100 protein-coding genes and 1 riboswitch (1 of these 101 only partly in view) are annotated in these 115343 nt (G+C 57.3%); of the genes, 49 read left to right on the top strand and 51 right to left on the bottom strand.

The window, feature by feature from the left end:
* The 3 genes from ACQG1Y_RS07585 to deoR all read left to right on the top strand — a co-directional run.
* On the top strand, positions 1–451 hold the 3' portion of the coding sequence (locus ACQG1Y_RS07585; RefSeq protein WP_032653080.1) for a phosphatase PAP2 family protein. It extends 278 nt beyond the left edge of the window; only the last 451 of its 729 coding nucleotides appear in the window; its start codon lies beyond the left edge, outside the window; the stop codon is at positions 449–451.
* A gap of 7 nt (positions 452–458) precedes the next feature.
* The gene (gene ybjG / locus ACQG1Y_RS07580) at positions 459–1067 is read left to right on the top strand and encodes an undecaprenyl-diphosphate phosphatase (RefSeq protein ID WP_015571025.1); all 609 of its coding nucleotides are present in this window, start codon (positions 459–461) and stop codon (positions 1065–1067) included.
* A 67-nt stretch (positions 1068–1134) separates the two neighbouring features.
* Complete coding sequence (gene deoR / locus ACQG1Y_RS07575; protein ID WP_017384886.1) at positions 1135–1893, top strand: DNA-binding transcriptional repressor DeoR; 759 nt, start codon at positions 1135–1137, stop codon at positions 1891–1893.
* A gap of 86 nt (positions 1894–1979) precedes the next feature.
* Here the strand turns inward: deoR and dacC are convergent, their stop codons facing one another.
* Positions 1980–3185 (bottom strand): serine-type D-Ala-D-Ala carboxypeptidase, encoded by a 1206-nt coding sequence (dacC, locus tag ACQG1Y_RS07570; RefSeq protein ID WP_023296184.1) that lies wholly within the window; start codon positions 3183–3185, stop codon positions 1980–1982.
* Between the two features lie 243 nt (positions 3186–3428).
* Here dacC and ACQG1Y_RS07565 point away from each other — a divergent pair, with 243 nt between their 5' ends.
* Entirely contained in the window at positions 3429–4055 is a 627-nt protein-coding gene (locus ACQG1Y_RS07565) for a glutathione S-transferase family protein (RefSeq protein ID WP_017384888.1), read from the top strand.
* Here ACQG1Y_RS07565 and ACQG1Y_RS07560 read toward each other — a convergent pair whose 3' ends face one another.
* On the bottom strand, positions 4056–5174 hold the full coding sequence (locus ACQG1Y_RS07560) for a PQQ-dependent sugar dehydrogenase (RefSeq protein WP_368740479.1): 1119 nt from the start codon (positions 5172–5174) through the stop codon (positions 4056–4058).
* A gap of 106 nt (positions 5175–5280) precedes the next feature.
* On the bottom strand, positions 5281–5664 hold the full coding sequence (gene bssR / locus ACQG1Y_RS07555; RefSeq protein ID WP_003858412.1) for a biofilm formation regulator BssR: 384 nt from the start codon (positions 5662–5664) through the stop codon (positions 5281–5283).
* A 217-nt stretch (positions 5665–5881) separates the two neighbouring features.
* On the opposite strand from bssR, the gene rimO reads away from it, so the two are divergent.
* Entirely contained in the window at positions 5882–7207 is a 1326-nt protein-coding gene (gene rimO, locus ACQG1Y_RS07550) for a 30S ribosomal protein S12 methylthiotransferase RimO (RefSeq protein WP_368740478.1), read from the top strand.
* Between the two features lie 63 nt (positions 7208–7270).
* Here rimO and gsiD read toward each other — a convergent pair whose 3' ends face one another.
* Genes gsiD through iaaA form a run of 5 tightly spaced genes read right to left on the bottom strand, consistent with a single transcriptional unit; the run spans position 7271 to position 13493 of the window.
* Positions 7271–8182 carry a glutathione ABC transporter permease GsiD gene (gsiD, locus tag ACQG1Y_RS07545; RefSeq protein ID WP_015571027.1) on the bottom strand — a complete coding sequence of 304 codons (912 nt, stop codon included), beginning with the start codon at positions 8180–8182 and terminating at the stop codon, positions 7271–7273.
* A gap of 1 nt (position 8183) precedes the next feature.
* Positions 8184–9104, bottom strand: a complete 921-nt coding sequence (gsiC, locus tag ACQG1Y_RS07540; protein WP_006809475.1) for a glutathione ABC transporter permease GsiC — start codon at positions 9102–9104, stop codon at positions 8184–8186.
* Between the two features lie 5 nt (positions 9105–9109).
* The gene (gsiB, locus tag ACQG1Y_RS07535) at positions 9110–10648 is read right to left on the bottom strand and encodes a glutathione ABC transporter substrate-binding protein GsiB (RefSeq protein ID WP_015571028.1); all 1539 of its coding nucleotides are present in this window, start codon (positions 10646–10648) and stop codon (positions 9110–9112) included.
* A gap of 23 nt (positions 10649–10671) precedes the next feature.
* Complete coding sequence (gene gsiA / locus ACQG1Y_RS07530) at positions 10672–12543, bottom strand: glutathione ABC transporter ATP-binding protein GsiA (RefSeq protein WP_023296179.1); 1872 nt, start codon at positions 12541–12543, stop codon at positions 10672–10674.
* Between the two features lie 11 nt (positions 12544–12554).
* Entirely contained in the window at positions 12555–13493 is a 939-nt protein-coding gene (gene iaaA / locus ACQG1Y_RS07525) for a beta-aspartyl-peptidase (RefSeq protein WP_015571030.1), read from the bottom strand.
* 189 nt (positions 13494–13682) lie between these two features.
* Between iaaA and moeA the strand changes: the two genes are divergently transcribed.
* A complete protein-coding gene (gene moeA / locus ACQG1Y_RS07520; protein WP_150325698.1) occupies positions 13683–14915 on the top strand; it encodes a molybdopterin molybdotransferase MoeA in 1233 nt (410 codons plus the stop codon).
* A gap of 1 nt (position 14916) precedes the next feature.
* Positions 14917–15669, top strand: coding sequence for a molybdopterin-synthase adenylyltransferase MoeB (gene moeB, locus ACQG1Y_RS07515; RefSeq protein WP_368740476.1), 753 nt, complete (start codon positions 14917–14919; stop codon positions 15667–15669).
* Positions 15670–15783: 114 nt separating this feature from the next.
* Here the strand turns inward: moeB and fsa are convergent, their stop codons facing one another.
* Positions 15784–16446 carry a fructose-6-phosphate aldolase gene (fsa, locus tag ACQG1Y_RS07510; protein WP_426736725.1) on the bottom strand — a complete coding sequence of 221 codons (663 nt, stop codon included), beginning with the start codon at positions 16444–16446 and terminating at the stop codon, positions 15784–15786.
* A gap of 127 nt (positions 16447–16573) precedes the next feature.
* On the opposite strand from fsa, the gene ACQG1Y_RS07505 reads away from it, so the two are divergent.
* The 4 genes from ACQG1Y_RS07505 (at position 16574) to ACQG1Y_RS07490 (ending at position 22299) form a co-directional block, all read left to right on the top strand.
* Positions 16574–17473, top strand: a complete 900-nt coding sequence (locus ACQG1Y_RS07505) for a glycyl-radical enzyme activating protein (RefSeq protein WP_426736724.1) — start codon at positions 16574–16576, stop codon at positions 17471–17473.
* A 4-nt stretch (positions 17474–17477) separates the two neighbouring features.
* Positions 17478–19910 (top strand): formate C-acetyltransferase/glycerol dehydratase family glycyl radical enzyme, encoded by a 2433-nt coding sequence (locus tag ACQG1Y_RS07500; RefSeq protein WP_368740475.1) that lies wholly within the window; start codon positions 17478–17480, stop codon positions 19908–19910.
* Positions 19911–20076: 166 nt separating this feature from the next.
* The gene (locus tag ACQG1Y_RS07495) at positions 20077–20892 is read left to right on the top strand and encodes a Cof-type HAD-IIB family hydrolase (RefSeq protein WP_032671264.1); all 816 of its coding nucleotides are present in this window, start codon (positions 20077–20079) and stop codon (positions 20890–20892) included.
* 150 nt (positions 20893–21042) lie between these two features.
* A complete protein-coding gene (locus ACQG1Y_RS07490; protein WP_033486348.1) occupies positions 21043–22299 on the top strand; it encodes a DUF1479 domain-containing protein in 1257 nt (418 codons plus the stop codon).
* Here ACQG1Y_RS07490 and ACQG1Y_RS07485 read toward each other — a convergent pair.
* Positions 22296–23369 (bottom strand): LacI family DNA-binding transcriptional regulator, encoded by a 1074-nt coding sequence (locus tag ACQG1Y_RS07485; protein WP_426736723.1) that lies wholly within the window; start codon positions 23367–23369, stop codon positions 22296–22298. The genes ACQG1Y_RS07490 and ACQG1Y_RS07485 overlap by 4 nt on opposite strands.
* A 286-nt stretch (positions 23370–23655) precedes the next feature.
* On the opposite strand from ACQG1Y_RS07485, the gene ACQG1Y_RS07480 reads away from it, so the two are divergent.
* Positions 23656–24957 (top strand): MFS transporter, encoded by a 1302-nt coding sequence (locus ACQG1Y_RS07480; RefSeq protein WP_017384901.1) that lies wholly within the window; start codon positions 23656–23658, stop codon positions 24955–24957.
* Positions 24958–24974: 17 nt separating this feature from the next.
* Positions 24975–27338 carry a glycoside hydrolase family 31 protein gene (locus tag ACQG1Y_RS07475; RefSeq protein ID WP_368740474.1) on the top strand — a complete coding sequence of 788 codons (2364 nt, stop codon included), beginning with the start codon at positions 24975–24977 and terminating at the stop codon, positions 27336–27338.
* Positions 27339–27430: 92 nt separating this feature from the next.
* Here the strand turns inward: ACQG1Y_RS07475 and ACQG1Y_RS07470 are convergent, their stop codons facing one another.
* The gene (locus ACQG1Y_RS07470) at positions 27431–29026 is read right to left on the bottom strand and encodes an ABC-F family ATPase (RefSeq protein ID WP_003858434.1); all 1596 of its coding nucleotides are present in this window, start codon (positions 29024–29026) and stop codon (positions 27431–27433) included.
* A gap of 222 nt (positions 29027–29248) precedes the next feature.
* On the opposite strand from ACQG1Y_RS07470, the gene ldtB reads away from it, so the two are divergent.
* Positions 29249–30169, top strand: coding sequence for a L,D-transpeptidase (gene ldtB / locus ACQG1Y_RS07465; RefSeq protein ID WP_426736722.1), 921 nt, complete (start codon positions 29249–29251; stop codon positions 30167–30169).
* Between the two features lie 41 nt (positions 30170–30210).
* Here ldtB and ACQG1Y_RS07460 read toward each other — a convergent pair whose 3' ends face one another.
* From ACQG1Y_RS07460 to ACQG1Y_RS07435, 6 genes are all read right to left on the bottom strand, one after another.
* Positions 30211–30927, bottom strand: a complete 717-nt coding sequence (locus tag ACQG1Y_RS07460; RefSeq protein ID WP_015571043.1) for a GntR family transcriptional regulator — start codon at positions 30925–30927, stop codon at positions 30211–30213.
* A 14-nt stretch (positions 30928–30941) separates the two neighbouring features.
* Entirely contained in the window at positions 30942–32264 is a 1323-nt protein-coding gene (locus tag ACQG1Y_RS07455; RefSeq protein ID WP_023296170.1) for a PTS sugar transporter subunit IIC, read from the bottom strand.
* A 51-nt stretch (positions 32265–32315) separates the two neighbouring features.
* Positions 32316–33692 carry a glycoside hydrolase family 1 protein gene (locus tag ACQG1Y_RS07450; RefSeq protein WP_368740472.1) on the bottom strand — a complete coding sequence of 459 codons (1377 nt, stop codon included), beginning with the start codon at positions 33690–33692 and terminating at the stop codon, positions 32316–32318.
* A gap of 184 nt (positions 33693–33876) precedes the next feature.
* Positions 33877–35247, bottom strand: coding sequence for an efflux transporter outer membrane subunit (locus ACQG1Y_RS07445; RefSeq protein ID WP_063946116.1), 1371 nt, complete (start codon positions 35245–35247; stop codon positions 33877–33879).
* Positions 35248–35250: 3 nt separating this feature from the next.
* Positions 35251–37191 carry a MacB family efflux pump subunit gene (locus ACQG1Y_RS07440; protein ID WP_023296167.1) on the bottom strand — a complete coding sequence of 647 codons (1941 nt, stop codon included), beginning with the start codon at positions 37189–37191 and terminating at the stop codon, positions 35251–35253.
* On the bottom strand, positions 37188–38375 hold the full coding sequence (locus ACQG1Y_RS07435; RefSeq protein WP_023303343.1) for an efflux RND transporter periplasmic adaptor subunit: 1188 nt from the start codon (positions 38373–38375) through the stop codon (positions 37188–37190). Before ACQG1Y_RS07435 ends, ACQG1Y_RS07440 begins: the two co-directional genes overlap by 4 nt.
* A gap of 670 nt (positions 38376–39045) precedes the next feature.
* Between ACQG1Y_RS07435 and iroB the strand changes: the two genes are divergently transcribed.
* The 4 genes from iroB to ACQG1Y_RS07415 all read left to right on the top strand — a co-directional run bounded on the left by iroB (position 39046) and on the right by ACQG1Y_RS07415 (position 46333).
* Positions 39046–40161 carry a salmochelin biosynthesis C-glycosyltransferase IroB gene (gene iroB / locus ACQG1Y_RS07430; RefSeq protein ID WP_017384908.1) on the top strand — a complete coding sequence of 372 codons (1116 nt, stop codon included), beginning with the start codon at positions 39046–39048 and terminating at the stop codon, positions 40159–40161.
* 141 nt (positions 40162–40302) lie between these two features.
* Positions 40303–43962: a salmochelin/enterobactin export ABC transporter IroC gene (gene iroC, locus ACQG1Y_RS07425; RefSeq protein ID WP_050594729.1), complete on the top strand. Its 3660-nt coding sequence runs from the start codon at positions 40303–40305 to the stop codon at positions 43960–43962.
* Positions 43963–44063: 101 nt separating this feature from the next.
* Complete coding sequence (locus tag ACQG1Y_RS07420; protein ID WP_032102662.1) at positions 44064–45293, top strand: esterase family protein; 1230 nt, start codon at positions 44064–44066, stop codon at positions 45291–45293.
* 83 nt (positions 45294–45376) lie between these two features.
* Positions 45377–46333, top strand: coding sequence for an alpha/beta hydrolase (locus tag ACQG1Y_RS07415; RefSeq protein ID WP_368740471.1), 957 nt, complete (start codon positions 45377–45379; stop codon positions 46331–46333).
* Positions 46334–46377: 44 nt separating this feature from the next.
* Here ACQG1Y_RS07415 and iroN read toward each other — a convergent pair whose 3' ends face one another.
* From iroN to mntR, 7 genes are all read right to left on the bottom strand, one after another.
* Positions 46378–48552: a siderophore salmochelin receptor IroN gene (gene iroN / locus ACQG1Y_RS07410; protein ID WP_023296162.1), complete on the bottom strand. Its 2175-nt coding sequence runs from the start codon at positions 48550–48552 to the stop codon at positions 46378–46380.
* 346 nt (positions 48553–48898) lie between these two features.
* Complete coding sequence (locus tag ACQG1Y_RS07405) at positions 48899–49939, bottom strand: aldo/keto reductase (protein ID WP_015571054.1); 1041 nt, start codon at positions 49937–49939, stop codon at positions 48899–48901.
* 102 nt (positions 49940–50041) lie between these two features.
* Positions 50042–51565, bottom strand: coding sequence for an efflux transporter outer membrane subunit (locus ACQG1Y_RS07400; protein WP_063847782.1), 1524 nt, complete (start codon positions 51563–51565; stop codon positions 50042–50044).
* Positions 51565–53136: a DHA2 family efflux MFS transporter permease subunit gene (locus tag ACQG1Y_RS07395; RefSeq protein WP_015571056.1), complete on the bottom strand. Its 1572-nt coding sequence runs from the start codon at positions 53134–53136 to the stop codon at positions 51565–51567. Before ACQG1Y_RS07395 ends, ACQG1Y_RS07400 begins: the two co-directional genes overlap by 1 nt.
* Positions 53133–54227 (bottom strand): HlyD family secretion protein, encoded by a 1095-nt coding sequence (locus ACQG1Y_RS07390; protein ID WP_015571057.1) that lies wholly within the window; start codon positions 54225–54227, stop codon positions 53133–53135. The genes ACQG1Y_RS07395 and ACQG1Y_RS07390 overlap by 4 nt, the downstream gene beginning before the upstream one ends.
* A 101-nt stretch (positions 54228–54328) precedes the next feature.
* The gene (locus tag ACQG1Y_RS07385) at positions 54329–55438 is read right to left on the bottom strand and encodes an anion transporter (RefSeq protein ID WP_017384914.1); all 1110 of its coding nucleotides are present in this window, start codon (positions 55436–55438) and stop codon (positions 54329–54331) included.
* Positions 55435–55908, bottom strand: coding sequence for a manganese-binding transcriptional regulator MntR (gene mntR, locus ACQG1Y_RS07380; protein ID WP_015571059.1), 474 nt, complete (start codon positions 55906–55908; stop codon positions 55435–55437). The genes ACQG1Y_RS07385 and mntR overlap by 4 nt, the downstream gene beginning before the upstream one ends.
* 183 nt (positions 55909–56091) lie before the next feature.
* Here mntR and mntS point away from each other — a divergent pair, with 183 nt between their 5' ends.
* Together mntS and ACQG1Y_RS07370 are read left to right on the top strand one after the other, a co-directional pair.
* Positions 56092–56220 (top strand): manganase accumulation protein MntS, encoded by a 129-nt coding sequence (gene mntS, locus ACQG1Y_RS07375; protein ID WP_368740469.1) that lies wholly within the window; start codon positions 56092–56094, stop codon positions 56218–56220.
* A 269-nt stretch (positions 56221–56489) separates the two neighbouring features.
* On the top strand, positions 56490–58073 hold the full coding sequence (locus ACQG1Y_RS07370) for a phosphoethanolamine transferase (RefSeq protein ID WP_032653046.1): 1584 nt from the start codon (positions 56490–56492) through the stop codon (positions 58071–58073).
* 114 nt (positions 58074–58187) lie between these two features.
* Here the strand turns inward: ACQG1Y_RS07370 and ompX are convergent, their stop codons facing one another.
* Positions 58188–58706: an outer membrane protein OmpX gene (gene ompX / locus ACQG1Y_RS07365; protein ID WP_003858450.1), complete on the bottom strand. Its 519-nt coding sequence runs from the start codon at positions 58704–58706 to the stop codon at positions 58188–58190.
* Positions 58707–59060: 354 nt separating this feature from the next.
* On the opposite strand from ompX, the gene rhtA reads away from it, so the two are divergent.
* The 6 genes from rhtA (at position 59061) to ybiO (ending at position 65658) form a co-directional block, all read left to right on the top strand.
* Positions 59061–59948, top strand: coding sequence for a threonine/homoserine exporter RhtA (gene rhtA, locus ACQG1Y_RS07360; protein WP_017384917.1), 888 nt, complete (start codon positions 59061–59063; stop codon positions 59946–59948).
* Between the two features lie 298 nt (positions 59949–60246).
* A complete protein-coding gene (gene dps / locus ACQG1Y_RS07355) occupies positions 60247–60750 on the top strand; it encodes a DNA starvation/stationary phase protection protein Dps (RefSeq protein WP_000100801.1) in 504 nt (167 codons plus the stop codon).
* A gap of 361 nt (positions 60751–61111) precedes the next feature.
* Positions 61112–61855, top strand: a complete 744-nt coding sequence (glnH, locus tag ACQG1Y_RS07350) for a glutamine ABC transporter substrate-binding protein GlnH (RefSeq protein ID WP_368740468.1) — start codon at positions 61112–61114, stop codon at positions 61853–61855.
* A gap of 93 nt (positions 61856–61948) precedes the next feature.
* Positions 61949–62608 carry a glutamine ABC transporter permease GlnP gene (gene glnP / locus ACQG1Y_RS07345; RefSeq protein ID WP_003858462.1) on the top strand — a complete coding sequence of 220 codons (660 nt, stop codon included), beginning with the start codon at positions 61949–61951 and terminating at the stop codon, positions 62606–62608.
* Positions 62605–63327: a glutamine ABC transporter ATP-binding protein GlnQ gene (gene glnQ / locus ACQG1Y_RS07340; RefSeq protein WP_006809503.1), complete on the top strand. Its 723-nt coding sequence runs from the start codon at positions 62605–62607 to the stop codon at positions 63325–63327. Before glnP ends, glnQ begins: the two co-directional genes overlap by 4 nt.
* 120 nt (positions 63328–63447) lie before the next feature.
* Positions 63448–65658 (top strand): mechanosensitive channel protein, encoded by a 2211-nt coding sequence (ybiO, locus tag ACQG1Y_RS07335; protein ID WP_023303335.1) that lies wholly within the window; start codon positions 63448–63450, stop codon positions 65656–65658.
* A gap of 45 nt (positions 65659–65703) precedes the next feature.
* Here the strand turns inward: ybiO and rlmF are convergent, their stop codons facing one another.
* Entirely contained in the window at positions 65704–66615 is a 912-nt protein-coding gene (rlmF, locus tag ACQG1Y_RS07330; RefSeq protein WP_017384919.1) for a 23S rRNA (adenine(1618)-N(6))-methyltransferase RlmF, read from the bottom strand.
* A gap of 242 nt (positions 66616–66857) precedes the next feature.
* On the opposite strand from rlmF, the gene mcbA reads away from it, so the two are divergent.
* The 3 genes from mcbA (at position 66858) to ybiJ (ending at position 68057) form a co-directional block, all read left to right on the top strand.
* Positions 66858–67121 (top strand): DUF1471 family periplasmic protein McbA, encoded by a 264-nt coding sequence (mcbA, locus tag ACQG1Y_RS07325; RefSeq protein WP_003858470.1) that lies wholly within the window; start codon positions 66858–66860, stop codon positions 67119–67121.
* A gap of 123 nt (positions 67122–67244) precedes the next feature.
* Positions 67245–67511, top strand: coding sequence for a DksA/TraR family C4-type zinc finger protein (locus ACQG1Y_RS07320; protein ID WP_017693765.1), 267 nt, complete (start codon positions 67245–67247; stop codon positions 67509–67511).
* A gap of 285 nt (positions 67512–67796) precedes the next feature.
* Positions 67797–68057, top strand: coding sequence for a DUF1471 family protein YbiJ (gene ybiJ, locus ACQG1Y_RS07315; protein ID WP_032670284.1), 261 nt, complete (start codon positions 67797–67799; stop codon positions 68055–68057).
* A gap of 116 nt (positions 68058–68173) precedes the next feature.
* Here the strand turns inward: ybiJ and ybiB are convergent, their stop codons facing one another.
* Complete coding sequence (ybiB, locus tag ACQG1Y_RS07310) at positions 68174–69136, bottom strand: DNA-binding protein YbiB (RefSeq protein ID WP_017693766.1); 963 nt, start codon at positions 69134–69136, stop codon at positions 68174–68176.
* Between the two features lie 255 nt (positions 69137–69391).
* Between ybiB and ACQG1Y_RS07305 the strand changes: the two genes are divergently transcribed.
* From ACQG1Y_RS07305 to ACQG1Y_RS07285, 5 genes are all read left to right on the top strand, one after another.
* The gene (locus ACQG1Y_RS07305) at positions 69392–69928 is read left to right on the top strand and encodes a fimbrial protein (protein ID WP_015571068.1); all 537 of its coding nucleotides are present in this window, start codon (positions 69392–69394) and stop codon (positions 69926–69928) included.
* A gap of 69 nt (positions 69929–69997) precedes the next feature.
* Complete coding sequence (locus ACQG1Y_RS07300; RefSeq protein WP_017693767.1) at positions 69998–70672, top strand: fimbrial biogenesis chaperone; 675 nt, start codon at positions 69998–70000, stop codon at positions 70670–70672.
* 26 nt (positions 70673–70698) lie between these two features.
* Complete coding sequence (locus tag ACQG1Y_RS07295; protein WP_414234598.1) at positions 70699–73242, top strand: fimbria/pilus outer membrane usher protein; 2544 nt, start codon at positions 70699–70701, stop codon at positions 73240–73242.
* Between the two features lie 21 nt (positions 73243–73263).
* Positions 73264–74250, top strand: a complete 987-nt coding sequence (locus ACQG1Y_RS07290) for a fimbrial protein (protein ID WP_086524349.1) — start codon at positions 73264–73266, stop codon at positions 74248–74250.
* A 7-nt stretch (positions 74251–74257) separates the two neighbouring features.
* Positions 74258–74761 (top strand): fimbrial protein, encoded by a 504-nt coding sequence (locus ACQG1Y_RS07285; RefSeq protein WP_033486369.1) that lies wholly within the window; start codon positions 74258–74260, stop codon positions 74759–74761.
* On the opposite strand, the gene dinG is transcribed toward ACQG1Y_RS07285, so the two are convergent.
* Both dinG and rhlE read right to left on the bottom strand, forming a co-directional pair.
* Positions 74748–76925, bottom strand: coding sequence for an ATP-dependent DNA helicase DinG (dinG, locus tag ACQG1Y_RS07280; RefSeq protein ID WP_015571073.1), 2178 nt, complete (start codon positions 76923–76925; stop codon positions 74748–74750). The two genes, ACQG1Y_RS07285 and dinG, sit on opposite strands and share 14 nt — an antisense overlap.
* A gap of 97 nt (positions 76926–77022) precedes the next feature.
* Positions 77023–78405, bottom strand: a complete 1383-nt coding sequence (gene rhlE, locus ACQG1Y_RS07275; protein WP_017693771.1) for an ATP-dependent RNA helicase RhlE — start codon at positions 78403–78405, stop codon at positions 77023–77025.
* Positions 78406–78609: 204 nt separating this feature from the next.
* Here rhlE and cecR point away from each other — a divergent pair, with 204 nt between their 5' ends.
* The 5 genes from cecR to ACQG1Y_RS07250 are packed head-to-tail and all read left to right on the top strand — an operon-like array spanning position 78610 to position 84298.
* Positions 78610–79287, top strand: a complete 678-nt coding sequence (cecR, locus tag ACQG1Y_RS07270; RefSeq protein ID WP_017384928.1) for a transcriptional regulator CecR — start codon at positions 78610–78612, stop codon at positions 79285–79287.
* The gene (gene hlyD / locus ACQG1Y_RS07265) at positions 79284–80279 is read left to right on the top strand and encodes a secretion protein HlyD (RefSeq protein ID WP_368740467.1); all 996 of its coding nucleotides are present in this window, start codon (positions 79284–79286) and stop codon (positions 80277–80279) included. The genes cecR and hlyD overlap by 4 nt, the downstream gene beginning before the upstream one ends.
* Entirely contained in the window at positions 80272–82011 is a 1740-nt protein-coding gene (locus ACQG1Y_RS07260) for an ATP-binding cassette domain-containing protein (RefSeq protein ID WP_045337871.1), read from the top strand. The genes hlyD and ACQG1Y_RS07260 overlap by 8 nt, the downstream gene beginning before the upstream one ends.
* Positions 82001–83134, top strand: a complete 1134-nt coding sequence (locus ACQG1Y_RS07255) for an ABC transporter permease (protein WP_045343735.1) — start codon at positions 82001–82003, stop codon at positions 83132–83134. The genes ACQG1Y_RS07260 and ACQG1Y_RS07255 overlap by 11 nt, the downstream gene beginning before the upstream one ends.
* 57 nt (positions 83135–83191) lie before the next feature.
* Positions 83192–84298, top strand: coding sequence for an ABC transporter permease (locus tag ACQG1Y_RS07250; RefSeq protein WP_017384932.1), 1107 nt, complete (start codon positions 83192–83194; stop codon positions 84296–84298).
* Here the strand turns inward: ACQG1Y_RS07250 and ACQG1Y_RS07245 are convergent.
* Positions 84260–84670: a YbhQ family protein gene (locus ACQG1Y_RS07245; RefSeq protein ID WP_003858499.1), complete on the bottom strand. Its 411-nt coding sequence runs from the start codon at positions 84668–84670 to the stop codon at positions 84260–84262. The genes ACQG1Y_RS07250 and ACQG1Y_RS07245 overlap by 39 nt on opposite strands.
* A gap of 133 nt (positions 84671–84803) precedes the next feature.
* On the opposite strand from ACQG1Y_RS07245, the gene ACQG1Y_RS07240 reads away from it, so the two are divergent.
* The 3 genes from ACQG1Y_RS07240 to ACQG1Y_RS07230 are packed head-to-tail and all read left to right on the top strand — an operon-like array spanning position 84804 to position 87762.
* On the top strand, positions 84804–85565 hold the full coding sequence (locus ACQG1Y_RS07240; RefSeq protein WP_017384933.1) for an endonuclease/exonuclease/phosphatase family protein: 762 nt from the start codon (positions 84804–84806) through the stop codon (positions 85563–85565).
* Positions 85562–86800 (top strand): cardiolipin synthase ClsB, encoded by a 1239-nt coding sequence (gene clsB, locus ACQG1Y_RS07235; RefSeq protein WP_015571079.1) that lies wholly within the window; start codon positions 85562–85564, stop codon positions 86798–86800. Before ACQG1Y_RS07240 ends, clsB begins: the two co-directional genes overlap by 4 nt.
* Positions 86800–87762, top strand: coding sequence for a lysylphosphatidylglycerol synthase domain-containing protein (locus tag ACQG1Y_RS07230; RefSeq protein WP_015571080.1), 963 nt, complete (start codon positions 86800–86802; stop codon positions 87760–87762). The genes clsB and ACQG1Y_RS07230 overlap by 1 nt, the downstream gene beginning before the upstream one ends.
* A gap of 126 nt (positions 87763–87888) precedes the next feature.
* Here ACQG1Y_RS07230 and ACQG1Y_RS07225 read toward each other — a convergent pair whose 3' ends face one another.
* The 6 genes from ACQG1Y_RS07225 to moaA form a co-directional block, all read right to left on the bottom strand.
* Positions 87889–88596 carry a Bax inhibitor-1/YccA family protein gene (locus ACQG1Y_RS07225; protein ID WP_015571081.1) on the bottom strand — a complete coding sequence of 236 codons (708 nt, stop codon included), beginning with the start codon at positions 88594–88596 and terminating at the stop codon, positions 87889–87891.
* A gap of 58 nt (positions 88597–88654) precedes the next feature.
* The gene (moaE, locus tag ACQG1Y_RS07220; RefSeq protein ID WP_015571082.1) at positions 88655–89107 is read right to left on the bottom strand and encodes a molybdopterin synthase catalytic subunit MoaE; all 453 of its coding nucleotides are present in this window, start codon (positions 89105–89107) and stop codon (positions 88655–88657) included.
* A gap of 1 nt (position 89108) precedes the next feature.
* Positions 89109–89354, bottom strand: a complete 246-nt coding sequence (moaD, locus tag ACQG1Y_RS07215) for a molybdopterin synthase sulfur carrier subunit (RefSeq protein WP_003858510.1) — start codon at positions 89352–89354, stop codon at positions 89109–89111.
* Entirely contained in the window at positions 89347–89832 is a 486-nt protein-coding gene (gene moaC / locus ACQG1Y_RS07210; RefSeq protein ID WP_017384934.1) for a cyclic pyranopterin monophosphate synthase MoaC, read from the bottom strand. The genes moaD and moaC overlap by 8 nt, the downstream gene beginning before the upstream one ends.
* A gap of 3 nt (positions 89833–89835) precedes the next feature.
* A complete protein-coding gene (gene moaB / locus ACQG1Y_RS07205; RefSeq protein ID WP_015571084.1) occupies positions 89836–90348 on the bottom strand; it encodes a molybdenum cofactor biosynthesis protein B in 513 nt (170 codons plus the stop codon).
* Between the two features lie 24 nt (positions 90349–90372).
* Positions 90373–91362 (bottom strand): GTP 3',8-cyclase MoaA, encoded by a 990-nt coding sequence (gene moaA, locus ACQG1Y_RS07200; protein WP_126495297.1) that lies wholly within the window; start codon positions 91360–91362, stop codon positions 90373–90375.
* A riboswitch (molybdenum cofactor riboswitch) is annotated at positions 91350–91483 on the bottom strand. (Overlaps the previous gene by 13 nt.)
* Positions 91484–91709: 226 nt before the next feature.
* On the opposite strand from moaA, the gene yvcK reads away from it, so the two are divergent.
* Positions 91710–92618: a uridine diphosphate-N-acetylglucosamine-binding protein YvcK gene (gene yvcK, locus ACQG1Y_RS07195; protein WP_017384936.1), complete on the top strand. Its 909-nt coding sequence runs from the start codon at positions 91710–91712 to the stop codon at positions 92616–92618.
* A 78-nt stretch (positions 92619–92696) separates the two neighbouring features.
* Here the strand turns inward: yvcK and uvrB are convergent, their stop codons facing one another.
* Positions 92697–94712 (bottom strand): excinuclease ABC subunit UvrB, encoded by a 2016-nt coding sequence (gene uvrB / locus ACQG1Y_RS07190; protein ID WP_015571085.1) that lies wholly within the window; start codon positions 94710–94712, stop codon positions 92697–92699.
* 748 nt (positions 94713–95460) lie between these two features.
* On the opposite strand from uvrB, the gene ACQG1Y_RS07185 reads away from it, so the two are divergent.
* A complete protein-coding gene (locus ACQG1Y_RS07185) occupies positions 95461–96183 on the top strand; it encodes an ABC transporter ATP-binding protein (protein WP_045343737.1) in 723 nt (240 codons plus the stop codon).
* On the opposite strand, the gene bioD is transcribed toward ACQG1Y_RS07185, so the two are convergent.
* From bioD to bioB, 4 genes are read right to left on the bottom strand one after another with little or no spacing between them, the layout of a single operon-like run.
* Positions 96146–96847 (bottom strand): dethiobiotin synthase, encoded by a 702-nt coding sequence (bioD, locus tag ACQG1Y_RS07180; protein WP_023303329.1) that lies wholly within the window; start codon positions 96845–96847, stop codon positions 96146–96148. The two genes, ACQG1Y_RS07185 and bioD, sit on opposite strands and share 38 nt — an antisense overlap.
* On the bottom strand, positions 96840–97595 hold the full coding sequence (bioC, locus tag ACQG1Y_RS07175; RefSeq protein WP_063413335.1) for a malonyl-ACP O-methyltransferase BioC: 756 nt from the start codon (positions 97593–97595) through the stop codon (positions 96840–96842). The genes bioD and bioC overlap by 8 nt, the downstream gene beginning before the upstream one ends.
* On the bottom strand, positions 97579–98736 hold the full coding sequence (gene bioF / locus ACQG1Y_RS07170) for an 8-amino-7-oxononanoate synthase (RefSeq protein WP_032102637.1): 1158 nt from the start codon (positions 98734–98736) through the stop codon (positions 97579–97581). Before bioF ends, bioC begins: the two co-directional genes overlap by 17 nt.
* Positions 98733–99773: a biotin synthase BioB gene (bioB, locus tag ACQG1Y_RS07165; protein ID WP_023303328.1), complete on the bottom strand. Its 1041-nt coding sequence runs from the start codon at positions 99771–99773 to the stop codon at positions 98733–98735. Before bioB ends, bioF begins: the two co-directional genes overlap by 4 nt.
* A gap of 86 nt (positions 99774–99859) precedes the next feature.
* Here bioB and bioA point away from each other — a divergent pair, with 86 nt between their 5' ends.
* Both bioA and ACQG1Y_RS07155 read left to right on the top strand, forming a co-directional pair.
* Positions 99860–101149 carry an adenosylmethionine--8-amino-7-oxononanoate transaminase gene (gene bioA, locus ACQG1Y_RS07160; protein WP_017694117.1) on the top strand — a complete coding sequence of 430 codons (1290 nt, stop codon included), beginning with the start codon at positions 99860–99862 and terminating at the stop codon, positions 101147–101149.
* A gap of 47 nt (positions 101150–101196) precedes the next feature.
* Positions 101197–101673, top strand: coding sequence for a kinase inhibitor (locus tag ACQG1Y_RS07155; protein ID WP_003858531.1), 477 nt, complete (start codon positions 101197–101199; stop codon positions 101671–101673).
* Between the two features lie 84 nt (positions 101674–101757).
* Here the strand turns inward: ACQG1Y_RS07155 and hutH are convergent, their stop codons facing one another.
* The 5 genes from hutH to hutI form a co-directional block, all read right to left on the bottom strand.
* Positions 101758–103278: a histidine ammonia-lyase gene (gene hutH, locus ACQG1Y_RS07150; RefSeq protein WP_015571090.1), complete on the bottom strand. Its 1521-nt coding sequence runs from the start codon at positions 103276–103278 to the stop codon at positions 101758–101760.
* Complete coding sequence (gene hutU, locus ACQG1Y_RS07145; RefSeq protein ID WP_086524347.1) at positions 103275–104963, bottom strand: urocanate hydratase; 1689 nt, start codon at positions 104961–104963, stop codon at positions 103275–103277. Before hutU ends, hutH begins: the two co-directional genes overlap by 4 nt.
* Before the next feature lie 127 nt (positions 104964–105090).
* Positions 105091–105825, bottom strand: coding sequence for a histidine utilization repressor (locus ACQG1Y_RS07140; protein WP_017384945.1), 735 nt, complete (start codon positions 105823–105825; stop codon positions 105091–105093).
* 19 nt (positions 105826–105844) lie between these two features.
* Positions 105845–106783: a formimidoylglutamase gene (gene hutG, locus ACQG1Y_RS07135; RefSeq protein WP_086524346.1), complete on the bottom strand. Its 939-nt coding sequence runs from the start codon at positions 106781–106783 to the stop codon at positions 105845–105847.
* On the bottom strand, positions 106780–108003 hold the full coding sequence (hutI, locus tag ACQG1Y_RS07130) for an imidazolonepropionase (RefSeq protein ID WP_045349295.1): 1224 nt from the start codon (positions 108001–108003) through the stop codon (positions 106780–106782). The genes hutG and hutI overlap by 4 nt, the downstream gene beginning before the upstream one ends.
* 223 nt (positions 108004–108226) lie before the next feature.
* On the opposite strand from hutI, the gene ACQG1Y_RS07125 reads away from it, so the two are divergent.
* The gene (locus tag ACQG1Y_RS07125) at positions 108227–109510 is read left to right on the top strand and encodes a putative acyl-CoA thioester hydrolase (protein ID WP_003858537.1); all 1284 of its coding nucleotides are present in this window, start codon (positions 108227–108229) and stop codon (positions 109508–109510) included.
* A 102-nt stretch (positions 109511–109612) separates the two neighbouring features.
* Here the strand turns inward: ACQG1Y_RS07125 and pgl are convergent, their stop codons facing one another.
* Positions 109613–110608, bottom strand: coding sequence for a 6-phosphogluconolactonase (gene pgl / locus ACQG1Y_RS07120; RefSeq protein WP_033486383.1), 996 nt, complete (start codon positions 110606–110608; stop codon positions 109613–109615).
* Between the two features lie 119 nt (positions 110609–110727).
* Here pgl and ACQG1Y_RS07115 point away from each other — a divergent pair, with 119 nt between their 5' ends.
* Positions 110728–111546 carry a pyridoxal phosphatase gene (locus ACQG1Y_RS07115; protein WP_017384949.1) on the top strand — a complete coding sequence of 273 codons (819 nt, stop codon included), beginning with the start codon at positions 110728–110730 and terminating at the stop codon, positions 111544–111546.
* Here ACQG1Y_RS07115 and modC read toward each other — a convergent pair whose 3' ends face one another.
* The 4 genes from modC to ACQG1Y_RS07095 form a co-directional block, all read right to left on the bottom strand.
* Complete coding sequence (gene modC / locus ACQG1Y_RS07110) at positions 111547–112605, bottom strand: molybdenum ABC transporter ATP-binding protein ModC (RefSeq protein ID WP_017384950.1); 1059 nt, start codon at positions 112603–112605, stop codon at positions 111547–111549.
* The gene (gene modB, locus ACQG1Y_RS07105; RefSeq protein ID WP_003858545.1) at positions 112605–113297 is read right to left on the bottom strand and encodes a molybdate ABC transporter permease subunit; all 693 of its coding nucleotides are present in this window, start codon (positions 113295–113297) and stop codon (positions 112605–112607) included. Before modB ends, modC begins: the two co-directional genes overlap by 1 nt.
* Positions 113294–114070, bottom strand: coding sequence for a molybdate ABC transporter substrate-binding protein (modA, locus tag ACQG1Y_RS07100; RefSeq protein ID WP_039271312.1), 777 nt, complete (start codon positions 114068–114070; stop codon positions 113294–113296). The genes modB and modA overlap by 4 nt, the downstream gene beginning before the upstream one ends.
* Before the next feature lie 178 nt (positions 114071–114248).
* A complete protein-coding gene (locus ACQG1Y_RS07095; RefSeq protein ID WP_003858549.1) occupies positions 114249–114401 on the bottom strand; it encodes an AcrZ family multidrug efflux pump-associated protein in 153 nt (50 codons plus the stop codon).
* A gap of 127 nt (positions 114402–114528) precedes the next feature.
* Between ACQG1Y_RS07095 and modE the strand changes: the two genes are divergently transcribed.
* Positions 114529–115317, top strand: a complete 789-nt coding sequence (gene modE, locus ACQG1Y_RS07090; RefSeq protein ID WP_015571099.1) for a molybdenum-dependent transcriptional regulator — start codon at positions 114529–114531, stop codon at positions 115315–115317.
* Positions 115318–115343: the final 26 nt, after the last annotated feature.

The following is a 115343-nucleotide window of genomic DNA, read 5'->3' as shown; positions in this document are numbered from 1 at the left end:
CGCATCGCTGATTTACGGCGCTTACAAACGCAATGCCCGGCTGGTGACGGCCGCGCTTCTGATGGGGCTGGGGGCGCTGGTAGTTGGGGTGCTGAAAAGCATAAGCCACCACAGCTGTCCGTGGGATCTGGTGGAGTATGGCGGCAAAGCCGTCTCGTATCCCCTGTTCAGCGCCGTTCCGGCAGACAGCGGACCGGGACGCTGCTTTCCCGGCGGCCACGCCTCAAGCGGGTTTATGGTGATGGGGTTGTTTTTTGCCTTCTGGCGTGAACGTCCGCGCCTGGCATGGTCCTTTGTCGCGTTAGGCGTTGTTATGGGGCTGCTGATGGGATTCGGCCAGGTCATGCGCGGCGCGCATTTTTTCTCTCACAACCTGTGGGCCGGGTGGTGGGTCTGGTTTTCCCAGGTGCTGGTTTACGGGCTGGTTTCCACCTGGTTTGCTAAAGAGTAACGAGATTATGTTAGAAAATCTGAACTACGAACTGTTTTACCTGCTCAACGCCACGCCAGCATCACCGGAATGGATGATCGATCTCGCCACCTTCATTGCGAAAGATGTGATCAGCATTGTACCGGCGCTGGCGGTGATCCTCTGGTTATGGGGACCTCGTACACAGGTCACCGCCCAGCGCCATCTGGTGATCAAAATGGCGATGGCGATCGGCGTGAGCGTGCTGGCAAGCTACGTGCTGGGCCACGCCTTTCCGCACGATCGTCCGTTTGTCGATCGCGTCGGCTACAACTTCCTGCACCATGCGCCGGATGACTCGTTCCCGAGCGATCACGGCACGGTGATCTTCACCTTTGCGCTGGCCTTCCTGTTCTGGCATCGCCTGTGGTCTGGCATGGTGCTGATGGGGGTGGCGGTCGCCATCGCCTGGTCCCGCGTCTACCTGGGCGTGCACTGGCCGCTGGATATGGTCGGCGGTTTCCTGGTGGGGCTGATGGGCTGCGTCAGCGCAGCCATCCTGTGGAGCCTCTTTGGTCCGGCGCTTTATCGTGGATTATCACAGGCCTATCGCGTTCTGTTTGCCCTTCCGATCCGCAAAGGCTGGATACGTGACTAACCCCGGTCCGTCAGGTTACACTTGAGCCCCCGCCCTGCGGGGGCTCACTTTTTTAGCCCGAGGATCTATGGAAACACGTCGCGATGACCGCATTGCTCAGCTACTTCAGGCGCTGAAGCGCAGCGATAAGCTGCATCTTAAGGAAGCCGCTACCCTGCTTGGCGTGTCTGAAATGACCATTCGTCGCGATCTGAACAGCGACAGCGCCCCCGTTGTGCTGCTTGGCGGGTATATTGTTCTGGAGCCGCGTAGCGCCAGCCATTATCTGTTAAGCGATCAAAAAACACGCCTGGTGGAAGAGAAGCGCAAAGCCGCGCGGCTCGCCGCCTCGCTGGTGCAGCCGCATCAAACGCTGTTTTTTGACTGCGGTACGACAACCCCGTGGATCATCGAGGCCATCGACAGCACCGTTCCCTTTACCGCCGTCTGTTATTCGCTAAACACCTTCCTGGCCTTGCAGGAGAAACCGGCGTGCCGGGTGATTTTGTGCGGCGGCGAGTTTCATGCCAGCAACGCCATCTTCAAACCGCTGAATATTCAGGACACGCTGAGCAATGTATGTCCGGATATCGCCTTTTACTCTGCGGCGGGTGTGAATGTGAAACAGGGGGCAACCTGTTTTAATCTTGAAGAGTTACCGGTGAAACAGTGGGCGCTCAACGCCGCACAGCAGCATGTGCTGGTGGTTGATCACAGTAAATTTGGCAAGGTTCGTCCGGCAAGGATGGGGGAACTGTCGCGCTTTGACGCCATCGTCAGTGATTGCCGCCCGGATGACGAGCTGGTGTCGTATGCAAAGGCGCAGCAGGTGAAGTTGATGTATTGAGGTTGTGCCGGGTGGCGGCTTCGCCTTACCCGGCCTACAACGGCTCAAACGAAGGCCGGGTAAGCGCAGCGCCACCCGGCAAAAACCTAGCTGAACCAGCTGCCAAACCAGCCGTGGAACTTCATTAACACAAAGTCCCACATCCGGCTGAAGAAGCCGCCCTCTTCCACCGCTTCCATCACCACCAGCGGACGCTGCTCAATGGATTTGCCGTTAAGCTGGAAATCTATCGTCCCGACCACCTGGCCTTTTTTCAACGGCGCGGTCAGCTGTGGCTCGGTCAGGGTATAGCTGGCTTTCAGGTTTTTCAGCTGACCGCGTGGAATGGTGACAGAACCCGCTTCACCTGCCCCCAGGTTCACTTCGCTTTTATCCCCAAACCAGACGCGCTGGCTGACGAAGGTGGCGTCCGGCTTAATCGGCGTGACGGTTTCAAAGAAGCGGAAACCCCAGGTCAGCAGTTTTTCGGATTCATTAAAACGAATGCGGTCGGTTTTCGTCCCCAGCACCACCGAGATCAGGCGCATGTCGCCCTGCGTCGCAGAAGCCACCAGGTTATATCCGGCCCCGGCGGTCGTCCCCGTTTTCATGCCGTCCACGTTAACGTTACTGCTCCAGAGCAGACGATTACGGTTAGGCTGGCGGATATTGTTGAAGGTAAACTCTTTCTCTTTATGGATGGCGTACTCATCCGGCACGTCATGGATCAGCGCTTTGCCCAGCAGCGCCATATCGCGCGCGGTACTGAACTGACCGGGCGCATCCAGGCCGTGAACGGTTTTAAAGGTGGTGTTGGTCAGACCCAGTTTTTGCGCGTAGCCATTCATCAACCCAATGAATGAGTCCTGACTGCCTGCGACGTAATCGGCCAGCGCAATACAGGCATCATTTCCCGACTGAATAATGACCCCTTTATTCAGATCGGAAACGGAGACCTGATCGCCGGGCTTCAGGAACATGACGGACGAGCCGCGCAGCGCCGGGTTACCCGTCGCCCAGGCATCTTTGCCGACGGTGACCATGTCATCCAGCTTGATCTTGCCCGCTTTCAACGCCTGGCCGACAACATAGCTGGTCATAATTTTCGTCAGGCTCGCCGGGTCGAGTTTTTCGTCGGCGTTACCTTCCGCCAGCACTTTCCCGCTGGCGTAATCCATCAGGATCCAGGCGCGCGCATCGACAGGCGGCGCTTCGGGCGCCGTCTGTTCCGCCGCATGGAGCGTTGGGGCAAAAAGGAAAAGCAGCGCCGAGCCTGCCGCCAGGCTGCGCAGAGAAGAAGTTTTTTGCGTCATAAATGCCACCCGAGTGTCCATTCTAAAAATCACGTCACAATCACCGTGTCGCAAGAAGCGATGAGTAATAGCGCACTACAGCGTTCAAAGAAACCTGTTCCAGGTAAAGTTTTTAAAGTTTATGCAATAACATTCAGATACGCTTTGATTGCGGCGTTTTTTTTAGCATCTGTTGCGTAATTGTTAGGTTTATCTCACCATGGCGAAAAGCTGACTCGGATTCACATCTCATCGGGAGTAAATATGATTACGCTGTGGGGCAGGAACAATTCGACTAACGTGAAGAAAGTGCTCTGGACGCTGGAGGAGCTGGATTTACCGTTCAACCAAATCATGGCTGGCATGGCGTTCGGGGTGAATAAAGACGCCGACTATCTGGCGATGAACCCAAACGGACTGGTGCCGTTGCTGCGCGATGACGAGACAGACGCCACGCTGTGGGAGTCCAACACCATCGTGCGTTATCTCGCCGCGCAGTACGGCCAGGGTCGGCTGTGGGTTGAAAATCCAGCCCGCCGCGCGCAGGGCGAAAAATGGATGGACTGGGCAAACCAGACGCTTTCCCCCACGCACCGGGTGATCCTGATGGGGCTTGTCCGCACGCCGGAAGCCGAACGTGATTATCCCGCCATTCATGCCGCCCAGGACGCCTGCGAATCCCTGTTCGCGATGATGGACGACGAACTGGCGAAGCACGCCTGGTTCTCCGGCGACACCTTCGGCGTGGGCGATATCGCCGTCGCCCCCTTCGTCTGGAACCTCACTAACATGGGTCTTAGCTGGAGCCCGCGCCCTCACCTGGAGCGCTGGATCCAGCAGCTTAGCGAGCGCCCGGCGTATCGCAACGTGGTGATGATCCCGGTGACCTGATTACGACCTGGACGGGCTGACTTTCAGCAGTTGCCCGTCCGTCTCGTCAGTCAGCACGTACAGATAGCCATCCGGCCCGACGCGCACATCGCGAATACGCTGATCTTTATCGCCCAGAATGCGTCCGTCCTCCGTCACGCTATTGCCCTTCACGCTCAGCACGATGACGTCTTTCTCCTTCAGCGCGCCGATAAACAGCTTGTTTTTCCACTGCGGGAAGACGTCGCTGTTGTAGAACGCCATGCCGCTGACGGCAGGCGATACTTTCCAGACAAACAGCGGCTTTTCGGTGCCCTCAACGTGCTCGCCTTTCGCTTCCGGGATTTTCAGGCCGCTGTAATTGATCCCGTGCGTCGCCAGGGGCCAGCCGTAGTTTTTGCCCTTCTCAGGAATGTTAATCTCATCCCCACCGCGTGGTCCGTGTTCGTTGAGCCACAGCGTGTCGCTCCACGGATTCATCGCCATCCCCTGCGGGTTGCGAATGCCATAGGACCAGATTTCAGGGCGCGCACCGGCGGTGTTCACAAACGGATTATCCGGCGGCACTTTTCCGTCCTCCGTCAGGCGCACCACCTTGCCCTGAAGCTTGTCCAGCTCCTGCGCCGTCGGGCGCTGGTTGTTTTCACCCAGGCCAATAAAGAGATAGCCTTTGCCGTCGAACACCAGCCGTCCGCCAAAGTGGTTGCCGGTAGAGAGCTTCGGCATCTGTCGGAACACCACCTGGAAGCCCTCAATGCGCGAAAGGTCATCGCTCAACCGCCCGTAGCCCACGGCGGTACCCGCTTTGCCATCATTACCTGCCTCGGCGAAGCTGAGCCAGACCCGCTGTGACTGTGCAAAATCCGGGGCCAGCGCGACGTCCAGCAGTCCGCCCTGGCCGCTCGCCCACACTTTCGGCACACCGACAATCGGATCGGAGAGCCCTTTTCCTGCCTGCCAGTGCTTAAGCTGCCCGTCTTTGAGCGTGATGAGCAGCCCCTTGTTATCTGGCAGAAACGCCAGCGACCAGGGGTGATCCAGTTTTGTCTGTAGCACGTCGACCTTAACCGTCTCAGGCGCTGCAAGCAGTGAAAGCGGGAATAACAAGACTGGAAGGAAAATCAACGAGGATCGAGGCATAACGCACTCCTTTATCGACATATGGCTTAAAGATTAGCCACTGTTCCCGGGTGCGTTACCACTTTTACAAAAGCTTAATCAGAAGGGGGAGTTGCCTCCCCCGGGTTCAGTGCCGGGCAAGCGTTTCCGGCTTGTTCAGACACATGATGCAAAGCGCGAGCGTGGTCAGGCAGTTTTCAAGCTTCTCCGCGTTAACGGCAATAAAATTCGGGCAGTCGTGACGTCCGTTCATCAAACAGACTCCGGCGATGGAGAGCACCTCGGCGGCGCGGCGCAGCGCCACTAATTCGCTTTCAGCGTAGTGCGCTTTCAGGATGGGTGCTTTTTCACGCATGAAATTGCAAAGTTCAAAGAAGTTATCACGCAGATTTTCGCTTTCGCTGACTGACATATACCCTTTAGCCTTGCGGAGTTGCAGATATGCGGCCAGGTCGATTCGGGCGTTGATCAGCTTGTTAAGCAGATCGCGTTTCAGTCTGTCAACGGACATGCTATTTCCTCCCCTGTCAGCCATGTTACCTTATTAAGGATAAGGTCATTTTTTGTACAATGTAATGCCTGAGATCAATAAACGATAACTGATTAACATTCTTTACAATGTTACAACGATTGCCCGCCTCAACTGCGCCATCAAGAGTGTATAAATCCCCCGCGATACGCTGTAAAATCCCGCCCTGATAACTCCATAATTGATGAATTTTTAACCTATGAGCAATGTTACGCACCCGCCGAAAATCGGCTTTGTCTCCCTCGGCTGCCCGAAGAACCTGGTGGACTCCGAACGCATCCTGACTGAACTTCGCACTGAAGGCTATGACGTGGTGCCAAGCTACGACAACGCCGACATGGTGATCGTCAACACCTGCGGGTTCATCGACAGCGCGGTCCAGGAGTCACTGGAAGCCATTGGTGAAGCCCTGACGGAAAACGGCAAAGTGATTGTCACCGGCTGCCTGGGCGCGAAGGTGGATCAGATCCGCGAAGTGCACCCAAAAGTGCTGGAGATCACCGGCCCGCACAGCTACGAGCAGGTGCTGGAACATGTTCATCACTACGTACCTAAACCAAAGCACAACCCGTTCCTGAGCCTGGTGCCGGAACAGGGCGTGAAGCTGACGCCGCGCCACTACGCCTACCTGAAAATTTCCGAAGGCTGCAACCACCGCTGTACCTTCTGCATCATCCCGTCGATGCGTGGCGATCTGGTGAGCCGTCCGATTGGCGAGGTGCTGGCAGAAGCCAAACGCCTGGCCGACGCGGGCGTGAAGGAGCTGCTGGTCATCTCCCAGGACACCTCCGCCTACGGTGTGGACGTCAAACACCGCTCCGGTTTCCACAACGGCGAGCCGGTGAAAACCAGCATGGTCGGCCTGTGCGAGCAGCTGGCTAAGCTCGGGATCTGGACGCGCCTGCACTACGTCTACCCTTATCCGCACGTTGACGATGTGATCCCGCTGATGGCGGAAGGCAAAATCCTGCCGTATCTGGATATCCCGCTACAGCACGCCAGCCCGCGCATTCTGAAGCTGATGAAACGTCCTGGCTCCGTGGATCGCCAACTGGCGCGCATCAAGCAGTGGCGTGAGATTTGCCCGGATCTGACCCTGCGCTCCACCTTTATTGTCGGCTTCCCGGGTGAAACCGAAGAAGATTTCCAGATGCTGCTCGACTTCCTGAAAGAGGCGCGTCTGGATCGCGTCGGCTGCTTCAAGTACAGCCCGGTTGAAGGCGCAACGGCCAACGAGCTGGCGGACCAGGTACCGGAAGAGGTAAAAGAGGAGCGCTGGAACAGCTTTATGCAGCTACAACAGCAGATCTCTGCTGAACGCTTGCAGGAGAAAGTGGGCCGCGAAATTCTGGTGATTATCGACGAAGTGGACGAAGAAGGCGCGATTGGCCGCAGCATGGCGGATGCACCGGAAATCGATGGCGCGGTGTACCTGAACGGCGAAACACAGGTTAAGCCGGGTGATATTATTCGCGTGAAGGTTGAAAACGCGGATGAGTATGACCTGTGGGGTAGCCGGGTTTAAACACCCTGTTTCCCTTTTGTAGGCCGGGTAAGGCGTAGCCGCCACCCGGCACATTTCACTGCACTACCCCTTAATCCTCGGGTCCAGCGCGTCGCGCAGCCCATCCCCCAGCAGGTTAAACGCCAGCACGGTCAGGAAAATCGCCAGGCTCGGGAAGATCGCCACGTGTGGCGCAATCACCATATCCGCCCGCGCCTCGTTCAGCATCGCGCCCCACTCCGGCGTCGGCGGCTGTGCCCCTAACCCCAGAAACGACAGGCTGGCCGCCGAGATAATCGACACGCCTATGCGCATGGTGAAATAGACCACGATAGACGAGACCGTTCCCGGCAGAATATGGCTGAACAGGATGGTGGCATCGCTGGCTCCCATGCTGCGCGCCGACTCGATAAAGGTCTGCTGCTTCAGCACCAGCGTGTTGCCACGTACCAGACGCGCGAAAGCGGGAATCGAGAATACCGCCACGGCGATAATGACGTTCGCCATGCCGCTGCCCATCACCGCCACCACGGCAATCGCCAGCAGAATACCGGGAAAGGCAAACAGCACGTCGCAGATACGCATGATGATGCGGTCCCACCAGCCTTCGTAGTACCCGGCCACCAGCCCCAGCACGGTGCCAATTGCTGCGCCCATCAGCACCGCGAAGACCCCGGCCGCCAGTGAGATCTGCGCCCCTACCAGCACGCGGCTAAAAATATCGCGCCCGAGCGAGTCCACGCCAAACCAGTGCATCATCGACGGACCATCGTTCAGCCGGTCGTAGTCGAAGTAGTTTTCCGCATCAAACGGGGCTATCCAGGGGGCGATAATCGCCACCAGGATCAGCAGTAACACAAACAACCCGGCGACCATAGCGACGGGCTGACGACGGAATCGACGCCAGAACTCAACCCACGGGGTGCGAATATGGTCCGGCCTGATCCCCGGCATAGCGTTTAAAATGGCCTGGCGACGCCAGTTCAGTAATCGCATCTTACTTATACCTGATGGCCGGGTTAATGGCGGCGTAAAGCACATCCACCACTAAGTTGATAAGAATAAACTCCAGCGAGAAAAGCAGGACTTCAGCCTGAATAACCGGATAGTCACGCATATCGACCGAGTCGACCAGCAGGCGCCCCAGCCCCGGCCAGTTAAAGACCTTCTCAACCACGATAGAGCCCCCCAGCAGGAAGCCGAACTGTAGCCCCATCATCGTGACCACCGGGATCATCGCATTACGAAAACCATGCTTCAGAATGACCCATTTCTCACTCACCCCTTTTGCCCGCGCGGTGCGAATGTAATCTTCGCTCAGCACGTCGACAAACGAGGCGCGGGTAAACCGGGCCATAACCGCCGCAACGGCCGCGCCTAGCGTCATAGAGGGCAGAATGTAGTGCTTCCAGGTGTCGGCCCCGACGGTCGGCAACCAGCCCAGCTCGACGGAGAAAATCTGCATCAGCAGCATGCCCAGCGCAAACGCCGGGAAAGAGATGCCGGTGACCGCCAGCGCCATACCGAGCTTATCCGGCCAGCGGTTGCGCCAGACGGCGGCGACAATCCCCGCGCCCAGGCCAAAGACAACCGCCCAGCTCATACTGGCAATCGTTAACCAGAAGGTAGGCATAAAGCGGCTGGCAATCTCCTCCGACACCGGACGACGCGACACCATTGAGATGCCGAAATCGCCCTGAAGGACATTGCCAATGTAACGCAGAAATTGCCTGTACAGCGGCTGGTCAAGACCGAGCTGTTTACGCACCAGTTCAATAACCGTCGCATCCGCTTCCGGTCCGGCAATCAAACGCGCCGGATCGCCGGGCAGCATATGGACAAACAAAAACACCAGCACGGCCACAATCAGCAGCGTCGGGATAAGCCCCAGCAGGCGTTTACACACATAATTCAGCATGAGTTTTATTTCAAATCCGCGTCATCAAAGCTAAAGCCCGTATCCGGCATGATGTAAAAACCGGTCAGCGCTTTGTTGTGGGCTGAGACCAGTTTTTCCACCACCAGCGGCACCCACGGCGACTCTTTCCAGATAATGTCCTGCGCCTCTTTGTACAGGCGTGCTTTCTCTTCCGGTTTGGTGGTTTTCAGGGCATCGGCCAGATCTTTATCCACCTGCGGATTACTGTAGAACGCGGTATTGAACAGCGTTGGCGGCCAGTTCTGGGAAGCAAAAAGCGGCGACAGGGACCAGTCCGCTTCTCCGGTTGAAGCCGTCCAGCCGGTGTAGAACATCCGCACGCCGCTCTCTTTCTGTCCTTTGCCTTCCACTTCCGCCGCTCGCTGTCCGGCATCCATCGCCGTGACCCTGGCTTTAATACCCACCTGCGCCAGCTGCTGCTGGGTAAATTGCAGCACCTTCTGCGCGGTACTGTGGTTATGCGACGACCACAGCGTAGTGCTAAAGCCGTTCGGATAGCCCGCCTCTTTCAGCAGTTCCCGCGCTTTCGCCGGATCGTAAGGCCACGGCTGATAGCTTTGCGCGTACTCAATGGTTGGCGGCATCACGCCCGTCGCCGGGGTGGCGTAGCCGGCAAAGGCCACCTTCACCAGCGCCTGGCGGTTAATGGCGTAGTTGATGGCTTCACGCACCTTCGGGTTATCAAACGGTTTCTGCGTGACGTTCATGCTGATGTAGCGCTGCATAATCGACGGGCTGGCCACCAGTTCCAGCTTGCTGTTTTTCGCCAGCAGCGCAGCCTGTTCGTACGGGATCGGGAAGGCAAACTGCGCTTCGCCGGTTTGCAGCATTGCGGCGCGGGTGTTGTTGTCCACTACCGGCCGCCAGGTGATGGTATCCAGCTTCGGCAGCCCCTGCTGCCAGTATCCGGCGAATTTTTTCACCTTCACAAAATCGGTCTGGTTCCAGGTGAGCAGTTCGTACGGTCCGGTCCCCACCGGGTGGAATCCAATCTCTTTGCCGTATTTTTTCAGGGCGGCGGGCGAAATCATCGCCGTCGCGGGATGCGCCAGGATATTGATAAACGCCGAGAACGGCTCTTTGAGGGTGATCTTCACCGTTGCCGGATCAACCACCTCGGTTTGGGCGATATTTTTATACAGGTTGTAGCGTTTAAGACCGTTTTCCGGATTGCTGGCACGATCCAGGTTGACCTTAACCGCCTCGGCGTTGAAGTCGGTGCCATCCTGGAACTTCACGCCGGTACGGAGCTTAACGGTATAGACCAGCCCGTCGTCCGACACGGTATAGCCTTCCGCCAGCACGTTTTTCAGCTTCATTTCGCGGTCCAGGCCGAACAGCCCCTGGTAGAAGGATTTTGCCACCGCCTGAGAAAGAGTGTCGTTGGCATCATACGGATCCAGGGTCGTGAAGTTAGACCCCACAGCCACCACCACATCTTTCGCCGCGAACGCGGGGGCGGCGGCCAGCGCAGCCGTCACGCTCGCGGCCAGCAGCCATTTACGAGCAACAAAAGGAACCATTGTGTTCTCCTGCCTGTTGTAAGTTATAACCGCGAGAATGCATTGCCCTGACGCGGTGGTGCGACAAAATGACCGGGTCCCACCTCACGCAGCGCCACGCGCTCCAGGGTTTCGCCCCGTTTACGAATATTGCTCGGCATTTCGTCCTGCAACAGCACGCGCTGGGCGTGACGATGCTCAGGATCGGCAACCGGTACGGCAGCCATCAGCTTGCGGGTGTAAGGGTGCTGCGGGTTTTCAAACACCGCCCGACGGGGGCCGATTTCAACAATTTGCCCCATGTACATCACCGCCACGCGATGGCTGATCCGCTCCACCACCGCCATATCGTGGGAGATAAACAGAAACGCAATGCCCAAATCCCGCTGTAAATCGAGCAGGAGATTGATGATTTGCGCGCGGATAGAGACATCCAGCGCTGACACGGACTCATCCGCAATCACCACTTTCGGATTGAGGGCCAATGCCCTCGCAATGCAGATACGCTGGCGCTGACCGCCAGAAAATTCGTGCGGATAACGCCAGGCATGCTCCGGCTTCAGGCCCACGCGCTCCAGCAGCCATGCGACGCGGCGCTGCGCGGCTTCACCGTCGAGCAGGTTATGCACCCGCAGCGGCTCCATAATCGAGTACCCCACCGTATGGCGCGGATCGAGCGACGCATAAGGATCCTGGAATATAAACTGAATATCCCGGCGCACCGCCTGCAATTTACTGTTAGGGAGCGTGTCGATGCGCTCACCGTTGAAGGTGATGCTCCCCTCCTGCGACGCCACCAGCCTGAGCAGCGCCCGCCCGGTGGTGGATTTACCGCAGCCGGACTCCCCCACCAGCGCCAGCGTTTCGCCCGGCCAGAGATCAAAACTGACGTTTTCAACCGCATGCACTTCGCGCTTCACGCGATTGAGGATCCCGCTACGCAGCGGGAAACGGGTCACCAGGTCACGCACTTCGAGGATTGGCCTGCCGGGAACCACCGTATCCTGCTCGGTTTCGTCTTCCTGCTGGCCCTGTTCGGTCTGTGAGAACAGCGGAAAACGGCGCGGAAAATCACTGCCATTCATGGCCCCCAGACGCGGGACCGCCGCCAGTAGCGCTTTGGTATAAGGATGCACCGGCGCATGAAAGACCTGCTCCACCGTGCCGGTTTCCACGGCATTGCCCTGATGCATAACCAGCACCCGATCGGCAATATCCGCCACCACCCCCATATCATGGGTGATGAAAATCACCCCCATCTCCATCTCCTGCTGCAACACCTTAATCAGTTGCAGGATCTGGGCCTGAATGGTGACATCCAGCGCCGTGGTGGGTTCGTCCGCAATGAGCACCGCCGGACGGCACGACAGCGCCATCGCAATCATCACCCGCTGGCGCATGCCGCCGGAAAGCTGATGCGGATAGCGGGACAAAATCGCGTGCGCCTCAGGGATACGCACCAGCTCCAGCATCCGTTTTGCTTCGTTGAGCGCCTCATCACCGCTCAGTCCCTGATGCAGGCGGATAGATTCGGCAATCTGCTCGCCCACCGGAAAAACCGGGTTCAGGGAGGTCATCGGCTCCTGAAAAATCATCGCAATATCTGCCCCGCGCACCCCCTGCATCTGGGACGCACTGAGCTCGTTGAGATCGATAACCTGACGGTTGCGACGGCGCAACAGCATCCGCTCGCTGGTGACCTGCCCGCCCGTCTGCTCAAGCAGACGCATCAGCGCCAGCGCGGTAACGGATTTACCGGAACCTGATTCGCCAACAATCGCCAGCGTCTCGCCGCGCCTGAGCGAAAACGATAAATTCTGTACTGCGGGGATGAACTGCCGCTCTTCCTGAAACGCAATATTCAGTTGGTGGACAGCCAGCACTTCGCAGTTGTCCAGCTCTTCACGGTGCGGCACGCAATGCCCCCTTATTCACGATAAATGCCTGTGCTGGGCGCATCGCCGGCATACCCCCACGCCCGGTACATCCCTTCACTGTTGAACGGCAGAGCCACGTTGCCCTCCCGATCCACCGCAATTAAGCCGCCAATCCCGCCCAGCGCCGGCAGTTTCTCCATCACTACCCGCTCGCAGGCCTCACTCAGGCTTAATCCGCCGTAATCCATTAGCGCGGTAATGTCGTAGGCCGCCAGCGCGCGGATAAACACTTCACCGGTGCCGGTGCATGACACCGCCGCGGTGGCGTTATTGGCGTAACACCCGGCCCCCGGCAGCGGGCTGTCGCCGACGCGACCGGGAAGTTTGTTGGTCATACCGCCTGTCGACGTCGCGGCGGCGAGATTACCGGCTTTATCCAGCGCCACCGCGCCTACCGTGCCCATTTTGCTGCGTTCATCGAGCGGCGCGGCATGGTCCAGCTGCGTCATCCCCGCTGTACGGGCCTCCAGCAGTTGCCGGTAACGCTCCTCGGTGGAGAAAAGATCGGGCGAGACCGTGTCCATCCCGTGCTCGACGGCAAATTTTTCCGCCCCCGCCCCGGCCAGCAGCACATGCGGGCTTTGTTCCATCACCAGACGCGCGGCCAGCACCGGATTACGCAGACGGCTGACGCCCGCTACCGCGCCCGCCTTCAGGGTGACGCCGTCCATCACGCAGGCATCCAGCTCGTGCGTTTCATCGCGCGTAAAGACCGAGCCAATACCGGCATTAAACAGCGGGCACTCCTCCAGCAGACGTACTGCTTCGGTCACCACGTCCAGCGCGCTGTCGCCCGCTTCCAGCATCCGCTGGCCTGTTTCCACAATGGCGTTCAGCGCATCAATATAACGCTTCTCCTGCTCGGGACTGAGCTGTGCACGGGTGATTGCCCCGGCACCGCCATGAATTGCGATAACCGCTTTACTCATTTCGCATCACCCATCAGCCTGGCTGGCTGCTTTTTCTATAAATATCATTATCGTCGACGAATCTTCAGATGATTTTTGAATATAGAAAGACGCAACTGTGATGTAAAGCGTACACCCATCGGGTCATACAGTTAGCCGCACTTTTCTGCCATAATGAGCGCTTTCGTTGTTACTCCGCAGGAGCCCACCATGGATTTTACCGCCGGACTGATGCCGCTTGAGACGGCACTCTCGCAGATGCTTGACCGCATTACTCCCCTGCACGACGTTGAGACGCTGCCGCTTGTGCGCTGTTTTGGCCGTATTGCCGCGCGCGATATCGTCTCGCCGCTGAACGTGCCGGGGTTCGATAACGCGGCGATGGACGGCTATGCCGTACGTCTGGCGGATCTGCAAACGGGTCAGCCGCTGCCGGTGGCAGGTAAAGCGTTTGCCGGGCAGCCGTTCAACGGTGAGTGGCCAGCGGGCACCTGCGTGCGCATTATGACCGGGGCACCGGTGCCAAAGGGCTGTGAAGCCGTGGTGATGCAGGAAGAGACCGAACAAACTGACGACGGCGTGCGTTTTACCGCCAGCGTCAAAGCGGGACAGAATATCCGCCACATCGGGGAAGACATTACCCTGGGCGCAACGGTCTTTGCCGCCGGGCAAAAGCTGACGGTCGCCGAACTGCCGGTGCTGGCATCGCTTGGCATCGCGGAGATTGACGTGGTCCGCAAAGTGCGCGTGGCGGTGTTCTCCACGGGAGACGAGCTACAGCTTCCGGGTCAGCCGCTGAACGAGGGGCAGATTTACGACACCAACCGTCTGGCGGTGCACCTGATGCTTGAGCAGCTGGGCTGTGAGGTGATTAACCTCGGTATCATTCCTGACGATCCGCAAAAACTGCGCGCGGCGTTTATCGACGCTGACGCCTCTGCCGACGTGGTGATCAGCTCCGGCGGCGTATCGGTTGGCGAAGCGGATTACACCAAAACCCTGCTTGAAGAGCTGGGTGAAATCGCCTTCTGGAAGCTGGCGATTAAACCGGGCAAACCGTTCGCGTTTGGCAAACTTCCGCACAGCTGGTTCTGTGGCCTGCCGGGTAACCCGGTCTCTGCCGCGCTGACCTTCTACCAGCTGGTGATCCCGCTGCTGGCGAAGCTTTCAGGCAACAATGCCAGCCCGCTGCCGGAGCGTGTGCGCATGCGGGCGGCAACGCGCCTCAAAAAATCACCGGGCCGTCTCGATTTCCAGCGCGGCATTCTGGCGCGCAACGCCGACGGCGAGCTGGAGGTGAGCACCACCGGGCATCAGGGTTCGCACATCTTTAGCTCCTTCAGTCAGGGTAACTGCTTTATCGTGCTGGAGCGCGATCGCGGCCACGTTGCGGCGGGCGAATGGGTTGAAGTTGAACGCTTTAACCACCTGTTCGGAGGCTGACATGACGGTGGAACTGAGCGACCCGGAGATGATGCGCTATAACCGCCAGATCGTGCTGCGCGGGTTTGATTTCGAGGGCCAGGAAGCGCTCAAGGCGGCCAGAGTGCTGGTTGTGGGTCTTGGCGGGCTGGGCTGCGCGGCAGCGCAATATCTGGCTGCGGCGGGTGTCGGCCGCATGACGCTGCTGGATTTCGACACCGTGTCGGTGTCCAACCTGCAACGCCAGACGCTGCACAGCGACGCGACGGTCGGTCAGCCTAAAGTGGAATCAGCACGCACGGCGCTGGCGCGCATTAACCCCAACGTTCAGTTCACCCTGATTGACGCGATGCTGGATGACGACGCGCTGTTTGCCCAGATTGCACGGCATGACCTGGTGCTGGACTGCACCGATAACGTCGCCATTCGCAACCAGCTCAATGCGGGTTGCTTTGCCCATAAAACGCCGCTGATTTCCGGCGCGGCCATCCGCATGGAGGGACAAATCACCGTCTTCACCTACGCTGAAGGAGAGCCCTGCTACCGCTGCCTGAGCCGTCTGTTTGGCGAGAATGCGCTGACCTGCGTCGAGGCGGGCGTGATGGCGCCGCTGGTTGGCGTTATCGGTTCCTTGCAGGCGATGGAGGCGATCAAAGTGCTGGCGCACTACGGCACGCCCGCAGCGGGTAAAATCGTGATGTATGACGCGATGACCTGCCAGTTTCGCGAGATGAAGCTGATGCGTAACCCCGGGTGTGAGGTGTGCAGCAAATAAAAAAGTCGGGTGGCGGCTTCGCCTTACCCGACCTACAACGGCTCAAACGGCGCCACCCGGCAACAGCGATGCAAACGTAGGCCGGGTAAGCGTTAGCGCCACCCGGCAACCGCATCAGACAGACGTCCGCACAAACGCCCCCTGCCAGTCCTGCTCAAACTTCACAATTGCCGCATCCACGGCCGGAGAGGTAATAAACTGCTGCGCCAGGTCCAGCGGCAGCGTGATGGACTCGCACCCAGCCAGCAGGCAGTCCAGCGCCTGGCGCGGGGTTTTAAAGCTCGCCGCCAGCACTTTTGACTGCGGGGCATGCAGGGTCAGCAGCTGTTGCAGCTCAACCACCGTCTGGATCCCGTCCCCGCCCTGCGCGTCCACGCGGTTCACATAAGGAGCCACATACTCAGCCCCCGCCAGTGCGGAGAGCATCCCCTGTGCTGCGCCGTACACCGCCGTACCCAGCGTCGGGATCCCTTCTGCTTTCAGCATTTTGATCGCCGCCAGCCCTTCTGCGGTCACGGGCACTTTCACCACCAGGTCATTGATTATCGTGCGCAGCTTACGTGCGTCTTCCACCATTCCCTCGGCGGTCTTCGCCATCACCTGAGCGAACAGCCGGCCCTTGCCGCCCAGCGCGTCGTGCAGCGCGGGCAGCAGCTCTTCCAGAGGCGTTTTACCCGCCGCCACAATGCTTGGGTTAGTGGTCACGCCCGCCAGCGGGAAGATACGCGCCAGCTTTTTGACTGCCGCAACGTCAGATGTGTCGAGATAAAGTTCCATGATGTCACCCTCAAAATTAGCCTGCACTTACCCTATCACAGCAAAACCTGCTCAGGAATTGACCCATATCAAGATAACTTTCATTCGAAAGTAATTTAATCTTCATATGTAATTAGAGGGCAAGACAATGATCTTCAATATACAGCGTTACTCCACCCACGACGGCCCCGGTATTCGAACCGTGGTATTCCTGAAAGGCTGCTCGCTGGGCTGTCGCTGGTGTCAGAACCCGGAAAGCCGCTCCCGCACGCGGGACGTCCTGTTTGATGCCCGTCTGTGCCTGGACGGCTGTGACCTGTGTCAGCAGGCCGCGCCGGGGTGTGTTGAACGCGCGCTGAACGGGCTGGTCATTCATCGTGAGAAGCTTAACGACGAGACGCTCACTGCCCTTACCGACTGCTGCCCGACCCAGGCGCTTACCGTCTGCGGTGAAGAGAAGCAGGTGGAGGAGATTATGGCCACCGTGCTGCGCGACAAGCCCTTCTACGACCGCAGCGGCGGCGGGATCACCCTCTCCGGCGGCGAGCCGTTCATGAACCCGGCGCTGGCACATGCCCTGTTTAAAGCCAGCCATGAACAAGGCATTCATACCGCCGTTGAAACCTGCCTTCACGTCCCCTGGCATTATATCGAGCCGTCACTGCCGTATGTCGATCTGTTCCTGGCGGACCTGAAGCATGTGGACAGTGACGTATTCAAACAGTGGACCGATGGCTCAGCCAGACGGATCCTGGACAACCTGAAGCGCCTGGCTGCCGCCGGGAAAAAAATCACCATTCGCGTGCCGCTGGTCCAGGGCTTTAACGCCGATGAAACGTCGGTTACCGCCATTACCAATTTCGCCGCCGACGAACTCGGCGTTCACGATATTCATTTTCTGCCGTATCACACGCTGGGCATGAACAAATACACCCTGCTCGGCCAACCCTACTCTGCCCCTGACAAACCGCTGGATAACCCTGCCCTGCTGGACTTTGCGCAGCAGTACGCCTGCCAGAAAGGGTTAACCGCGACCTTACGAGGATAAACCTATGACAACCCTGAATCTCAACACCCTCAGCGAGCGCATTAAGGCGCACAAAACGGCGCTGGTGCATATCGTTAAGCCGCCGGTCTGTACCGAGCGCGCACAGCATTATACCGAAATGTATCAGCAGCATCTGGACAAGCCGATCCCGGTACGTCGCGCACTGGCGCTGGCCCACCACCTGGCAAAACGTACCATCTGGATCAAACACGACGAGCTGATTATCGGTAACCAGGCAAGCGAAGTGCGCGCCGCGCCGATTTTCCCGGAATACACCGTCTCCTGGATTGAGAAAGAGATCGACGATCTGGCGGACCGCCCGGGCGCAGGCTTTGCGGTGAGCGAAGAGAACAAGCGCGTGCTGCATGAGATCTGCCCGTGGTGGCGCGGCCAGACGGTGCAGGACCGCTGCTACGGCATGTTCACCGACGAGCAGAAAGGCCTGCTGGAAACCGGCATCATCAAAGCGGAAGGCAACATGACCTCCGGTGACGCACACCTGGCGGTGAATTTCCCGCTGGTGCTGGAGAAAGGGCTTGACGGCCTGCGTGCGAAAGTGGCCGAGCGCCGGTCGCGCATCAACCTGACGGTGCTGGACGATCTGCACGGCGACCAGTTCCTGAAAGCCATTGATATCGTGCTGGAAGCCGTAAGCCTGCACATCAAACGCTTTGCCGACCTGGCGCGTGAAATGGCCGCAACAGAAACCCGCGACAGCCGCCGCGACGAGCTGCTGGCCATGGCGGAAAACTGCGACATCATCGCCCACCAACCGCCAAAAACCTTCTGGCAGGCGCTACAGCTGTGCTACTTCATTCAGCTGATCCTGCAAATTGAGTCCAACGGTCACTCCGTCTCCTTTGCCCGTATGGACCAGTACCTTTACCCATACTATCGCCGCGACGTGGAGCTGGACCAGAGTCTGGATCGCGAGCACGCCATTGAGCTGCTGCACAGCTGCTGGCTGAAGCTGCTGGAAGTGAACAAAATCCGCTCCGGCTCGCACTCCAAAGCCTCTGCGGGCAGCCCGCTGTATCAGAACGTCACCATCGGCGGCCAGAAGCTGGTCAACGGTGAACCGATGGACGCGGTCAACCCGCTCTCTTACGCCATTCTCGAATCCTGCGGCCGTCTGCGCTCCACCCAGCCGAACCTGAGCGTGCGCTACCACGCGGGCATGAGCAACGACTTCCTCGACGCCTGCGTGCAGGTGATCCGCTGCGGCTTCGGGATGCCGGCGTTTAACAACGATGAAATCGTCATCCCGGAATTTATCAAGCTCGGCGTGGAACGAGAGGACGCGTATGACTATGCGGCGATTGGCTGCATCGAAACCGCCGTCGGCGGCAAGTGGGGCTATCGCTGCACCGGCATGAGCTTTATCAACTTCGCCCGCGTGATGCTGGCGGCGCTGGAAGGCGGTCGCGACGCCACCAGCGGCCAGGTGTTCCTGCCGCAGGAAAAAGCGCTTTCTGCCGGTAACTTCGGGAATTTTGATGAGGTCATGGCGGCGTGGGATAACCAGATCCGCTACTACACCCGCAAATCCATTGAGATCGAGTACGTGGTGGACACCATGCTGGAAGAGAACGTCCACGATATTCTCTGCTCGGCGCTGGTGGACGACTGTATCGAACGCGCGAAAAGCATTAAGCAGGGCGGCGCGAAGTATGACTGGGTTTCCGGCCTACAGGTGGGGATCGCCAACCTCGGCAACAGCCTGGCAGCGGTGAAGAAGCTGGTGTTTGACCAGGGCGTTATCGGTCAGCAACAGCTGGCGGCGGCGCTGGCGGATGACTTCGAGGGGCTGACCCACGAGCAGCTGCGCCAGCGCCTGATCAACGGCGCGCCGAAGTACGGCAACGACGACGACAGCGTGGACCTGCTGCTGGCCCGTGCCTACGAAACCTACATTGAAGAGCTGAAGCAGTACCATAACCCACGCTACGGCCGCGGCCCGATTGGGGGTAACTACTATGCGGGCACGTCGTCTATCTCCGCAAACGTGCCGTTTGGCGCAGCAACCATGGCAACGCCGGACGGCCGTAAAGCCCACACCCCGCTGGCGGAAGGGGCAAGCCCGGCCTCCGGTACCGACCACCTCGGCCCGACGGCGGTGATTGGCTCCGTGGGTAAACTGCCGACGGAAGCGATTCTCGGCGGAGTGCTGCTAAACCAGAAGCTGAACCCGTCGACGCTGGAAAACGACAGCGATCGCCAGAAGCTGATGGTGCTGCTGCGCACCTTCTTCGAGGTGCATAAAGGCTGGCACATTCAGTACAACATCGTCTCCCGCGAAACGCTGCTGGAAGCGAAGAAACACCCGGATCAGTATCGTGACCTGGTGGTGCGCGTCGCGGGTTACTCGGCGTTCTTCACCGCCCTGTCGCCGGATGCGCAGGACGATATTATCGCTCGTACTGAGCATACGCTGTAAAAAAAACGCCCGGTGGCGCTTCGCTTACCGGGCCTACATTGTCCCCCCGTAGGCCGGGTAAGGCGAAGCCGCCACCCGGCTTTCTGACTTTCATTCGAAATTAAATTTGTGCTCCCCGTCACCTTGTTATTAGAATGTTTCAAACGCAGTGACCCAGGAGCACAGTATGACCGTAAAAGTTATCGTCACCGATATGGACGGAACTTTCCTTGATGATGCCAAGCAGTACGATCGTGACCGCTTCCAGGCACAGTTTGAGCAGCTTAAAGCCCGCGACATTGAATTTGTTGTCGCCAGCGGCAACCAGTATTACCAGCTCATCTCCTTCTTCCCGGAGCTGAAAGATCAGATCTCCTTCGTCGCGGAAAACGGCGCGCTGGTCTTCGATCACGGCGAACAGATTTTCCACGGCGAACTGACGCGTCATGAGTCGCAGATCGTCATTGGCGAGTTGCTGAAAGACAAAGGGCTGAACTTTGTGGCCTGCGGGCTGGAGAGCGCGTACGTCAGCGATAAAGCACCAGAAGCGTTCGTGAAGCTGATGTCGAAACACTACCATCGCTTAAAACCCATCAGCGATTACCGAGAAATTGACGACGTGCTGTTTAAATTCTCCCTGAACCTGCCGGACAGCGATATCCCGAATCTGGTTGATAAACTGCATGTCTCCCTGGACGGCATCATGAAGCCGGTCACCAGCGGCTTCGGTTTTGTCGATTTGATTATCCCCGGCCTGCACAAGGCCAACGGCATCAGCCGCCTGCTTAAACGCTGGAAAGTCTCACCTCAGGCGTGCGTCGGCATTGGCGACAGCGGCAACGATGCGGAAATGCTGAAGCTGGTGAAATACTCCTTTGCGATGGGCAACGCGGCGGACACCATTAAAGAGGTCAGCCGTTACACTACCGACGATAACAACCATCAGGGCGCGCTGAATGTGATTCAGGCCGTGCTCGACGCGCACTCCCCGTTCGACGCCTGATCCCCCTACCTGCCGGAGCCTCGCTCCGGCCTCTCACTCTTTTCCCATCCTGTGGCACCCGTCAAGGTTTTAAACTTGCATTAACTTTTTTTTAACTTAAAGTATCACTTGTAGACACTTTTACTTTCGAATGAAAGATGCGAGGCAGTTATGACCTTTACCAGCGAAACGTTGCCAGCGGACCATAAAGCGGCAATCCGTCAGATGAAACGTGAATTACGCGCGCAGATCGGCGACGTGCAGGCGGTGTTCGACCGGCTCAGCGATAAAATCGCCACCCGCGTGGCGGAAATCAACGCTCTCAAAAACAAAGGCGAAACCGTCTGGCCAGTGATCCCTTTTGCCGACGTGAAAAACGGCACGATCACCGCCGAACAGCGCGAAGCCGTTAAACTTCGCGGCTGCGCGGTGATCAAAGGCCACTTCCCGCGCGAGCAGGCGCTGGCGTGGGATCAGTCGATGCTCGACTACCTCGATCTGAACAAATTTGACGAGGTGTACAAAGGACCCGGCGATAACTTCTTCGGCACCTTAACGGCCTCTCGTCCGGAGATTTATCCGATCTACTGGTCTCAGGCGCAAATGCAGGCGCGCCAGAGTGAAGAGATGGCGCAGGTACAGTCATTCCTGAACCGTTTATGGACATTTGAGAGCAACGGTAAACAGTGGTTCGACCCGGACGTGAGCGTGATTTACCCTGACCGCATCCGCCGCCGCCCGCCGGGAACCACCTCGAAAGGACTTGGCGCACACACCGATTCTGGCGCGCTGGAGCGCTGGCTGCTGCCCGCTTATCAGCAGGTCTTTGCCCGCGTGTTTGACGGCAACGTTGAGAAATACGATCCGTGGAATGCCGCGCATCGTACCGAAGTGGAAGAGTACACCGTCGATAACACCACCAAATGCTCGGTGTTCCGCACCTTCCAGGGCTGGACGGCGCTGTCGGACATGATCCCCGGACAGGGCTTGCTGCACGTGGTGCCGATCCCGGAGGCAATGGCCTATATTCTGCTGCGTCCGCTGCTGGACGACGTGCCGGAAGACGAGCTGTGCGGCGTGGCGCCGGGGCGCGTGCTGCCGATTTCTGAGAAGTGGCATCCGCTGCTGATCGAAGCGTTAACCAGCATTCCGGCGCTGGAAGCCGGTGATTCCGTGTGGTGGCACTGCGATGTGATCCACTCCGTCGCGCCGGTGGAAAATCAGCAGGGCTGGGGCAACGTGATGTATATTCCTGCCGCGCCAATGTGCGAGAAGAATCTCGCCTATGCGAAAAAGGTCAAGGAAGCGCTGGAAACCGGCGCGTCACCGGGCGATTTCCCGCGCGAGGATTATGAGAAAAGCTGGCAGGGCCGCTTTACCGTGGCCGATCTCAACATCCACGGCAGGCGCGCGCTGGGCATGGCTTAACCGTCGTACAGCCCTTCCCGCTCTACGGCGGTACGTCGTTTCCCCTGACGTATCCGCCGGACCGACTCCCGCACGGTCAGCGTGCCGTTTAGCAGCAATGTTCCCACCGGCGCGTCCGGGCGCATCAGCCGCTGCTGGAGCATATGCACCGCTTCCGTTCCCAGCTCATCACGCGGAACATGTACCGCGGTTAAGGGCACATCCTGAATCGCCGCGAGATTAAAGCCGTCGATGCTCATCACCGAGACATCCTGCGGCACGCGCAGACCGTGTTTTTGCAGCGCGCTGATGGTCCCCGCCGCCATAAAATCACCACCAACCAGGAACGCCGTTGGCAGGTCCTTCCCTTTCTGCTGGTGAAGCCACTCGCTTACCAGCTGCTCCGTCTCTCTGGCGCTGAAGCTGGACACCATTAGCAGGTCGCGCCTGTCGCTGAACCTGAGGTTATGACCGTGCCACGCGTCGCGGATCCCGGACAGGCGCAGCTCCATGGTGTAGCGACGCAGGCACAGCACGTTCATCACCTCCCGGTGCCCCATCTCGAACAGGTACTCTGCCGCCCGCTCGCCAATCGCGCGATGATCCGGCGCGACGGCGGGCAGGCGCATGTGGCGGTCCCGGCAGTTAATCAGCATACAGGGTTTGCCCACGTCTACCGCCAGATCGTGGATATGCGGATCGTCGATACCAAGGAGGATCGCCGCCTGGGTGTCCGCTTCGTTCATGCGGGCCAGAAACAGCTGGGCATCGCTGTCGTTCTCCTCCAGCGCACAGTAACGCAGGCGAACCTCGTGCGAGGCCAGCCCTTTGCTCACGCTCTGGATGACGCGGTAGTAAAAGATGTCGGACCGCTCGTCAAACGCCCGCTGCGGGGCAAACACCACCAGGCTGTTAAGCAGCAGACGCCCCGCCGCCATGCCGTCCATTACCCCCAGCTCCCGCGCGCACGCCAGCACCTTTGACCGTGCTTTTTCGCTGGTGTTTGCCTTCCCCGCCAGCACGCGAGAAACGGTGCTGATGGAGAGCTGCGTCCGGGTGGCGATTTCGGTGATTTTAAGCCTTTTGTCCATTTTGTGATCTGGCTCCGGATGTGAAATGAAAAAATTCTCACAACTTGTTTATCAGGTAATAACTTGCGAGAAGGCCATAATGCCGAAAATTAAACCTCGGTTATGAGAAAGTTTGCACAAAATCCACTATTCCCTGCCCAATTTCTTTCTTAAGGTGAACCTGTCACACAACTTCCATACTAGTTGTATAGCAGCTTAGCGCTCTAAAACAGATAACTTTCAAACGCCTGACGCTGTGTGACACCTGAACCTTTGTCCCCTTACCGTCCGTCTTGTGGAGAAGAAAATGAGTCAGGACATCAATAACACCGTAGCGACAAGCAAAACACGTCGCGTCATCAGGAACCTGCGCTGGTACGTACTGGTGCTGTTTCTTCTCGGCGTGACCGTTAACTACATCACCCGTAATTCGTTAGGTATTCTCGCCCCTGAACTGAAAGAGAGCCTCGGGATCACCACCGAGCAGTACTCCTGGATCGTCGGCGCGTTCCAGATCGCCTACACCATTTTCCAGCCCCTGTGCGGCTGGCTGATTGACGTTATCGGCCTGAAAATCGGCTTTATGGTCTGCGCCGGGATCTGGGCGCTGATGTGTATCTTCCACGCGGGTGCCGGAAGCTGGCTGCACCTGGCGATTCTGCGCTTCTTTATGGGTGCCTCTGAGGCCGCCGCCACGCCAGCGAACGCCAAAACCATCGGTGAATGGTTCCCGAAATCAGAGCGCCCTGTTGCCGCAGGCTGGGCGGGGGTAGGCTTCTCCATTGGGGCCATGCTGGCCCCGCCTATCATCTACTTTGCCCACGCGTCGTTCGGCTGGCAGGGTGCGTTTATGTTTACCGGCGTGCTGGCGCTGCTGTGGGTGATTCTGTGGTGGGCGTTTTATCACAACCCGGAACAGCACCCAAACCTGAGCCGCGATGAGCTGGCGTTTATCAAGCAGGATAACGAACCTGCGCCGGTCAAACTGCCCTTCCTGACCGCGCTGAAAACCGTCTCGAAGAACAAACGGTTCTACGGCATCGCCATCCCGGCCTTTATGGCGGAACCGGCCTGGGCCGTGCTGAGCTTCTGGGTGCCGCTGTACCTCGCCAAAGAGCACGGCATGGACCTGAAGCAGATCGCGATGTTCGCCTGGCTGCCGTTCCTGGCCGCCGACCTCGGCAGCGTGGCGAGCGGCTACCTGACCCGGCTCTACACCCGCTGGTTTGGCTGCACCCGCGTCAACTCGGTGGTAGCCAGCTCCGTCACCGGCGCGTTTCTGATGATTTCTCTGGCCGTCGTGGCCGTGACCCGCGACCCGTATATCACCATCGTGCTGATCTCCATCGGCGGCTTCGGGCACCAGATCATCTCCTGCATGCTTAGCGCGCTGGTCGTGGAGTCGTTCGACAAAGGCCAGATGGCGACGGTCAACGGCATGCGCGGCTCGGCGGCGTGGATCGCCAGCTTCCTGTTCTCCCTTTTGATTGGGGTGACCGCCGACAAAATCGGCTTTAACCCGCTCTTTATCGCCATGGGCTTCTTTGACCTGCTTGGCGCTGTTTTCCTGGTGGCATTTATTGCTGAACGTCGCGCCAAGCGCGCCTGATAGTGGATGTATTGCATATGAAAACCCTGAAAAACTGGACCGTCGATACGCAGTCGGCGAATCATCTGGAACTGCTAATCGATAACCAGCACCGCCTGTGCCTGTATGTGCTGGAAGAGAATCTGTTCCGTGTGCTGATCAAACGTAAAGGCGAGCTGGCGCTGAACCGCACCTGGAGCATCGCGCCGGAACAAGATGTGCCGTGGGAAGGCCGCCGTCGTGACGATGTCAGCGGCTTCACCTGCCCTGCCTGGACGCTGACGCAGCAGGACGACACGTTAACCGTAGCGACTGAACAGCTGCGCGTCACCGTCCACCAGCCGCTGTGGCTGGAGTGGCACTACCGCAATGAGGCGGGCGAGTGGCAGCCGCTGGTCAATGACCGCCCGACCAGCGCCTACCTGCTGAACGCCCACGGTGACGGCGTGGCGCACTATCTTAGCCGTCGTAAGGATGAACGTTTTTACGGTCTGGGTGAGAAAGCGGGTGATTTACAGCGCAACGGCAAACGCTATGAGATGCGTAACCTGGACGCGATGGGCTATAACGCGGCCAGCACCGATCCGCTTTACAAGCACATCCCGTTCACCCTCACCCGTCGCGATGACGTGAGCTACGGTCTGTTCTACGATAACCTGAGCAGCTGCTGGCTGGATCTGGGTAACGAGATCGACAACTATCACACCGCCTACCGCCGCTGGCAGGCGGAAGCGGGCGATATTGACTACTACATCTTTACCGGCAAGCGTGCGCTGGACGTGACGAAAGCCTTCGTGCGCCTGACGGGGAAAACGTTCTTTGGACCGAAGTGGAGCCTGGGCTACAGCGGCTCGACCATGCACTACACCGACGCGCCGGATGCGCAAAACCAGCTGATGAACTTCATCCGCCTGTGCGATGAGCATGCCATTCCGTGCGACTCGTTCCAGCTCTCCTCCGGCTATACCTCGATTAACGGCAAGCGCTACGTCTTTAACTGGAACTACGACAAAGTGCCGCAGCCGAAGGTGATGAGCCAGGCGTTCCACGACGCGGGGCTGCGGCTTGCGGCCAACATCAAGCCGTGTCTGTTGCAGGATCATCCCCGCTACAGCGAAGTGGCGGAACGCGGCCTGTTCATTCGTGATTCAGAAACCGATGCGCCTGAACGTTCCAGCTTCTGGGATGACGAAGGATCGCATCTCGACTTCACCAACCCGCAGACGGTGCAGTGGTGGCAGAACGGCGTGACCACGCAGCTGCTGGAGATGGGCATCGACTCCACCTGGAACGACAACAACGAGTATGAAGTGTGGGACGGGGAAGCGCGCTGCTATGGCTTCGGTCAGGAGATCGCCATCAAGCACATTCGCCCGGTGATGCCGCTGCTGATGATGCGCGCCTCGCTGGAAGCGCAGCAGCGCTTTGCGCCGGAGAAACGTCCGTATCTGATCTCCCGCTCCGGCTGCGCCGGGATGCAGCGCTACGTTCAGACCTGGAGCGGCGACAACCGCACCAACTGGGACACCCTGCGTTATAACATCCGCATGGGGCTGGGCATGAGCCTGTCCGGACTGTTCAACGTCGGTCACGACGTCGGCGGTTTCTCCGGCGACAAGCCGGATGCCGAGCTGTTCGTGCGCTGGGTACAGAACGGCGTGATGCACCCGCGCTTTACCATTCATTCGTGGAACGATGATCACACGGTGAACGAGCCGTGGATGTACCCGGGCGTCACGCCTGCGATTCGCAGCGCCATTGAACTGCGCTACCGCCTGCTGCCGTATCTCTACACCCTGCTCTGGCAGGCGCACGCCGACGACGAGCCGATGCTGCGCCCGACCTTCCTCGATCATGAGCACGATGCGCAGACGTTTGAAGAGTGCGACGACTTCCTGCTGGGCCGTGACCTGCTGGTGGCCAGCGTCGTCGAAGCCGGGCAGCGCGAGCGCCGCGTCTGGCTGCCGGATAACGAAACCGGCTGGTACGATTTTTACACTCACGCGTGGTATGCGGGCGGGCAATCGATCGTCCTTGATGCGCCGCTGGAAAAGCTGCCGCTGCTGGTACGCGCCGGGGCCGGTTTGCCGCTCAGCGAGCGCATCCGTCACGTGAGCGCAGATAAAGACGATACCCGTGAGCTGAAACTGTTCCCGGTGAAAGGCGTCGGCACCACCGCCGGGCTGCTGTTTGAGGATGACGGCGAAAGCTGGGGCTACCAGAACGGCAATGCGCTGTGGGTGGAATGGGAGATGGTGTGCGACGGCGCAAGTATCAACCTGAAGGTGAATGCGCGCGGCGACTATCGTCCGGCATGGAAGGCGCTGAAGGTGTCATTACCGGCGGGGGAAAAACGTACGTTGCGGGTGAACGGAGTTGAAGGGGGCGAGTGGGTGGTATAGTGCGGCCTGTTGCCCTCACCCTAACCCTCTCCCACAGGGAGAGGGGATAGACCGTAGGCCGGGTAAGGCGAAGCCGCCACCCGGCTATTTTTTTAACTCTCGATACCTTTACTGCGCAGGTAATCTTCGTAGTTACCGGTGAAGTCCACCACGCGCTCTGGCGTAATTTCGATCACGCGGGTCGCCAGTGAGCTGACGAACTCCCGGTCGTGAGAGACGAAGATCAGGGTGCCCTGATACATCTCCAGCGCCATGTTCAGCGACTCAATAGATTCCATATCCAGGTGGTTAGTCGGTTCGTCCATCACCAGAATATTCGGTTTTTCCATCATCAGCTTGCCGAACAGCATACGGCCCTTTTCACCACCGGAGAGCACTTTGGCGGGCTTTTTGATGTCGTCCTGGCTGAACAGCAGACGCCCCAGAATGCTGCGTACCGCTTGTTCGTCGTCGCCTTCCTGCTTCCACTGGCTCATCCAGTCGAAGACGGTCAGATCGTTTTCAAACTCATATTCATGGTCCTGCGCGTAGTAACCAATCTGCGCGTTTTCAGACCATTTCACGGTACCGTTATCCGGTTGCAGTTCACCGACCAGGGTTTTCAGCATAGTGGATTTACCCACGCCGTTGGCGCCGAGGATGGCAATCTTCTCGCCCACTTCCAGCAGCAGGTTGAAGTTTTTGAACAGCGGGCCTTCATCGAAGCCTTTGGTGAGGGCTTCCACTTCCAGCGCGTTACGGAACAGCTTCTTGTCCTGCTCGAAGCGGATGAACGGGTTCTGACGGCTGGAGGCTTTAACCTCTTCCAGCTTGATTTTGTCGATCTGACGGGCACGCGACGTTGCCTGGCGCGATTTAGAGGCGTTGGCGCTGAAGCGGCTGACGAAGGATTGCAGGTCAGCAATCTGCGCTTTCTTCTTGGCGTTGTCGGCCAGCAGACGCTCGCGCGCCTGGGTTGCCGCCGTCATGTACTCATCGTAGTTGCCCGGATAAACGCGCAGCTCGCCGTAGTCCAGATCCGCCATGTGAGTACACACCATGTTCAGGAAGTGACGGTCGTGCGAGATGATGATCATGGTGCTGTCGCGATCGTTCAGGGTCTGCTCCAGCCAGCGGATGGTGTCGATGTCCAGGTTGTTCGTCGGTTCGTCGAGCAGCAGGATGTCCGGGTTAGAGAACAGCGCCTGTGCCAGCAGCACACGCAGCTTCCAGCCTGGCGCGACTTCGCTCATCGGGCCGTAATGCTGTTCAACCGGAATACCGACGCCCAGCAGCAGTTCGCCCGCACGCGCTTCCGCAGAGTAGCCGTCCATTTCGCCGTATTGCGTTTCCAGGTCGGCCACTTTGTAACCATCTTCTTCGCTCATCTCAGCAAGACCGTAGATACGATCGCGCTCCTGCTTCACTTCCCACAGCTCCGCGTGCCCCATGATCACGGTGTCGAGCACGGTGAACTCTTCGAAGGCGAACTGATCCTGACGCAGCTTACCGATGCGCTCGTTAGGGTCGAGCGACACGTTACCGAGCGTTGGCTCCAGGTCACCGCCGAGGATCTTCATAAAGGTGGATTTTCCGCTACCGTTGGCACCAATCAGGCCGTAACGGTTGCCGCCGCCAAATTTGACGGAAATGTTTTCGAACAGCGGCTTACTGCCAAACTGCATAGTGACGTTGCTGGTAACTAACACGGAGAGATTCCTGCGAAAAGTGTGATAAACGCGGCATTATGCCACAATTCCGAATTGAGATCCCGTGTTGCGGTAATCCACTAAACTTTAACAAAATCGAAAAAAATGTGATTTCGTACACATCTGAATTCCCAGTTAACGGGAATGCACATATAATGCGCTCCCATTACCGATTCAGACTTATCAACTCATCGCCAGAATGGCTTAGATACCTCGCATAACATGAACATGAAATTAACAACGCTTTTTGCGGCGGCGTTAGCCGTAGTAGGTTTTTGTAAGACCGCGTCTGCGGTGACGTATCCCCTGCCGACAGACGGAAGCCGTCTGGTGGGTGAAAACCAGGTGGTGACGGTGCCGGAAGGGAACTCTCAGCCGCTGGAATACTTCGCGGCGCAGTATCAGCTCGGTCTGTCGAACATGCTGGAGGCGAACCCGGGCGTTGACCCGTATCTGCCGAAAGCGGGTACCGTACTCAACATTCCACAGCAGCTGATCCTGCCGGATACCGTGCACGAAGGTATCGTGATTAACAGCGCCGAAATGCGTCTGTATTACTACCCGAAAGGCACCAACACCGTGATCGTGCTGCCTATCGGTATCGGTCAGCTGGGTAAAGACACTCCGCTGAACTGGACCACCAAAGTGGAGCGTAAGAAAGCGGGCCCAACCTGGACGCCGACCGCCAAAATGCACGCTGAGTACATTGCTGCCGGCGAACCGCTGCCAGCCGTTGTGCCTGCCGGCCCGGATAACCCGATGGGTCTGTACGCGCTGTACATTGGACGTCTGTATGCCATCCACGGTACTAACGCCAACTTCGGTATCGGCCTGCGCGTAAGCCACGGCTGCGTGCGTCTGCGTAATGAAGACATCAAATTCCTGTTCGATAACGTGCCGGTCGGTACGCGCGTGCAGTTCATTAACGAACCGGTGAAAGCGACGTCAGAGCCGGACGGCAACCGTTACATTGAAGTGCATAACCCGCTGTCCACCAGCGAAGATCAGATCAACAACAACGAAATCGTACCGATTAAGCTGACCAGCGCGGTGCAGTCCGTCACCTCTCAGGCGGATGTTGACACGACCATTGTTGACCAGGCGATTCAGAACCGTTCCGGTATGCCGGTGCGTCTGAACTAATCGTGAGAATTAAAAAAGCGGGCCGCGGGGCCCGCTTTTTTTTATCCGTTATTCACGATAACGATGCCGCCATGGTCATAGCGATAGTGACAATGGGCGTACTCCAGCGGCGTACCATCTTCAAGATAGATCACCTGCTCTACCTCCAGCACCGGGTCGGTTGGCTCGCAGACAAGGTGTTGCATATCCAGCGCACTGGGCTTCAGCGCCCGCACCACCCGATACGATCCCATGATCTTCAGCCCCAGCGTCTCCTGTACATACCGGAATACCGAACTTTCAAGATGGGTTTTGTTCAGACCGGGCACCAGATTGAGCGGCATTACCGTAGCGTCCAGAGACATCGGCTCACCGTTCAGCAAACGCAGACGGATAAAGTCATAGATCGGCGTATCCGGATTTATCATCAGCGATGCCTGCTCTTTCTCGTTCGGGAAGCGCAGTTCGAAGTGCACCACCTGGCTCGTCACCGTGCCCAAATGTTCCCAGGTTTTGGTCGCCCCGAAGTAGTCGCTGCCGGAGAGATCCCACTGGGAAAGCTGGAGGAAATTTTTGCGGATGAACGTGCCCTGCCCCTGTCGGGTATAGACCAGCCCTTCTACGATCAGCTGACGCATCGCCTGCTGAATGGTCATCCGGCTGGTGCTGAACTCCGCCGCCAGCGCGAACTGGTCCGGCAGAGGTTCATTGGCGGCGTACTGCTGGGTGATAATGCGTTTCTTAATTTCCCGCGCTATGGTGATGTACTTCGCCGCCATCGTCCTTCCTTAAATTAGTGTTCTGTCCCGCTGTTTTTCAACGCCACTCGCTCGGCAACTTTGAGGAAAGGCAGGTAGAAGAATACACCAAATACGATGATTGCCAACTGCACCACCACCGCCCGCCAGTCCCCCGCCGTCGCCAGCCAGGCGCTGAGGATCGGCGGGGTCGTCCACGGGATCATCACCACGCAGCGCGACATGAGCCCCAGCGTGGTACAAAGCCACGCAAAGTAAATCCCGATAGCGGGCAGCAGCACAAACGGGATCATCAGCGGCAGGTTAAAGACTATCGGCAGGCCGAAAATCACCGGCTCGTTGATGTTAAACAGACCCGGCGCCAGCGACAGACGCGCCACCTGCTTCGCTGATTTCTGTCTTGAGAAGATGAAGATAGCAATCAGCAATGAGATTGTGCTGCCCGTCCCGCCCACCATGCCAAAGGTCGGCACAAAGATGTTGTTGATGATGTGCGGGATCGGCTGGCCGTTGGCAAAGGCCAGCATATTCTCATTGGTATTGATCAGCAGGAATGGCTCCAGCACCACGCTGTTGACCACCGACTGATGAATACCGAGCGTGAACAGGAAGTTACCGAAGCTGTAAATGAAGATCGTCCCGGGCAGGCTGGTGTTGATCAGCCGCAGCGGCTGCTGAATAAATGTCGTAATGAGATGGATCAGATCCGTGTGCAGCACGTTCGCCAGTATAGCCGCCAGCACCGCAAACAGGGAGAGCGTGAGGATCGTCGGGATCAGTGCGGTAAAGGATTTGCTCACCGCTGGCGGTACGTTCTCCCCCAGCGAAATGTGCAGCGCCTTCAGCCGTGAAATGGCGATAAACAGCTCGGTTGAGAGCAGCCCAATCAGCACCCCGGCGAAAATTCCGGTGGAGCCGATATTGGCGAACGTCAGCACCTGGGTAACGTTTACCGTGGCGTCGCTGCCGACGGGGGTAATCTGTAAGCGCATCGGCATCATGATGATGAAACTGCTGACGGCGATAACCACTGCCGAGACCGGATTGTCGAAATCTTTGTTGCGCGCCAGCGACCAGGCGATCATCGGCGCCAGCAGCAGCGCGGCGATGTTCAGCGTGCCGTTGATGATCGCCTCGCCCCACACCTTAAACTGCGTGAGCGTGTCGCCCTCTAAGATCCAGGGGAACACCACGTTGTTCACCAGCACAGCCAGACCGGCGAGGATGAAAATCGGCATTACCGTGGCGAAGGCATCGCGCAGGGAGCGAAGATGCACCTGGTTTGCCAGGCGCGCCGAGAACTCAACAAATTTATCGACAAAAGACTGCATGTGCGGTGTTATTTTTGTTTCAGACATAGCGGATAGTTCCCATCAATCAGTCACAAAAACGGCCCGGCAGCGTACGGCTTACATCTCGCGTCCGTTGGTATGGATAACCTGTTTTAACCACGCATAGCTCTTCTTCGGCACGCGCTTCAGGTCTTTCAGGTCGTGGTTTTCACGGTTGACGTAGACCACGCCGTAGCGCTTGCGCATGTCACACTGGGAGCTGAGAATGTCAATCAACCCCCAGCCGAGATAGCCCAATACCTCTGCCCCGTCCTCGAACATCGCCTCTTTCATGGCCTCGATATGCGCCCGGTGGTAGTCAATGCGGTAGGTATCCTCTATGGGGTTTACGCCATCCCAGGACTCAATCACCCCAATGCCGTTCTCAATCGGGAATACTGGCATTCGCCAGTCGTTGGCATAGCGGGTGATGATGGTGCGAAAGCCCAGCGGATCGATCTGCCAGTTCCACTCGGTGGCCTTCAGGTACGGATTGTTTTTCTCGCCGTGCAGCAGGTAATAGTTCACCGGCGTGCCTTCCGGGATGGCATCGCTGTCCAGCGTTTTGCTGGCGTAGTAGCTGAAGGCCATAAAGTCGTTCTTCGTGCGCGCAAACAGCGCGAGATCGTCTGCGCGGTAGATATCGCCGAAGCCTTCCTGCTCTACCACCGCCATCACCGCCGGGCTGTAGCCCTGGCCCGCGAAGACGCGCAGCAGGTTCTGGTTGAGGAATTCGTCGTACTGCTGGGCGCAGAAGATGTCACGCGGTTTGCAGGTGGCCGGATAAATCAGCTGGTGCGCCAGCATGCCGCCCATCAGCTTGCCCGGCTTAGTCTGGTGCAGGTACTCGGTCAGCGCCATGTGCGCCACCATGGTGTGATGCTGCACTTCGTACAGCTCGCGCAGGGTTTCCTCCCCCTTCATATAGCCGGAGATGCGAAAGGCTATCGGCATGTGGAAAATATTCTGCTCGTTAAAGGTCAGCCAGTACTTCACCCGGTCACCAAAGCAGTCGATCATCTTTTTGCCGTAGCGGATAAACGCCTCCACCACGCGACGATCGTTAAATCCGTTGTACTCCTGTGCCAGCGCCAGCGGCATATCGAAGTGGTAGAGGCAGACCATCGGCTCGATACCGCGGGCGATCAGATCGTCGATAAAACGGTCATAAAACGCGATGCCTTCGGCGTTGAACTCGCCGTCACCCTGCGGGCAGACGCGGCTCCAGGAGATCTGGAAGCGGTAGCAGTTCATGCCCAGATCCTGCATCAGGTCGAAATCTTCCCGGTAGCGGTGGTAGGAGTCGGTGGCCACTTTCCAGTCAGAGATATTTTCACCGGCTTCGCGAATGTCATACACCGACATCCCCTTTCCGCCCTCATTCCAGGCCCCTTCCGTCTGCATGCTCGACACCGAGTTGCCCCATAAGAAGTTGGCTGGCAGTGATTGATTCATGGTTGCCTCCTATATGACTAGTCATTTAAATGATATGACTAGTCATATAGCCGGAGATGAAATTTCGATCAAAGGGGAGGAACGATTTTTGTGAGATGGGTTTGAATAATGACGAGGGATGTCTTGCGAACTGCGCCCTGGCAGCAAGTCATATTGCTGCCAGACGTAAATGAGTCTGCGCAATTCAGGGGAAAGATACCGAACCGCCGAACTCCATATAGATTTTTGCCAGATTATTTAACTGGTTAAAGCGATTTTCATACAGTGCCAGTTCGGCCTGACGGCGTTTCTCCTGAGCATCAAGCCAGAAAGAAATTCGCACCGCGCCCTGGCGATAGCGAACTTCGTTTAACCTCTCTGATTTTTTCGCCAGTTCCAGGCCTTCACGTAGAAGCGTCTCCTGTTCCAGGAGTTGATGACGCAAAGCAAGCGCATCTTCTATGCTACTCATCGCCTTGTAAAGTTCCTGTTTAAACTCCAGAACCCGTTGCTCGTAGTCGTTGCGGGCAATCTTCACGTCCATGCCCCTTTCTCTCCATTCCAGGAACGGCAGGGTCAGGTTTGCTCCAACAGAGCCTACAGGATTTTCCAGGAAGGCCATAAGGCTGCTGCTGCTGGTGCCAAGCGAGCCGGTCAGACTAAACGCTGGATAAAATGCAGTACGCTGGACATCAACGGTGGCCAATGCTTCCCGTACCCGCCACTCTTTAGCGCTGATATCGGGTCGATGCCGCAGCACGTTGACCGGGATCTTTCCACTGACCTGCGGCAGTGGTCCCATTGGTAACGCTTTCGGTTCGACTATCGCGCTGCCCGGCGCGGTTCCAAGCAAAACGGCTTGCTGATTGAGCGCCTGTAAACGTTCATTCTTCAACGCCGCCAGCCTGTTTTCCTGAGAAAGCACGCCCTGCTGAGCATCCACAACATCCAGAGAGGAGGCACCGCCCGCGGCATAACGCGCGTTAGCCAGGCGCAGCGTCTCTTTTGCATAGTTGATGCTTTGTTGCAGGACAGACAGCTGCTGGTTAATAAAGCCTAAGCGCCAGTAATTATTACTGGCATTTGAAAGCAGCGTCAGGCGTGCAGAACGCAGATCCTCTTCCGAGGCAAAACGTGCCCACGCCTTCCCATCGCGCTGCCGCGCTATTTTGCCCCACAGATCCAGCTCATAGCTGGTATTAATACTGGCAACGCTGCCCCTGCTCCAGTTGGCTGAGCTGTTCAGCTGTTTTTTACCGTCAAGCGCGAGCGAACCTTTTAGTCCCGGATCGTTTGTGATGCCAATCCGCTCTTCTTCCAGGCGGGCGCGATAAACACGCAATACTGCTCCAGCGACATCGTTATTGCGCACCATCACCTGCCGCAGCCAGCCGTCGAGGTCTGGATCGTTAAAGGCCTGCCAGTCGAACGGCATCCTCTCCTCCGCAGCATCCGCCTGATACCAGTTGGCAGGGTATTTCACCTCAGGAGGCTGATAGTCGCTTTTCAGAGAGTCGGCGCAGCCAGCACTAAGCAGGACAGCAAGGCATACTGTTAAAGGGGATAATATTTTCATGGGTTACTCGCTGGCCAGTGAAACGACCGGATCCATCCTTGCTGCCTTGCGGGCAGGGAGATAACCAAAGATCATGCCGATTAAAGTTGAGCAGAAGAATGCGGCAGCAGCGGCCTGCCACGAATAAATGGCGGTGAAAATGCCCCCTGCCAGCGCGGTGAACAGCGCTCCGGCGGCATACGACAGTGCAATACCTAACACTCCGCCTATTAGACATACCAGCACAGCCTCAATCATAAACTGCTGCATGATATCGCCCTGACGCGCACCGACCGCCATTCGTACGCCAATCTCATGGGTCCGTTCCGTGACCGACACCAGCATGATATTCATCACCCCAATGCTGCCGATCATCAGCGAGATGCAGGCCACCATCAGAATCAGGATGCTAAAGGTCATTGAGGTTCGTTCGATTGATTGTCGAATCTGCTCGAAATTATAAAGCTGGAAGTCTTTCACGCCGTGGCGTTGAGTGAGAAGCTGAGAAATAGCGCTGACCGCTGCCTCGTTGGCAACATCATCCTTAAGCCTTACGCTGATGCTGGTCAACACCGGTTTTCCTGTCATTCGATACATCACCGTGCTGTAAGGCATCCAGACGTTAATGCGATTAGGCGCATAGCTTCGGCTGTTCCCTTTGGCGATGCCGACAACCCGTGCAGGCACGGAACCCAGAAAAACGATTTGCCCAAGTGCCTTGAGTCCCGCATCGTCAAATAACGCCTTGCGGGCGTTTTCATCAATGATGACTTCCTGCGAGGCATTTCGATCGTCCTGGAAAGTTGATCCCTGCAACAGTTCAATACCGTTTACGCGAAAATGATCGCGCCCAACGCCATTGATCGTGGCGGTAGCGGATTTACCCAGAAAGCGAATGTTGTCGGAAGCGTTAACTTCGGGGCTGACGCTGTCAACAAACCCCTGCTTTGCTAATGCTTCGGCGTCTGCCGGGACCAGTGTACGAATGGCTTCAGTGCTGTCGTCAAAGAAATCCCTTCCCGGGTAGATGCTCACCACGTTGGTTCCAAGCTCCTTGATATTATCAAGGGTTCGCTGTTTCGCGCCTTCTCCCAGTGCCACCACCGTAACAACCGCGGCGATACCAAAAATAATGCCCGTCATGGTTAACGTCGTGCGCAGGCGATGCGCATTCATCGCTTTTAACGCCATGTGCAGGGATTCACGGGTACGGTCAACAATACTTTGCCACCAGCTTTGCTGAACGCTGTCAGGTCGTTTAAGGGCAACCCCGGAGGTAACACGACTGCCGGTATCAGAAATAATTTCACCGTCACGCAGCTCAATAATACGGTTAGCATGCTGCGCTACCTTCATATCATGTGTCACCATAACCACGGTATGGCCACGCTGATTCAGTTCACTGAGTATTGACAGTACCTCCTGACCGGACTGCGTATCCAGCGCGCCGGTGGGTTCATCCGCCAGAATGATTTCACCGCCGTTAATCAGCGAGCGGGCAATACTCACACGCTGCTGCTGGCCGCCTGAAAGCTCTCCCGGCTTATGATGTTCACGACCTTCCAGCCCGAGTCTTCCAAGCAATGTCGCCGCGCGCAGACGGCGCTTTTCGCGCTCACTGTTGGCATAAATCGCCGGAATTTCAACGTTACTTAACGCGCTCAGGTCGGGCATTAAATGATAACGCTGGAAGATAAAACCGATGTGCTCACGGCGGATCCTTGCCAGATCGTCAGGTGAAAGCTGGGCGGCATTTTGACCGCTGATAAAGTAATCGCCACAATCAGGGACATCGAGACAGCCCATAATATTCATCAGGGTTGACTTACCGGAACCGGAGGCGCCGATGATCGCGACCATCTCCCCAGCAGCGATAGTCAAATCAATCCCTTTAAGCACGGTGAGATCCTGTCCACCGTTCCTGTAGGTGCGGCTGATGCCCTTGAGTTCTATGATATTACTCAAGATACAAACCCTTCCCCGGGCGCTTTTTCACCCGGCTGCGATAACACAACATGTTCCCCGACTTTTACACCGTCCAGGATCTGGATATCCACACTGTTAGTAATGCCGGTTTTGACCTCACGGGTTTCCAGCCGGTTATCACTGGTCAATATCTGCACCTGCTGTTTGTTGCCACTCACCTTGTGCACAGCCTGAATCGGCACCAGTAACGTATTTTTAGCTTCTCCAGCCAGCAAGGTCACCTGTGCTGTCATGGCAATTCGCAGCCGATTTTCTGGATTGGGGACATCCAGCAGCGCGTTGTAGTACACCGAAGCATTTGACGTGCCTGACCCTGAGGCTGAGCTACTGCTGGCAAGGCTATCATCTTTCATAACCGACTCAGGTGCCAGTTCAACGGTACGTAACGTGGCGTCATAATGCTTATCCGGCTCAGAGAAAATGGTGAATCTGGCTTTCTGTCCCGGTGAAATTCGCGTGATATCCGCCTCAGAGATCTGGGCTTTAATTGTCATCACGTCCAGACGTGCGAGTTTGATAATGGTCGGCGCACTTTGGCTGGAGTTAACCGTTTGGCCCTGTTGGGTGACAACGGCAATAACAATGCCGTCCATGGGAGCAACAACTTTTGTATAACCCAAATCGACCTTTTTCTTGTCGACATCAATTTGCGCCTGGACGAGTTTGGCATTCAGTGCCGATAGCTCAGCGCGGGTACTGGCCAGCGTGGTTTCAGCCGTTTCGAAATCTTCTCTCGAGCTGGCATCCTCATTTAACATCTGGCGCTGGCGCTTAAAACGCAATGAGGCTTGCTTCAACTGCGCCTGCTTAGCCTGAAGGTCCGCTTTTACCACGTTGAGAGCAGCTTCTGCGTTGCGTAAATCATTCCGCTGCGGCACGTCATCAATTTCAGCGATGAGCTGCCCTTTAGTGACACGATCGCCTAACTTCACCTTCAGCGACTTAACCTGGCCAGAAACCTGTGCCCCAACGTTGACCCGCTCAATCGCATCAATTCGACCGGTAGCAAGTACGGCGTTTTCAATATCGCCGATGCGTACTGGAGCGGTAACATACTCAGGAACCTCGGGGCTTCTCAGGAAGAAGAACAAGGCGATGCTAAAAATAATTAGCAGAGCCGCAGCACAGGTCATTACGCGTCGGGGAGGGAATTTTGTTAACATTACGCAGGTTTTCCATAACGATAAACAGCAGTGAATCAGGCATCATAGTAACATCGCCAGTATTTACGGGAGGTAAACCTGCGCTATTTGGTCAAGTAGCGTCATCGTAGACCCCCACTATCAATTACACAGAATCACCAGGTCCGCCTGTAAACCGCCGCAAGCGTGGGATTTTGTGCCTAAATCCACAGAGTCCCCTTTTGCTGAGCCCCACCTGCGATTTTTCCCATAATCGATTCATTGTGCATTAAGTGCTTAATTATAGTTGCAACTCACATATGATAATAGTAATTATTATCATTAGCATTTGCACTGATGGTTTATCTGGCAAGGTATACAGAGGTATCAGGAAACAAGCCTCTCCAGGTTTGTTGAACGGTCTCACACTCAACAAATGCATCTGAACACCGCGGCGTGGCATCACGACGCCGCCTGGGCTGTTCAAAAGGACAACGGCGCGTAAGCGTTAATGGAAGCCGGGACAAGGAATTCCCGATTCACCAGCCTACGTCACGGAATAGTCAGCGACAGGACCGTTCGTAAGGCTGATGAAACTCAAAAAGGACGCAGCGTCTGTCAAAGCAGGCTTAACGAAAATTAACGTCCTGCTGCTGGCATATGACTGCGTCGACTTCCTGATTTAGTTCGTCAAGCGGAGAGGGATTTTCTCATGCGTATTTTGTTTGTAGGCCCGCCTCTCTATGGGCTGCTGTATCCTGTGCTGTCTCTGGCACAGGCGTTTCGCGTTAACGGCCATGAAGTGCTGATCGCCAGCGGAGGAAAATTCGCCCAAAAAGCGGCAGAAGCAGGGCTGGTGGTATTTGACGCCGCACCCGGTTTTGATTCTGAAGCTGACTATCGCCGCCGCGAGGCACAGCGAAAAGAAAGCAACATCGGCACAAAAATGGGCAACTTCTCATTCTTCAGCGAAGAGATGGCCGACCACCTGGTGGAGTTTGCCGGACACTGGCGGCCCGATCTCATCATCTACCCGCCGCTCGGCGTCATCGGGCCTCTGATTGCCGCCAAATACGATATACCGGTCGTAATGCAAACCGTCGGCTTCGGCCATACGCCCTGGCATATCAAAGGCGTAACGCGTTCGCTCGCGGACGCCTACCATCGCCACGGCGTTGGGGCCGCACCGCGCGATATGGCCTGGATCGACGTAACACCACCGAGCATGAGCATTCTTGAAAACGACGGAGAACCCATTATTCCCATGCAGTACGTCCCGTACAACGGCGGCGCGGTGTGGGAACCGTGGTGGGAGAGGACGCCCGACCGTAAACGTCTGCTGGTGAGTCTCGGTACCGTCAAACCGATGGTCGACGGCCTTGACCTGATCGCCTGGGTGATGGATTCCGCCAGTGAAGTCGATGCCGAGATCATCCTGCATCTTTCGGCCAATGCGCGGTCGGATCTGCGCTCACTGCCCTCAAATGTTCGCCTGGTCGACTGGATACCCATGGGAGCCTTCCTGAACGGCGCAGATGGCTTCATTCATCATGGTGGCGCGGGCAATACCCTGACGGCGCTGCACGCCGGTATTCCACAGATCGTCTTCGGCCAGGGTGCCGATCGCCCGGTAAATGCCCGCGCTGTTGTCGAACGCGGCTGCGGAATCATCCCCGGCGACGACGGCCTGTCGAGCAGCATGATCAATGCTTTCCTCGACAATCGCGCGCTTCGCGACGCCTCTGAAGAGGTAGCGGCGGAAATGGCAGCGCAACCCTGTCCGAGCGAGGTGGCGAAAAGCCTGATCGCGAGGGTACAGAAAGGGTAGCCACTACGCCGTCATGACGATCATACGCCAGCACGCATCCAGGAGATACGCCCGTAACAATGCGGGACCGGATCGGGCTGGCGCTTTTTTTTGCACAGCGATCCGACTTGGATCGTATTGTTTACAGACGGAGGAGGCTTAATGCCTGCGACTCACTCTCCCACTCCTGCGCGGTCCTGGATAGTTCGCCTGGCACGCGTGTGCTGGGAACGTAAGAAACTTAGCATCATCGTAGTGGTAGCGTCGGTCTCGACCATTCTGCTGGCCGCGCTGACGCCGTTGCTGACAAGGCAAGCGGTGAACGACGCGCTGGCGGGCAATCCGACTCGTCTGCCGTGGCTGGCCTGCGGGCTATTGCTGATTGCCTTTTTTGATTTCATCGGTAACTACGTGCGCCGCGGTTATGCCGGGGAGCTCTCGCTCTGGGTGCAGCACACCCTGCGAGGACGGGCATTCGACAGTATTCAAAAACTTGACGGCGCAGGCCAGGACGCACTGCGCACCGGGCAGGTGATTTCACGGACCAACAGCGATCTGCAGCAGGTGCATACCCTGCTACAGATGTGCCCGGTGCCGCTGGCGGTGTTCACTTATTACATTGCCGGCATTGCCGTGATGCTGTGGATGTCACCCGCCATGACGCTCATCGTCGTGTGCGTACTGGCATGCCTGGCTATCACTGCGCTGCGCGCGCGTCGCCGGGTCTTTGCGCAAACCGGGCTGGCCTCGGACCGACTGGCAAATCTCACCGAACATATGCGCGAGGTGCTGGCGCAGATCTCAGTGGTAAAATCCTGCGTGGCGGAGCTGCGTGAAACGCGCTGGCTGGATCGCCAGTCGCGGCAGATGGTGCGGGTACGCATCGGCGCGGCCATCTCGCAGGCGATGCCAGGTGCCACCATGCTGGCGCTCCCGGTGCTCGGGCAAATCGTCCTGCTGTGCTACGGCGGCTGGTCGGTTATGCACGGGCGCATCGATCTCGGCACCTTCGTGGCGTTTGCCAGCTTCCTCGCGATGCTGACCGGGCCAACCCGTGTACTGGCATCGTTTCTGGTTATCGCCCAGCGCACCCAGGCGTCCGTGGAGCGCGTGTTTGCTCTGATCGACACCCGTTCGCAGATGGAAGACGGGACGGAGACGGTTAACGGTCAGGTTATCGGGCTGCAACTGGAGAATATGAGCTTCGAGTACCGTGGCGGCAGACGCATCCTCAGCGATGTCTCCTTTTCCCTGCACGCCGGTGAAACGGTGGCGGTAGTGGGCGCATCGGGTTCCGGGAAATCCACGCTGCTGATGCTGCTGGCGCGTTTTTACGATCCCAGCGCCGGAGAGATATGGCTCAACACCAGCGCAGGCCGACAGAACCTCCGCGATCTCAGGCTGGAGGCGCTTCGTCGTCGGGTAGGCGTTGTGTTTGAGGATGCTTTTCTGTTTGCCGGTACGGTGGCGGAAAATATCGCCTACGGGCACCCTCAGGCAACGGCGGACGACATTCGCCTCGCGGCGAGGGCAGCAGGAGCCAGCGATTTTATCAACGCCCTGCCGAAAGGCTTCGATACCCAATTAACCGAACGCGGTACGAATCTTTCCGGCGGACAGAGGCAGCGAATCGCGCTGGCACGGGCGCTCATTACCGCGCCGGAAGTGTTGATCCTCGATGACACCACCTCGGCGGTCGATGCCGGTACTGAAGCGGAGATCAACACCGCGCTGAGTCGCTATGCTGACGAAAAGCATATGCTGCTGGTGATTGCCCGACGCCGTTCGACGCTTCAGTTAGCCAGCCGGATTGTGGTGCTGGATAAGGGCCGGGTGGTGGACACCGGAACCCAGGCAGAACTTGAAGCGCGCTGTCCGGCGTTCCGCGCGCTGATGACCGGCGACGGCGATTTCCTCGCGCCTTCCCACAGTGGGCCTAACGGATTGTGGCCGACCGTACCAGCGGCACAAGACGATGCGGCGCAGACGGGGGATAAAGGCTTTGTCGCCCGTATGACGCGCGTGCCGGAAAATGCAGTACAGCAGGCGCTGGCCGGTAAAGGCCGCAAAGTTACGTCGCTGCTGAAGCCCGTGGCGTGGATGTTCGTCATCGCCGCCCTGCTGATCGCCCTCGATTCGGCGGCAGGCGTCGGGGTACTTATACTGCTGCAGCGCGGCATTGACTCCGGCGTTGCCACAGGCGATATGTCGACTATCGGCCTCTGTGCCCTATTCGCCCTGTGCCTGGTGGCCGTGAGCTGGTGCTGTTATTCACTACAGACTGTCTTCGCCGCCAGAGCGGCAGAGTCAGTCCAGCATACGGTGCGCTTGCGCAGCTTCGGCCATATGCTGCGTCTTGGTCTCCCCTGGCATGAAAAGCATGTCGATTCACGTCTGACCCGCATGACCGTAGATGTTGACTCTCTCGCCCGCTTTCTGCAAAACGGCCTTGCCGGTGCAGCCACCAGCCTGGTGACAATGTTCGCCATCGCCGCCGCCATGTTCTGGCTCGACCCGCTCCTGGCGCTGACGGCATTAAGCGCGGTGCCAGTGGTCGCACTGGCAACCTGGATTTATCGCCGCCTCAGCTCCCCTGCTTATGCGCAGGCGCGGCTGGAAATAGGCAAAGTCAACAGCACCCTGCAGGAGAAAGTCTCCGGCTTGCGCGTTGTGCAATCGCATGGCCAGCAGGAACAGGAAGCCGCCCGGCTGCGCGCGTTATCGGATCGGTTCCGTGCGACCCGCGTACGTGCGCAAAAATACCTTGCCGTCTATTTCCCGTTCCTGACCTTCTGCACCGAGGCCTCCTATGCCGCCGTTCTTCTGGTGGGTGCATCGCGGGTCGCCGAAGGCGAAATGACCGCCGGGGTGCTGGCGGCTTTCTTCCTGCTGCTGGGGCAATTCTATGGGCCAGTGCAGCAGTTATCAGGAATTGTCGACGCCTGGCAGCAGGCGACGGCCAGCGGCAAACATATCAATGAACTGCTGGCGACCGAAGGCACAGAGAACATCGAGCCCTCTTCCGCACCGCCCGCCACCGGCGCGCTGCATCTTGATGAGGTCACGTTCAGTTATCCCGACAGCCCTGAACCCGCGCTGAACAAACTTACCCTGACAATCCCTGAGGGAAGGGTCGTCGCGGTCGTTGGTCGCAGCGGTGCGGGTAAGTCAACGCTGATTAAGCTGATCGCCGGATTGTATTCCCCCACCCACGGCAGGATCAGCATTGGCGATCGGATGATTGATGATGCCTCGCTTGCCGATTACCGTCGCCAGATTGGGCTGGTCGATCAGGATGTGGCGTTGTTTAGTGGTGATATCGCGGAAAACATTCGTTATTCACGGCCATCCAGTACCAATGACGACATTGAGATTGCCTCTCAACGGGCAGGGCTGTATGAGACGGTGCGCAATCTGCCGCAGGGATTCCGCACACCGGTGAATAACGGCGGTGCCGATCTGTCCGCAGGTCAGCGCCAGCTGATTGCGCTGGCCCGCGCACAACTGGCGAATGCTCACATCCTGCTGCTCGATGAAGCCACGTCACGCCTGGATCGCACATCCGAAGAGCGATTGATGTCATCGTTAACAGACGTCGCGCACACCGGGAAGCACCTGGCGCTGATTGTGGCGCACCGTCTGACCACCGCGCAGCGCTGCGATCTGATTGCCGTTATCGATAAGGGGCAGCTTGCGGAATACGGCACCCACGAACAGCTGTTAGCGGCCGGCGGCCTCTACACCCGCTTGTGGCATGACAGCGTCGGCAGCTCTGTTCCCCATCGCCAGCACGACATCACGGGGGAAATCGTGGAAGAGTAATTGCGCACGTAAGACATTACAAAACACGCGCTAAAGCGGCTGTTCCCGGAATAGCCGCTTTAGCTATTTATACTGACACCCTTCATATTCAAAGAGAGTGAATGCTGAACATGCAACAACATCCCTCTGCTATCGCCAGGCTGCGCAGCCAGCTGGCAGCAGGCCACATTGCTAACCTTTCTGACTTCTGGCGAGACGCTGAGTCGCTAAATGTACCGCTGGTGACGCCAGTCGACGGAGCGAAAGACGAGCGTGATGTGACATTTCTGTGGCGCGCCAGGCACCCTCTACAGGGCGTTTATCTGCGTCTGAATCGGGTGACGGATAAAGAGCACGTGGCGAAAGGGATGATGACCGCCCTTCCCGCGACGGATATCTGGACTCTGACACTGCGTTTACCTGCAAGCTACTGCGGCTCCTATTCGCTGGTGGAAATCCCCCCCGGCACCCCGGCCGAGACGATTGCACAGTCCGGAGGCCGCTTTGCTACCCTCGTCGGGCACGCCGATCCGCTAAACAAAACGCCGGGGATCAACGTTCGGGGAAGCACACAGGAGTCGGTGCTGGCGCTTGATAAAGCCCCCGCCCAGTCCGAATGGCGCGGCGGGTCACCCAGCGGGCAATTGCTTACCTCGGCGCGCACTCTCGCCGGGGAATCGCGCCGGGTTCGGCTCTATCTGCCGGACGTTGATGTTTCGCAGCCCCTCGGCCTGGTGGTACTGCCCGATGGTGAAACCTGGTTCGATCACCTTGGCGTATGCGCGGCAATTGACGCCGCCATAAACAACGGACGCATCGTGCCTGTGGCTGTACTTGGCATCGATAATATCGATGAACACGAGCGAACTGCGATACTCGGCGGGCGCAGCGAGCTGATAAAGGATATCGCCGGCCAGTTGTTGCCGACGATCCGCGCCGAACACCCGCAGCGGCGGTGGGCAGACCGTTCGCGCACCGTGCTGGCCGGACAGAGCCTCGGCGGGGTCAGCGCGCTCATGGCCGCTCGTTACGCACCGGAAACGTTCGGGCTGGCGCTCAGCCACTCCCCTTCGATGTGGTGGACGCCAGAGGGTGCCAGCCGGCCAAACGTGTTCAGCGAAACCGATTCGTCATGGGTGAGCGAACATCTGCTTTCTGCCCCGCCGCAGGGCGTGCGCATCCGCCTGTGCGTGGGATCGCTGGAAGGTTCGACGGTACCCCACGTTCAGCGGCTGCATCAGCAGTTGCTTACCGCTGGCGTAGACAGCCATTGCGCAATGTACACCGGGGGTCACGATTACGCATGGTGGCGCGGCGCACTGATTGACGGGCTTGGTTTACTCCAGGGTTGACTTGACCCGCGAACACTTTCAGGCAACTGTACAGGCTTCCTGAATAAAGAAAATGTCACCTGCGGAAAAGGAATAAACATCAGATGTATGCCCGCGAGTATCGCCCAACACGCTCACGCAAGGCGCTTGTCACTCTTCTTTCTGGTCTCACCCTTATCTGGAATGCGCACGCTTTCGCAAAGCCGGATATGCAGCCACTGGGGCCGAATATCGCCGATAAAGGCTCTGCGTTTTACCATTTCAGCGTCAACTCGTTCGACTCCGCCGATGGCAGCCGCCATTATCGGGTATGGACGGCCGTGCCAAATAAAGCCGCACCGGCGTCGGGCTACCCGATTTTATATATGCTCGACGGCAACGCAGTTATGGACCGCCTGAACGACGACCTGCTCAAACAGCTGGCAGAAAAATCACCGCCGGTGATTGTGGCTGTCGGGTATCAGACCAACCTCCCCTTCGATCTCAACGGCAGGGCCTACGACTATACGCCAGCAGCAGAAAGCGGCAAAACGGATACCCGCAACGGGCGTTTTAGCCGTAAGAGTGGGGGTAGCAACGACTTTGGCCAGTTACTGGAAACGCGTATAGCGCCAAAGGTGGAACAGGGATTGAATATCGATCGGCAGCGTCGCGGCCTGTGGGGGCACTCCTACGGCGGCCTGTTCGTGCTGGATGCATGGCTGTCTTCCCCTTATTTCCGGACGTATTACAGCGCCAGCCCGTCGTTGGGCAGAGGCCATGATGCGCTACTGAGCCGCATCACGGCGGTTGAGCCGTCGCAATACTGCGCCAGGCGCCTGATGATAATGGAAGGTTCGGCGACGCCGGGCGATAACCGGGAAACGCATGCTGCCGGAGTGCTGACGAAAATTCATGCCACCCTCGCCACGCTGGAAGATAAAGGCGTCAATGCCGCCTTTTGGGATTTCCCAAACCTGGGACACGGGCCGATGTTCAACGCCTCCTTCCGCGGAGCGCTGTTAGATATCAGTGGTGAAAACGCAGGTAACACAGCAGGCTGTCATTCATTAAGCCGCTAAATACTGCCCGCCTTGACGCGGGCAGTACACCTGTAACACTACGATCAAAATGACGCGGTAACACCGGCATAATAAGCCCGGCCAGGCTCGTTATAGGTATTCGCCCCTTCGGAAGATCGGTAAATCTGTTTATCTAAGATATTGCTGACACCAACGTTAAGACGCAGATTTTTATTAATATCGTAATTGAAGTTCGTCCCCACCAGCGAATAAGCGCCCAGCTCTTTACCCGACAGACCGCCAGTATCTTCACTACGAGTTTCCGAATGAGTACGCGGTTTTTGTCTGCCGTATAACGTCCAGTTGACGCTGGCAGAGAACGCCTGGGTGATGGTCCAGTCAAGCGAGTTATTAATGGTGTATTTCGGGATGATCGACAGCGGGTTACCGGTGTCTTTTTGCTCCGAGGTGATCATCCAGGTGGCATTGGTATTCCAGTTCAGACGATCTTTCACCAGCGGGAACGCCATGCTGGCTTCGATACCGTCCACCAGCGCTTTCCCGCCGTTCTGCCACTGGAGAATATATGCGCCGGAAGCGGTTTGCCCGATAACATTATCGCCGGCCACGATCTTATTCTGGTAGTCATTGCGGAAGTAGGTCACGCTGGCATGGTAATCTTCCCAGGCGAACTCCAGCCCAATTTCTTTATTGATGCTGATTTCCGGATCGAGATCTTTATTACCGATCAGGTAGCAGCCGCCCGATGTAATATCTTTTGGACAACCGTTGCCTTTCGAGTAGAGCAGATAACCTTCGCTGGATTGATACAGGTTTGGTGCTTTAAAGGTTCGGGCAATCCCCGCTTTGACTTTGAAGTAATCCCCCAATTCCTGCGAGAGGTTCAGGCTGGGGCTGAAGTTACCGCCGGAATCGTTGAGATAATCAAAGCGCAGGCCGGGAATGATATTCGTGCCGGGAACCGGCTCAATATTATCTTCAATATACAGCGCACTGATTTGGGAATGGTTTTTACTGCTGCGATCCGCAGCCGAGCCAGAAATGCCGCCGATATCACTGTCATCCACGGTCAGGCTGGTAGAGGAAGGATCGTCGAGCTCATCGCGGCTCCACTCCGCACCCACGGTCAGCGTTTGATCGACCAGCGCATTCAGCGGAATATTAAGCTCGCCGCTGGTTCGCCAGGAGCTCAGGCGATTGGTCGTGAACTTTTCATCCGCCGAAATACGCCCTTCACCGCCTCCGGATAATCCTTCATTCATGCGGGTGTTATTGGTTTTCTCGTAATAGACACCAAAACGGCTTTGACCCCAGTCCCAGATACCATTATGTGTAATGCCATAATTCTGCCGGTACAGGCGGTTCGTCTCTTCGCCGGATTTCGCCAGGCTTTCAGTGACGGCACTGGAAGAACTGTTTTGCGTATCGCCCGCATAGATATTCCCCTGGCGGCTATATCCGGCTTCGAAATCGATAATTTGCTGCGGATTTAATTTCCACGAGACAACGCCGTTAATATCTTTGTTGCGCACCCCTTCATGCCCGGCCGCGTTTTTCGTACCGGCCGAGGAGTTAATATCCCAGCTGTCGGCATCGGTTTTATTCAGGTTTCCGTACAGGCGCATGGTCAGCGCATCGCCAGCCAGCGGCCCGCTAAGGCTGAAGTTGGCGCGACGCGTAGCGCCTTCGTCGCTGCTTTCCGGCTGGTTGGTGTATAACGACAGCGAACCGTGCCAGTCGTTGGTAGGGCGTTTGGTAATGATGTTCACCACCCCGCCCGCTGCGCCCGAACCGTAGCGTGCCGCCGCAGGGCCGCGGATCACTTCAATACGCTCAACCTGTTCCGGTGGCACCCAGTTGGTGTCGCCGCGGGTATCACGCTCTCCACGCCAGCTATAACGCACGGCGTTGCGCGACGTCACCGGCACACCATCAATTAAAATTAAGGTGTTCTCCGGCCCCATGCCGCGAATGTCGATCTGGCGGTTATTACCACGTGTACCCGAGGCGCTGTTGCCGGTCAGATTGACACCGGGCATTTTGCGAATAATATCGGAGAGATCGTTGACCGGAGGGTTCTTTTTAATATCTTCGCTGGTAATAATCGACACGCCCGGCTGCTGTTTGAGTACCTGCTCAGCGGTGGCTTCCACCACCAGGGTCTCGTCGTTATCATCGGAGGATTTTGCCAGTGATACCTGACTGTTCAACCCTGCCAGGAGCGCAGTGAGCGGCCAGAAGATCTTGATAATTCTCATACCCATTCCCTAATACATGCCTAACGTAAAAGTGATCGATCGTTAAGCTCACATCCTTGCCAGATATTTTAAACTGCCATTATTTTTATAATAAGAATGATAATTAGTATCATTTGGAGAGGATTAAGGCAATCCTTAATACACGGATGCGCGCATTAATGAAACGCACGCATTGGCCCGGAGTGATTCTTCCCGGGTACCGCCCTGTGCGTTCGTAAAGCTGGCATACTGAAACAGCGGAAGAAGAGAACAGCCCATTGGTATTTCGTGTAGTGACATAACGTTAATATGTCATTACAAGGGAACGCAGCCCCGGTAAGCGCAAGCGCCACCGGGGAAAGAAAGGTTATTGTTGCGCTAACTGATTGCGACGGTACTCGCCCTGGCGCTCCAGCATCCAGCCAGGATACTCGCGCGGCAGCGCGCTGACCGCATCCAGCTGTTTCAGCTCATCATCGCTCAGCTGAATGCCGGTTGCGGCAATGTTGTCATCCAACTGATCGACCCGTTTCGCTCCGATGATGACGCTGGTCACCGCCTTCTGGTGCAGCAGCCACGCCAGCGCGATTTGCGCCACGGAAACGCCTTTACTTTCGGCGATGGTACGCATCACGTCCACGCAGTCGAAGGCGCGATCTTTATTCACTGGCGGGAAGTCGAACGCCAGGCGACGACTACCGGCCGCGCTCTGCCCGTCGCGATCGTATTTTCCGCTCAGCAGACCACCCGCCAGCGGGCTCCATACCATCAACCCGACGCCTTCGCTCTGCATCATCGGCACCAGTTCGCGCTCAAGGTCGCGCCCGGCGATGGTGTAGTACGCCTGCAATGAGGCAAAACGCGCCAGCCCCAGACGCTCAGAGATGCCGAGCGCTTTGGCAATCTGCCATGCCGCCCAGTTCGAGACGCCGATATAGCGTACGTGACCGTGCTGCACAAGATTATCCAGCGCGTAAAGCGTCTCCTCGATGGGGGTCGCGGGGTCGAAACCGTGTAGCTGATAGAGATCGATATGATCCAGCTGCAAGCGACGCAGGCTCTCCTTCACGCCGCTGATGATGTGATAGCGCGAGCTACCGCGCGAGTTCACCCCCGCTGTGCCGGTTTCACCGAACACCTTGGTGGCAACGACCACGTTTTCGCGCGGAATTTTCAGGTTCTTCAGCGCCTGCCCGGTGATCTCCTCTGAACGCCCTTCCGAGTAGACATCTGCCGTGTCGATAAAATTGATCCCGGCGTCCAGCGCGCGGCCCACCAGCTGCTCGGCGTCGCTTTGCTGAAGCTGACCAATTTTGCCCCACATGCCGCCTTCACCGCCGAAGGTCATGGTGCCGAGGCAGAGTTCAGAAACAAACAGTCCGGTATTGCCCAGTTTTTGATAACGCATAACGCTTTCCTCGCATGTCGATTGGGTGTCTGTTAGTTATACCCGCCCCCCAGCCATCGCGAATGTGGCGTTCCTGTCCGTTTCTTGCCCAATCCTCTGAATCTATCCGCGTGGGGCGTCGCCAAAGACGCTGTAGTCTGGCAGCCGCACCTGCTGATACGGCTCCCAGCCGCCGCCGAGGGCTTTGTAGAGCGCCACCAGATCAAGCGCGCTCTGCACCTGCGCCTGCGCCCGCTGCTGTTCGGCCTGAGCGAGCTGACGCTGGGCGTCCAGCACGTCAATAAAGCTGGCGATCCCCTGCCGGTAGCTGTCGCTGGCGAGATCAAAGGCGTTTTGCAGCGCGTCGATGGTTTTCGCCAGGCCCGCTTCACGCTGCTGGTCGGTGCGATAGCTCACCAGCGCGTTTTCAACGTCGCCGAGCGCCGTCAGTACCGTCTGGCGATAGTCCAGCACTGCCGCCCCCTGCTGCGCGCGCGCCACCTTGACGCTGGAGACCAGCCGACCGCCCTGGAAAATCGGTATGGAAACCTGCGGGCCAAAGCTGTAGAAGTGGCTGCTCCAGTCGGTCAGCCAGTTAGATTCACTGTTGCGCAGGCCAAACTGTCCGGAGAGGGTAAAGCTCGGGAACAGTTCTGCCACCGAGACGCCAATCTGCGCCGTGGCGGCATGGAGATTCGCCTCGGCTTCGCGCACGTCCGGGCGACGGCGCGCCAGGGTGGACGGAATACCGGTCTGCACAATATCTGGCAGGGCAGGCATCGGCTGCACGGATTGCAGTTCGGCATCCAGCGCGCCCGGCGGTTTGCCGAGCAGGATCGCCAGCCCGTTCATCGCCTGGCGTTCCTGCGCCTGATACTGCGGCAGCTGCGCTTCAAGATTGCCCAGCTGCGCCCGGGCGTTCTCCACGTCCATCTGCGGCGACAGCCCGCCCCGCTGGCGGCTTTCGGTCAGATCCAGCGTCTGCTGTGCGCTTTCAATTTGCGTATTAAGCGTGGCAATGATGCTCTGCGCCCCACGCAGCTGTAGCCACGCCCGCGCCACTTCGGCTTCCAGCGAGACCAGCGCATCGTTACGCTGCTCGATCGCCGCCCGCTGCTGCGCCTCGGCCGCTTCTACCTGACGGCGCACCTTGCCCCACAGGTCGATTTCCCACTGGGCGTCGAAGCTGCCCTGATAGAGGTTTATCGGCTGCGTCAGCGGGCCTAACGCGCCCCGCAGTTCAGGATCGACATTATTCAACTGGTCATACACGCCGTGGGATTTCAGCTCCCCTTCCAGCCCAAGCTGCTGGCGCGTCGCCTGCACATTGCCATTCACCGACGGGAAAAACGCCCCGCCGGCCTGGTTAATCTGTTCGCGCGCGCCGGCAATGCGTAATACCGTTTGCTGTAGCGTCAGATTCCCGGCGATGGCGCGTTCAATCAGGCTGTCGAGCTGCGGCGAGCCGAAGGTTTTCCACCAGCGCGGGTTAGTGGCCGCGGAGGAAGTTTGCGATTTCACCGCGCTGTCGCCCTTATCGTTCCAGTGCGTGCTGGCGGGCGGTTCAGGCTGTTGGTAGTCCGGCCCGACGGCGCAGCCCACCAGCAGCATCATTATCATCAGGGGGTGTAAACGTCTGTGTATCATCAGTGTGCTCCTGCACTCCCCTCGCTCTTAACCGGCGAGAGCAACAAACAAAACGGAATCAGTAATAGGGCCACCGCGCTCAGAATGGTGAAGACGTCGATGTAGGCCAGAAAGCGCGACTGCTCGATCATCGTCTGGTACATCCGCCCGGTGGCAATGCCGGTCGGATCGCCCACCTGAGTGGTGAAGTTCTGGATCGCCTGGGCGCTTTCGCGAATCGCCAGCTGGAACTGCTCGTTAAACGGCGAAGCGTGGTAAGCCAGATGCGCGCTGTGCGCCTGCGAGCGCTCGGTGATCGCCGCCGTCGAGAGAGAAATCCCAATCGAGCCGGCCACGTTGCGGAACATGGTAAACAGCGCCGCCGCGTCGGCGTTAAGCCGCCTCGGGATCGAGATAAAGGCGATGGTGGTCAGCGGCACAAACAGGAACCCCAGCCCTATCGACTGCGCGCTGCGGAACAGCACCAGCGTTTCGAAGTCGATATCCGGCGTCAGCGTGCGGGACCAGAAGAACGACACCGCCAGGCAGGTAAAGCCGAAGGCGATGATCCAGCGCGTCTGCACCACCGGCATCAGCTTCAGCACCAGCGGGATGGTCAGCACAATCAGCACCGCGCCGGGCGAGAGCACCAGCCCGGACCAGGTGGCGGTATAGCCCAAATCCTGCTGCGCCAGCTGCGGAATAACCACCGAACTGCCGTACAGGATCATCGCCATCCCCGCCATCAGCAGGCTGGAGATCGCAAAGTTGCGGTCCTTCATACAGTGCAGATCCACCACCGGCTTTCTGGCATACATCAGCCAGTAGATCGCGCCGATAATGCCGACCAGCGTCAGTACTGCGAAGGTGCGGATAAAGTTCGAATAGAACCAGTCATCATCTTCGCCCCGGTCGAGCATCACCTGCAAACAGCCAAGACCGAGGGCGATGAGGCCGATCCCCGTCCAGTCGACGGTGAGCTTCTCTTCCGACTTTTTCTCCCACGGCGGATCTTCCAGCAGCTGATAGATAGCCAGCACCGTCACAATCCCTACCGGGATATTGATAAAGAACACCCAACGCCAGGAGTAGTTATCGGTGATCCAGCCCCCCAGCGTGGGGCCGAGTACCGGCGCGACGATAATGGCAATGGATGAAAGGCCAAAGGCTTTGCCCCTGTCCTCCGGCTTAAAGTAGTCGAGTAGCACCGACTGCTGGGTAGGCTGCAACCCGCCGCCAAAGAACCCCTGCATCACGCGGAACAGGATGATTTGCCATAGCTCGGTGGCGATGCCGCACAGGAACGAGCAGATGGTGAACATCACAATGCAGATCAGGAAGAACTGCTTGCGACCAAACAGGCGGCTCAGAAAGGCCGAAATCGGCAGCACGATGCCGTTCGCCACCAGGTAGCTGGTGAGCACCCAGGTGGATTCGTCATAGCTGGCCGAGAGCGACCCCGCGACGTGGGGCAACGCCACGTTGACGATGGTGGTGTCCAGAATTTCCATAAACACCGCCAGGGTGACCACAATCGCCACCGCCCACGGGTTACTGGCGGGCTTCCAGTTATCGTGGCTGTGATCCGTCATTCCACGGTGACCTTCGGTTCAACCGACAGCCCCAGCGGCAGCGGCTTGTTCGGATCCAGCCCTTTATCAATGACGATTTTCACCGGCACGCGCTGAACGATCTTCACAAAGTTACCGGTGGCGTTTTCCGACGGGAAGGCGGAGAAGCGCGAGCCGCTGCCCTGCTGGATGCTGTCGATATGGCCTTCCAGCTCCATATCCGGCCAGGCATCGACGGACACGGTCACTTTGTCGCCCGGCTTCATGCGCTCAAGCTGCGACTCCTTGAAGTTCGCCACCACCCACACGTTCGGGGAAACCAGCGAGAACAGCGCCGTACCTGCCTGCACCAGCGTACCGGGCTGGACGTTGCGTTTGGTGACAAAACCGTCGAACGGGGCACGGACTTCGGTATAAGAGAGGTTCAGGTTGGCGGTTTCCAGCTGCGCTCTGGCCTGATCGACCTGCCGTTCGCGGGCTTCGACGTTGGTCTCCTGCTGGCGGATTTGCAGCTGAACCTGCTCCGCCACTTCCAGCTGCGCCTGCGCGCTGGCCAGACCCGCCTGGGCACTCCTCAGTTGAGCGTTCGCGGCATCGATACTTTGTTGCGTGGTCGCGCGCGGGTCAACGCCGCGCTGACGGCGGTACTCCGCCTGCGCGTTGGCCATATCCGCCTGGGCTTTCAGTACCTGGGCTTTGGCTTCATCGCGCTGGGCGGGATATTGCACCTTCGAGAGCGCCAGCTGCGCCTGCGCCTGGTGCAACTGCGCAACCGCCAGCCCAAGCTGGGCCTGGGCCTGATCGCGCTGGGCGGTGGTATCACGCGGATCGATCACCACCAGCACATCCCCTTTCTTCACGCGCTGGTTATCCCGCACGCGAAGTTCGGTGACGTAGCCTGCCGTTTTTGGGGCAATGGTCACTACGTCGCCGTCGGTGAAGGCGTCGTCGGTGGTCTCTTCGTTACGGGTTAAAAACCACCAGACCAGCGCCACAATCACCATCACGATGACCACGATGCCAAGGATAATTAACGGTTTTTTCCCCGGGCGCTTGCGCTCGTTATTGTTTTGATCCTGCTCGTCAGCAGGTGGGTTTTGATCTTCTGCCATAGTTCAGCAACGGTCCTGTCAGTGAGCGGCATCACACTATGCCGTTCACTAAAGCTAGGACGTTGCTATACATTTGCCAGGAAAAACTGACAAATTGCGCACTATATGAGAAGGAATAGTCCGAAACCGACCGCCGCTGACCAGAGCAGCATCGGGATTGACCATAAATGGAAGCGCCACCAGATGCGGCGATCGTTGGCCATCCGCAGGGCGATGAGGTTAGCCAGCGAGCCGGGCAGCAGCCCAAAGCCGCCGACGTTGACCGCCCACGCCAGCAGTACCGTTGGGGGAACATAGTTAAGCAGCAAAATGGTGGACGGCACGTTACTGATCACCTGCGAGAGACCAATCGCCGTCAGCCATAATCCCGGCTGCGACAGACCGCTGACGCTATGGAGAACGTTCTGCAATACCGGAAGCTGGATCAGGAGATGGACGTCAATAAACATCGCCATAAACACCAGCAGCAGCGTCCAGTCAACGCTCACCAGCACCCGCCGGGCGAGGAACAGGAAGCCGCACGCCACCAGCAGCGCGCCCGCCAGCGCCTGGTTTAACTCCAGAGCGATAAGGAAAACGATATACAGCCCCAGGCAGCTCCAGACGAGACGCGGCTGCCACTGGGGGCCGGTTGTACCGCTGTGGTACTGCAACGATTTATTCGGGAAAGCAAACCAGCCCACCGCCAGCAGCGACGCCACGATCGCCAGCGCCAGCGGCGCCATCTGCCCGGTAAACGCGGTAAACGACAGGCCGGAGCGTCCCCACAGCAGAATGTTCTGCGGGTTACCGATAGGCGTGAGCAGCGAGCCCGCATTGACGGCCAGCGCTTCAAAGATAATCAGACGGGTAACCGGTATTTCGCACAGCTTACGCAGCGTGAGCGTAAGCGGCACCACGATAAAAAGCGCCACGTCATTAGTGAGAAACGTCGACAACAGCGCCGCCGAAAAGACCATGAACAGGGCCAGTTTGCGCTCGGTGGCGAAGCGGCGCACCATTTTGCGCCCCAGCACGTCAAAATAGCCGCTCAGCTCCACGCCTTTGGTGAGCATCATCAAACCGCTCAGAGTAATAATGGTGCGCCAGTCTATGGCCGCCGGCCAGGTGTGCGGCGTGAAGGGCACAAAGACGCTGAGCCCAACGCCAGTGATCAGTAAAAGATGGAAAAAGCGATCGCGTTTCAGGGCCTGCAAGCCGGGGATGTTCATTCAGCGGAGGGACCGTATTTGAGCGTAAACTCGCGGAACTTCAACAGCGTCTCTTCACTGACGTGGTGTTCCATACCTTCGGCATCCCGACGGGCAATTTCCGGGCTGACGCCCAGCACCAGTAAAAAATTCTCGACGATCTGGTGTCGCTCGCGGCTCTCCTGCGCCAGCTTCTCGCCCTCAGCGGTGAGAAACACCCCGCGCCAGGGGATCATTTCGATCAGCCCGACCGACGCCAGACGTTTTAACATTTTGGCAACGGTTGGCTGCGACACCCCCAGGCGTGCGGCCATATCCACCTGGCGCGCTTCTCCAACCTCACGGATCAGATCAGAGATCAGTTCGACATAATCATCAATCAGCTCCCGGCGGTGCGCCTCACGCACCTGGCGGAAGCCTTCCACATGCTCTTCAACGTTCACCAGTTGCGTCGTTTTTTTTGTTGTTGGCTTACCTGCGCGACGGTTCATTGTGCTTCCTCAATGGGGTTGACGCTTCCAGCGCCCTGTAACGGAGCGCACATTGTAAACCATAGCTCTACAAGCACAAAAAATTAACGAATTAGCCATAGCTATACAATATAGCCTGTGCTATATCTGTATGTAATGCAGTCACCCTTCACGGATCGAAGGGATCATGAATCAGGAGGTCTTATGAATGAATTCAAGAGGTGTATGAACGTGTTTACCCACTCTCCTTTTAAAGTGCGCCTGATGCTGTTGAACATGCTGTGCGATATGTTTAACGCCAAACCGCAGCACGACGACAATTCTTCCCACTAAGCGGCGTCGCGGTACGCCGCTTCATTTTCACGTCACACTTACGTTGTAAACTGGCCTGTTCCCGATTATTTTTGCGGATTTGCAGCCCCCTTCGCAAAACATCTGTTTAGCAACTGTTGACCTTAATTCACGCTCGCACTATCTTCTTGCAGCCCTGCACAATTTGCGGCTCGCTGAAGCGGACCTCTCATTCCCTTTCCACGCACTGTCCGGCAGGCTTTGACCCTTGACGCCAGGGTGAGCACATGGCGTTTTCGTGATAGTGATCTATGAACGTAACCCTGATTGATACACTTGTTACCCGCAGCCGGGCCTTAAGCCCGTGGACGGGATTCTATTTTTTGCAATCGCTGTTGATTAACTTTGCTCTTGGCTACCCCTTTAGCCTGCTTTATGCCGTCGGATTCACCTGTATTCTTCACCTGCTCTGGCGAAGCGCACCGCGCGTGCAGAAAGTGCTTATCGGGATCTGTTCTCTGATTGCTGCCGCCTATTTCCCGTTTGGCCAAGCCTATGGCGCGCCGAACTTTAATACTCTGCTGGCGCTCCACTCCACCAATATGGAAGAGTCCACAGAGATCTTGACGATCTTTCCTTGGTACAACTACGTGGTTGGCCTTTTCATTTTTGCCCTCGGCGTGATTGCGGTTCGTCGTAAGCCCGTCGGGAAAAAGGCATGGGGTAAAATTGAAAGCCTGTGCCTGGCCTTTAGCGTGGTGACGTTTTTTGTTGCACCGGTACAAAATCTGGCCTGGGGCGGCGTGTTTAAGCTTAAAGATACCGGGTATCCGGTGTTTCGCTTCGTCAAAGACGTGGTGGTGAATAACGAGGAAGTGCTCGACGAGCAGGCGCGTATGGCCGAGCTTTCCACCATGAAAGATACCTGGAACGTGCTGGCGGTGAAACCGAAGTATCACACTTACGTGGTGGTGATCGGGGAAAGCGCGCGTCGCGATGCGCTCGGCGCGTTTGGCGGTCACTGGGATAACACGCCGTTTGCCAGCTCCGTTAACGGTACGCTGTTTACCGACTACGTGGCGGCCAGCGGCTCGACGCAGAAATCACTCGGTCTGACGCTCAACCGCGTGGTGGATGGAAAACCGCAGTTTCAGGATAATTTTGTCACCCTGGCCAACCGGGCAGGTTTTCAGACATGGTGGTTCTCTAACCAGGGACAGATCGGCGAGTATGATACCGCCATCGCCAGCATCGCGAAGCGTGCCGACGAGGTACAGTTCCTGAAAAGCGGTGATTTCGAAGCCGATAAAAACACAAAAGATGAAGCGTTGCTAAAAATGACGGCGCAGGTCTTTGCTACTCAGCGCACCCAGCCGCAGCTGATTGTCCTGCACCTGATGGGGTCACACCCGCAGGCATGCGATCGTACCGGGGGAAAATATGCGGAGTTTGTGCAATCCAAAGAGACCTCGTGTTATCTCTACACCATGACGCAAACCGACGATCTGCTCAGCAAGCTGTACGCACAGCTGCGCAACAGCGGCGACAGCTTCTCGATGGTCTATTTCTCTGACCACGGTCTGGCATTTAAGGAGCGCGGTAAACAGGTGCAGTATCTGGCACACGATGACAAGTTCCAGCAAAACTTCCAGGTACCGTTTATGGTGCTGTCGAGTGATGACAAAACGCATCGCATCATCAAAGCGCGCCGTTCCGCGAACGATTTCCTGAAATTCTTCTCACAATGGACGGGGATTAAGGCGAAAGAGATAAAAAATGATTACCCGTTTATCTCCGGGAAGAAGGGCCCGCCAGTTTACATTACCAACTTTAAGTTACAGAAAGTCGACTATAACCATCTTGGGACGGATATTTTCGATATTAAGAGTAAGTAATTTCTGCCGTTTCGTGCGGGCTGATGCCCTCACCGGCCCTCTCCCACGAGGAGAGGGTACAAACAAAAAAAATCCGCCACATTGGGCGGATTTTTTACTGGCTCACCGAAGTGATTAGAAGCGGTAACCTACGCCCGCGATCCAGGTGCCAACGTCAACGTTGCGGATACGGCTCTGCTCATAGGAGAAGTCCAGAGCAACGTTTTCGATTGGGTTGAACTGCATACCTGCGCCATAGGAGAAACCATAGTCGCTGTTGCTTGCAGTACGGTTCAGACCCTGGTTTTCGGTCTGCTGGAATTTACCGTAGCCAACACCTACAACACCGTAGATGCTTGCCCAGTCATTCAGGCGGTAAGCAGGACCCGCGGTGATGCCGTAGTACTGACCTTTATTGTAAGAGCCATTTTCAGTACGATCTTTCTCGGTGTAAGTGAAAGAACCGATCACACCCAGCGGGTTGTTGTCTTGCTCGTAACGGTACTTCAGGTTGAAACCGTTGGTTTTGTTCATCACGCCCTGCATATCGCTCTGAGCGTAACCACCGGTTACAGTAGAAGTTGCCGCTACAGCGGTACCTGCGGAAACAGCCAGAACAGCTGCCAGTGCTGAAAGACATGCAATTTTTTTCATAACCACCTCAAATGTGCTTCAAGTAAGTCCGTAAGTTTTAAATATATCAAAAAATTCTGTGAAACTCTTTGTCATTCACGATGTCTAATGCGACCTTTCCTGTAACAGAACATTTCCAGCACCAGCTATCTCGTTCAAATAACTCCAGATTTTCACCTGTAAATGCTAATAGTGCGCGTCATCGCCATTTAGTTCATCCAGATTATTCCTAATCTTTCAGGCGATAAAATCATCAACGTTTTCTCATTTTACGGATTTTCCCTGGATTTTTTTCAACAGTAGCTCAACCGTTGCAGCTTATTTCCATTACACTGCGACTTTTACCTCATTTGACATAAATTGACAGGAGAAAGGATGCCAGGTTTACCTCGTAAATCGTCGGTCTGGATGCCGGTGGCAGTCATACTTATCGCGATGATGTCCATACAAAGCGGCGCGTCGCTGGCAAAATCGCTGTTTCCGCTGGTTGGTGCGCCCGGCGTCACGGCGCTGCGTATCGCATTAGGCACCCTGATCCTCGTGGTTGTTTTTAAACCCTGGCGGCTACGGTTTAAAAAGGAGCAGCGACTGCCACTGCTTTTTTATGGGCTGGCGCTGGGAGGGATGAACTACATGTTCTATCTCTCTATTCAGACGATCCCGCTGGGGATCGCGGTCGCGCTTGAATTTACCGGCCCGCTGGCGGTTGCCCTCTTCTCTTCTCGTCGTCCGGTAGACTTTATCTGGGTCGTACTGGCCGTGCTGGGGCTATGGTTCCTGCTGCCGCTCGGGCAAAGCGTTTCACAAATCGATCTGACAGGGGCAGCTCTGGCGCTGGGCGCGGGGGCATGCTGGGCGGTGTATATTCTCACTGGCCAGCGTGCGGGGGAAGAGCACGGCCCCGCGACGGTCGCCTTAGGCTCGCTGATTGCCGCCGTTATCTTTGTCCCGATTGGAATGGCACAAGCGACAGACTCAATATGGCAATGGTCAATCCTGCCGGTTGGGCTGGCGGTTGCCATTCTCTCCACGGCGCTGCCCTACTCTCTGGAGATGATCGCCCTGACGCGCCTGCCCACACGCATTTTTGGTACGCTCATGAGCATGGAGCCCGCGCTGGCCGCCATCTCAGGAATGATTTTCCTCGGTGAAACCCTGACCCTGGTACAAACGCTGGCGCTCTGTTCCATTATCGCGGCGTCAATGGGCTCCACCCTGACCATGCGTCCGGAACCTAAAGTGGAAAAAATAGACCTCAACTAAGCCTTAAATTCTGCATGGCTAACCCGCCATGCAGAATATACGCCACGTCAGTAGCTCAAATAATTTCTTACAAACTCTCTCATATTGCCAAAATATTTCACCTGCTCGCCTTCCTGGAAAGTGAATTAAGATTGATCTGCATCAATTTAAATAAAACACTTATTTTTCAAAGTATTGAGAATACAACCATCCTTTCACTATTAAACCAATAGGCAGAGCCAAATCGCAGAGAAAAAATCCGGTGCTATACTTAGTCCCGTAATTACCTGGGACACAAACATCAAGAGGATATGAGATTATGAGTACCGCTAAACTGGTGAAAACGAAAGCGTCTAATCTGCTTTATACCCGTAACGATGTATCGGATAGCGATAAAAAAGCGACCATCGAGTTGCTGAATCGCCAGGTGGTCCAGTTCATCGATCTTTCGCTGATCACCAAACAGGCCCACTGGAATATGCGCGGTGCAAACTTTATTGCCGTTCATGAAATGCTGGATGGCTTCCGCACAGCACTGGTGACTCACCTGGATACCATGGCCGAACGTGCCGTACAACTGGGTGGCGTGGCACTGGGTACCACACAGGTGATCAACAGCAAAACGCCATTGAAAAGCTATCCGCTGGATATCCATACCGTTCAGGATCACCTGAAAGAGCTGGCGGATCGTTATGCGATTGTGGCGAATGATGTTCGTAAAGCGATTGGCGAAGCCAAAGATGAAGATACCGCTGATATCTTCACTGCCGCATCACGCGACCTGGATCAGTTCCTGTGGTTCATTGAGTCCAACATCGAATAATCCCTGCGGATTGTCCGAATAACCCTCGCCCCTGGCGGGGGTTTTGCACATTTATGGTGCGCACTTTTGCCCGCGACGGCCGCAAAAGTGAATAAAATGTAATAATCACCTCACACAACCGTTAACGGAAGATTGTTTTTTCGTCAGATTCTGCGCTAAATATCCCCCTGTCAGAAGACCTTAACGAAGCGCACCAAAACGGTGCTCCATTCTGGTGCAACCTGGCAGAATTGCCATGCTTTTTGTGCAATGCGTGACATCATCCCCTTTGCAAAACAACAGCTTGTAAAATTGGCACGATTTTTTCATTGTGCCTGAGGTTCTCGCAGGGGATCGCCCCGTGGATATAAAAGGAAATGCTATGAAGTCTGTATTAAAAGTTTCACTGGCTGCACTTACCCTGGCGTTTGCGGTGTCCTCGCAGGCTGCCGACAAACTGGTTGTGGCGACTGACACGGCGTTCGTACCGTTTGAATTCAAACAGGGTGATAAATACGTTGGTTTTGACGTGGATCTGTGGGCCGCTGTCGCAAAAGAACTCAAACTGGATTACACCCTGAAGCCAATGGATTTCAGCGGCATTATCCCGGCACTGCAAACCAAAAACGTTGACCTGGCGCTGGCAGGCATCACCATTACCGAAGAGCGTGAAAAAGCCATCGACTTCTCTGACGGCTACTACAAAAGCGGCCTGCTGGTGATGGTGAAAGCGGATAACAACGACGTGAAAAGCGTGAAAGATCTCGACGGTAAAGTGGTCGCCGTGAAGAGCGGCACCGGCTCCGTTGATTACGCGAAAGCCAACATCAAAACCAAAGACCTGCGTCAGTTCCCGAACATCGACAACGCTTACATGGAACTGGGCACCAACCGCGCTGACGCGGTGCTGCACGACACGCCTAACATCCTTTACTTCATCAAAACCGCCGGTAATGGCAAGTTCAAAGCGGTAGGTGATTCCCTGGAAGCTCAGCAGTACGGTATTGCGTTCCCGAAAGGCAGCGACGACCTGCGTAACAAAGTTAACGGCGCGCTAAAAACCCTGAAAGAGAACGGCACCTATAACGAAATCTACAAAAAATGGTTCGGTACCGAGCCTAAATAATTTCACCTGACTTCAGGTTTGTAACGCCCGGTGGCGCTTCCGCTTACCGGGCCTACGTTTTTTGTTTTTCACCACGGTATACAGGAATACATCATGCAGTTTGACTGGAGCGCCATCTGGCCTGCCATTCCTCTCTTGCTTGAAGGCGCTAAAATGACCCTGTGGATTTCGGTCCTCGGTCTGGTTGGCGGGTTGATTATCGGTCTGGTGGCCGGTTTCGCCCGCACCTACGGCGGCTGGATTGCAAACCACATCGCACTGGTTTTCATCGAAGTGATCCGCGGCACCCCCATTGTGGTGCAGGTCATGTTCATCTACTTCGCCCTGCCGATGGCCTTCACCGACCTGCGCATCGACCCGTTCAGCGCCGCCGTTGTCACCATCATGATCAACTCCGGCGCCTACATTGCGGAAATTACCCGCGGTGCGGTGCTGTCGATTCATAAAGGCTTCAGCGAAGCTGGCCTGGCGTTAGGTCTTTCCCGTCGCGAAACCATTCGTCACGTGATCCTGCCGCTGGCGCTGCGCCGCATGCTGCCGCCGCTGGGTAACCAGTGGATCATCAGCATTAAAGACACCTCGCTGTTTATTGTTATCGGCGTGGCCGAACTGACCCGTCAGGGCCAGGAGATCATCGCGGGTAACTTCCGCGCTCTGGAAATCTGGAGTGCGGTCGCCGTTGTCTATCTGATTATCACGCTTGTCCTGAGCTTTGTTCTGCGTCGTCTTGAAAGAAGGATGAAAATCCTGTGATTGAATTTAAAAACGTTTCCAAGCACTTTGGCCCAACCCAGGTGCTGCACAATATCGATTTGAACATCAGGCAGGGCGAAGTGGTGGTGATCATCGGGCCGTCCGGTTCCGGTAAATCCACCCTGCTGCGCTGCATTAACAAGCTTGAGGAGATCACCAGCGGCGATCTGATCGTCGATGGTCTGAAGGTTAACGATCCGAAAGTGGACGAGCGCCTGATTCGTCAGGAAGCGGGCATGGTGTTCCAGCAGTTCTACCTGTTCCCGCACCTCACGGCGCTGGAAAACGTAATGTTTGGTCCTCTGCGCGTGCGCGGGGCCAGCAAAGCGGCAGCGGAAGCGCTGGCAAAAGATCTGCTGGCGAAGGTTGGTCTGGCGGAGCGTGCCCACCACTATCCTTCCGAGCTGTCAGGCGGCCAGCAGCAGCGCGTGGCCATTGCCCGTGCGCTGGCGGTGAAGCCAAAGATGATGCTGTTCGATGAGCCAACGTCGGCACTCGACCCGGAGCTGCGTCACGAAGTGCTGAAAGTTATGCAGGATCTGGCGGAAGAAGGCATGACGATGGTGATCGTTACCCACGAAATCGGCTTTGCCGAAAAGGTGGCGTCCCGTCTGATCTTCATTGATAAGGGCCGTATCGCGGAGGACGGGAATCCGCAGGCGCTGATTGCGAACCCACCAAGCCAGCGCCTCCAGGAGTTCCTGCAACACGTCTCCTGATAGCCACACCCAGAGCCGGGCATGCCCGGCTTTTTTACGCCGGATTGTTCCCAAAAACTCCCCTCCGCTCCCCGCGCTCTATACTTATCATTTTGCACGATATTTTTGTCGGAGGACGCCGTGCCGTGGATCCTGTTGCTACTGTTTAGCCTGTTTAGCGCGCCATCACTTGCTGTAACCCTTCCCGGCGTTACCACCGGAGCCACCGCCACCCAGCAAAATGCGCCGCCAGAGCCAGACGCTGAAAAGAAAAAAGCCGCCTACGGCGCGCTGGCCGACGTGCTTGAGAACGACACGTCCCGACAGGAGTTGATCGATCAGCTGAGGAAGGTGGCCGCCACGCCGCCTCAGGATCCGGTTCCTGCTATTGCGCCGCCGGAAGCCGAAGAAGAAAAAACGGTGCTGGAAAACGTCACCGACATCAGTCGCCGCTACGGGGAAGCCCTGTCGTCGCGTTTTGCCCAGCTCTATCGCAACCTGGTTGGCACCTCACATAAGCCTTTTAATCCTCACACCTTTTCCGCAGCCGCCACCCAGTTTGCCATTCTGGCCGGCGCCGTCTTCATTTTTTACTGGCTGTTGCGCCTGTCTGTCTGGCCGCTTTACCGGAAAATGGGCCAGTGGGGGCGCAAAAAGAACCAGCATAAAAGCAGCTGGCTGCATCTTCCGGCAATGATTACCGGGGCGTTTGTCATCGATTTGCTGCTGCTGGCCCTGACGCTGTTTGTCGGCCAGATGCTGGCCGACCGACTTAATACCGGAAACAAAACCATCGCGTTTCAGCAGGGTCTGTTCCTCAATGCCTTTGCCCTGATTGAGTTCTTTAAAGCCCTCCTGCGGTTGATCTTCTGCCCGCGCGTGCCGGACCTTCGCCCCTTCGCCATTTCGGATCAGAGCGCCAAATACTGGGCGGTGCGGCTCAGCGTGCTGAGCGGGTTGATCGGTTATGGCCTGCTGGTTGCAGTGCCGATTATTTCCAACCAGGTTAACGTGCAGTTCGGGGCGCTGGCGAACGTGCTGATCATGCTGTGCATTACCGTCTGGGCGCTGTACCTCATCTTCCACAATAAAAAAGCGATCACCGACAGCCTGCTGCACCTGGCCGATCGCTCCCTCTCCTTTTTCAGCCTCTTTATTCGCGCCTTTGCGCTGGTGTGGCACTGGCTGGCCAGCGCCTATTTTATTGTGCTCTGTTTCTTCTCCCTGTTCGATCCGGGCAATAGCCTGAAATTTATGATGGGGGCGACGTTCAAAAGCCTGGCGATTATCGGCATTGCGGCCTTTGTCTCTGGCCTGCTCTCCCGCTGGCTGTCGAAAACGATCACCCTGTCGCCGCAGGTTCAGCGTAACTACCCGGAACTGCAAAAGCGGGTAAATGGCTGGATGACGGTATCCCTGAAGGTGGCGCGTATTCTGACGGTCTGCGTGGCAATTATGCTGCTGCTGAACGCGTGGGGGCTGTTTGATTTCTGGAACTGGCTGCATAACGGCGCGGGGGAAAAGACCGTTGATATTCTTATTCGTATCGCGCTGATCCTGTTCTTCTCCGCCGTCGGCTGGACGCTGCTGGCAAGCCTTATCGAAAACCGTCTGGTGTCGGATGTCCACGGCAGGCCGCTGCCGAGCGCCCGCGCCCGCACGCTGCTGACCCTGTGCCGCAACGCGCTGGCGGTTATCATCAGCACCATCACCATCATGATTGTGCTGTCGGAAATCGGCGTGAATATCGCCCCGCTGCTGGCGGGTGCCGGTGCGCTTGGGCTGGCGATCTCCTTTGGTTCGCAGACGCTGGTGAAGGATATTATCACCGGCGTTTTTATCCAGTTCGAGAACGGGATGAACACCGGGGATCTGGTGACCATCGGACCGCTCACCGGCACGGTGGAACGAATGTCCATTCGCTCCGTCGGCGTACGTCAGGATACCGGCGCGTACCACATTATTCCGTGGTCATCGATTACCACCTTTGCCAACTTTGTGCGCGGCATTGGTTCGGTGGTGGCGAATTATGATGTCGATCGTCATGAGGATGCAGATAAGGCGAAGCAGGCGCTGCGGGATGCGGTGAGCGAACTGATGGAGATGGAGGACATTCGCGGGCTGGTGATTGGTGAACCGTCCTTCGCGGGTATCGTCGGGCTGACGAACACTGCCTTTACCCTGCGCGTGTCGTTCACCACCCAGCCCCTTAAGCAGTGGACGGTGCGCTTCGCCCTCGACAGCATGGTGAAAAAACACTTCGATCTGGCGAACGTGAGAGCGCCGGTGCAGACGTATCAGGTATTGTCGCCGCCCGCTTCGCCGCTGCCTCCGCAGGAGCCGACGCTGTAACCGAGCCGGGTGGCGGCTTCGCCTTACCCGGCCTGCGATGGGGGGCTATTTGCGGCGTTTGTTATCGTCCATAAAGGTCCAGGCGATAAAGCGGCTCTGCTTCTGGCCCTGCGCCATCTCTTTTTTGACTACCTTCACCGCGCCGACGTCGGTCAGCGCGCGGTAAAGCGGCGGCAGGTTATCGCCGCGGGAGACCAGCGTGGTAAACCATTTCACCTGACGACCGAAGCCCTTACTCTCGGCAATCATGCGCAGAATAAATGCCACTTCCCCGCCCTCGCACCATAGCTCCTGCTGCTGGCCGCCAAAGTTCAGCGCGCCGTCTTCAGCCTGGCCCAGGTTACGCCGCTTGCGTTCACTTCCCGCACGTGCGGAGGCGGCGGAGTCGTGGAAGGGCGGGTTGCACAGGGTGGCATCATATTGTTCGTTCTTGTGAATAATGCCGTTGAAAATAGCAGCGGGATCCTTTTGACGACGCAAACGAACGGCCCGGCTTAACCCTGGGTTAGCGTTGATAATGGCCTGTGCGCTGGCAAAGGCCTCGGCGCCGATCTCGCTGCCGGTAAACCGCCACTGGTACTCATGTGCGCCTATCAGGGGGTAGATCAGGTTCGCGCCCGTACCGATATCAAGCACGGTGGCCTGTTTCGGCACCACGCCGCCATTATCATCTGCCAGCAGATCGGCAAGATGATGGACATAATCCGCACGTCCTGGCACCGGTGGGCAGAGAAAGCCATCCGGGATGTCCCAGTGCGTAACGCCATAAAAATGGGCCAGCAGCGCTTTGTTCAGCGTCTTAACCGCCAGCGGATCGGCAAAGTTTACCGACGGTTCACCGGCTGGTGTCTGAACAATAAAATCCTGCAATTCCGGGCAGCTCAGGCACAGGGCTTTCATGTCGTAGCGGCTACGGTGGCGGTTACGCGGGTGCAATCCCGGCTTTTGGGAAGTCATGGCATTCTCCTTTAGACAGCCGCGTAAGATACCCTGTGACGGCGCGGGGGTAAATATCTGTCTGCGCTGCACAAAAAACCGACGAAAATCAGCAACCTGTATGTCTATGATCTGTCAGCAAATTGTCAGAATTTATCGTTCAAAAAATAAGCAGATCATAATCAAATTTTTGCGCTAAATCACGCGCGTCAGGCTTCTAAACTTAAGAGGAATCACCTGTTGTTTCCCCTGAGGATGTGATTATGAAAAAGTATCTGACCTTTATTATTGCGGGTGCGCTGGCAGGCGCATCGTTCTCAGCCTGGTCCGTTCAACCTCTGACCGACAGCAACGACACCAGCCAGCTACGTGCGGCCGGGACGGTCTCTGTCAGCCGGGCAAGCAACCTTGATGACCTTCAGGACAAGCTGGCCGAAAAAGCGCGTCAGGAAGGGGCTAAAGGCTTCGTGGTGAACGCCGCCGGTGGCGATAACCATATGTACGGCACCGCGACCATCTATAAATAACGCCCTCTCTTCCCACACTGCATCTGCCAGGCAGATGCAGTTCTCATTTCCTTCCTTCGCCTTGACTGTGCGTTTTTTAACCCCATATTAAGATGAATGGCTTAAACAGATCAGGAGAACATGATGGCTTCCGGCTGGGCGAATGACGACGCCGTTAACGAACAGATCAACAGTACCATTGAAGATGCGGTCGCGCGTGCTCGCGGTGAAATTCCGCGCGGCGAAAGTTTGACGGAATGCGAAGAGTGCGGGGATCCGATTCCTGAAGCACGGCGTAAAGCCATTCCTGGCGTACGGCTATGTATTGCCTGTCAGCAGGAGAAAGATTCAAAAAATGCGGCACATTCAGGATATAATCGCAGAGGATCGAAAGACAGCCAGTTACGTTGACTTTCCTTTACCGAAGTTAACCGCGCCAGCCGTTTACTTTACGCTCACGACTTTTAGCGAAACGCGTAGCAAAACGTGCCCTTCCGATGGCTTCTGTAAAGCGCATCCCCAAGAAATGTCAATTGCGCTTCTGAATTTATTAATAATCAATAAGTTATTTGTCATTCAATTTTTTTGAGCAACCACGTCAATTCTCTTCGATTTTATCTTCCACTAAAAACCGTGATACTTATCACATCGACGGAACATCGTCCCCTTAACAGAATAACCTGCGAGAATTGACCTATGAAAACCATCAAATATGCTGTTGCCGCTGTTGCCCTGTCCGCTCTGTCTTTCGGCGCTTTCGCCGTAGAGCCAGTCTCCTCTACTCAGTCACAGGATCTGAACAAAATCGGAGTGGTGAGTGCTGAAGGCGCAACCACGCTGGACGGTCTGGAAGCCAAACTGGCGGAAAAAGCTGCCGCTGCCGGCGCAAGTGGATACACCATCACCTCCACTAACGGTAATAACAAACTGAGCGGTACCGCGGTTATCTACAAGTAATCGAACAAATTATGCTCCATCCTCACCCTCCCCTCTGGTGAGATGCTCCAACCCTCATTGACCCTGTTGTTGTTACCCTTGTTTGCCCGTCCGCCACTGGACGGGCTTTTTTTTGCTTAAAACGACTGCGCCACGCGCTGCAACCCGGCGTCCACGGACGCCACTTCCCCTGCCGCCAGCAGACAGCAGGCCATTTGCAGCTTGATAGACTGCGGAACCGGCACCTTTCCGGCCAGACACTGTACGATCCAGTGCGCGGTGACTTGCGGATCTTTCGACTCAGGCAGGATCACATCGCTGTTCTCTTCCCCACGTTCCAGCACGACCCGCGTCCCGGCAGGCTCAATCAGCATCAGCTGTGGACAACGCTGCGGGTTGGCGTAAACCTCCCCTTCAGTCCCGTGCATCAGCAGCGCTCGCCCGCCGATTTTGGCAAAGAATTGACCGACCCGCGTCACGTACTCCGGATGGGAGACGCTGGAAAGACGCAGCGCGGCGTCTTCGGCAAACGGCGTCGCCAGCTTCGCCAGGGTGTGGGCGCTGTTACGCACCCCCATGCGCCAGCGCATGTCCAGCTGCTTTTCCAGCGGCGGGCAGAGCGCGCGCACGGGAATATAGACCGGCTGGTTCCCCTCCAGTTTGGCCTGCGCCTGGCCAGCATGGAGAGTAGGTTCGATGCCTAATAATTCCAGAATGGTCTCTGTCAGCACGCGCGTTGGATCTTCGCTCACGCCATGCACCACCACCGGGAAACCGAGTTTCTGCAACAGAATAGCCAGCAGCGGCGTGAGGTTTGCCTGCTTACGCGCGCCATTGTAGGTCGGGATCACAATCGGCATCGGCTTCGTGACGGGCGGGGTTAAACGCATCGTCTGCGACTGCATGGCCTCATAAAAACCGCGCATCTCCGCCTCACCTTCCCCTTTGATGCGCAGCGCAATCAGAATGCCGCCCATTTCCAGATCCGGCACGTCGCCATTCAGCATATGCGTGTACAACGCACGGGCCGTTTCCTGATCCAGATCGCGAGCATGGTTTTTCCCACGCCCTACCTCTTTGATAATTTTGCGGTAATCCACGACATTTCTCCTGACAGCATCATCTTGTTAACAATATAGCCCGATGAACACGCACCCGATAGTGTTTTGTGATCATTATCAACCTGCTGTTTTCAGGTAAAAAAATAAACTCAAGCACTATTTGCATTATTTGTGATTGGAACTAAAGATTCGTACCTGTCCTTTTTTTGATTAAATAAACATCTGAAAGTTATTAAGGGTCAACGGTAAAAACGTCCAGGCAACGTTTTTGCCAGAAACACATCGGGATTTACTATGAACAAGGTTGCATTAGGGTTGTTTATCGCCACAACGGTGGGGTGTTCTGCATCCGCATTTGCGGAAACCAACGGTGAAGGGCAGATTAATTTCACCGGAGAAATTATCGATTCTGCTTGCCAGGTCGTGAATGGATTAAGTAATCCATTAGATGTTCAGTTAGGAAAAGTATCTAAAACGGTATTTACCGGCGCAGGCTCTACCAGCACACTCACGAAGTTTGATATTAAGTTAACCAATTGTCCGGAAACCGTAACCTCGGCTGCGATTAACTTCGGTGGTACCCCGGATGCGGATAATAATGCCACGCTGGCATTAACGCCCGATACCGATGCGGCTACTGGTGTAGCTATTCAGCTAATGGACGCTTCCGGGCAGCCTGTCACTCTGTATACCCCTTCGAAGCAATATCCTTTAGCCTCCGGAACGGAGGTTAACGACCTGGAGTTCGGTGCGCGTTATATTCAAACTCAGGCGGCAGTTACTGCGGGCCCTGCTAACTCTGTATCGACCTTCACCGTTATTTATAACTGATCTTATCAATCCTGAGATATTAATGCTCTTGCGGGCATTAATATCTCATCTTTTTATTGAGAAATCTTTATGCGCCACGGTTATTTACTGAGCACTCTTTTACTGGTAGCAGCCTCGGCACAGGCGGGTGTCGTGATCAATGGCACCCGTCTGGTCTATCAGGGAGATAAAAAGGAATCATCTCTTGGTCTTTCAAACCCAGATACCACGGATTATCTGGTGCAGTCCTGGGTCGATTCCGGCGGTAAAAACCTGGCCAAAGCCCCGTTCCTGATCACCCCGCCGCTTTTCCGACTGGATGCGAAAGAAGATAACGTACTACGCGTAGTGCGTACGGGAGGAAATTTACCGGAAGACAGGGAATCTCTGTACTGGCTGAATATTAAAGCGATCCCTTCCTCAAAGCAGGTTGAAGGCGTAAATACGCTGCAAATTGCCATTAACACCCGAATTAAATTGCTCTATCGCCCGTCAGCGGTAAAAGGCAAACCAGAAGATATGGCCGATAAACTTGAATGGCATCGCGAAGGGAATGATTTAGTGGTGAACAATCCCACGCCTTTCTATATGAATTTTCAGGCCGTCACCCTGAATGGTCAGAAAATCACGAAAGCCACCTGGGCTGTGCCAAAAACTGAAACGCATTTTGCTTTACCTGGCAATGTCGGAGGCTCGACCGTCGTGTATTCCATTATTACGGATTACGGCAGCATCAGCCAGACATGGTCTAAACCCGTTCATTAATAATATTGCCCGGTAATAAAATCATCATGTACAGCCATAAAAAGCCGTTCACCTGCCGATTTTCGTCATTGCTGATGACTTTTTGTTGCCTGGCAATGGCGATCTTTGCGCAGCAGGTTTTGGCTGATGATTATTTTAACCCTGCCCTGCTGGACATTGATAACCCGCAGCAGGAAAAGACCGATCTGTCTGTCTATGAAAAAGGTCCCGGTCAGGCGCCAGGTAAATATCAGGTCGCGGTATTTATCAATAACAATAAAATTGATACCCGTGACGTGACCTTTAACGTAGTTAAAGATCCGCAGGGCACCAGCACGCTTCAGCCCTGTTTTACACTGGACGAATTAAAGAGCCTCGGGGTCAAAACCCAAAAATATCCGCAGCTGAGGGCAGAAGGTCAGTGCGCCGATCTACACGCCATCCCTTCGGCATCCGCGACCTTTCGCGTGCGCAATCAGCAGCTGCTGCTGAGTATTCCGCAAAAGGCGCTCGGACAGGTGCCACGCGGTTACATCGACCCGAAAGAGTTTGACGAAGGGATCAACGCGGGCCTGCTTAATTACAGCGTCAACGCCAGCCAGAGCCATGCGCGCCAGCAGGGTGAAGAGGATAGCAGCAGCCAGTACGTTAACCTGCGTCCCGGCTTCAACCTCGGGGCATGGCGCGTTCGTAACTACTCCACCTGGAATCGCAGCACCACGGGCCACGAGGAGGAACAGAAATTCACCTCCGTTTATACCTATGCGCAACGCGATATTGTGGCAATGAAAAGTGACGTGACGGTGGGCCAAAGCACCTCACCTTCCGACGTTTTTGACAGCGTCCCCTACACCGGCGTGGAGCTGAAATCCGACAGCGACATGCTGCCGGACAGTGAAAAAGGCTATGCCCCTATTATTCGCGGCACCGCCCACAGCAACGCGCTGGTGATGGTCCGCCAGAACGGGTACGTGATTTATCAGAACACGGTCGCGCCGGGCGCATTCGAAATTAACGACCTCTACCCCACCGGCAGCAGCGGTGACCTCCAGGTTACGGTGAAAGAAACAGACGGCAGCGAGAGCCATTTCGTGGTGCCGTTTGCCTCCGTGCCGGTATTGCAGCGTGAAAAAAACCTGCGCTACAGCGTAACCGCCGGGCGTTATCGCTCTTATGACAAAGACGTTGAAAAGACCCCGTTTGCCCAGGGAAGCGCCATCTACGGTTTACCTCACGGCTTCACGGCCTACGGCGGCGTGCAGCAGAGCAGCCATTATCAGTCCCAGGCGCTCGGCGCCGGGAAAAACATGGGCGATCTCGGGGCGTTCTCCATCGACGTGACCCGCGCCAGAGCCCTGCTGAAAAAACAGCAGTCCAGCAAGGGCCAGTCGTGGCGCGTACGCTACAGCAAAGATTTCGCCGGTTCAGGCACCAACTTTTCGCTTGCGGGCTATCGCTATAACAGCAAGGGGTTTTACACCCTGGACGACACCATGGAGTCGTATACCCGCGCCGACGACTGGTCTGCTCCCCAGCAGCGCCGCGCCCGTACAGAAGCCACCATTGACCAGACGCTGCCAGAAGGTTGGGGGTCGGTGACGCTGAGCATGGTGAAGGAAACTTACTGGAGCCAGAGCCAGAACATGACCTCCCTGAGCGTCAGCTACAACAACAGCTGGCACGGCGTGAGCTACAGCCTCAGCTACAGCATGAACAAAAACACCCACGACAGCGATGAAGACGGTAATGAGGTAACAAACGACAACCAATTCTCGCTGAGCGTTTCGGTTCCGCTGGATCGCTGGATGCATAATACCTGGGCTACGTACAACCTGAACAACACCAAAGACGGCACCACGCAGAACATCGGTCTTAACGGTACGGCGCTGAAAGAAGACAACCTGAACTGGAATATCCAGGAAGGGCTGAGCAGCACCGGCAGCGGTAACTCCACCAGCATCAACGCCGATTACAAAGCGACCTACGGCGAAGTGAGCGCAGGCGTCAGTCAGGATAAGTATCAGCAGACCCTGAACGTCGGTTTGCAGGGCGGCGTGGTGGCCCACTCTAACGGGATAACCCTGAGCCAGCCGCTCGGTGACACCATCGCGCTGGTGAAAGCGCCAGGTACGCACGGCACCCATATCACCAACCAGACAGGCGTGGAGACTGACTTCCGCGGCTATACCGTCGTGCCGTTCGTGACCGCTTATCGTCACAATACCATCGCGCTGGATACCGAAACGCTGCCGGAGGATGCCGACGTCACCCACGCGGCGCAAATTGTGACGCCGACCCGCGGGGCCGTGGTGCGCGCCAGCTTTACTACCCGCGTGGGTAACCGCGTCCTGATAACGCTTACACAAAATGGTAAACCGCTGCCCTTCGGCGCAACGGTCACCACCGGGGATAAGGACAGCGAATTTATTGTCGGAAATGACGGCCAGACTTACCTCTCGGGTCTGCCGCAGCAAGGGCATCTCAACGTTTCCTGGGGACAGGAGGCGAGCGAGCACTGCGTTGCTGACTATGCGCTAACGGATGAGAAAGAAAAAACCAGCATCATAAACGCTGCCGCGCAGTGCCATTGATTACCATTCAGGCTAACGATTATGCAAATGATTAAACAGTGCTTTTTATTACTGGTTCTGGGAACCGCCGCGTTATTTATGCCGCATGCGAAGGCGACCTGCACCACGCCGGATCTGCCCAAAATGATTAACGTGACCTCCATCTCAGTCCCCACGACGCTGACCGTTGGCGAGACCATCCCGGGTACTGAACAAGTCACCCATGTCGCCGGGAGTTGCGACCAGTCGATAGACAGCGGGCTGGAAATTGTCTCTTGCTATTACGGCACGGGCGCTGAAATTTCAGGCCTGAAAGGCGTCTACGCTTCTGGCGTACCCGGTATTGGTGTGGCATTGATGAACGATCGGGGCCAACGCATCAGCGGAGGCGGAGGGGTTAACTGTATCTCTACGGGGACGCCGGTCGGTTACGTCTCCAGTGACGGTAAACGCACTTTTGATTTCGACGTTACGCTGGAGCTGGTCAAAACCAGCACTGCGGTGGCATCGGGCACACTGGATCAAAATCAGACCCGTTTTGGTATTGGTCTTTATCACCACGAGGGCATCGGTGATCCCAACTCAATCTCCTATGCAGGGAATATCATTCTCCAGGAAGTAACCTGTTCCGTCTCGCCAAAAAGCCTGACCGTTGTGTTGGGCGATTTTCCCGTGAGCCAGTTTTTCACAACCGGCCTGCTTACCGATGAAAAAGACTTCAACGTCAGCATCACCTGCAATACAACCGTTCAGCCGGAACTGAAGATCAGCAGTACGAACGGCTACGTACCGGGCTTCGGCGGGGTTATTAAGCTCACACCCGAGAGCGGTGTGGCAACAGGGGTAGGTGTATTTATGGTCACCGATGGCAAGGTTCCCGCCTTCGATGAGTACTTCACCACCTCAAGCCCCGCGAACGCAAATGAAACCTTAAACATCCCCTTCAAGGTACGCTACGAGCAGATAAACGACATCGTCACGCCCGGGCCGGCCAACACCGTCGCGACCATTACCGTTGCGTATAAGTAGGTTCACAATGAAAAGTTATTTGATTTTCCTGACCCTCGGCCTGTTGGCTAACGCTTATGCGGAGGATATTCAGATAGAAATGACCGGCAACATTTACGCCAATACCTGCACGGTGGATAGCGCCAGCCAGAACCTGACGGTTAATCTGGGTCAGGCCGTCGCGGGTAATTTTAAGGATGTAGGGGATACCGGCAAGTGGATAGCGTTTGATTTAACGCTCTCAAAATGTCCCTCAACGACGACCCTGGCGACGGCGACATTTCTCGGCCAGGCCGACGGCGCGCACCCGAGCAAATTCGCTAATATCGGTACGGCCGGTGGGCTGGCGCTGGAGCTGGCCGATCGTCCGGATAAGATGCTCATCGCCCCGCAGGCAAGCTTCAGCGTTCTGGTGAATCAGGACGATCATACCGCCGATTTCCCGCTTTCTGCCCGCTATTACGCCACCGCCCTGCCCGTTACCGCCGGCACGTTCAGCAGCGTTGTTCAGGTCACGTTTATTTACCAGTAGGACCGCGCCTCTTTGCACGGATGCTTTTTGTACGCCCGGCAGAGGGTTTCGCCGGGCGTTTTTTTACCTCCGGCACCTCTGGCTGCTCAATCGGGAAGATCGGCAGCGCATTCAGCAGCCGCTGGCCATAGTTTTTGGTGAGCAGACGTTTGTCATAAATCACCACCTCGCCCCAGCAGCCGTGGCTACGGATCAGGCGCCCGACCTGCTGGATCAGGTTAAACGACGCCGCAGGCAGGCTTTGCACTTCAAACGGATAACGGTTAAGGCTTTTCAGCCATTCGCCTTCGGTGATCACCACCGGGCTGTCGATGGGCGGAAAAGCGATTTTATGGATATGCACCTGCGTCAGGTAGTCGCCTTTTAAATCCAGCCCTTCCGCAAAGGACTGTAGCCCCACCAGCACGCTACGCTCGCCGTTATCAATGCGTTTACGGTGGGTTTCCACCAGCCGATAGCGCGGCTGATCGCCCTGCACCAGCAGGAGTAAGCGCAGATCGGTGACGTGCTCCAGGAAGCGTTGCATCGCGCGGCCGCTGGCAAACAGCACCAGCATACCGGGGTATTTTTTACTCTCAACCTGCTCGCGGAAGTAGGCCGCCATTTCCGCAATATGCTGCTCTTCGTTATCGATAAGCGGCTCATAGTTCATGCGCGGGATCACCAGCTTGCCCTGCTCACAGTGGTTGAACGGCGAGTCCAGGGCCACAAAACGGTCCCCCGCTTTCTCTTTCAGGCCGCTCATTTCCTGCAACCTTGAGAAGCTGTTCAGTGAACGCAGGGTCGCCGACGTCACTACCACGTGCGGCACGCTGCGCCAGATCAGCTTTTCCAGCTGATCGGCCACGCGGATGCCCACGCAGTGGAAGAACAGATGTACCTGCCCGTCTCGCACTTCGCGGGTGGCCCACTTTGTCACTGGCGCCCCGGACGCCTGCGCCATCGAGGCCAGCCGCCAGAGTTTGCTCTGCGCCTCAAACATGCCCAGCGCGCGGTTCATTTGCAGCAGAATGCGGTGCAAGCGCACCACGTCATGGGTACCGGTTTTCTCGCTGAGATCGTTTAAGAACATCTCCGCCAGCCCGCGCAGCTTTTCAAGGTGCTTCGCCAGCTGCTGGCAAATCTCCATCACTTCCTGTGGCAACTCACCCATCGCAAAGCGGTGTTCCGCTTCCTGGGTGGCGGGGAGATACAGGTTGAGAATGTTATTCAGCGAGGCGATGAGGCCGTACACCTCTTCACAGTGCTCGCTCAACCGCTCCGGGACCGCCAGCGGCGGCGTGGTTTTCGGGCGGAACTGCTCCATGCAGGTTGCCACCAGCTTGCAGAACAGATCCAGTTGCAGGCGAAACCACGGGGCGGTAATTTCTGCACTCATCTCCAGCGCATCCCGCGCCACGTCGGGCAGATGATGACCTTCATCCAGCACCAGCAGCAGGTTTTTGGGCTCCGGCAGGACCGCTTCACTCTCCAGGGCAGCCATCACCAGCGCATGGTTGGCGACAACCACCTCCGCTTCCTGAATCTCACGCCGGGCGACAAAGAACGGGCACTCGCGATAGTAGTGACAGTTGCGGTTCAGGCAGCTCGCTTTATCGGTGCTGAGCCTGCGCCACAGGTCGTCGCCGATCGCCTGGCTGGTGTGATCCCGCAGGCCGTCCCACCTGTAGCCGTCGAGATCGGCCTTTAGCTTTGCACACTGCTCCTGCTCCGCCTTGTTGTTTGGCGTCAGCTCGTCATCAAGAAACGCGAGCAGATCCTGCTGGGAGGGTTCACTGCTGGCCAGCGCCGCCAGATTGCGCGGGCAGACGTAGCGCCCGCGACCAAAGGCGGCGGTGAACCGTAAATCGGGGATAATTTTGCGCAGCAGCGGCAAATCTTTGCTGAAGATCTGATCCTGCAAGGCCACGTTAGCGGTACTGACCACCAGCGTTTTGTCTTCTTCCCGCGCGATGGCAATGCCGGGAATGAGATACGACAGGGTTTTCCCGACGCCGGTCGGGGCTTCAATCGCCAGATGTCGTCCGTCGTCCCCGGCGAGCGTTTTTGCCACGTCGGCAATCATCTGCCGCTGCGGGGCTCGGGGGATAAAGTCGGGGATCTGCTGTTGTAGCGCCTTATACCATGCGCCAATTTGCGCCTTGAGCGCAGCGGTTAAAGCCATCGGAAAACCTGAAATACTGTATAAACAGCCACTATTGTGGCACTTTCTCTCCGCTGCCGCAAAAAGAAAAGCCCGGCTTTACGACCGGGCTTCCAGATTACTGCGGGTTAGCAGGTTTACGCGGGCGGCGTCGGCGCTGCCCCTCGCCTGCCGGTTTCCCTTCGCCGCTACGCCACGGGTTTTCACCGGCTGGTTTGCTGTCGTTATTACGACGCGGCGGTTTGCCCGAAGATTTCGGCGCGCCACCTTCGGCACGACGCGGCTGCTGACCGCGACCGCCGCCGCCCTGACCGCGACCGCCGCCCTGACGACCGTTCTGAATTGGCTCAGCTTTGATCGACGGGTCCACTTCATAACCCGGGGTTTCAATGCGCGGGATCTCTTTCTTCAGCAGGCGTTCGATGTCGCGCAGCAGCTTGTGTTCATCCACGCAGACCAGAGAGAGCGCTTCCCCGGTTGCCGCCGCACGGCCGGTACGGCCGATACGGTGCACGTAGTCTTCCGGCACGTTCGGCAGCTCGTAGTTCACCACGTGCGGCAGCTCTTCAATGTCCAGGCCACGGGCGGCGATGTCGGTTGCCACCAGCACACGTATGTCGCCGGATTTAAAATCAGCCAGCGCGCGGGTACGCGCACCTTGACTCTTGTTGCCGTGGATCGCCGCGCTGCGAATACCGTCTTTATTGAGCTGTTCCGCCAGGTGGTTAGCGCCGTGCTTGGTGCGGGTAAAGACCAGTACCTGCTGCCAGTTGCCCTGGCCGATCATCTGGGAGAGCAGTTCCCGCTTGCGCTTCTTATCCACAAAGTGCACGTGCTGCGTCACCTGCTCGGAGGCGGTATTGCGGCGCGCGACTTCCACTTCCAGCGGGTTATGCAGCAACTTTTCCGCCAGTGCCTTGATCTCGTCGGAGAAAGTCGCGGAGAAGAGCAGGTTCTGACGACGCGTCGGCAGCTTCGCCAGCACGCGGCGAATGTCGTGGATGAAGCCCATATCCAGCATACGGTCGGCTTCGTCCAGCACCAGAATTTCGATGTTATCGAGCTTCACCGCGTTCTGGTGTTCCAGATCCAGCAGACGCCCCGGCGTTGCCACCAGCACGTCCACGCCGCCGCGCAGCTTCATCATCTGCGGGTTAATGCTTACCCCGCCGAAAACCACCAGCGAACGAATGTTGAGGTAGCGGCTGTATTCACGCACGTTCTCGCCAATCTGGGCCGCCAGTTCGCGGGTTGGGGTGAGGATCAGCGCACGCACCGGACGACGGCCTTTGGCGTGCGGCTGGTTTTTTACCAACAGCTCCAGCAGCGGCAGGGTAAAGCCCGCGGTCTTACCGGTACCGGTCTGCGCGCTTGCCATCAGGTCACGGCCCTGCAAAACGGCCGGAATGGCCTGCTGCTGGATAGGGGTTGGCTCAACGTAGCCCTGCTCTGCGATGGCGCGCAGAATTTCCGGGTTCAGACCAAGGGAATCAAAAGACATAAAAACTCCGAACCGCCCCGACCATCACAGGTGTAGTTTTCAGGGAGATATAACGAATAGAAGGACAAAAACCACAATGTCGCGAAGGAGCGGAGTGTAGCAGCTTTTGTGACGTGGCGCATAAAATATCCCCGGCGATGACTCGACGTTTGCGCAAATCAGGCATAATCTTAATCAATCGATTGATTAATTTTTAATGCTGCTATGAATACAACCCCAACGACAACCAAAGGCGAACAGGCGAAAAGTCAGCTTATCGCCGCCGCGCTGGCGCAGTTTGGCGAGTATGGTCTGCATGCCACCACGCGGGATATCGCCGCTCAGGCCGGGCAGAATATTGCGGCCATCACCTACTATTTTGGCTCAAAAGAGGATTTATACCTCGCCTGCGCCCAGTGGATCGCGGATTTTATCGGCACCAGCTTTCGCCCGCACGTGGAAGAAGCCACCGCGCTGTTCAGCCAGCCAGAGCCTGACCGGGCTGCCATCCGCCAGCTGATCCTTAACGCCTGTCACAACATGATCCGCTTGCTGACGCACGACGATACGCTGAACCTGAGCAAATTTATCTCCCGCGAGCAGCTCTCCCCCACTACAGCGTACCAGCTGGTGCACGATCAGGTGATCGCCCCGATGCACAGCCATCTGACCCGGCTGATCGCCGCCTATACCGGACGGGACGCCAGCGATACCGACACCATTTTGCATACCCACGCCCTGCTGGGCGAAGTGCTCGCCTTCCGTCTGGGGCGTGAGACCATCCTGTTACGTACGGGCTGGACACAATTCGATGAGGATAAAGCCGCGCAAATTAGCCAGGTCATTACCTGTCACGTTGATCTGATCCTGCAAGGCTTAACGCAAAGGAGCCAGAAGTCATGAAAAAACCTGTCGCCATCATTCTGGTGGTTGTTGTGTTACTTGCTGCGGGAATCGGTGGCTGGCTGTGGTATCAGAGCCAGCAGGATCGTGGCCTGACGCTGTACGGCAACGTGGATATCCGCACCGTGAACATGAGCTTCCGCGTCGGCGGACGGCTGGCCTCGCTGAACGTTGACGAAGGCGATGCCATCAAAGCCGGGCAGACGCTGGGAATGCTGGACAAAGCCCCGTTTGAGAACGCGCTGATGCAGGCAAAAGCAGGCGTTTCCGTCGCACAGGCGCAATACGACCTGATGCTGGCGGGCTACCGTGACGAAGAGATCTCCCAGGCGGCCGCTGCCGTTAAGCAGGCAAAAGCCGCCTATGACTATGCGCAGAATTTCTATAACCGTCAGCAAGGCTTATGGAAAAGCCGCACTATTTCCGCCAACGACCTGGAAAACGCGCGCTCATCCCGCGACCAGGCGCAGGCGACGCTGAAATCTGCCCAGGATAAGCTAAGCCAGTACCGCACCGGTAACCGTGCGCAGGACATTGCCCAGGCGAAGGCCAGCCTTGAGCAGGCGCAGGCGCAGTTAGCCCAGGCGGAGCTGGATCTGCACGACACCACGTTAATCGCCCCGTCTGACGGCACGCTGATGACCCGCGCTGTGGAGCCGGGCAGCATGCTCAGCGCGGGCAGCACCGTGTTAACGCTCTCCTTAACCCGTCCGGTGTGGGTGCGCGCTTACATTGATGAGCCAAATCTTGGCCAGATGCAGCCGGGCCGCGAACTGCTGCTCTGTACCGACGGTCGCCCGGACAAGCCGTATCACGGCAAAGTGGGCTTCGTCTCCCCTACCGCCGAGTTCACGCCAAAAACCGTTGAAACCCCGGACCTGCGTACCGACCTGGTGTATCGCCTGCGCATCATCGTCACCGATGCGGACGACGCGCTGCGTCAGGGCATGCCTGTTACCGTGACCTTAAACGACGGGGAACGACATGAATGATGCGGTTATCCAGCTCAACAATCTGGTCAAACGCTTCCCGGGAATGGCCAAACCGGCGGTCGCACCGCTGAATTGTACGATTCAGAAAGGCTATGTGACCGGGCTGGTGGGGCCGGACGGCGCGGGTAAAACCACGCTGATGCGGATGCTGGCGGGATTGCTGAAGCCGGATGAAGGCAGTGCCAGCGTGCTTGGCCTCGATCCGATCAAAGACGACGCGGCGCTCCACGGCATGCTCGGCTATATGCCGCAGAAGTTTGGTCTGTACGAAGATCTGACGGTAATGGAAAACCTCAATCTGTATGCCGATCTGCGCAGCGTTACCGGCGAAACCCGGCAGAAAACCTTCCAGCGTCTGCTGGCGTTTACCTCCCTCGGCCCGTTCACCGACCGGCTGGCGGGCAAACTTTCCGGCGGGATGAAGCAGAAGCTGGGGCTGGCCTGCACGCTGGTGGGCGAACCGAAGGTGCTATTGCTGGATGAACCCGGCGTGGGCGTGGACCCGATTTCCCGCCGCGAGCTGTGGCAGATGGTGCACGAGCTGGCGGGTGACGGCATGCTGATCCTCTGGAGTACCTCTTACCTTGATGAAGCAGAGCAGTGCCGCGACGTGCTGCTGATGAATGAAGGCGAACTGCTCTATCAGGGCGAACCCACCGAGCTGACGCAAACCATGGCCGGGCGCAGTTTTCTGCTGCACAGCGCGCAGGAGTCCAACCGCAAGCTGCTGCAACGGGTACTGAAGCTGCCGCAGGTGAGCGACGGGATGATTCAGGGCCGTTCGGTGCGCGTGATCCTCAAAAAAGAGACTTCCGCCGACGATATCCGCCGTGCGCAGGGTATGCCTGAGATCGACATGACAGAGACCGCGCCGCGCTTTGAAGATGCGTTTATCGATCTGCTGGGCGGGGCGGGAACCTCAGAATCACCGCTTGGCGCCATCCTGCACACGGTGGAAGGCACGGCGGGCGAAACGGTCATTGAAGCGAAATCGCTCACCAAAAAATTCGGCGATTTCGCCGCCACCGATAACGTCAATTTTGCCGTGAAGCGCGGCGAGATATTTGGCCTGCTCGGGCCGAACGGCGCGGGGAAATCCACCACCTTTAAAATGATGTGCGGCCTGCTGGTACCAACCTCCGGCAAAGCGCTGGTGCTGAACATGGATCTCAAAGTCAGCTCCGGCAAGGCGCGCCAGCACCTGGGCTATATGGCGCAGAAGTTTTCGCTCTACGGCAACCTGACGGTGGAGCAAAATCTGCGATTTTTCTCCGGCGTCTATGGCCTGCGGGGACGGGCACAGAATGAGAAGATCGGCCGCATGTGCGACGCCTTCGGCCTGACCGATATCGCCTCACACGCTACCGACGCTCTGCCGCTTGGCTTCAAACAGCGGCTGGCGCTGGCCTGCTCACTGATGCACGAGCCGGATATCCTGTTTCTTGATGAACCGACTTCAGGCGTGGACCCCCTCACCCGCCGCGAATTCTGGCTGCATATCAATAGCATGGTGGAAAAAGGCGTGACCGTGATGGTCACCACCCACTTTATGGACGAGGCAGAGTATTGCGACCGCATCGGGCTGGTCTATCGCGGCAAGCTGATTGCCCACGGCACCCCGGATGACCTGAAAGCGCAGGCCGCCGACGACGCGCAGCCAGACCCGACCATGGAGCAGGCGTTTATCACCCTCATCCACGACTGGGATAAGGAGAATACTCATGCGCAGTAACGCCCTTTCCTGGCGCCGGGTGCGCGCCCTGTGCGTCAAAGAGACGCGGCAGATTGTGCGTGACCCCAGCAGCTGGCTGATTGCGGTGGTGATCCCCCTGCTGCTGCTGTTTATTTTCGGCTACGGGATTAACCTCGACTCCAGCAAGCTGCGGGTCGGGATTTTGCTGGAGCAGCAGAGCGAAGAGGCGCTGGACTTCACCCACGCCATGACCGGCTCGCCCTACATCGATGCCACCATCAGCGACAACCGGCAGGAACTGATCCAGAAAATGCAGGCCGGAAAAATTCGCGGTCTGATCGTCATTCCGGTCGATTTTGCCGCCAATATGGCACGCCCGGGCGCCGATGCGCCAATTCAGGTGATCACCGACGGCAGCGAGCCTAACACCGCCAACTTCGTGCAGGGCTATGCGGAGGGGATCTGGCAGCTCTGGCAGATGCAGCGCGCCGAAGACCGGGGGGAGGAGTTTGAACCGCTGATTGACGTGCAGACGCGCTACTGGTTTAACCCCGCCGCCATCAGCCAGCATTTTATTATTCCGGGGGCGGTCACCATCATCATGACGGTGATTGGCGCGATCCTCACCTCGCTGGTGATCGCCCGCGAATGGGAGCGCGGCACCATGGAGGCGCTGCTCTCGACCGAAGTGACGCGCGTCGAGCTGCTGCTCTGCAAGCTGATCCCCTACTACTTCCTCGGCATGCTGGCGATGCTGCTGTGTATGCTGGTCTCGGTATTTATTCTTGGCGTGCCGTACCGCGGCTCGCTGGTGCTGCTGTTCTTTATTACCAGCCTGTTTTTGCTCAGCACGCTGGGGATGGGACTGTTAATTTCCACCATCACCCGCAACCAGTTTAACGCCGCGCAGGTGGCGCTTAATGCCGCCTTCCTGCCGTCGATTATGCTCTCCGGCTTTATCTTCCAGATAGACAGTATGCCGGCGGTGATCCGCGCCGTGACGTACATCATTCCGGCGCGCTACTTTGTGAGCACCCTGCAAAGCCTGTTCCTGGCGGGAAATATTCCGGTGGTGCTGATTATCAACACCCTGTTTTTGCTGGCGTCGGCGGTGATGTTTATCGGGCTGACGTGGATGAAAACGAAAAGAAGATTAGATTAGCCATCGGATTATGTAGGTCGGGTAAGCGCAAGCGCCACCCGACAGGAGGACGACGCGATGTTTCACCGTTTATGGACATTGATCCGCAAAGAGCTGCAATCCTTGCTGCGCGAGCCGCAGACCCGCGCCATTCTGGTGCTGCCGGTGCTGCTTCAGGTTGTACTGTTTCCGTTTGCCGCCACGCTGGAGGTCACCAACGCCACCATCGCCATTTACAACGAAGACAACGGCAAGCATTCCGTCGAGCTGACGCAGCGTTTCGCCCGCGCCAAAGCCTTTACCCATGTCCTGCTTCTGGAAAGCCCGCAGGCGATCCAGCCCACCATCGACACGCAGAAAGCATTATTGCTGGTGCGCTTCCCGGCGGACTTCTCCCGCAACCTGGACACATTCCAGACCGCGCCGATGCAGCTGATCCTCGACGGACGTAACTCCAACAGCGCCCAGATTGCGGCGAACTATTTGCAACAGGTGGTGAAGGATTACCAGCAGGAGCTGATGGCAGGCAAACCCAAACCCAACAACAGCGAGCTGGTGGTGCGCAACTGGTACAACCCGAACCTGGACTATAAATGGTTTGTGGTGCCGTCATTAATCGCCATGATCACCACCATTGGCGTGATGATTGTCACCTCGCTGTCCGTGGCGCGCGAACGTGAGCAAGGTACGCTGGATCAGCTGCTGGTCTCACCGCTCGCCACCTGGCAGATATTTGTCGGCAAGGCGGTGCCGGCACTGATTGTCGCGACGTTCCAGGCCACCATCGTGCTGGGGGTGGGAATATGGGCGTACCAGATCCCGTTTGCCGGATCGCTGGCGCTGTTTTACTTCACGATGGTGATTTACGGCCTGTCGCTGGTGGGGTTTGGGCTGCTGATTTCCGCGCTCTGCTCAACGCAGCAGCAGGCGTTTATCGGGGTGTTTGTCTTTATGATGCCGGCGATTTTGCTTTCAGGGTATGTTTCGCCAGTGGAGAACATGCCGGTGTGGTTACAGGATTTGACGTGGATAAACCCAATTCGTCACTTCACGGATATCACCAAGCAAATCTATCTGAAGGATGCGAGTCTGGATATTGTGTGGGGAAGTTTGTGGCCGCTACTGGTCATCGCGGCCACAACGGGCTCAGTGGCCTATGCGATGTTTAGACGAAACATCGCGTAGCTTTTTCTCTTTGGTGAGCAACGACACCACCGCAGGCCCTGCGAGGATAGCCAGACCCGCCAGGGCCAGCAGCAGGTTGTTTTGCAGCACGCGTGACAACAGCCACAGGACGATCATTGCCGCACCAAAATACCAGGTGGTGGTGAGCTCTTCGAGCACATCACCCACTTCACGCCAGCGCGCGTCGTGGTGACGCTGTAAAAACAGCATCGACAGCACGGTCACGCCGTAAACCACGCATAACCCTAAGCCGACACGCACCAGCGTGCCGCTCATCCAGCCCATCACCAGTACGGCCACGACCAGTAAATGCAACATTATCTGCCAGCAACTCAAACCGGTTGCGACACGAACGCGTTGTTGCCACTTCATGGCTTCTCTCCTGAAGGATTTTTCTCTGCTAATTCAGACTACCGCACTTTACGGAAAATTCCGTAACGCCGCATCTTTTTGTGACGCCTACTACACTTTATTTTCATCGGGATAGTCACCCAGGAAGGTGTTTATGAGCAAAAAAACGCAGCATTTCTCGCTTAAGGTGCTGACGATAAACATTCATAAGGGCTTCACAGCATTTAACCGCCGCTTCATTTTACCGGAGCTGCGCGACGCGGTACGCACCGTCAGCGCCGATATTGTCTGCCTCCAGGAGGTCATGGGCGCGCACGAAGTGCACCCTATGCATTTCGAAAACTGGCCCGACACGCCCCACTACGAGTTTCTGGCGGATACCATGTGGAGCGATTACGCCTACGGGCGCAATGCGGTCTACCCGGAGGGGCATCACGGTAACGCGGTGCTGTCGCGTTTTCCTATCGAGCATTATGAGAACCGCGACGTCTCCGTTGGCGAGAGCGAAAAACGCGGGCTGTTATACTGTCGTATCACCCCCCCGGCGCTCGATTTTCCCATTCATGTGGGCTGTGTTCATCTTGGCCTGCGTGAAGCCCACCGTCAGGCCCAGCTACAGATGCTGGCAGACTGGACCAATGCGCTGCCGGAGGGCGAGCCCGTAGTGGTGGCCGGTGATTTCAACGACTGGCGACAGCGGGCCAACCATCCGCTGAAGGTGAAGGCGGGCCTGGAGGAGATCTTTACCCGCTCACGCGGTCGTCCCGCGCGGACGTTTCCGGTGCGCTTCCCCCTGCTGCGCCTTGACCGCATTTACGTAAAAAATGCCCACGCCAGCAGCCCGACTGCGCTGGCTTTACTCAACTGGCGACATCTCTCCGACCATGCCCCACTCAGCGCGGAGATCCACTTATGAAATGCACATGGCAGGAAGGTAACCGTATTACGCTGCTGGAAAATGGCGATAACTTTTATCCGGCGGTTTTTGAGGCGATTAGCCACGCACAGCAGAAAGTCTTTCTCGAAACGTTTATCTGGTTTGAAGACGACGTGGGCAGGCAGTTGCACAGCGCACTGCTGCATGCCGCCCGTCGCGGTGTAAAAATCGAGGTTCTGCTCGACGGATATGGTTCGCCGGATCTCAGCGACGAATTTGTTAACGAGCTCACCGCCGCAGGGGTGGTGTTCCGCTATTACGATCCCGGCCCGCGTCTGTTCGGCATGCGCACCAACCTGTTCCGTCGAATGCACCGCAAAATTGTGGTGGTGGATGAAACGGTGGCCTTCGTTGGCGGCATTAACTACTCCGCCGAGCATATGTCGGATTACGGTCCCGAAGCTAAACAGGACTACGCGATCCGTATCGAAGGACCGGTGGTTCAGGACATCCAGCTGTTCGTGCTGGAAAACTTACCCGGCAAAGAGGCCGCTCGCCGCTGGTGGCGACGCCGTCATCGCCCGGAAGAGAACCGCAAGCCCGGCGAGGCGCAGGCGCTGTTCGTCTGGCGGGATAACGAGGAGCACCGGGACGATATCGAGCGTCATTACCTGAAGATGCTGGCGAACGCGAAGCGCGAGGTGATTATCGCCAACGCCTATTTCTTCCCCGGTTACCGGATTTTGCACGCCATGCGCAACGCGGCCCGACGCGGCGTGAGCGTGAAGCTTATCGTGCAGGGTGAGCCCGATATGCCGATTGTGAAGGTGGGCGCGCGTCTGCTCTATCGCTATCTGGTCAAAAGCGGCGTGCAGATCTATGAATATCGCCGCCGCCCGCTGCACGGCAAAGTCGCCGTGATGGATGACCACTGGGCGACCGTTGGCTCCAGCAACCTCGATCCGCTGAGCTTATCGCTCAATCTGGAAGCGAACCTGATCATCCACGATCGCCAGTTTAATCAGACCCTGCGCGATAACCTTCAGGGTCTTATCAATAAAGACTGCGTGCGTGTGGATGAGTCCATGGTGCCGAAACGGAGCTGGTGGAACGTGGGCATCGGCGTGGTGGTGTTCCACTTCCTGCGCCACTTCCCGGCCATGGTGGGCTGGCTGCCCGCGCATACGCCGAAACTGGCGCTGGTGGATCCGCCTGTGCAACCCGAAATGGAAACCCAGGACCGCGTAGAGGCGGAAGATGGAGGGAAAACCTGATGTCGAAATCTCATCCTCGCTGGCGGCTGGCGAAAAAAATCCTGACCTGGCTGTTCTTCATTGCCGTCGCGGTCCTGCTGGTGGTGTATGCCCAAAAGGTGGACTGGGAAGAGGTGTGGAAAGTTATTCGCAACTACAACCGGACAGTCCTGCTGGGGGCCGTTGGGCTGGTGATTGTGAGCTACCTGATGTACGGCTGCTATGACCTGCTGGGACGTGCCTACTGCGGACATAAGCTTGCCAAACGGCAGGTTATGCTGGTGTCATTCATCTGCTATGCCTTTAACCTGACGCTGAGCACCTGGGTGGGCGGGATTGGTATGCGCTATCGCCTGTACTCCCGCCTTGGCTTACCGGGCGGCACCATCACGCGTATTTTCTCCTTAAGCATCACCACCAACTGGCTGGGGTATATCCTGCTGGGCGGGGTGATTTTCACCATCGGCGTGGTGCAGCTGCCTGCGCACTGGTACATCGATGAGGCTACCCTGCGCATCCTGGGCATCGTACTGCTGCTGATCATCGCCGCCTACCTGTGGGCCTGCGCCTTTGCCAAACGTCGTCACATGACCATTAAAGGCCAGAAGCTGGTGCTGCCGTCATGGAAGTTTGCCGTCCTGCAAATGGTGGTTTCCAGCGCTAACTGGATGGCGATGGGGGCCATTATCTGGCTGTTGATTGGCGAAGATGTGAACTACTTCTTCGTGCTGGGCGTGCTGCTGGTAAGCAGTATTGCCGGGGTGATTGTGCATATTCCGGCGGGTATTGGCGTACTGGAGGCGGTGTTTATCGCGCTGCTTGCGGGGGAGCATGTGTCTCACGGGACGATTATCGCCGCCCTGCTCGCGTACCGCATGATCTACTACTTCCTGCCGCTGGCGCTGGCAACGGTCTGTTATCTGGTGCTGGAGAGTCGGGCGAAGAAGCTGCGCGCGAAGAACGAGAGGATGTTGGCGAAGTGAGTTGTGTCGGGTAGCGCTGCGGTCTGATGCCCTCACCCCGGCCCTCTCCCACGGGGAGAGGGAGAAAAGCCCGCACCGTGCAATCCCCTCTCCCTGAGGGAGAGGGTTAGGGTGAGGGGGAAATAACTAGCGACGGTTGCCGAAGATACGCAGCAGCATCAGGAACAGGTTGATGAAGTCCAGATAAAGCGTCAGCGCGCCCAGAATCGAGTATTTGCGCAGGTTTGAACTGTCGCGAACATCAATTTGTTCACCGATGTTTTTCAGCTTCTGGGTATCGTAAGCGGTTAAGCCCACGAAGATCACCACCCCGATATAGGTCACCGCCCACATCAGCGCGTCACTCTTCAGCCACAGGTTCACCAGCGACGCCAGCACAATCCCAATCAGCCCCATAAACAGCATGTTGCCGAAGCCGCTCAGGTCACGTTTGGTGGTGTAACCGTACAGGCTCATCACACCGAACATCCCGCCGGTCACCACAAACGTGCTGGCGATGGAAGAGTAGGTGTAAACGATGAAAATACTGGAAAGCGTCAGCCCGGTCAGCGCCGAATAGAGCATAAACAGCGTGGTCGCCATACCCGCGCTGAGCTTGTGCACCAGCCCGGAGAGCACGAACACCAGCGCCAGTTGCGCAATAATCAGCCCAAAGAAGGTGATTTTGCTTGAGAAGATAAACATCATCAGTTCAGGCGTATTTGCCGCATACCACGCGATAAACGCGGTAAGCAGCAGGCCAACCGTCATCCAGCCATACACCTGAGCCATGTAGGTTTGCAGCCCGCTACGGGTCTGCTGAACTATCGAATCGGAACGCGGAAATCGGTCCATGATTCACTCCTGATTAAGTAAACACACACGTTAAGAGTAACACATCCGCGTAAACCAACTACCAACGGCTGGCGGCATGTTTATCGCTGTCGCGTGATTCCACCCAGCGCTCACCTTCCGGCGTCGCTTCACGCTTCCAGAACGGCGCTTTGGTTTTAAGGTAATCCATGATGAACTCCCCCGCCGCAAAAGCACTCCCGCGATGGGCGCTGGTGACGCCGACAAACACAATCTCTTCGCCGGGCCACATTTCGCCGATGCGATGGATAACCGTAACGCGCCCTAGTGGCCAGCGGCCTCGCGCCTCTTCCACAATGGCCGCCAGCGATTTTTCGGTCATTCCCGGATAGTGCTCCAGCGTCAGCGCTTTTACGCTGTCGCCGAGATTATGATTACGCACTTTCCCGGTAAACGTCACGACCGCGCCGTCTTCGTCGCGCCCGGCCAGCCAGTCATATTCCGTGCCCACGTTAAAACGCTCATGGCCGACCAGAATTCGGGTTTCCGTCATCTTAACCCCCTGTGACCGGCGGGAAGAAGGCCACTTCGTCCCCATCGGCCAGCGGGTGGGTCAACTCCACCAGCGTCTGGTTCACGGCGGCCAGCAGTTTGCCTTCGTCCAGCGCCAGCGCCCAGCGGTCGCCTTGCGCCGCCAGATGCGCACGCAGGGCGGCGACATTTTCGAAAGAGCCGTCCAGCGTCAGGCTGTCGGTATTGACCAGCTCACGGACCTGGGCAAAAAAGAGCACCTTAATCATGGCTTTCCACCTTAAAATCACCGGATTTGCCGCCGCTTTTTGCCAGCAGACGCACCGGGCCAATCACCATATCTTTCTGTACCGCTTTACACATGTCGTAGATGGTCAGCGCCGCCACGGAGGCCGCCGTCAACGCCTCCATCTCCACGCCGGTTTTCCCGGTTAAGCGGCACAGGGACTCGATACGCACACGGTTATGCGCCGGCTGCGCCTGCAAATTTACCTCCACTTTGCTGAGCATCAGCGGATGGCAGAGCGGGATGAGGTCCCAGGTACGTTTAGCGGCCTGAATACCGGCGATGCGGGCGGTGGCAAACACGTCACCCTTGTGATGGCTGCCGTCGATAATCATCGCCAGCGTCTCCGGCAGCATGGTGACGAACGCTTCAGCACGCGCCTCGCGCACCGTTTCGGCTTTGGCGGAGACATCCACCATATGCGCTTCGCCAGCGGCGTTTATGTGGGTCAGTTGTGACATAGCTTATTTCTTTAAATGGGGATGAAAATTACACGGACGGGTACGGGCATCCAGCTGCGGGGCAATAATGTTTTCCCACGCGGTGCGGCAGGCTTTGGTCGACCCCGGCATGGCGAAGATAAGCGTCTTATTCGCCACCCCCGCGACGGCACGGGACTGAAGCGTAGAGGTGCCAATCTCTTCAAAGGAGAGCATGCGGAACACTTCGCCGAAGCCTTCCACTTCGCGATCGAACAGCGGGAGCAGCGCTTCCGGTGCCTGGTCGCCTGCGGTAAAGCCGGTGCCGCCAGTGATCAGCACCACCTGGACGTCATCACCCGCAATCCACTGTGAGACCTGAGCGCGAATGGCGTAACGGTTTTCTTTGACGATCGCTTTATCAACAATCTGGTGTCCGGCTTCGTGTGCCGCCTCGCGCAGCCAGTGGCCAGAGGTATCATCCTCTTCACCACGACGTTCGGAAACGGTAAGAATAGCAATGCGTGTCGGGATAAATTCCGCGCTTACCTGACTCATCTTCTGGTTCCTTCTAAAGCCTGATTACCCGCCGATATAGGACAGGTTCTGAGTAATGCCGGTGTTGCCCTGATGCAGGAAATGGGTCTGCTTTTTGTGCGTCAGCGCCTCGGAAATACGTGCTTCAAGCGCGTCCTGCTGGGCGTCATCTTCCAGCAAATCGCGCAGATCGACGCCGCCATCCCCGAACAGGCAAAGATGGAGCTTGCCGACGGAGGAGACGCGCAGGCGGTTGCAGCTGGCACAGAAGTCTTTTTCATAGGGCATGATCAGGCCGACTTCGCCTTCATAATCCGGATGACAAAAGACCTGCGCCGGGCCATCGCTGCGCTGGCGGATCTGGTGGATCCAGCCGCGTTTCATCAGTTCGTCGCGCAGAACCATGCCGGAGATATGATGGCGACGGAACAGCTCACTGCCCTCCCCGGTCTCCATCAGCTCAATAAAACGCAGTTGAATGCGGCGCGGTTTGATCCACGCCAGGAAAGTGTCCAGCTGATGGTGGTTCACATCACGCATCAACACGGTATTGACTTTGACCTTGTCGAAACCGGCGGTGAACGCGGCATCGATGCCGTCCATCACCTGCTGGAACTTATCCTGGCCGGTAATGGCGTGGAACTGACGGGCGTCCAGGCTATCGACGCTGACGTTGATCGCCGTCAGCCCCGCATCGCGCCAGTTCGCCACGTCACGCGCCATGCGGTAACCGTTGGTGGTCACCGCGATCTGGCGGATACGTTCGTTTTCACGCACGGCGGCAATGATGTCAGGGAAATCACGGCGCAGGGAGGGCTCTCCCCCGGTAAGACGCACTTTTTCCGTGCCAAGTTCAGAGAACGCGCGCGTGACGCGGCGTACTTCATCCACGGAGAGAAAGCCATTATTGGTGACGCTGCCCGGCTTGTAGCCATCGGGCAGGCAGTAGGTGCAACGGAAGTTACACACGTCGGTAATCGACAAACGTAAGTAGAAAAACTTACGCGCGAAAGCATCAGTAAGTTGTGAAGCCATGTACACCTTTCCAGATCGGGAGGCACAGTCATTTCTTTCTGTACCCTGGTGGCAAATCCGCCACGGCCAGGGCGCCATATCTCTCGACACAGGCGCCAGGGCTAGAGTGTATGTTTTCAGTTTTGAAAACGTGGTTATGGCGATAGTAGCGTGGAAATCGCCACTTCGCCATTGTCGCTTTTCGCTATATAAATTTATATATAACGATGTTATCGTGCATTTTCACTACAGAATACGCAAAAACAGCGCTTTCGCATTGATATACGTCATTATGGTTTGTGAGAGGCATCGTCTTTTAGGAGTAGTTGCGTTACTGTGACGCAAGCTTAACAGGATAAGGAATAGGTATGCGCAATCGCACTTTTGCGGATCTGGACCGTGTGGTCGCTCTTGGCGGAGGTCACGGTCTGGGACGAGTGATGTCGTCGTTATCGTCACTGGGCTCGCGCCTGACGGGCATCGTGACAACAACGGACAACGGCGGCTCAACCGGGCGGATCCGACGTGCTGAAGGCGGGATTGCCTGGGGTGACATGCGCAATTGCCTCAACCAGCTTATCACGGAGCCAAGCGTGGCCTCGGCGATGTTTGAGTACCGTTTTGGCGGGAATGGTGAACTTTCAGGCCATAACCTTGGAAATCTGATGTTAAAGGCACTTGATCACCTGAGCGTGCGCCCTCTGGAAGCGATCAATTTAATTCGTAACCTGTTAAAGGTGGATGCATTCCTGATCCCGATGTCCGAACAGCCGGTGGATTTAATGGCGATCGATGCCGACGATCACGAAGTGTATGGTGAAGTGAATATCGACCAGCTTCTTCTTCCGCCAAAAGAGCTAATGACCTACCCCAGCGTACCCGCAACGCGTGAAGCGGTAGAAGCGATTGCCGAGGCCGATCTGATCCTGATTGGGCCGGGAAGTTTTTATACCAGCCTGATGCCGATCCTGCTGGTGAAAGAGCTGGCGCAGGCGCTGCGCAGAACGCCTGCGCCCATGGTCTATATCGGTAATTTAGGCCGCGAACTCAGCCCGGCGGCGGCAAGCCTGTCGCTGGCGGATAAGCTGGACCTGATGGAACAGTACGTTGGTAAGAAAATTATCGATGGTGTCGTGGTCGGGCCGAAAGTGGATGTATCGGGGATTGGCGATCGCGTGGTGGTGCAGGAGCCGCTGGAAGCCAGCGATATTAAATATCGCCACGACCGCCATTTGCTGCGCGAGGCGCTGGAGAAGGCGATTCAGGCATTAGGTTAGGTTCGTTTTGTGCGGCCTGATGCCCTCACCCCGGCCCTCTCCCACAGGGAGAGGGAGAAAACGCCACCGGGCAAAAAACTACGATGCCGCAATAAACAGATCCCGCAGCTGATGCAGCTGATCGCGGATTTGCGCGGCCTCTTCGAACTCCAGGTTCTGCGCATGCTGCATCATCTGCCCTTCCAGCTCGTGGATCTTCTGCTGCAACGCTTTCGGCGTCAGCGCGACGGTATCCTCTTCCACCACTGAACGGGCCTTGCCGCGGCCTTTCGCTTTGGTCTTCGCAATGTTCTGACCCAGCGCCAGGATATCCACCACCTTCTTGTTCAGCCCCTGCGGCGTGATGCCGTGCTCTTCGTTGTAGCGCTGCTGCTTCTCGCGACGACGTTCCGTTTCGCCAATCGCTTTGGCCATCGACGGGGTGATTTTATCCCCGTACAGGATCGCCTTCCCGTTGACGTTACGCGCGGCGCGGCCAATGGTCTGGATCAGCGAGCGCTCGGAACGCAGGAAGCCCTCTTTGTCCGCGTCCAGAATCGCCACCAGCGACACCTCAGGCATATCCAGCCCTTCTCGCAGAAGGTTAATGCCGACCAGCACGTCGAACTCGCCCAGACGCAGATCGCGGATGATCTCCATACGCTCCACGGTATCGATATCCGAGTGCAGATACCGCACCTTCTCGCCGTGTTCTTCCAGATACTCCGTCAAATCTTCCGCCATACGTTTGGTGAGCGTGGTAACCAGCACGCGCTCGTTGATGGCGGAGCGGGCACGTATTTCCGAGAGCAGATCGTCCACCTGCGTCGCCACCGGACGCACCTCGATAATCGGATCCAGCAGCCCGGTCGGACGCACCACCTGGTCCACCACGTCATCACCGGATTTTTCCAGCTCGTAGTTGCCCGGCGTGGCCGATACGTAGATGGTCTGCGGAGCAAGCGCCTCAAATTCTTCAAACTTCATCGGACGGTTGTCCAGCGCTGACGGCAGTCGGAACCCGTACTCCACCAGCGTCTCTTTACGCGCGCGGTCACCGCGGTACATCCCGCCGATCTGGGGGATCGTAACGTGGGATTCGTCGATCACCAGCAGGCCGTCCGCCGGAAGGTAGTCAAACAGCGTCGGCGGCGCTTCGCCCGGCCCGCGCCCGGAGAGGTAGCGCGAGTAGTTTTCGATGCCGGAGCAGTAGCCCAACTCGTTCATCATCTCCAGATCGAACTGGGTACGCTGGCTCAGGCGCTGCTCTTCCAGCAGCTTATTGTTCGCCAGCAGCACCTTGCGGCGGTCCGCCAGCTCGGTTTTGATCTCTTCCATCGCCTGCACAATACGCTCGCGCGGCGTTACATAGTGCGTTTTCGGGTAGATGGTGAAGCGCTGGATCACCGACTCGACGTGACCGGTCAACGGATCGAACAGCGACAGGCGTTCAACCTCTTCGTCGAACAGCTCTACGCGCAGCGCCATATCGTCCGACTCCGCCGGGAAGATATCAATCACCTCGCCGCGCACGCGGAAGGTCCCGCGCTGGAACGCCTGATCGTTACGGGTGTACTGCAACTCCGCCAGACGGCGCAAAATCGCACGCTGATCGATGATCATCCCCTGCGTCAGGTGCAGCATCATCTTGAGATAGAGATCCGGATCGCCCAGGCCGTAGATCGCCGACACCGAGGCGACCACCACCACATCACGACGCTCCAGCAGCGCCTTGGTCGCCGACAAACGCATCTGCTCGATATGTTCGTTCACCGAGGCATCTTTCTCGATAAACGTGTCGGAGCTGGGAACGTAGGCTTCCGGCTGGTAGTAGTCGTAGTAGGAGACGAAATACTCCACCGCGTTTTCCGGGAAGAACTCTTTCATCTCACCATACAGCTGCGCCGCCAGCGTTTTGTTCGGCGCGAGAACCATCGTCGGACGCTGGAGATCGGCAATGACGTTGGCAATGGTGAAGGTTTTGCCCGAACCGGTAACCCCCAGCAGGGTCTGGTGCGCCAGCCCGTCCTCCAGCCCCTCTTCCAGGCGACGAATAGCCTCGGGCTGATCCCCGGAAGGACGGAAAGCAGAATTCAGTTTAAACGGTTTACTCATGGGCGACGACCTGATGACAGAATAAGCGGCAGGTGAGTAATTTTACTCGTTGTGGCCAGGATTGCCAGTAAAAAACACTGGATGAAAAACCAGTAGCGTGTCAGGATGTTTAGCGTAGCGCAGAGAGGATTAGTGCGTTCGCGAGCCAAATTTCGACTGTGACAAAATAAAACACCAGCCTCAGGGGGTTATCCCCAGAACTATTACTTTTTTAACATTTGTCAAGGGCGGTTATGAAAGTTTTATGGCAACAGGTCTCGCTGGCGTTGAGGGAATTGCTTTTATCTAATTCGTTAAAAAATAAAGACTAATTTATTAAGCCGCGTTTCGCATCAATTTGGTTGTAACCCGCGTATTCTCTCGCTTATCGCGGGTTTTCTAACTCTAATGCACAAGGTTATCCACAGGAATAGTGGATAACTGCCTCCAGCCCGTACAGCATGCACTCCAGCAAATTCCCGGTTTTTCCCACGAAGCGGCAGTAAAAAATTTTTATCACTCTTTTTTGCCTGGAAAACGTTCATTTTTTCATAAGCGACTGGCGAGATCTTAATCACAATTCTGTCATTTCTCCTGCACCACAATTCGACATACGCAGCACCGGGAGTGTGCAATTCGTATAAACGTTCAGCTTTTGATAGTGAGTTATTCCTAAAAATGGCCTTTTTTTAATCATTATGAAGTTCCTGGCAGGCGTTTTGCAGACATCACTCTGTGCATCACCCCACACATTTTTAAGGAGAGAAAGATGTTGAGTCTGCGTGCTGTAAATCAGTTTTACGGAAGCCAACATACGCTATGGAACGTGAATATCGATTTCCCGCAAGGCATCTGTACGGGCATTGTTGGCCTGCCTGGCATGGGCAAATCCACGCTTATGAACTGCATTACCGGAAAGGTGCCCGTCGAGAGCGGCACCATCATCTGGCATGAGGCTGGCGCGCCGCCGCATAACTTGCTCAACCCTGCGTCAGCATTCCCGTCGCCGCCGACGATAGGCTACGTCCCGCAGGATCGGCGAATATTTTCCCAGCTCACCGTCGATGAAAATCTGCATATCGCTATGCGGGCGACGGGGAAACCCGATCCGGCATCAAAAAGTGACGTGTATGCCCTGTTTCCGGAGCTCTATCCGCTGCGACAGAGCCGTGCCTCTGCGCTGTCCCCTGACGACCAGTATCAGCTGGCCCTCGCCAGTGCGCTGGTTAATCGTCCGCGCGTGTTGATTCTGGATGAGCCCATGCATGGCGCAGGGCACGGTTTCGCGCGCAGGCTGGGGCAGTTGCTGGTGCGGTTGAATCGGGAGCTGGGAATGACGGTGCTGTTAGCGGAGCAACAGCTGTCGTTTATCCGCCGGGTAGCGGATCGTTTCTGCATGCTCTATCGCGGGCGTAACGTGGCACAGGGCCACGTTAACGAGCTGGATGACGACCTTATTGCGCACTGGATGGCGCGGGACATAAGGCGCTGAGGTCGAGATAGCGTCCGGTTTCCGCCTGCTCTGCGCCGTCGGCAAGCCACGGGATCTCGCCGAGAAACGGCGCAGGCAGCACCCGCTTCAGCGTCGCCAGATACTCAGCATGACGTTTACCCGGCGCTACCACGTCATTGGCAATCCACCCTGCCAGACGCAACCCGGCCTGCTGCACGGCCTGGGCGGTCAGCATGGCGTGATTGATACAGCCAAGCTTCACGCCAACCACCAGAATGACCGGAAGCTGCTCGGCCTGCACCCAGTCAGCAAATGTCTGCTCGTCGGACAGCGGGGTAAACCAGCCGCCAGCCCCCTCCACCAGCACCCAGTCGGCCTGCGTTTCCAGGACGCGTAACCCGGAAGAGAGCACCGAAAAATCAATCGGACGATCTTCATCGACGCTGACGATGTGCGGCGAGGTGGGTTCAGCAAAGGTATAGGGGTTCACCGCAGAATAGGCCAGCGTAAGGCTGCTGTTACGCTGTAGCGCCAGCGCATCGGTATTACGTAAGCCTTCCGGCGTCATCTCGCTGCCGGAGGCTACGGGCTTATACCCGGCCGTAGTTTTCCCCAGCAGACGCGCCGCCTGCAACAGCGCGGCGCTAGCAACCGTTTTACCGACTTCAGTGTCCGTGCCGGTAACAAAATAACGTTCAGTCACGTTCAATAATCCCATGAAAAAGATGATAAGAGAGCGGGAACCGGCCCCGCTCCTGCGGCCAGGCCAGCTCGAGACGCTGGAGTTGGCCGCGGGTAAGGGGTTTCTTCTCCCGTCCGGCGTGCAGGTGCGTCGCGCCTATGCCCTTAAGCGATCGCATGGCGCTTAACGCATCGCTAAATTCGAGGGTGACGGTCTGGACCACGCTGCGATAGCGCCAGCCTGCCAGCGCCTGAGTGACCTGTACGTGCGAGAGAAACCGGTTGGCGTGCGGCTGCGCATCCACTGCCCTCCACGCCTGATTCAGCTCTGGCAACGAACTTTCCAGCAGGGTGGTAAAGGCCACCGCTCCGCCGGGCCGCGCCACGCGGTATAGCTCGCGTAGGGCCTGCGGCAGGCTGGCGCACCACTGCACCGCCAGATGGCTCCAGACGAGGTCAAACAGCGCATCCTCCAGCGGGATGGCCTCGATATCGGCCACCAGATAACGGTCTGCTGACTGCTGCTGGCGGGCCTCATCCAGCATCTGCGTGGATAAATCCAGCGCCGTGACGTGGCTACCCGTTGCGCGCCAGTAGCGGCTATTGCCGCCAGGCCCGCAGCCAGCGTCGAGCACCTGCGCAAAACGCCCCTCACCGAGCGCGGCCAGCAGCCCGCGGGCGCTCAGGCGTTGCAGCTCATCGTGCTGTGAATAGCTTTGCGCTGCCCGGCCAAACGCGGCGGCAACGGCCTGTTTATTGACAGGAGACATACAGTGCCTCCAGAAGCGTATCGATATCCTGCGGCTCGTGCGCTGCCGTGAGCGTCAGACGCAAGCGCGCGGTGCCTGGCGGCACGGTGGGTGGGCGGATCGCCGTGACCCACTGCCCCCGCTCTCGTAGCGCCTGTGCCAGCATCAGCGCCCGATGGTTTTCACCCACAATCACGGGCTGAATGGCGCTGTGCGAGTCGGTAAGCCGGTAAGGCAGTGCGCTTACCCCCCGGCGAAAACGCTGAATATGGTCGGCCAGGCGCGCCCGGCGTTCAGCGCCGTCTTCGCCGCGGATCACCGCAAGCGACGCAGAGAGCGCCACGGCCTGCGCCGGGGGCATGCTGGTGCTGTAGATCAGGTGCCGGGCGAACTGCACTAGGTAATCGGCCACCGGCTCGCTGCACAACACCGCGGCGCCGCTGACGCCAAAGCCTTTGCCAAAAGTGACCACCAGCAGTTCCGGCCTGACGCGTTGCTGGTGCGCGCTTCCGCGCCCCTCCTCGCCGGTGACGCCAATGCCGTGGGCATCGTCGACCAGCAGCCAGGCGTTCTGCTGTTTTGCGACGTCATGCAAGGTGGCAAGGGGCGCGCTGTCGCCGTCCATGCTGAATACCCCTTCCGTCACCGCCAGCTGAAGCCCTGAACAGGGTTTACCCAGCAGGACGTTCAGCTGAGAGGCATCGTTATGGGCAAAACGCCGCAGCTGCGCCGGGCTGAGACTGGCCGCTTCAAGCAGGGACGCGTGGCTCAGGCGGTCCGCGATGATGCGGTCGTCTTTGCCCATCAGGGCGGCAATCACCGCCTGATTCGCGGCAAAACCGGAGATAAACAGCAGCGCCCGCGGGTAGCCCAGCCAGTCGGCCAGCTCTTCCTCCAGCGCCTGATGCGCCGTGGTGTAGCCGCTGACGTGCCCGGAGCCACCGCTGCCTACGCCGTAACGATCCGCGCCCTGCTGCCAGGCGCGAACGATCTGCGGGTGCTGGCTCAGGCCCAGATAATCGTTGCTGGAGAAATTACAGAACCGCTCTCCTTCCCGGGAGAGAAAACGGCCTGCACCGTTTTCCACTACCCTGCGCACCCGAAACGCATCCGCCGCCCGCCGCTCGTCGAGCGCGGTCCTGATACGTGCCTGCCAGGTCATACGGCTGCCGCGTTGTAGAACTGGTCGGTGTCGGCGTTAAAAATCTGCTGCTCCAGCTGCTGCTGTTGCTCGTTATCCCCCGCCTGTACCTCGGTCTGGTGCGGGTTCAGCCCCAGCTTGCGGAACAGCTGGACATCTTTGTCCTCTTCCGGGTTTGGCGTGGTCAGCAGTTTGCAGCCGTAGAAGATGGAGTTGGCCCCGGCCATGAAGCACATCGCCTGGGTCTGCTCGCTCATCTGCTCGCGACCGGCAGAGAGGCGAACGTAAGAGGTCGGCATCATGATGCGCGCCACCGCGATGGTGCGGATGAAATCGAAGGCATCCACGTCCTCGTTATCCGCCAGCGGCGTCCCTTTTACCTTCACCAGCATGTTGATGGGCACGCTTTCCGGCGGGGTCGGCAGGTTTGCCAGCTGTAACAGCAGGCCGGCACGATCTTTTACCGTCTCTCCCAGTCCCACGATCCCGCCGGAACAGACCTTGATCCCCGCATCACGCACTTTATCCAGCGTGTCCAGACGCTCCTGATAGGTGCGCGTGGTGATGATGTTGCCGTAGAATTCCGGCGAGGTATCGAGGTTGTGGTTATAGTAATCCAGCCCCGCCGCCGAGAGACGCTGCGCCTGCTCTTCGTTCAGCGTACCAAGGGTCATGCAGGCTTCAAGCCCCATCTCCTTCACCCCCTTCACCATTTGCTCCAGATAGGGCATGTCGCGGTCATGCGGATTTTTCCACGCCGCGCCCATGCAGAAGCGGGTCGAGCCAGCGTTTTTGGCCTTGCGCGCGGAGTCGAGCACTTGCTCGACTTCCATCAGGCGCTCGGATTCGAGACCGGTTTTATAGCGCGCGCTTTGCGGGCAATATTTGCAGTCTTCCGGGCAAGCCCCGGTTTTGATCGACAGCAGCGTGCTGACCTGAACATGACGCGGATCGAAGTGCTGGCGGTGCACCTGTTGCGCCTCAAACATCAGCTCCAGGAAAGGTTTGTTGAATAATTCAGTGACTTGCGACATCGTCCAGCGTGCGTGGTGAGCCATCGGGCTTCTCCAAAGGGTTTTGTTAATTGTCGGTTCGGTTTATACTTGTAAACCTAAAACTTTTCAAAATGGTTTACAAGTCGATTATGACCCAGGACGATCTCGCCTTCGACAAGCAGCATATCTGGCACCCTTACACCTCCACGACCCGCCCCCTTCCCGTCTATCCGGTAGCCTCGGCCCACGGCTGCGAGCTGCATCTTGCCAGCGGCGAGCGGCTTGTTGACGGGATGTCCTCCTGGTGGGCGGCGATCCATGGCTACAACCACCCGCGACTGAACGCGGCGATGAAAGCGCAGATTGACCAGATGTCACACGTGATGTTTGGCGGGATCACGCATCAGCCCGCGGTGGATTTATGCCGTCGCCTGGTAGCGATGACGCCTGAATCGCTGGAGTGCGTTTTCCTGGCCGACTCCGGCTCGGTGGCCGTGGAAGTGGCGATGAAAATGGCGTTGCAGTACTGGCATGCGAAGGGCGAAACGCGCCAGCGGTTCCTTACCTTCCGCAACGGCTATCACGGCGACACTTTCGGCGCGATGTCGGTATGTGATCCGGACAACTCCATGCACAGCCTGTGGAAAGGCTATCTGCCGGAAAACCTGTTTGCGCCAGCCCCGCAGAGCCGCTTCGACGGCGAATGGAACGAGATGGACATGGTGGGCTTCGCGCGGCTGATGGCGGCCCATCGCCACGAGATTGCCGCCGTTATTCTCGAACCGATTGTGCAGGGCGCGGGCGGAATGCGGATGTACCATCCCGAGTGGCTGAAGCGCATTCGGAAGATGTGCGACCGCGAAGGGATCCTGCTGATTGCCGATGAGATCGCCACCGGCTTTGGCCGCACCGGGAAATTGTTCGCCTGCGAGCATGCGGGGATCGCGCCGGATATTCTGTGCCTGGGGAAAGCGCTCACCGGCGGCACCATGACGCTCTCCGCCACGCTTACCACCCGCCAGGTTGCCGATACCATCAGCGACGGCGACGCGGGCTGCTTTATGCACGGCCCGACGTTTATGGGCAACCCGCTGGCCTGCGCCGTGGCAAGCGAAAGCCTCGCCATTCTGGAAAGCGGCGCATGGCAGACGCAGGTGGCGGCGATTGAGGCGCAGCTGAAGCAGCAGTTAAGCGCGGCGGCGGAGGCGGAATACGTCGCGGACGTCCGCGTACTGGGCGCCATTGGGGTAATCGAGACAACGCATCCGGTGAACATGGCCGCGTTGCAGCGCTTCTTCGTTGACCAGGGCGTGTGGGTGCGACCTTTCGGTAAGCTGATTTACCTCATGCCGCCGTACAGCATTTCTGCGGATCAGCTCCGCAAGCTGACCGGGGCAGTGGTTGAAGCCGTTAACACTTCAGCGCATTTCGCGATTTAACCCCATGCGTTACACTTTCTGAATGAGTGAGTAACGAGGGAAATCGGATGAAAATCATCAGTAAAGATTTGCGCGACGGCGAAAAGCTGCCGGAACGTCACGTGTTTAACGGGATGGGTTATCAGGGGGATAATATCTCTCCCCATCTGGCGTGGGACGATGTGCCAGCGGGAACCAAAAGTTTTGTCGTGACCTGCTACGATCCGGATGCGCCAACCGGGTCGGGCTGGTGGCACTGGATCGTGGCAAACCTGCCCGCCGACACGCGCGTGCTGCCGCAGGGCTCCGGTTCCGATCTGGTCGCTCTGCCTGACGGTGCGATTCAGACGCGCACTGACTTTGGCAAAGCGGGCTACGGCGGCGCGGCGCCGCCAAAAGGGGAAACGCACCGCTATATCTTCACCGTGCACGCGCTGGATGTGGACAAGATTGAGGTCGACGAAGGGGCGAGCGGCGCGATGGTAGGCTTTAACGTGCATTTCCATTCGCTGGGCAGCGCGTCGATTACGGCGATGTATTCGTAAAAAAAGCCGGGTGGCGGCTACGCCTTACCCGGCCTACATTTCGCACTCGTAGGCCCGGTAAGCGCAGCGCCACCGGGCATAAAATCACAGCACCGAAGGTAACAGCCCCACCAGCCGTCCTTCCTCCAGAAGCTGCATCGCCTTATCAATATCCGGCGCAAAGAAGCGGTCGTCATCGTAGTGCGTAACGTGCTCGCGCAGTTCCTGGCGCGCCTGCTCCAGCAGCGGGCTGGATTTTAGCCCTTCGCGCAAATCAATACCCTGACACGCCGCCAGCCACTCCACCGCCAGCACGCCGCGGGTGTTAGAGGCCATCTCCCAGAGGCGACGCCCGGCAGCCGGGGCCATCGAAACGTGATCTTCCTGGTTGGCTGAGGTTGGCAGGCTGTCCACGCTGTGCGGATGCGACAGGGCTTTGTTCTCGCTTGCCAGTGCCGCGGCGGTGACCTGGGCAATCATGAAGCCCGAGTTCACGCCGCCGTTGCGCACCAGGAATGGCGGCAGCTGGGACATGTGCTTATCCATCATCAGCGCGATTCGACGCTCAGACAACGCCCCGATTTCGGCAATCGCCAGGGCGATATTATCTGCGGCCATCGCCACCGGCTCGGCGTGGAAGTTACCGCCAGAAACCACCTCGTTTTCCTGAGCAAATACCAGTGGGTTATCGGACACCGCATTGGCTTCGACCAGCAGCACTTCTGCCGCCTGGCGCAGCTGCGTCAGGCATGCGCCCATCACCTGCGGCTGGCAGCGCAGGGAATACGGATCCTGCACCTTCTCACAGTTGTGATGCGAATCGGCAATGTCGCTGGTATCGGTAAGTACGTGGCGGTACATGGCAGCGGCATCAATCTGCCCGCGCTGGCCGCGCACCTCGTGGATGCGGGCATCGAACGGACGACGCGAGCCGAGCACCGCCTCAGTGGTCAGTGCACCGCACACCACCGCCGAGGCGAACAGATCTTCCGCTTCAAACAGACCGCGCAGCGCGAACGCGGTCGACGCCTGCGTGCCGTTGAGCAGCGCCAGCCCCTCTTTTGCCGCGAGGGTGATCGGCGTTAAGCCAGCTTTTTTCAGCGCCTCTTTCGCAGGCAGCCACTCCCCTTGCCAGCGCGCCTGGCCTTCACCCAGCAGGAGCAGCGACATATGCGCCAGCGGCGCCAGATCGCCGGAGGCGCCGACGGAGCCCTTCGCCGGGATCCACGGATAAACTTCCGCATTGACCAGCGCCATCAGCGCCTGGATCACGCTCAGACGAATGCCGGAAAACCCACGCGCCAGGCTGTTGATTTTCAACACCATCATCAGGCGGACGATCTCATCGTCCAGCGGCTGGCCAACCCCCGCCGCGTGCGACAGCACCAGCGAACGCTGTAAATTCTCCAGATCGTGCGTGGCGATGCGGGTCTGCGCCAGCAGGCCAAACCCGGTGTTGATGCCGTAGGCGGTGCGCCCCTCCGCCACAATCGCCTCCACGCAGGCCACGCTGTCGTTAATGGCACGGTGGGCGCTTTCATCAAGGGAGAGTGTCACCGGCTGACGCCAGACGTGACGCAGCTGTTTGAGCGTCAGCGAGCCGGGAGTAAGTGTTAACGCGTTCATGCAGGCTTTCCTTGTGTGGCGGGGATCATCGGCAGGTTCAGGCCCTGCTCTTTGGCACAATCAATGGCAATCTCGTAACCCGCATCCGCGTGACGCATCACGCCGGTTGCCGGGTCGTTGTGCAGCACGCGAGCGATACGAGCGGCCGCTTCATCAGTTCCGTCACAGACGATGACCATCCCGGAGTGCTGGGAGAAGCCCATCCCGACGCCGCCGCCGTGGTGCAGCGACACCCAGGTCGCGCCGCTGGCGGTGTTCAGCAGGGCATTCAGCAGCGGCCAGTCGGAGACCGCATCCGAGCCGTCGCGCATGGCTTCGGTTTCACGGTTCGGACTGGCGACAGAGCCGGAGTCCAGGTGGTCGCGGCCAATGACGATCGGCGCGGAGACTTCGCCGCTGCGCACCATTTCGTTAAAGGCGAGGCCGAGTTTTTGCCGCCACTCCAGCCCGACCCAGCAGATACGCGCCGGCAGGCCCTGGAAGTTAATGCGCTCGCGCGCCATATCCAGCCAGCGATGCAGGTGTTCGTCGTCGGCGACAATCTCTTTCACTCTGGCGTCGGTTTTGTAGATATCCTCCGGATCGCCGGACAGGGCAACCCAGCGGAACGGCCCAATGCCGCGGCAGAACAGAGGACGGATATAGGCGGGCACGAAGCCGGGGAAGTCAAAGGCGTTATTCAGCCCCATCTCTTTCGCCATCTGGCGGATGTTATTCCCGTAATCAAAGGTCGGAATCCCCATCTTACTGAAGGCCAGCATCGCGGAGACGTGTTCCGCCATGGCGCGTTTAGCCGCCAGTACCGTGCCCTCAGGATCGGTTTCCGCTTTTTGCTGGTAGTCTTCCCACGTCCAGCCTTTTGGCAGATAGCCGTGAAGCGGATCGTGAGCGCTGGTCTGGTCGGTGACCAGATCCGGACGCACGCCGCGCGCCACCAGTTCCGGCAGAATATCCGCCGCGTTGCCGCACAGGGCAACCGACACGGCTTTGCCTTCAGCGGTGTACTTTTTGATGCGCGCCAGCGCGTCATCGAGGTTGTCGGCCTGTTCATCAACATAGCGGGTACGCAGACGGAAATCGATGCGGCTCTGCTGGCACTCAATGTTCAGGGAGCACGCGCCCGCCAGCGTCGCGGCCAGCGGCTGCGCGCCGCCCATGCCGCCCAGTCCGGCGGTGAGCACCCAGCGGCCTTTCAGTGATCCGTTATAGTGCTGACGGCCCGCTTCCACGAAGGTTTCATACGTGCCCTGCACAATCCCCTGGCTGCCGATGTAGATCCAGCTACCCGCGGTCATCTGGCCGTACATGGCCAGCCCTTTTGCGTCCAGCTCGTTGAAGTGTTCCCACGTCGCCCAGTGCGGCACCAGGTTGGAGTTGGCAATCAGCACGCGGGGCGCATTTTTATGGGTTTTGAATACGCCAACCGGTTTGCCGGATTGCACCAGCAGCGTTTCGTCGTTTTCGAGATTCGTCAAAGACTCGACAATCGCGTCATAGCACGCCCAGTTGCGCGCGGCGCGGCCAATGCCGCCGTAGACCACCAGCTCGTGGGGATTTTCTGCTACCTCAGGATCAAGGTTGTTCATCAACATGCGCAGCGGTGCTTCGGTGAGCCAGCTTTTTGCGGTGAGCGTGGTGCCGCGCGCGGCGCGGACATCCTGCTTGCGGTATTTATCTGACGACATTGTGTGTTCCTCATAAGGGACAGGTGATGCATTTAGATATACTTGTATAGACAAGCACACACAAGGTCGGATTTAACAAAAAAGATACAATTTTGCTATATTGCGTTAGCGATCACGCTTATAAAACTTATGACATAAAGTGGCCCTGCAACCGGTAGCGATTCCCCGGGAATAGCAGCTTCGCATGCGATACAATTTGCGAGGACGACCAGGTACGACGGCGGATCAGCAGACAGGGATCGTGCTCTTTAATACGCAACAGCTCGCACTCCTGCGGCGTGGCGCGCACGGCTTCCACGATATGCTCCCCTTCCGTCAGCGGGGCGACGAGCGAGAGATACGCATGCGGTGTGGTTTGGGTGTAATCCTGGCTCAGGTAGTCCGGTATCCGCTCCGCGTTGACGCAGCGGTCTTCAATCTGGACCGGAATGTCGTTCTCATAATGCACCATCACCGAATGGAAAATCCGGGTGCCCTCGGTAACGTTCAGCTCGATGGCCTGTTCGGCGCTGGCCTGCGTCTCTTCAAGCACCAGCACCTCGCAGTGGTGCTGATGGTTGCGGGCGGCAATTTCATCGGCAATGCTGCGGATTTCAAACAGCGCCGACTGTCCTTTTGGCTCGGCGACAAAGGTTCCGACACCCTGCAAACGCACCAGCAACCCTTCATCGGTCAGTTCACGCAGTGCGCGGTTGATGGTCATTCGGCTAAAGCCAAACTGCGCCACCAGCTCGGCCTCGGACGGAATGCGGTCGTGCGGGCGCCAGACGCCGGCGGCGATTTTTTCGCTGATCGCCTGCTTCACCTTTTCGTAAAAAGGCGCGGGAGGGCTCGGCTGCGGCAGGGGCGAGCGTGAAAACATCATGACTCCTTGAATGTTGTTATGCCCACCAGTGAGCAATTTGCCAGGCCAATCGGGCGGCGAGCTTAGCGCCCTGACCGTCCCGATCGTAGTGCGGATTAAATTCCACCAGATCCGCCGCCTGTAGTTTACCGCTTCGGCAGATACGCTCAATCACCGGGAACAGATCCAGCGCCGGGATCCCCAACGCCGCAGGGGCGGACACGGCGGGCATTTCTGCGGCAGGCAGCACATCAAGGTCAACGGTGAGATAAACCCGGTCTGCCTGCGCAAGCACGTTATCCAGCACGGATAGCGCATCCCGGCGAAAATCGAGATCTTCAACCAGCGTCACGTTCAACCGCTCAGCTTCCTCCCACAGCGCCTGAGTATTCGCCGCACGGCTTACCCCCAGGCAGGCGTAGTGAAACACCCGCGACTGAGACGCGCAGTAGTGCGCCAGCTGGCGGAACGGCGTGCCGGACGTTGCCCGTTCGGCCTTGCGTAAATCGAGGTGCGCATCCAGGTTGATCACCGCAAGGCGATCGTTCGGAAAGGCGTCCAGCACGCCGCGCCCGTGCGCCCAGGCGGTTTCATGTCCACCACCGAAAACCAGAGTACGCATCCCGGATTGCTGGCACGCGGTTATGGCCTCGCTCAGCGCCTGCTGTGCCGCCTCCAGCGCGTGGCCTTCAACATAAATAGCGCCCATATCCACGAGGCGCGCATGCCCCTGATGGCTCGCCATATTCGCCAGCGCGCCACGCAACACATCGGGCGCCTGTGCAGCACCGGGCCTGCCCTGGTTACGCTTAACCCCTTCATCACATTCAAAGCCCAGCAGGGCGATGCCTGACGGCGCGGGAGAAAAGTGTTTGCGCTGCTGTATGGTCTGGAAGAGACGTTTCGCGGTGCTGGACTCGGCGCTGTCGTCACGACCCTGCCAGACCTGCGGAGAGACGGGATGCCACAGTTTCATGCTACCTGCCCCCGAAACACGCGTTGATACATAGGATTCCGCCCCGGCTCGTAAACCATCTCAACCGGATGATTCGCCTCCCAGACGACGAAATCAGCCACATAACCGGGCTTTAACTGCCCGTGCGTCGCACCACGTCCTAGCGCCTGCGCCGCATGCCGCGTCACGCCAGCCCAGGCCTCTTCCGGCGTGAGGCCAAACTGGACGCAGGCCATGTTCATTGCCAGATGCAGGCTGGCAAACGGGCTGGTGCCCGGATTGTAGTCGGTAGCCACCGCCATCGGCACGCCCTGCTCTCTCAGCTGCGCCACCGGTGGACGCTGGCGCTCCTGAAGAAAATAGAACGCGCCGGGGAGCAATACCGCCACCGTGCCGCTTTGCGCCATCGCCTGAATACCTTCATCATCAAGATACTCAATATGATCGGCCGACAGCCCTTTATACTGGCTGACCAGCGCCGCGCCGCCGAGATTCGACAGTTGTTCTACATGCCCTTTTACCGGGATCCCGAGCGCGGCGGCGGCCCGGAACAGGCGCTCGGTTTGCGCCGGGGTAAAGCCGACGTTTTCACAAAACACGTCCACCGCTTCAAATAACTCTTTTTGCCACAGCGTGGGCATGATCTGCTCACAGACCAGCGCCAGATAGGCATCCGGATCCTGTCGGTACTCGGCAGGAACGGCGTGCGCGGCCAGCAGCGTCGGGCTGATATCGACCAGATTATTCAGGCTGAGCTGGCGGGCAACCAGCAGCATTTTCTCTTCGGCTTCGGCATTCAGTCCGTATCCCGATTTGATTTCAACGGTCGTTACGCCTTCATTCATCAGCCGCTGGAGTCGCTGCTGCGCCACCGTCAGGAGCGTTTCCGGCGAACTGTTGCGGGTGGCCGTGACCGTGGCGTTAATTCCGCCGCCCTGCGCGCTAATGGTCTGATATGACACGCCGTTAAGCCGTTGCTCCCATTCCGCTGCGCGATCGCCGCCGAACACCAGATGGGTGTGGCAATCGATCAGGCCGGGGGTAACCAGACGCCCGTCGAGATCGACACACTGACGATGCCCGGAGGGGATCTCGGATTCAGGAATAATGGCCAGAATCGTCTGGCCGCGCACAACGAGGGCATGTTGTTCTCTCAGGCCGTAGGGCTCCGCCTCACCTGTCGCCAGGGTTGCCAGTCGCGCATTTCGCCATATCACATCATCGGGATGAAGCTGCTGCATGTGCCTTCCACTTGTCATGGGTTGTATAGACATTTATTTTCATCTGCCGCCTGCTGTCAACCGCATTGGGGGAAAATGTTATTTATTTGTGATGACTTTCCCGTCGCCTGCGGGCAAAAATGCAACTTTTCCGGTTTTTATCTTCCCGTTTCGCTCAACTTAGTATAAAAAAGCAGGCTATTTCGTCTATCCAGATAAGACTTGCATACCCAGGAGCATTACCTTGAATATTTCCAGGATTTCCCGTCTGGCGTTGGCACTCGCCTTTGGCGTGACTTTATCCGCTTGCAGTTCAACACCACCGGATCAGCAACCTTCTGAGCAGGTTGCTCCGGGCACCGCTTCCCGTCCGATCCTGTCAGCGGCTGAAGCGAAGAACTTCACCCGTGCGCACTATTTCTCGGCGATGGATCCCAATGCAGCCCCGTGGACGCCTTCTTCTATTAACCTGCCGAAACAGCCAGACTTCGTTGTCGGCCCGGCCGGGGCGCAGGGCGTTACACACACCTCTATTCAGGCAGCCGTTGATGCCGCAATCACCAAACACAGCGCATCTCGTCAGTACATTGCCATCCTGCCGGGTGAATACGAAGGAACCGTTTATGTTCCGGCGGCACCGGGAAGCATTACGCTTTACGGCCTGGGCGAAAAAGCGGTCGACGTAAAAATTGGCCTGGCGATTGATTCAGAGATCGACAGCACCACCTGGCGCCATCTGGTGAACCCGGCCGGTAAATACATGCCAGGTAAACCGGCGTGGTATATGTTTGATAACTGCCAGCGCAAGCGTGCCGCCACCATTGGCGTGATGTGTTCGGCGGTATTCTGGTCACAGAACAATGGCCTGCAATTGCAGAACCTGACCATTCAGAACACCCTGGGCGACAGCGTTGACGCAGGTAATCATCAGGCCGTGGCGCTGCGTAGCGATGGCGACAAGGTACAGATTAACAACGTCAATATCCTGGGCCGCCAGAACACCTTCTTCGTGACCAACAGCGGCGTGCAGAATACCCTTCAGAACAACCGTCTGACGCGTACTCTGGTCACCAACAGCTACATTGAAGGCGACGTGGATATGGTCTCTGGCCGCGGCGCGGTGGTATTTGATAACACCGACTTCCGCGTGGTGAATTCACGTACGCAGCAGGAAGGTTACGTCTTTGCCCCGGCCACGCAGTCTAACCTGTTCTATGGCTTCCTGGCCGTGAATAGCCGCTTTACTGCTGCTGGCGATGGCGTGGCGCAGCTTGGTCGCTCTCTGGACGTGGACTCCGCCACTAACGGCCAGGTCGTGATCCGCGACAGCGTGATTAACGAAGGCTTTAACATGGCGAAACCGTGGGCGGATGCGGCGATCTCGAAACGTCCTTTCTCCGGCAACACCGGCACGGTGGATGATAAAGACAACGTGCAGCGTAACCTGAACGACGCTAACTTTAACCGCATGTGGGAATACAACAACCGCGGTCTGGGTAGCAAAGTGGTTGCTGAGCCGAAGCAGTAAAATGCCTGCTGCCGGGTGGCGGCTGCGCCTTACCCGGCCTACCTCATGCATTAACCGCGCATAAAAAAACCTCGCATTTGCGAGGTTTTTTTCGTCTACGGATCAATGAGCGTTAATCACAACCCACATCGGCCCTTGTCCGACCGCATAGCGTCCTTTCTCTTCCAGTAGACCCTGCACGCCCCGGATTTCATAGAGCGCAATGTGGTGGGATTTCTGCCCCGCCGCAATCAGGTATTTGCCGCTGTGATCGACATTAAAGCCGCGCGGCTGGGTTTCTGTCGGCTGGAAGCCTTCAACTGCCAGAACGCTGCCGTCTTCAGAGACGCTGAAGATGGTGATCAGACTGGAGGTACGGTCACAGGCATACAGGTGACGGCCATCCGGCGTAATGTGAATGTCTGCCGCCCAGCGTATGTCGGAGAAATCAGATGGCATCATGTCCAGCGTCTGTACGCACTCGATCTGCCCGTTAGGATCATTCAGTTCCCACACGTCTACCGAGCTGTTCAGCTCGTTAACGACATAGGCATACTGCTGATTCGGATGGAAGACCATGTGGCGCGGGCCTGCGCCTTCCACGGTGGTGACTTCCGCCGGGCTCTGCGCGACCAGATGGCCGTCATCGCTCAGGGTGAACAGGCAGATGCGGTCCTGCTTAAGCGCTGGCACCCACAGCGTGCGGTTATCCGGCGAAATGTTAGCGGAGTGGCAACCTTCGAGCCCTTCTACCACGTCGACGGTTTCAACGGGAATACCGTCTTCCAGGCGGGTGACGCTCACGCAGCCTGCATTGTAGGAGCCGCTGAAGATAAAGTTGCCTTTATGGTCAGTGGAAATATGGGTCGGGCTGCCCGGCAGCGGGGCTTCTGCGGTATAGGTCAGCGCGCCGTCATCCGGGGAGATACGGTATGCCAGTACGCGGAATTCCGGGCGTACGCCGACATAAAGAAAACGTTTATCCGGGCTGACGACCATCGGCTGCACCTGGCCTGGCACATCAACAACCTGAACCAGCGTAAGCGAACCTTCTGTATTCAAACGCCAGACATGGATCTGCTGACTTTCAGGACTGGCGGTATAAACGGTTTGTTTCATGAATACTCCTGATTATTTTTAACGGTGAATGCTGAATTGTAGTCCGGGATTTTGCAGGGTTCCGCTCTCGGTGTACCATCCCGACAGACCTTAAATTCAACATTAACCCGGAAGAAAAAATGACCTCGCGAGTGATTGCCCTGGATTTAGACGGAACACTGCTTACCCCTCAGAAAACCCTGCTCCCCTCTTCTCTTGAGGCCCTCAAACGAGCCCAGGAAGCGGGGTATCAACTTCTCATCGTAACGGGTCGACATCACGTAGCCATTCATCCTTTTTATCAGGCACTGGGCTTAGATACACCTGCAATTTGTTGTAATGGCACCTATTTGTATGATTATCAGGCAAAAAAGGTTTTAGCCTCCGATCCGCTTCCCGTTACGCAGGCGCTGCAATTGATTGATTTACTGGATGAGCATGCCATTCACGGCCTGATGTATGTGGATAACGCCATGGTGTATGAACGCCCTACCGGCCATGTGATCCGCACCAGCAACTGGGCTCTGTCTCTGCCGGAAGCGCAGCGTCCGGTGTTCACTCAGGTTTCCTCCCTGCGCCAGGCGGCGGAAGACGTCGACGCAATCTGGAAATTTGCCCTGACCGATGAAGACACCGCCAAACTGAATACCTTCGCAAAACATGTCGAGCATACGCTGGGTCTGGAATGTGAATGGTCCTGGCACGATCAGGTGGATATCGCCCGCAAAGGCAACAGCAAAGGAAAGCGTCTGACCCAGTTCGTCGAATCGCAGGGCGGATCAATGCAGGACGTAATTGCCTTCGGCGATAACTATAACGACATCAGCATGCTGGAAGCGTCCGGAACGGGCGTGGCGATGGGTAATGCCGATGACGCGGTGAAAGCGCGCGCTGACGTGGTGATTGGCGATAACACCACCGACAGCATCGCGCAATATATTTATACCCACCTGCTGTAATCAGGCGGTTATGGAAACGCTCTTGATTTGCGCGTAAAGCCACAGGCCAGGCTTGATGCCCAGCTCATCCCTGGCCCACGGGCTGATGCGCGCCCACAGCGTTCTGTTGCCTACTTCCAGCTGCACTTCCACCTGGCCGTTATCATCAAAACACTGCGCCACTTTTGCGCGCAAAATATTGCGGATACTGGTTTGCAGCGGCGGTTGCAGGACCAGGGAGACATCCGACGCCTGAATGCGGATCCGTAACGTGGACTGAATCGGCGTATCGATTTTATTCACCCACAAATGCTGATCGCCCAGCGCCAGCGCGGTCATCGCGTAGTGCGGATGGTGCTCCAGCACGCTCACCTTCAGAATGCTGCTCTGCTGCTCCTTTGGCAGCCATGGATGCATAACGCTGCTGCCCCACACCTCCTCCAGATTGCCGAATGCCTTCACCCTGCCCGCTTCCAGCACCAGCACTTTGTCGGCCAGATGTAAGATCTCATCCAGCGAATGGCTGACGTAGAGCATTGGCACGTTGATTTCCCGCGCCAGACGTTGCAGATACGGCAGCAGCTCGCGCTTGCGCGGAATATCCAGCGAGGCCAGCGGCTCATCCAGCAGCAACAGTTCCGGCGCGGTTAACAGGGCGCGGCCAATCGCCACGCGCTGTTTTTCACCACCCGACAGCGACGACGGCAGACGATCCAGCAGCGGTTCGATGCCCAGCAGCGCCACCAGCTTATCGAACTGTCCGGCCATGCTTTTTGCCATGCCGTAACGCAGGTTCCCGCGAACGCTGTAGTGCGGAAACAGGCGCGCATCCTGAAACACATAGCCGATACGGCGTTTGTCCGGTGACAGGCAGACCTTCTTCTCCGCGTCATTTAAGACGCGGTTATTTAGCACAATACGGCCAGACTGGGGACGCGTCAGGCCGCTAATCGCATTAATCAGCGACGTTTTCCCCGCCCCGGACACGCCAAAAATGGCGGTGATACCGCTGGCAGGCAGCGTTTCGTTCAGCGTCAGGGTGTGGCTGCCCAGGGTTTGCGTAAAGTTGAGTTCCAGCATCACGATTTCCCCATCCGTTCACGGCTGAGGCGCGCCAGCCACTCAGATACCAGCAGCGAGACCAGAGCGAGCACAATCGAAATAATACACAGCCGGGCCGCCGCACCTTCGCCGCCCGGGGTCTGAATCAGGGTATACATGGCCGACGGGATGGTCCGCGTCTCGCCGGGAATGTTCGACACAAAGGTGATGGTCGCGCCAAACTCACCCAACGAGCGGGCGAAGGCTAACACCGTACCGACAATAATGCCCGGTAACGTGAGCGGAAGCGTAATGGTCAGGAATACCCGCCAGCGGCCTGCGCCCAGCGTGCGGGCGGCCTGTTCTAACCGGATATCCACCCCTTCCAGCGCCAGGCGGATAGCGCGCACCATCAGCGGGAAGGACATTACTGCCGCGGCCAGAACCGCGCCGCGCCAGCTGAAAGCAAAGGTCAGTCCGAACCAGTCGTACAGCCATTCGCCGATAAAACCGCGTCGCCCCATGGAGATCAGCAGCAGATATCCGACCACCACAGGCGGTAAGACAAGCGGAAGATGGAGAACACTGTCGAGCAGGGCTTTGCCTGGAAACTTCACGCGAACCAGTAACCAGGCAAAGAACACCCCAAAGGGCAAACTCAGCGCAACCGCCAGGGAAGAGACTTTCAGGCTCAGCAGCACGGCCTGCCATTCAGGTTCGGTCAATATCATTCGTGAGTCGTAAATCCGTAACGTTTAAAGATCGCGGACGCTTCCGGCCCCTTCAGGTAGTCAACAAAGGCCGTCACGGTCGCATTTTTATGTCCATCAACTATCGCAACAGGATATTCTACTTTCTTATGCGAATCTTCCGGGAAGGTGCCCACCACCTTCACACCTTTACTGGCGACGGCATCGGAGCCGTAAACGATCCCGAGTGGCGCTTCGTTACGCTCCACCAGCGCCAGCGCGCCACGCACATCTTCTGCGGGAGCCAGCTTCGGCGATAAGGTCTCCCATGCACCCAGTTTTTGTAGCGCTTCTTTCGCATAAATCCCGGCAGGAACATGCTCCGGATCGCCTACTGCCAGACGGCCACCGTTGAGCAGACGGGTCCAGTCCGTCTGTTTGTTGATGGCGATGTCGTCCTGCTTGCTGTTTGCGGGCGCGACCACCACCAGGCTATTTCCCAGCAGCGTTTCGCGGGTAGCCGTATCAACAGATTTTTTCTCCACCGCGTAATCCATCCATTTCTGATCGGCAGAGATGAACAGATCCGCGGGTGCCCCCGCTTCAATCTGGCGGGCCAGCGTGGACGAGGAGGCAAACGACGAGACCACCTCGACGTTTTTCTCTTTTTTGTATACCGCAGCAATATCCTGCATCGCGTTAGTCAGCGACGCCGCCGCAAAGACCGTGATTTTTCCTTCATCCGCCAGTGCGTGGGCGGTGAGTGAGAGAGTCAGCGTTGCCCCTGCGAAAAGGCGTACCCATGAACGTGCCATTTGAAGCTCCTGTGCGTGTCGTTATATACAAATAAATATAACGACATATCGCAGGCGTTCCTAGCGCTAAATCGTACCCATTAATGCGTAAACTCAAGGAACGTTGTAAAAGATATCGGCGGGAAAGGAATAAACTTGAGAGCAAAACGCCCGGGCTGGCCGGGCGTTTTGGAGGAAATCATTGCTGCTTTTTAGGCTGGTCACGACGATGACCAATGTTCGAAAAGACGTTGAACACTTCACCCAGGCCGTAGATGGCACCGAGGATGATAGCCATCACTACTGGCACCATGATTACCGCGAATACCAGACTTTTCAACAACTCTAACATGGTTTTCTCCAGATCTTGTGAACGGCTTATTCTACCCTGAAAAGTAAGAAAAACATCCCCTTTTGTGCGGTGCGCTTTCCGCCCCCGGGCATTTGGGTCACAATAGCCTTTTTACCGGGACACTGTTATGCAGGCCGAAATTCTCCTCACCCTACGACTTCAGCAGAAGCTTTTCGCCGATCCGCGACGCATCGCCCTGTTAAAACAAATAGAACAAACTGGCTCGATTAGCCAGGGCGCCAAAAACGCCGGTATCAGCTATAAAAGCGCCTGGGATGCGATTAACGACATGAACACCCTGAGCGAACACACGCTGGTTGAGCGCGCCACCGGCGGGAAAGGCGGCGGCGGCGCCGTGTTGACGCGTTACGGGCAACGTCTGATCCAGCTCTACGATTTACTGGCGCAGATCCAGCAAAAAGCATTTGATGTGCTGAGCGATGACGACAACCTGCCGCTGGACAGCCTGCTGGGCGCCATCTCCCGTTTCTCTTTGCAGACCAGCGCCCGCAACCAGTGGTTTGGTACGGTGACGGGGCGCGATCATTCGCAGGTGCAGGAGCATATAGAGATTCTGCTCGCGGACGGTACGACGCGCCTGAAAGCCGCCATCACCGCGCAAAGTGGTCAACGCCTTGGGCTGAACGAAGGTCAGGAGGTGCTGGTATTACTTAAAGCGCCCTGGATCAGCATCGCACTCAACCCTGAGCAGGCCGCAGAGGCCGACAACCAGCTACGCGGGCGTATCAGCCACATCGAGCGCGGCGCAGAACAATGTGAAGTGCTGATGACCCTGCCGGATGGACAGTTGCTCTGCGCCACCGTTCCGGTGAACGACGCGACCGAATTAGACGAAGGTGCTGTGGTGACCGCATATTTCAATGCAGACAGGGTAATTATCGCCACATTGTGCTAAGCGCATTGACAACTCTGCTTACACTG

Source organism: Enterobacter cloacae complex sp. 397G4 (assembly GCF_050031515.1).
GTDB classification, from domain to species: Bacteria; Pseudomonadota; Gammaproteobacteria; order Enterobacterales; family Enterobacteriaceae; genus Enterobacter; species Enterobacter hormaechei_C.
Note: the sequence above shows the minus strand (reverse complement) of the source record. Positions and strands in the feature narration are given on the sequence as shown.

Bases quoted from the DNA above. Each gene is read 5' to 3' on its own strand.
- mntS (WP_368740469.1), top strand. From the start codon at position 56,092: ATGAATGAATTCAAGAGGTGTATGAACGTGTTTACCCACTCTCCTTTT.
- ACQG1Y_RS07420 (WP_032102662.1), top strand. From the start codon at position 44,064: ATGCTGAACATGCAACAACATCCCTCTGCTATCGCCAGGCTGCGCAGC.
- hutH (WP_015571090.1), bottom strand. From the start codon at position 103,278: ATGAACGCGTTAACACTTACTCCCGGCTCGCTGACGCTCAAACAGCTG.
- ACQG1Y_RS07245 (WP_003858499.1), bottom strand. From the start codon at position 84,670: ATGAAGTGGCAACAACGCGTTCGTGTCGCAACCGGTTTGAGTTGCTGG.
- ACQG1Y_RS07370 (WP_032653046.1), top strand. From the start codon at position 56,490: ATGAACGTAACCCTGATTGATACACTTGTTACCCGCAGCCGGGCCTTA.
- ACQG1Y_RS07450 (WP_368740472.1), bottom strand. From the start codon at position 33,692: ATGAATCAATCACTGCCAGCCAACTTCTTATGGGGCAACTCGGTGTCG.
- ACQG1Y_RS07455 (WP_023296170.1), bottom strand. From the start codon at position 32,264: ATGTCTGAAACAAAAATAACACCGCACATGCAGTCTTTTGTCGATAAA.
- ompX (WP_003858450.1), bottom strand. From the start codon at position 58,706: ATGAAAAAAATTGCATGTCTTTCAGCACTGGCAGCTGTTCTGGCTGTT.
- ACQG1Y_RS07095 (WP_003858549.1), bottom strand. From the start codon at position 114,401: ATGTTAGAGTTGTTGAAAAGTCTGGTATTCGCGGTAATCATGGTGCCA.
- deoR (WP_017384886.1), top strand. From the start codon at position 1,135: ATGGAAACACGTCGCGATGACCGCATTGCTCAGCTACTTCAGGCGCTG.
- moeB (WP_368740476.1), top strand. From the start codon at position 14,917: ATGACGGTGGAACTGAGCGACCCGGAGATGATGCGCTATAACCGCCAG.
- rhlE (WP_017693771.1), bottom strand. From the start codon at position 78,405: ATGTCTTTTGATTCCCTTGGTCTGAACCCGGAAATTCTGCGCGCCATC.
- ACQG1Y_RS07255 (WP_045343735.1), top strand. From the start codon at position 82,001: ATGCGCAGTAACGCCCTTTCCTGGCGCCGGGTGCGCGCCCTGTGCGTC.
- gsiB (WP_015571028.1), bottom strand. From the start codon at position 10,648: ATGGTTCCTTTTGTTGCTCGTAAATGGCTGCTGGCCGCGAGCGTGACG.
- rlmF (WP_017384919.1), bottom strand. From the start codon at position 66,615: ATGACTTCCCAAAAGCCGGGATTGCACCCGCGTAACCGCCACCGTAGC.
- ACQG1Y_RS07415 (WP_368740471.1), top strand. From the start codon at position 45,377: ATGTATGCCCGCGAGTATCGCCCAACACGCTCACGCAAGGCGCTTGTC.
- ACQG1Y_RS07260 (WP_045337871.1), top strand. From the start codon at position 80,272: ATGAATGATGCGGTTATCCAGCTCAACAATCTGGTCAAACGCTTCCCG.
- ACQG1Y_RS07320 (WP_017693765.1), top strand. From the start codon at position 67,245: ATGGCTTCCGGCTGGGCGAATGACGACGCCGTTAACGAACAGATCAAC.
- ACQG1Y_RS07230 (WP_015571080.1), top strand. From the start codon at position 86,800: ATGTCGAAATCTCATCCTCGCTGGCGGCTGGCGAAAAAAATCCTGACC.
- ACQG1Y_RS07285 (WP_033486369.1), top strand. From the start codon at position 74,258: ATGAAAAGTTATTTGATTTTCCTGACCCTCGGCCTGTTGGCTAACGCT.
- ACQG1Y_RS07405 (WP_015571054.1), bottom strand. From the start codon at position 49,939: ATGCGTTATCAAAAACTGGGCAATACCGGACTGTTTGTTTCTGAACTC.
- gsiC (WP_006809475.1), bottom strand. From the start codon at position 9,104: ATGCTGAATTATGTGTGTAAACGCCTGCTGGGGCTTATCCCGACGCTG.
- ACQG1Y_RS07495 (WP_032671264.1), top strand. From the start codon at position 20,077: ATGACCGTAAAAGTTATCGTCACCGATATGGACGGAACTTTCCTTGAT.
- rhtA (WP_017384917.1), top strand. From the start codon at position 59,061: ATGCCAGGTTTACCTCGTAAATCGTCGGTCTGGATGCCGGTGGCAGTC.
- ACQG1Y_RS07290 (WP_086524349.1), top strand. From the start codon at position 73,264: ATGCAAATGATTAAACAGTGCTTTTTATTACTGGTTCTGGGAACCGCC.
- ACQG1Y_RS07490 (WP_033486348.1), top strand. From the start codon at position 21,043: ATGACCTTTACCAGCGAAACGTTGCCAGCGGACCATAAAGCGGCAATC.
- dinG (WP_015571073.1), bottom strand. From the start codon at position 76,925: ATGGCTTTAACCGCTGCGCTCAAGGCGCAAATTGGCGCATGGTATAAG.
- moaE (WP_015571082.1), bottom strand. From the start codon at position 89,107: ATGACGGAAACCCGAATTCTGGTCGGCCATGAGCGTTTTAACGTGGGC.
- moaD (WP_003858510.1), bottom strand. From the start codon at position 89,354: ATGATTAAGGTGCTCTTTTTTGCCCAGGTCCGTGAGCTGGTCAATACC.
- ACQG1Y_RS07250 (WP_017384932.1), top strand. From the start codon at position 83,192: ATGTTTCACCGTTTATGGACATTGATCCGCAAAGAGCTGCAATCCTTG.
- ACQG1Y_RS07115 (WP_017384949.1), top strand. From the start codon at position 110,728: ATGACCTCGCGAGTGATTGCCCTGGATTTAGACGGAACACTGCTTACC.
- ACQG1Y_RS07300 (WP_017693767.1), top strand. From the start codon at position 69,998: ATGCGCCACGGTTATTTACTGAGCACTCTTTTACTGGTAGCAGCCTCG.
- iaaA (WP_015571030.1), bottom strand. From the start codon at position 13,493: ATGAGTAAAGCGGTTATCGCAATTCATGGCGGTGCCGGGGCAATCACC.
- ACQG1Y_RS07240 (WP_017384933.1), top strand. From the start codon at position 84,804: ATGAGCAAAAAAACGCAGCATTTCTCGCTTAAGGTGCTGACGATAAAC.
- ybiJ (WP_032670284.1), top strand. From the start codon at position 67,797: ATGAAAACCATCAAATATGCTGTTGCCGCTGTTGCCCTGTCCGCTCTG.
- modE (WP_015571099.1), top strand. From the start codon at position 114,529: ATGCAGGCCGAAATTCTCCTCACCCTACGACTTCAGCAGAAGCTTTTC.
- ACQG1Y_RS07185 (WP_045343737.1), top strand. From the start codon at position 95,461: ATGTTGAGTCTGCGTGCTGTAAATCAGTTTTACGGAAGCCAACATACG.
- bioA (WP_017694117.1), top strand. From the start codon at position 99,860: ATGACCCAGGACGATCTCGCCTTCGACAAGCAGCATATCTGGCACCCT.
- modA (WP_039271312.1), bottom strand. From the start codon at position 114,070: ATGGCACGTTCATGGGTACGCCTTTTCGCAGGGGCAACGCTGACTCTC.
- moaB (WP_015571084.1), bottom strand. From the start codon at position 90,348: ATGAGTCAGGTAAGCGCGGAATTTATCCCGACACGCATTGCTATTCTT.
- ACQG1Y_RS07435 (WP_023303343.1), bottom strand. From the start codon at position 38,375: ATGTTAACAAAATTCCCTCCCCGACGCGTAATGACCTGTGCTGCGGCT.
- ACQG1Y_RS07565 (WP_017384888.1), top strand. From the start codon at position 3,429: ATGATTACGCTGTGGGGCAGGAACAATTCGACTAACGTGAAGAAAGTG.
- ACQG1Y_RS07485 (WP_426736723.1), bottom strand. From the start codon at position 23,369: ATGGACAAAAGGCTTAAAATCACCGAAATCGCCACCCGGACGCAGCTC.
- dacC (WP_023296184.1), bottom strand. From the start codon at position 3,185: ATGACGCAAAAAACTTCTTCTCTGCGCAGCCTGGCGGCAGGCTCGGCG.
- ACQG1Y_RS07500 (WP_368740475.1), top strand. From the start codon at position 17,478: ATGACAACCCTGAATCTCAACACCCTCAGCGAGCGCATTAAGGCGCAC.
- hutI (WP_045349295.1), bottom strand. From the start codon at position 108,003: ATGCAGCAGCTTCATCCCGATGATGTGATATGGCGAAATGCGCGACTG.
- modC (WP_017384950.1), bottom strand. From the start codon at position 112,605: ATGCTGGAACTCAACTTTACGCAAACCCTGGGCAGCCACACCCTGACG.
- pgl (WP_033486383.1), bottom strand. From the start codon at position 110,608: ATGAAACAAACCGTTTATACCGCCAGTCCTGAAAGTCAGCAGATCCAT.
- ACQG1Y_RS07385 (WP_017384914.1), bottom strand. From the start codon at position 55,438: ATGAACATCCCCGGCTTGCAGGCCCTGAAACGCGATCGCTTTTTCCAT.
- rimO (WP_368740478.1), top strand. From the start codon at position 5,882: ATGAGCAATGTTACGCACCCGCCGAAAATCGGCTTTGTCTCCCTCGGC.
- clsB (WP_015571079.1), top strand. From the start codon at position 85,562: ATGAAATGCACATGGCAGGAAGGTAACCGTATTACGCTGCTGGAAAAT.
- moaC (WP_017384934.1), bottom strand. From the start codon at position 89,832: ATGTCACAACTGACCCACATAAACGCCGCTGGCGAAGCGCATATGGTG.
- ACQG1Y_RS07505 (WP_426736724.1), top strand. From the start codon at position 16,574: ATGATCTTCAATATACAGCGTTACTCCACCCACGACGGCCCCGGTATT.
- ldtB (WP_426736722.1), top strand. From the start codon at position 29,249: ATGAACATGAAATTAACAACGCTTTTTGCGGCGGCGTTAGCCGTAGTA.
- hutG (WP_086524346.1), bottom strand. From the start codon at position 106,783: ATGAAACTGTGGCATCCCGTCTCTCCGCAGGTCTGGCAGGGTCGTGAC.
- ACQG1Y_RS07560 (WP_368740479.1), bottom strand. From the start codon at position 5,174: ATGCCTCGATCCTCGTTGATTTTCCTTCCAGTCTTGTTATTCCCGCTT.
- glnP (WP_003858462.1), top strand. From the start codon at position 61,949: ATGCAGTTTGACTGGAGCGCCATCTGGCCTGCCATTCCTCTCTTGCTT.
- ACQG1Y_RS07305 (WP_015571068.1), top strand. From the start codon at position 69,392: ATGAACAAGGTTGCATTAGGGTTGTTTATCGCCACAACGGTGGGGTGT.
- ACQG1Y_RS07460 (WP_015571043.1), bottom strand. From the start codon at position 30,927: ATGGCGGCGAAGTACATCACCATAGCGCGGGAAATTAAGAAACGCATT.
- hutU (WP_086524347.1), bottom strand. From the start codon at position 104,963: ATGTCGTCAGATAAATACCGCAAGCAGGATGTCCGCGCCGCGCGCGGC.
- iroN (WP_023296162.1), bottom strand. From the start codon at position 48,552: ATGAGAATTATCAAGATCTTCTGGCCGCTCACTGCGCTCCTGGCAGGG.
- ACQG1Y_RS07155 (WP_003858531.1), top strand. From the start codon at position 101,197: ATGAAAATCATCAGTAAAGATTTGCGCGACGGCGAAAAGCTGCCGGAA.
- ACQG1Y_RS07480 (WP_017384901.1), top strand. From the start codon at position 23,656: ATGAGTCAGGACATCAATAACACCGTAGCGACAAGCAAAACACGTCGC.
- bioB (WP_023303328.1), bottom strand. From the start codon at position 99,773: ATGGCTCACCACGCACGCTGGACGATGTCGCAAGTCACTGAATTATTC.
- bssR (WP_003858412.1), bottom strand. From the start codon at position 5,664: ATGTCCGTTGACAGACTGAAACGCGATCTGCTTAACAAGCTGATCAAC.
- ACQG1Y_RS07295 (WP_414234598.1), top strand. From the start codon at position 70,699: ATGTACAGCCATAAAAAGCCGTTCACCTGCCGATTTTCGTCATTGCTG.
- bioF (WP_032102637.1), bottom strand. From the start codon at position 98,736: ATGACCTGGCAGGCACGTATCAGGACCGCGCTCGACGAGCGGCGGGCG.
- moaA (WP_126495297.1), bottom strand. From the start codon at position 91,362: ATGGCTTCACAACTTACTGATGCTTTCGCGCGTAAGTTTTTCTACTTA.
- ACQG1Y_RS07445 (WP_063946116.1), bottom strand. From the start codon at position 35,247: ATGAAAATATTATCCCCTTTAACAGTATGCCTTGCTGTCCTGCTTAGT.
- ACQG1Y_RS07390 (WP_015571057.1), bottom strand. From the start codon at position 54,227: ATGGCAGAAGATCAAAACCCACCTGCTGACGAGCAGGATCAAAACAAT.
- ACQG1Y_RS07400 (WP_063847782.1), bottom strand. From the start codon at position 51,565: ATGATACACAGACGTTTACACCCCCTGATGATAATGATGCTGCTGGTG.
- ybjG (WP_015571025.1), top strand. From the start codon at position 459: ATGTTAGAAAATCTGAACTACGAACTGTTTTACCTGCTCAACGCCACG.
- cecR (WP_017384928.1), top strand. From the start codon at position 78,610: ATGAATACAACCCCAACGACAACCAAAGGCGAACAGGCGAAAAGTCAG.
- ACQG1Y_RS07395 (WP_015571056.1), bottom strand. From the start codon at position 53,136: ATGACGGATCACAGCCACGATAACTGGAAGCCCGCCAGTAACCCGTGG.
- glnH (WP_368740468.1), top strand. From the start codon at position 61,112: ATGAAGTCTGTATTAAAAGTTTCACTGGCTGCACTTACCCTGGCGTTT.
- modB (WP_003858545.1), bottom strand. From the start codon at position 113,297: ATGATATTGACCGAACCTGAATGGCAGGCCGTGCTGCTGAGCCTGAAA.
- mntR (WP_015571059.1), bottom strand. From the start codon at position 55,908: ATGAACCGTCGCGCAGGTAAGCCAACAACAAAAAAAACGACGCAACTG.
- moeA (WP_150325698.1), top strand. From the start codon at position 13,683: ATGGATTTTACCGCCGGACTGATGCCGCTTGAGACGGCACTCTCGCAG.
- uvrB (WP_015571085.1), bottom strand. From the start codon at position 94,712: ATGAGTAAACCGTTTAAACTGAATTCTGCTTTCCGTCCTTCCGGGGAT.
- iroC (WP_050594729.1), top strand. From the start codon at position 40,303: ATGCCTGCGACTCACTCTCCCACTCCTGCGCGGTCCTGGATAGTTCGC.
- mcbA (WP_003858470.1), top strand. From the start codon at position 66,858: ATGAAAAAGTATCTGACCTTTATTATTGCGGGTGCGCTGGCAGGCGCA.
- ACQG1Y_RS07225 (WP_015571081.1), bottom strand. From the start codon at position 88,596: ATGGACCGATTTCCGCGTTCCGATTCGATAGTTCAGCAGACCCGTAGC.
- ACQG1Y_RS07140 (WP_017384945.1), bottom strand. From the start codon at position 105,825: ATGTTTTCACGCTCGCCCCTGCCGCAGCCGAGCCCTCCCGCGCCTTTT.
- bioC (WP_063413335.1), bottom strand. From the start codon at position 97,595: ATGTCTCCTGTCAATAAACAGGCCGTTGCCGCCGCGTTTGGCCGGGCA.
- gsiD (WP_015571027.1), bottom strand. From the start codon at position 8,182: ATGCGATTACTGAACTGGCGTCGCCAGGCCATTTTAAACGCTATGCCG.
- yvcK (WP_017384936.1), top strand. From the start codon at position 91,710: ATGCGCAATCGCACTTTTGCGGATCTGGACCGTGTGGTCGCTCTTGGC.
- ACQG1Y_RS07475 (WP_368740474.1), top strand. From the start codon at position 24,975: ATGAAAACCCTGAAAAACTGGACCGTCGATACGCAGTCGGCGAATCAT.
- hlyD (WP_368740467.1), top strand. From the start codon at position 79,284: ATGAAAAAACCTGTCGCCATCATTCTGGTGGTTGTTGTGTTACTTGCT.
- dps (WP_000100801.1), top strand. From the start codon at position 60,247: ATGAGTACCGCTAAACTGGTGAAAACGAAAGCGTCTAATCTGCTTTAT.
- fsa (WP_426736725.1), bottom strand. From the start codon at position 16,446: ATGGAACTTTATCTCGACACATCTGACGTTGCGGCAGTCAAAAAGCTG.
- iroB (WP_017384908.1), top strand. From the start codon at position 39,046: ATGCGTATTTTGTTTGTAGGCCCGCCTCTCTATGGGCTGCTGTATCCT.